The following is a 114671-nucleotide window of genomic DNA, read 5'->3' as shown; positions in this document are numbered from 1 at the left end:
TTTCGCGCCGCGCATCCCTGCCGCATTGCGGACATTTCACATGGCGCCATGTCGGATGCCGGTCGAGCGGATTGCCCGGGCGATCGAAATCGACATCGTCGGGCAGCTTCACCGGCAGGTCCACCTTCGGCACCGGCACCACGCCGCAAGCCTCGCAATGGATCATCGGGATCGGGCAGCCCCAGTAGCGCTGGCGCGAAATGCCCCAGTCGCGCAGGCGGAAATTCACCTTGCGCTCGGCCATCGGCCGGTTGCCGATGGTCTTCTGCTCCAGCAGTTTGGCGACTTCGTCGAAAGCCTGATCCGGCTTCATGCCGTCGAGAAAGCGCGAATTGATCATCACGCCGTCATCGACATAGGCTTCGTCGATGATCTGGAACGTCGCCGGATTCTCGCCTTCCGGCATCACCACCGGAATCACCGGCAGGCCGTATTTGTTGGCGAAGTCGAGGTCGCGCTGGTCGCCGGACGGACAGCCGAAAATGGCGCCGGTGCCGTATTCCATCAGCACGAAATTGGCGACATAGACCGGCAGCGTCCAGTTGTCGTCAAACGGATGGACGACGCGGAGGCCGGTGTCGAAACCCTTCTTCTCAGCTGTCTCCAGCGCCGCCACCGAGGTGCCCATATGGCCTATATCGTCGATGAACTTCGCCAGCGCCGGATTGTGCGCAGCGGCCTTCTTGGCCAACGGATGATCGGCGGCGACAGCCATGAAGGAAGCGCCGAAGATGGTGTCGGGCCTTGTCGTATAGACTTCCAGCTCATGCTCGCCATCAGAGGCGTCGGCCAGAGGCCAACGGATCAGCAGGCCTTCCGAGCGGCCGATCCAGTTCTGCTGCATCAGCTTCACTTTTTCCGGCCATTCGTCGAGGCCGTCGAGCGAATCCAGCAGATCCTGCGCGAAATCGGTGATCTTGAAGAACCACTGCGTCAGTTCGCGCTGTTCGACCAGCGCGCCCGAGCGCCAGCCGCGCCCGTCGATGACCTGCTCGTTGGCGAGCACCGTCATGTCCTCCGGATCCCAGTTGACCTTGGAGGATTTGCGCGTCACCAGCCCCTTCTCGACAAAATCGAGGAACAGCATCTGCTGGCGGTGGTAATAGTCGACGTCACAGGTGGCGAATTCGCGCGCCCAGTCCAGCGACAGCCCCATGACCTTGAGCTGCTCGCGCATGGTGGCGATGTTCTGGTAGGTCCACTCCTTGGGATGGACCTTGTTCTGCATCGCCGCGTTTTCGGCCGGCATGCCGAAGGCGTCCCAGCCCATCGGGTGCAGCACGTTGAAACCCTTGGCCCGCTTGTAGCGCGCCACCACGTCGCCCATCGTGTAATTGCGGGTATGACCGATATGGATGCGCCCCGACGGATAGGGGAACATCTCCAGCACATAGTATTTCGGGCGCGGATCGTCATTGTGCGCTTCGAACAGCTTCTTGGCGTCCCAGGCCTTCTGCCATTTGGGCTCTGACGCGCGCGGATTGTATCGTTCGGTTGCCATGGTACGTTTTTCACTTAAAAGCATGCGCGAACTGCGGGCGACGGCTCGGCAGTTCAGGGAATGTGGTCCGGGTGTTCACCATGGTTTGGCAAACCCGTCAACCATATGGGTATCGCGTCTGACAAAAACGCCGGTCAAAACAGCAGGATTTGCATATGGGCGATGCCGTTCAGCAGTTTTTCGCGGTCAAGGCGAAGATCGACGCCGCCGAGCGCGAGGCCGGCCGCGAAACCGGCGCCGTGACGCTGGTCGCAGTCTCAAAGACCTTTGACGCTGCCGACATCGGCCCGGTCATCGAGGCCGGCCAGCGCGTCTTCGGCGAAAACCGGGTGCAGGAGGCGCAAGCCAAATGGCCTGACCTGAAGGACGCATTTCCCGACATCGAACTGCATCTGATCGGCCCGCTGCAATCCAACAAGGCTAGGGAAGCGGTAGCGCTGTTCGACGTCATCGAGACGGTCGATCGCGAGAAGATCGCCGTCGAACTCGCCAAGGAGATCGCCAAACAGGGCCGTGCGCCAAAGCTCTATGTCCAGGTCAACACCGGCTCCGAGCCGCAGAAGGCAGGCATCGAGCCACGCGAGGCAGTGGCGTTCGTCACCCGCTGCCGCGAGGTGCATGGCCTCGCCATCGAGGGCCTGATGTGCATCCCGCCGGCCGACGAGAACCCCGGCCCCCACTTCGCCCTGCTGGAAAAGCTTGGGCATGAGGCCGGCGTCGCCAGACTGTCGATGGGCATGTCCGGCGATTATGAGACCGCGATCGCCTTCGGCGCCACCAGCGTCCGCGTCGGTTCGGCGATCTTCGGCAGCCGATAGTTCCGATGCACAGACCGGTCTCTAGTCGCTAAATTCCAACATATTCGATTGGCTGCAGGCCACCACACCTTCGTCATCCTAGGGCGGAGCGACGCGAAGCGGAGCGCAGACCCTAGGATCCATGCCGTGACGACAAGGAAAATGCAGCGGTGCAGAATTCTGTTCCGCTGCATTCTTCGGCAGATGTCGCGGCATGGATCCTCGGGTCTGCGCTGCGTCGCTGCGCTCCTTGCTCCGCCCGTGGATGACGACGAGAGAGATGTTTAGGCCAATCCCCGATGGTTTGCGATCTGCCGCCGAAAGAGGCTATAGATTCTCGCTGCCAATAGCTTCCAACCCATGTCCGGAACTGGCGAACACATCTGTTCGAGCGGAAACCCTGCCATGCTTCAACGGCATCTGGTATATGACTAGCGAAGCCATCTAGCGAGTAGTGCCCTTGAACTGGCATCTTAAGGACGCGAAGAACAATCTGTCGAAACTCGTACGGCAGGCGCGGGAACAAGGGCCACAAACCATCACGGTGCGCGGAAAGCCAACTGCTGTCGTACTCTCCCCCGAGGACTACGACCGACTGGTCGGCGCAACACCTTCGCTTGCGGAATATCTTCTCTCAGGTCCCGTGTGGGATGACGACTTCGTCGAGGAGGTCAATCGCCGCCCGAAGACGAAGATCCGAGTTATAGACTTATAATCCGCATACTCATGCGAACCTCGTTCGGTGAATGCAGCGGGCGCTTTTCTGATGGCGGCATTAGATGCGGTGAGGGGTTATAGGCCAACTCGGCGGGCTCGTTGAGCCAGCAATTGGAAACGAAACGTACCGTTCCTATTTGCTTTGCGTCATCACAAACTCTCTGGAGCCGCCATCATGCGCTACAACCAGCTTGGAAATACGGGGATGTTCGTCTCCGAACTGTGCCTCGGCACCATGACCTTCGGCGCCGCCGGTCAGAATGCCCAATGGGGCCTGATCGCCAGCCTCGACCAGAAGGGGGTCAACGAGATCGTTGCCCATTCGCTCGCCGCCGGCGTCAATTTCTTCGATACGGCCGACGTCTACTCCTTTGGCGAATCCGAACGGCTGCTCGGCCAGTCGCTCAGGGATCTCGGTGTGAACAGGCAGAACGTGGTCATCGCCACCAAGGCGCATGGCGCCATGGGCGAAGGCCCCAACCAGCGCGGCTCGTCACGCGGCCACATCATGGACTCGGTCGATGCCAGCTTGGAGCGGCTGCAGCTCGACCATATCGATCTTTACCAGCTGCACGGCACCGACACCGTGACGCCGATCGACGAAACGCTGCGGGCGCTCGACGATCTCGTTGCCAGCGGCAAGGTTCGCTATGTCGGCGTCTCCAACTGGGCGGCATGGCGCATCGCCAAGGCGCTCGGTATCGCCGAGCGCAAGGGCTTTGCCCGTTTCGAGACCGTCCAGTCCTATTATTCGATCGCCGGCCGCGACCTCGAGCGCGAGATCGTGCCGCTGCTCAACGAAGAGAAGCTCGGCCTGATGGTGTGGTCGCCGATGGCCGGTGGCCTGCTCTCCGGCAAATACGGCCCCGGCGCGCCCGGCAATGGCGAAGGCCGCCGCGCGTCCTTCAACTTCCCGCCGGTCAATGAGGACCGTGCCTGGGCGGCCGTTGCCGTCATGCGCGAAATCGCCAAAAAGCATGATGTCAGCGTCGCCACGGTGGCGCTCGGCTATGTCCTGGCCAAGCCCTTCGTGATGAGCGTCATCATCGGCGCCAGCCGCATGGAGCAGCTGGAGCAGAACCTTGCCGCGACTGAAGTGAAGCTCGACAGCGACGATCTGCTTCGTCTCGACGAGGTCAGCGCCCTGCCATCCGAATATCCCGGCTGGATGCTGGAGCGCCAGGCAGCGGGCCGCCGCCCCGCGCCGTTCATGCCGAAAGCATAAATACAGCCCACGCTGACATCCCGGGAGCCGTGGCTCCCGGGATGTCAGCTCAGCCGGACGCTCTCTCCCAGAAAATCGAGAAAGGCACGCACCCGCGCCGGCAGATGCCGGCCCTGGCCGACATAGACGGCGTGGGTGGGCTCCTCGTCGCCGGGATTGAATGCCTCCAGCAGCGGCACCAGCCGGCCGGCCGCGATGTCTTCCGCCACATGCCAGCGAGCCAGCCGGGCGATGCCCGCGCCGGCCAGCGCCATCAGCCGCATCGCCTCGCCATCGCTGACCAGCGTGTTGCCGGTGATGGGAACCATGATGGCGCGGCCGTCCGCGTCGAGGAACGGCCAGCCATCGAGATGCCTGACGAACCCGAAGCCCATGCGGTTATGCCTGTCGAGATCGGCTGGCGTCAGCGGCATGCCCTGCGTCTCGAGGTAGGAAGGTGCTGCAACGACCACCACAGGGCTTTGCCCGAGCTTGCGCGCCACCAGCCGTGACTCACTCAGCGGCCCGGCACGGATAGCGACATCGGCGCGTTCCGCCATCAGGTCGATGACGCTGTCGGTCAGCACCAGATCGACTGAAATCTCGGGGTAGCGTTCGAGGAAGCGTGGCAGAAGCGGGATCAGCCGGTGTACTCCGAAGGGCACGTAGCTGTTGACGCGCAGCCTTCCGCGCGGTGCCGCACCCGCCGCCGCCTCCTGCTCGGCCGCCGCCATGTCGGCGAGGATGCGCAGGCCGCTCTCGTAGAAAGCGGTGCCTTCCGGCGTCAGTTGCAGCTTTCGCGTCGAACGGCTGACCAGCCGCGCACCAAGCCGGGCCTCCAGCCGCGCGATCAGCTTGCTCACCGCTGAAGGCGTCATGCGCAACGCGCGTGCGGCGGAGGAAAAACTGCCGTCCTCGACGACGCGCACGAACACTTCGATCTCGCCGGAGCGATTGATATCGGGCCTGGCCATTTGTGAATCTATTTCACAGAAAATGTGCCCAAGGCAAGTCTGGTTCACAATGCAGGGAAGCACGATCTCAGGGGTCGGGGCGCGGGACGGCGCTCTTCGCCATCGAAGTGGAAATCGCCATGCCTCTTGCTCTCTACGCCCTTGCCGCCGGTGCCTTCGGCATCGGCGTCACCGAATTCGTCATCATGGGTCTGCTGCTCGATGTCAGCAAGGATCTCGGCGTTTCGATCACGGCCGCCGGCCAGCTCATTTCGGGCTATGCGCTCGGCGTCGTCATCGGCGCGCCCCTGCTGACCATCGCCACCGGCAACTGGCCACGCAAGACCGTGCTTCTGGCACTGATGGCGATCTTCACGCTTGGCAATCTCGCCTGTGCGCTGGCCCCCGATTACTGGACGCTGATGGGCGCCCGCATTATCACCGCCTTCGCCCACGGCACATTCTTTGGCGTCGGCTCTGTCGTCGCCACCGGGCTGGTCGCACCCAACAGACAAGCCTCGGCGATCGCGCTGATATTCACCGGTCTGACCATCGCCAACATCCTCGGCGTGCCCTTCGGCACCTGGCTCGGCCAGGCCTTCGGCTGGCGAGCGACCTTCTGGGCGGTGACATTGGTCGGCGTGGCGGCCTTCGCCGTCATCCTGGCTCTGGTGCCACGCAGCCGGGCGGCGTCCGAAAAGAGCGATCTGCGCGCCGATCTCGCCGTTTTGCGCCGCACGCCCGTCCTGCTCGGTCTTGCCACCACCGTGCTCGGCTATGCCGGTGTCTTCGCCGTCTTCACCTATATCGCGCCGCTGCTGACCGAGATAAGCGGCTTCCAGGAAGCGGCCGTGTCGCCGATCCTGCTCGTCTTCGGCGGCGGCCTCATTGCCGGCAATTTACTTGGCGGCAAGGTCGCCGATCGCTGGCTGGTGCCGGCCGTTCTCGGCAGTCTCGTGGTGCTGGCCCTGGTGCTCGCCACCATGAGCTTCGCCATCCACAGCCAGGTGATGACCGTCATCTATGTCGGCCTGCTCGGGGCCGCCGCCTTTGCCACCGTGGCGCCGCTGCAGATGTGGGTGCTGGACAAGGCGCAAGGTGCCGGCCAGAGCCTCGCCTCGTCCTTCAACATCGCCGCCTTCAATCTCGGCAATGCGGCAGGTGCCTGGCTTGGCGGTGCGGTGATTGCCCATGGCCTTGGCCTGGGCTCACTCACCTGGGTCGCCGCCCTGCTGCCGCTCGCGGCACTCGGCGTGGCGGGGCTGGCGCTGCGTCTCGATCGCACCGCCACGCTCGGCGAGCCTGCCTCCATCCGGTCGTGACCGTCCTCTGCAAACCCGCTTCCCACACCTTTCATTCCACAGGAGTAAAAAGATGGACTACCGACGTCTCGGTGCATCGGGCCTGAAAGTGCCCGCACTCTCATTCGGCGCGGGAACCTTTGGCGGCTCCGGCCCGCTGTTCGGCGCCTGGGGCAACAGCGACGCCAGGGAAGCGCGGCGGCTGATCGACATCTGCCTGGAGGCCGGCGTCAATCTGTTCGACACCGCCGACGTCTATTCGAACGGCGCCTCGGAAGAGGTGCTTGGCGAAGCGATAAAAGGCCGCCGCGATGCCGTTCTGATATCGACCAAGACCGCGCTGCCGATGGGCGACGGACCCGCTGACTATGGCTCTTCCCGGTCGCGGTTGATCAAGTCGGTGGACGCCGCACTGAAGCGCCTCGGCACTGACTATATCGACCTGTTGCAGCTGCACGCTTTCGATGCCGGGACGCCGATCGAGGAGGTCTTGTCGACGCTGGACGAACTCGTGCGCGCCGGCAAGCTGCGCTATGTCGGCGTCTCCAATTTCTCCGGCTGGCAAGTGATGAAGTCGCTGGCGCAAGCCGACAAGCACGGTTATCCGCGCTATGTCGCGCACCAGGTCTACTACTCGCTGGTCGGCCGCGACTACGAATGGGAGCTGATGCCGCTCGGCCTCGACCAGGGCGTCGGCGCGCTCGTGTGGAGCCCGCTCGGCTGGGGCCGCCTGACCGGCAAGATCCGCCGTGGCCAGCCCTTGCCGGAACAGAGCCGGCTGCACGACACAGCTGATTTCGGCCCGCCGGTCGAGGACGAGCATCTCTACCGGGTGATGGATGCGCTCGATGCGGTGGCGCAGGAGACCGGCAAAACCGTGCCGCAGATCGCCATCAACTGGCTGCTGCAGCGCCCGACCGTGTCGTCGGTCATCATTGGCGCCCGCAACGAGGAACAGCTTCGCCAGAACCTCGGCGCCGTCGGCTGGACCTTGACGCCGGAGCAGATCGGGAAACTCGACGCCGCAAGCGAAGTCACCGCGCCCTACCCGTACTTCCCGTATCGGCGGCAGGAAGGCTTTGCCCGGTTGAACCCGCCGGCTGTGTGAGCGCATCGGGTCGTCATGGCGCAAGGTTCGCGGGCCAGCGCCCCCCTCTGGCCTGCCGGCCATCTCCCCCTCAAGGGGGGAGATGGATGTCGCGGCGACTTTCGCCAATCTCAGGCGTAACAAGGGGCGGCGTTGTCGGCGGAGCTGCCAATCTCCCCACTTGAGGGGGAGATGTCCGGCAGGACAGAGGGGGGCGTCGTAGAACGCCGACCTCAAGAAGCCGTTGCTGCGAAACTCGCCCCTAATGCAGCACGAACTCCCCATCCACCTTGCGCCACTCATTCGGCGCGATCAGCTTCTGGTGGGTGTAGCTGATCGAATGCAGCGGCCCGTCCAGCTTGGCCTTCCAGAATTCGATGAACTTGATCAGCACCGGAAACTTCGGCGCCAGATCGTAGTCCTGCCAGATGAAGCTCTGCAGCAGATGCGGGTGATCGGGAAAGTGATAAAGAATCTTGGCCGTGGTCAAGCCATAGCCTTTGAGCATCAGGTCCATTTCGGCATGGTCGCGCATTACGGTCCCCAGGTTGATTCGCCTGTCCTCCCATGGCTGATTGTGCGCGCCGCTGATTAATCGTCTATTGATTTTTTCTTCATCTGAACCGGCTTTAGCATGCGAAAACATGCAGTTAGCAGCGCACTTGGCCGAGTGCTGACAGCCCCGGGGAAGCCCCCTGCGGCATCCCGCCGCGCGAATCCAACGGCTAATGTTGCCGTAACGGCGGAACTGGTAATAATGCCGCCGAATTCGCGGCCCTGTCGCCGCGATCCCGCCGGCATTTCAAGCCGGCGATTGGTTCGGGAGGAAAGTCAGGAATGTCCGAGGTTCATGTCCATCGCGTCCAGCCGGCGTGGAAGAAAAACGCGCTGATCGACAATGACACCTACCTGAAATGGTATGCCGACAGCGTCAAGAACCCGGACAAATTCTGGGGCAAGCACGGCAAGCGCATCGACTGGTTCAAGCCCTACAGCAAGGTCAAGAACACCTCTTTCGACGGCAAGGTCTCGATCAAATGGTTCGAGGACGGACTGACCAACGTTTCCTACAACTGCATCGACCGGCACCTGAAGAAGCGCGGCAACCAGACCGCCATCATCTGGGAAGGCGACAATCCCTACGATGACAAGAAGGTCACCTATAACGAGCTCTACGAGCATGTCTGCCGGCTCGCCAATGTGATGAAGAAACACGGCGTCAAGAAAGGCGACCGCGTGACCATCTACATGCCGATGATCCCGGAAGCCGCCTATGCGATGCTGGCCTGCACGCGTATCGGCGCCGTCCATTCGATCGTCTTCGGCGGTTTCTCGCCGGATGCGCTGGCCGGCCGCATCGACGACTGCAAGTCGACCTTCGTCATCACGGCCGATGAAGGCCTGCGCGGCGGCAAGCCGATCCCTTTGAAGGAAAACACCGACAAGGCGATCGAGATCGCCGCGAAAGCCGGGACGAAAGTCGAAAAGGTGGTGGTCGTGCGCCGCACCGGCGGCAAGACCGGCTGGGTTTCAGGCCGCGACGTCTGGTACCACGACGAGGTCGCGACGGTGAAAGCCGAATGCAAGCCCGAGAAGATGAAGGCCGAGGACCCGCTGTTCATCCTCTACACATCGGGTTCGACCGGCAAGCCGAAGGGCGTGCTGCACACCACCGCCGGCTATCTCGTCTACGTCTCGATGACCCACCAATATGTCTTCGATTACCATGACGGCGACATCTACTGGTGCACCGCCGATGTCGGCTGGGTCACCGGCCACAGCTACATCGTCTACGGCCCGCTCGCCAACGGCGCCACCACGCTGATGTTCGAAGGCGTGCCGAATTATCCGTCGCAGTCGCGCTTCTGGGAAGTCATCGACAAGCACAAGGTCAACATCTTCTACACCGCGCCGACGGCGCTGCGCGCGCTGATGGGCGCCGGCGACGCGCATGTCGCCAAGACATCGCGCAAGTCGCTGCGCGTACTGGGTTCGGTCGGCGAGCCGATCAATCCGGAAGCCTGGGAGTGGTATTTCAACATCGTCGGCAACGGCAAGGTGCCGATCGTCGACACCTGGTGGCAGACCGAGACCGGCGGCATCCTGATCACGCCGCTGCCCGGCGCCACCGACCTCAAGGCGGGATCGGCGACGCGGCCCTTCTTCGGCGTCAAGCCGCAGCTGGTCGACGGCGAGGGCAAGGTTCTGGAAGGGGCGGCCGACGGCAATCTGTGCATCACCGATTCCTGGCCGGGCCAGATGCGCACCGTCTATGGCGACCACGACCGCTTCGTGCAGACCTATTTTTCGACCTATAAGGGCAAGTATTTCACCGGTGACGGCTGCCGCCGTGACGCCGACGGCTATTACTGGATCACCGGCCGCGTCGACGACGTCATCAACGTCTCCGGCCATCGCATGGGCACGGCCGAGGTCGAATCCGCACTGGTCAGCCACGACAAGGTTTCGGAAGCCGCCGTCGTCGGCTATCCGCACGACATCAAGGGACAGGGCATCTATTGCTACGTCACGCTGATGGCCGGCGAGCAGCCGAGCGAGGAGCTGCGCAAGGAGCTGGTCGCCCATGTCCGCAAGGAGATCGGCGCCATCGCTTCGCCCGACAAGCTCCAGTTCGCGCCCGGCCTGCCGAAGACGCGTTCCGGCAAGATCATGCGCCGCATCCTGCGCAAGATTGCCGAGGACGATTTTTCCGCGCTCGGGGATACCTCGACGCTCGCCGATCCGGCCGTCGTCGATGATTTGGTCGCCAACCGGCAAAACAAGAAGAGCTGATGCAGGCAGCGCTTGGCATTGTCAGTGAGCTTTGGCGCTATCCGGCGAGTTCGCTTGCCGGCGAGCGTCGCGAAACAATCTCGGTCGATATCGAGAGCATCGAGGGCGACCGTATGTTCGGCCTTGTCGACAAGTCCGACAATGAGATCGCCCGACCGGACCGCGACGCGAAATGGCACAAGGTGCCGCGCATCCGCACCCGGCTGTCGCCTGCCCTGGAACTCGAGATTGCCGTTCCCGATAGCGACTGGCTGGCTGCGCCAAGTATCGAGAGCGACCGGGCGGTATCGGCCTATCTCGGCTTCGAGGCCTCGATCCGGCCGTTTCGCCGCGAGAATGCCGCGCCTGGTTATTCCGGCCCGCTGACGGCGGAGCGTTATCGCAAGGCGCCGATCCATCTGTTGACCACGGCTTCGCTGGCGCGCCTGAAGGCATTGCATCCGGAAGGCACCCCCGATCCGCGCCGTTTTCGTCCCAACATCGTCGTCGACATGGCGGCACTCGAAGGGTCGTTTCCGGAGACGGAATGGATCGGCCGCAAGCTGGCGATCGGCGACTTGGAGTTGACCATCTCCGAACCCTGCCGCCGCTGCGGTTTCACCATCATCGCCCAGGATGGCTTCGACCATGATCCGGCGATCCTGCGCAATCTGGTCCGCCATAACGCCCATAATCTCGGCGTCTATTGCACGGTCGACCGGCCGGCGCGCGTCGAAACCGGCGACGCGATGCGCTTCCTGTAAGCTATCGGTACAGATCCGCCCGCGTCGGCGGCAGGCCGCTTGGACCACGCGCGCGCTTGGTCACGACGGTCTGGAAAATCTGCGCCGAGGCGCGTTCGAAGGTGATCGAACAGCCCGTCAGGTAAAGCAGCCATAGCCGTGCCTTGGCTTCGCCCACCTCGGCGATTGCCTCGTCGAACCTTTCGTGCAGCCGCTCCGCCCACAGTCTGCAGGTGCGGGCATAGTGCTCGCGCAGGTTCTCGACATCGTAGACGAGAAAACCATGCGCCTCGAGATTACCTGTTGTCATGCCGATCGTGTCGAGTTCGCCGCCGGGGAAGATGTATTTGAGCAGCGCCTTGTACTCCGGCCCCTTGCGCAGCGTCTTCTTCAATTCGCCCTTGCTGCGCCGGGTGATGGCGTGGTGCAGATAGATGCCGCCCGGCTTCAGCAGGCGATGAATGGTCTTGAAATAGGTGGCGTGGTTGGCGAGCCCGAGATGTTCGAACATGCCGATCGACGAGATCTTGTCGAACGAGCCGGTGAGTTCGGCATAGGATTTGATCTCGATGGTGATGCGGTCCTCCAGCCCTTCGGCGCGGATGCGTTCGCGGGCAAGATCGGTCTGCGCCTGCGACAGCGAGACACCGTGGCCGATAACACCATAGTTCTTCGCGGCATGGATGAGCATCGCTCCCCAGCCACAGCCGATGTCGAGCAGTCGTTCGCCAGGCTTCAGCCGGAGCTTGCGACAGATATGGTCGAGCTTGTCGATCTGTGCTTGATCGATGCCATTGGCGAAATCCTTGAAGTAGCCGCAGCTGTAGACCATGCGCTCGTCGAGGAAGAGCCGGTAGAAGGCGTTCGAAATGTCGTAGTGATGCTGGATCGCCTCCTGGCTCGAACCGCTGACATAAGGATTGCGCCCCGACAGATCGGTCCGCGCCGTCATCTGCTTGCGCGCCAAAAGCACGGAAGGCAGGTCGCGCAGGATCGCCATTTTCGGCAGCGATTTGAGCTTGGTTCTGAGCTTGCCTTGCGATGGCAGGGCGTAGAAGTCGAAAATCGTCCCGTCTTCGATGTCGATCGTTTTGGAAATCCACATCTCGATCAGCGTCGACAGGGACGGTCGCTTCACGATCTGCCAGACGATGTCCTGGTCGTTGATGGTGAGCACCGGACCCGTGGCGGGGCCGATCCGCTCTCCGGTCCATAGCCTGACGGCAAATCCCGGTTTCAATGTTTCGATCACCGTTCGAACGATGCGAGCGGCCTTTTCGGCTGCCTCCATGCGATTCCTCCGAATGCCGACCCCCGGAGCGGAAGTTTGCCCGGCCTGCCTGGCAACCGCAAGCCGGCTCGCACCAGGCCCGCCCGTAGGCTAATTTCAGACCCGCACCTTGTCTTTTGCTGCAATGCACCCCATCATGAGTATGTGTTCAACAAATCGAAAGGAGGTGATCCGATGTCGAGTGATTTCGTTTTCCAGAACGTGGCCTCAGCGGATTGCACTTTCGGGAAGCAGTCTTCCCGTTAAGGCGCGAAATGCGCGGCAGGTGACCCGATAGGTCGCCGCCATGGGCCGCGCCACGGACGGAAACACGGAAGGCCGCCGGCTTCGAAAGAAGCGGCGGCCTTTTCCGTTTGCGGACTACTGGGTCAATGCGACCTTTTCGGTGTTGCGAATGATCTCCTGAAAGGCATCGTCCAATTCGGCTCCGGTGGACACGTCGAAGAAATGCCTCTTGGCGGCGGAGGTATCCTTCGACGAACAGTCCTTCAGCACCGCCTTTGCCTGATCCCGCTCGGTTGCCGACATGTCCTTGTCGTCCAGATCGAAGCCGATGGTGAAAATCTCGATGCCATCATTTTTCATGTTGTCGCACAACGTTTCGGCGTTGCCGCGCGCAAGGTTGCCCTGGCTGTTGTACCTGTCCCCAGCCCCGGCGAAGGCGGTATTGAACTGGCCATCGGTCATCAGGATCGCGACCTTGGCGATCTTCTTCGGATCGGCATCCGAGGCGCCTTTGCCGAGACCGGCGTTCCTGATTGCAGTGCGCCATTGCGGCGACAGCATATAATAGGTCCACTGAATGGCGATCGCGCCGGCCGTGTAGCCATCGGCCTGGAAGTCCTCGATCGATTCAAGCAATGCATCGGAGTCGGCGGTCAGCGGGATCACCTCCGCATCAGGGCACCTGTTCATACCTCCGCCGAGATGATCGTCCCGGTTGACCAGGGCATAGTATTTCTTGCCGTTCCTGTCGGTGCGAACAGTGTCTGGGCCATCGGCACTCATATCCGCGTTGCCGTTCTTGTCCTTGCGCTCGGTGGCGCAATTGTCGGGGCGTGGCATCGCCGCGCCGACAATGGAGATGTAGTCGCTGAAGGACGGCAGCAGATTTTTGCCCGTCTTGGCGACGAGAAGCGGACTGCCGGCGACGGGTGGCAGCTCAGAGCTGCCTTGCTTCTCGGCATAGAGGTTTTCCGCCAGCTTGCCGGCGTTGACGCCAGACGCGTAAGGCACAATCGCTACGCGGATGCGGGGGTTCTGCGGATCCTGCTTCTGCAGCATCGTCAGAACAGCATTTTTTCCAGCAGCTTTCAGATCGCCGATCTTGTCGACCTTGCCGCGCTTGGCCATCGATCCCGTTATGTCCAGCATCATCGCCACTTCGACGGTCTTGTCCGAATAGAGCGCCGTTGTGGAAGCGGTGACGCGTTTCATGTCGCCCGTGCCAAAAATCGGAAAGTACAGCGCGACATCGATATGGGCGTCGGCCTGAACCGTCTTGGCAGTCCTGTTGACGATCAGCCTGTCGAGCACGATCTGGTCGGCCTGCAGAATGCCTGCTTGGCTGTTGGCGTCGAGAAAGGCCTGCACCGAATTGTCGGCATCGGCTTCCTTGATGACGCCGGTCGTCAGGTCGCGTGCCGTCGACGTGACCGCGGCGTCGACCACGCCTTGGAGGCTCGATCTGGCATTGTAGAGCTGCGATACGTTGACCGAGAAGCCCGCTGCCAGCGCCAAGACCGAGGCGCTAAGGCCGAACAGGACCGCGAAATTTCCACCGCGATCCCTGGCGAAGCCGCCGACCGCGTGAACAAGACCCCCGTAATTCCGCATCCTACAGCCTCCACTCGCCTCGGCCTCGTCGCCGCGGAAAGGGCAATGCAGGATTCCCGCCGGATGTCGCCTTGGCCTGGCGGAGAGCTCGCCTTCCAACAGCAAGTCGTTGTTTTTGTTGAGTTTTGGAACCCGCAAAGGTGAACGGTTGGTAAACGGGAACGCGCCGTGGCGCTCGCGTTTACCGGCCGCTTACCATGATCTGGCCCAAGGCATCGCGACGCCATCGACGGCGTCCTGTTGCGGCACAAGCTCACTGTGCCGAAGCGGACCATGTGTCCCGAAAGTTGCGCCTGGAAAGAACCTCGCTGCCACCCTGTCGCATCGGTAGGCGTCGCGATTACGCCAGCATCTGTGCGCTGACGGTCCTGTCGATGCCGTGGTAGGGCGGGTTGAACAGATTGCCTTCCTGTTCATAGGTCCACACCTTGAACAGGCTGAGCCGGTGGGGGCCGAAACTGTGCAGCAGCGGCACGTCGGTGGCGTCGCGGCCGCGGGCGATGACGATACGGCCGATTCTGGGCGTGTTGTGGCGAGGATCGAACGTGTACCATTTGCCGTCGAGGAACACTTCCAGCCACGCCGAGAAGTCCATCGGCGCCGGATCGGCTGGCACGCCGATATCGCCGAGATAGCCGTTCACGTAGCGTGCCGGAATATTCATGCAGCGGCAAAGCGCGATCGCCAGATGGGCGAAGTCACGGCAGACCCCGACGCGCTCCTCATGCGCCTGCGCCGCGGTGCGGGTCGAGCGCGCATAGCCATAGCCGAACGACAGCCGGTTGTGGACATAGTCGACGATCGCCTGCACGCGCGCCCAGCCGGACGGGATGTCACCGAAGAGCTGCCAGGCCAGGCTGCTCAGATGATCCGTCTCGCAATAGCGGCTGCCCAGGAGATAACCGAGAACTTCGTCGGGCAGATCCGCCACCGGCACTTCCCTGGCCAGGGTGTTTACCTCGTCCGTCTCGCCGCTGTCCTCTACGACCGCGTCGTACAGGATGCGAAAACCACCGGCGGGCGCTGTGAAGCGCCGGCAGGCATTGCCATGCAGATCGTGGTACAGTCTTGTCGGCACCGCGGGCGAGGTCAGCACCCGCGTCTGCCGCTTGATGTCGCCCTGCCTGTCCCGATGGATCTCGAGCACTGAAATCACCGGCGTGGCGGCTACGCATTCGATGGCGATTTCGTAGCCGAGCCGGATCAGCACCGTTGGTCTCCCTTCGATCGTTGTTGTGAGAAGCAGTCCTTCCCAAACGCCCGGAGGATATCGTGGTTCCCTGGGCCGATCGAAAAGCACGCCCCCGTGTCTTCCCCTGCCGCAGTCGAGACGTTAGGTTCGGCCACCCGACCAAGCGCCTCCCCGGACTCAAGGAAAATCATGTATTCAGGCAGAAAATTCGCGGCCTTCCTCTTCGACATGGACGGCACGCTCATCAATTCCATCGCCTCGGCGGAACGGGTGTGGAGCAATTGGGCTCTCCGCCAGGGGCTCGACGTCGCCGCCTTCCTGCCGACGATCCATGGCGTGCGCGCGATCGAGACCATCACCGGCCTGGCACTGCCGGGCGTCGACCCGGCATACGAGGCTGATCTGCTGCTGAAGGCCGAGGCGGCCGATCTCGATGGCATTATCCAGATCTCAGGCGCCGTGGCATTTCTCGATTCGCTGCCGCCCGAACGCTGGGCGATCGTAACCTCCGCCCCACGTGAGCTGGCGCTGTTGCGCATGAAGGCCGCCGGCATCCCCGTCCCGGCCATCATCGTCGCGGCGGAAGATGTCTCCCGCGGCAAGCCGGCGCCCGATTGCTTCCGGCTTGGCGCGGAACGGCTCGGCTTCGACGCGCGCGATTGCCTCGTCTTCGAGGATGCTCCAGCTGGCATCGCGGCAGCCGAAGCGGCGGACGCGGCGGTCATGGTCATCAGCGCCACGCACAAGCACCCCTTGCCAACGCAACATGCCGCGATCGCAGGCTACGACATGGTCGGCATCACCGTCGACGAGCGTGGCTGGATCGCGCTCGAGCCGCAGCGCAACGCCGCCTAGGCGGCATCTAGAAATCGCTGGTGAGGCCCTTTACCTCCCAGTCGCCGTAGCGCCCTGGCTCCTTGCCGCCGCGGCCGCCGATCTCCTTCGGCAGCGCGGCCTCCTTTTCGCGGTAGTCTTCCCGCCGCGCTGCGGCCTCGGCCAACGCACGGCGTGCGGCCGGCGTTAGCTCTCTCTGCGATGCCGCTTCGGCAGAAGCGGCGCCTGTTTTACTGATTTCGTCGGTCATGCGATAATCTCGGCAGATTGAGCCCAGTCAATTGAAACAGGAACTGGCGTTTCCCATCATATAGCCATGAACGCACGACGATCGACCCCTTTTCGGTGCCATTTCGACAGGAGCAGACGATGAACACCATCCGCACCGCCATGCTTCTTGCCGCGATGACGGCGCTGTTCATGGGCGTCGGCTTTTTGATCGGCGGAACCGGCGGCATGATGATCGCCTTCCTGTTCGCGGCCGGCACCAATCTGTTCAGCTACTGGAATGCCGACAAGATGGTGCTGTCGATGAACCGTGCCGTCGAGGTCGACGAAAGGAACGCGCCCGAATATTACGCCATCGTCCAGGCAATGGCCAAACAGGCCGGCCTGCCGATGCCGAAGACCTATCTGATCGACAACCCGCAGCCGAACGCCTTTGCCACCGGCCGCAACCCGCAGAACGCGGCGGTTGCTGCCTCCACCGGCCTGTTGCAAGCGCTGACGCCTGAAGAGGTCGCAGCCGTCATGGCGCACGAGCTCGCCCATGTGCAGCACCGCGACACGCTCACCATGACGATCGTCGCCACCTTTGCCGGTGCCATCTCGATGCTCGGCAATTTCGCCTTCTTTTTCAGTGGCAATCGCGACAACAATCCATTCGGCTTTGTCGGCGTGCTGGCGGCGATGATCGTAGCGCCCTTTGCCGCGATGGTCGTGCAGATGGCGGTCAGCCGCACCCGCGAATACGAGGCCGACCGGCGTGGCGCTGAAATCTGTGGACACCCACTCTGGCTGGCATCGGCGCTTGACAAGATCGCCCGCGGCGCCGAACGCATCCGCAACCCCGATGCCGAGCGCAATCCCGCGACCGCGCATCTCTTCATCATCAATCCCCTTCACGGCGAGCGCATGGACAGCCTGTTCTCCACCCACCCCGCCACTGAGAACCGCATCGCAGCCTTGCAGGCGATGGCGCAGCAGATGCAAGGCGAAACCCAGGCCGCCCCGCGCCAGGCATCGACGCCACGGCAGGCAGATCAACCGCGGCCATCCGGCCCGTGGGGCGAGGCAGCGCAGCCCGAGCAGCCGGCGGAGCCCGCCAAGCCCAAATCCAACCCATGGGGTCGCAATCCGACCGGGCCCAAGGGCCGGTGGTCGTGAGCGTGGCGGACAGAGGACCACGACGCACGGTTTCAGGTGATCAGGAACACAGGGACGGCGGCGACTTCGTTGCCGGCCTCGCCGCACGCAAGGCAGCGGCGCGCCTGCTTGCCGCCGTCATCGACGCCAGGACCCCGCTTGATGGGCTGACCGATCACGAAAACGGCCACCCGCAATACAAGGCGCTCGACTTGCGCGATCGCGGCCTGGTCCGCGCCATCCTGGTCACCGCGCTGCGCTACCGCATGACCATATCGGGGCTGCTGGCGCGGCGCCTGGAAAAACCGCTGCCGCCCAACGCCACCGCTTTGTCGCACATATTGCATGTGGCCGCAGCCCAGATCCTGTTCCTCGAGATTCCCGACAGCGCCGCCGTCGACATTGCGGTGACCCATGCCAAATCCGATCCGCGCACGGTGCGCTTCTCCGGCCTCGTCAATGGTGTGCTGCGCACACTGGCACGTGCCAAGGAAACAGAATTGCCTGCCGCCCTTGCCGCCACCGACGAAGCGCCCAAATGGTTTTCCGATCGGCTGAAGACCACCTACGGCAACGAGAAGGCCGGACAGATCCTCGAAGCGCATCGCGTTGAGGCGCCGGTCGACTTCTCGGTCAAGGCCGATCCCGGTCTCTGGGCCGAAAAACTCGGCGGCATCGTCCTGCCGACCGGCACGGTGCGGGTCGAGAATCTTGTCGGTCCTGTCACTGAATTGCCTGGCTTTGCCGAGGGCGCCTGGTGGGTCCAGGACGCCGCGGCCAGCCTGCCCGCCCGGCTGTTCGGCGATGTCACGGGATTGCGGGTTGCCGATCTCTGCGCCGCGCCCGGCGGCAAGACCGCGCAGCTGATCGTTGCCGGCGCGAAGGTCACCGCCGTCGACACCTCGAAGAACCGGCTCGTGCGGCTGACGCAGAATCTCGACCGTCTCGGCCTATCCGCCGAAATCGTTCAGGCCGACCTGCTCAAATACGAGCCGAAGGACTTGTTCGACGCCGTGCTCCTCGACGCGCCCTGCTCATCGACCGGCACGGTGCGGCGGCATCCCGACGTGCCATGGACCAAGACTTCGGCCGATGTCGAAAAACTGGCCGACCTGCAACGCAGGCTGCTCGCCCGCGCCGTCACGCTGGTGAAGCCCGGCGGCAGGATCGTCTTTTCCAACTGTTCGCTCGATCCGCTCGAAGGCGAGGATCTCTATCACGCCTTTCTGGCCGGCACGCCTGAAGTCGCCAACGATCCGCTGCGGCAAGGCGAGATCGCCGGCATCGATCCGTTCCTGACGCCGCAAGGCACGCTGCGCACCACGCCCGCCGACCTGGAGCTCGGCGCGCCGGAACGCTCGGGCCTCGACGGTTTCTTCGCCGCTCGCATGCGGCGAGCCGGCTAGCGATTGAATTGCCCGGATTTACTGACTTTTAGGGGTAGGATCGGGGGCAAAGCCAGGTGAACCGGCGTGGGGTCGTGGAATTCGCCTTCGCACGAATCGTGCAATCATGTAGACTCGGCGCCGGGGTAGAGGACGATCAGGAGGGGTTTTGGCACTTGCTGCCAGCAGCACGACGCGTCTGTGGACGCTTGTCGCGAAGGAGTTCTGGCGCAAAACGCGCCGGCGCCTGCGCGCCGGGCCTGTCTATCGCTGGCGCTATTCCGGCCGCACGCCGGAACGTGTGCTGATCGCACCGCCGGACCTGCGCCTCGCCGACCCGCAGATCGCGCTCGAGATCTATTACGGCCGCTATCCCCTGTCGGGGCATCTCGTCGAGACAGGCGGCAAGTCGCCTTTCCAGATCAGCGTGCCCAATCACGGCTGGCAGAAGACGCTGCACGGCTTTCGCTGGCTGCGCCATATGCGCGCCGCCGGCACCGAGCTTGCCGCCGCCAATGCCCGCGCCCTGGTCTCCGATTGGATCACCATGCATGGCAGCCATATTTCCGGCATCGCCTGGGAGCCCGGCACGACGGCCAAGCGCATCATCGCCTGGTTGCAGCACTCCTCGGTCGTATTGCAGGGCGCCGAGTTCCCTTTCTACCGCGCCTTCCTGAAATCGGTAGCCATCCAGATCCGCTACCTCAGGTCGATGGCGCGCGAAATGCCCGACGGCAAGGACAGGCTGCGGGCTCGCATCGCGCTCGCCTTCGCTGCCTTGTCCCTGCCGGCGCCGGCATCGGCCCTGCGTGGCGCGACCCGCAATCTTGCCGAGGAACTCGACCGCCAGATCCTCGCCGATGGCGGGCACATTTCGCGCAATCCAATGGTCGTCCTGGAAATCCTCGCCGACCTTCTGCCGCTGCGCCAGACCTATGCCAACCAGGCGGAAACGCCGCCGCAGGCGCTGATCGGCGCCATCGACCGCATGCTGCCGGCGCTGCGCTTCTTTCGCCATCAGGATGGCAGCCTCGCCCGCTTCAACGGCATGGGCGCCACCATCCACGACCGCATCGCCACCATTCTGCGCCACGACGACACCGCCGGCGCGCCGCTGCTGCATGCGCCGCATTCCGGCTATGAGCGCCTGTCGATGGGCGGCACCACAGTCATCGCCGACACCGGCCCGCCGCCGCCGGTCGATGTGTCCAACGCCGCACACGCCAGCTGCCTTGCCTTCGAACTATCGTCCGGCCGCCAGCACTACATCGTCAATGCCGGTATCGACACCTATGGCGCGGCTGAATTCCGGCCGCTGGCGCGCGCCACCGCCGCGCACTCGACCGCCACCATCAACGACACCTCGTCGGCGCGCTTCAGCCATTCGCTGCGTGTCAACGACCTGCTCGGTTCCCCGCTGATCGGCGGCCCGCAGCACGTGCAGTGCAAGCGCACCGACCAGAAGGGCATTCAGGGCTTCATCGCCCGTCATGACGGCTATGTCCCGCGCTTCGGCTTCCTGCATGAGCGCGAGCTGAAGCTGTCGTCGAACGGCAACGTGCTGGCCGGCCGCGACCGCTTCCAGCGGCCCGGCAATACCGCGATCCGCAACAATGGCCGCGACTTCGTCACCGTCCGCTTCCATGTCCACCCCGACATCAACCTTTTGCAGGACGAGCATGACCGCCTGGTGCTGGCCGCCGATCAGGCCGATACCTGGGTGTTCACAGCAGCCGAAGTGGTGCCGGAAGTCGATGAATCGATCTATTTCGCCGGTCTTGGCGGCCCGCGCCGCAGCCGCCAGATCGTGCTTGCCTTCAAAGCCTCGGAAATCGCCGAAGTCCACTGGCAGCTGACGCGCACCAGCATCGCCGGTCATCCGGAAAACAACTGATCCTCCTGGCAGGGCTTCCAACGCAGGTTAACAGAAGGCCTGAGGACAACCAGTTCGGCAGCATCGGCAGCTTTCGTCGGCAGCGATAGGAATTTTTTCTTGACTCGGTGACCTCAGCTATGGTACAAATTCGCCCATGGTGCTGATTTGCGCCAGTGACCCGCCACACAGGCGGGTTTTTCGTTTTAATACGGATTCATTGCCTTGCCCCACCTGACCGCCGGTTTGATTTCCGGACGGCATGTGCTACGGGCGCGGGCATCCATCACACCAGTCGTGAAAGGCTGCCAGCCCATGGCCGTCGCCGCCAAGAACATTCCCGCACCAGACCTTGTTCCCGTGCGTCGCGCCCTGCTCTCCGTTTTCGACAAGACCGGCCTCATCGATTTCGCCAAAGCGCTGGCAGCCGCAGGCGTAGAGCTGGTCTCGACCGGCGGCACGGCAAAGGCGATCGCTGACGCGGGCCTTCCGGTGCGCGACGTCTCCGAGCTCACCGGTTTCCCCGAGATCATGGACGGCCGCGTCAAGACCTTGCATCCTGGGGTGCATGGCGCGCTGCTTGGCGTGCGCGACGATCCGGAGCATTCCGCGGCAATGCGCAAATACGGCATCGAGCCGATCGATCTCGTCGTCTCCAATCTCTATCCGTTCGAGGAGGTCCGCCGCTCCGGCGCCGACTACGCGTCGATCGTCGAAAACATCGACATTGGCGGGCCGGCGATGATCCGCGCCTCGGCCAAGAACCACGCCTATGTCGCCATCGTCACCGACCCCGGCGATTACGCCTCGGTGCTGACTGCGCTGGAGATGAACATCGGCTCGCTTTCGCTGGATTTCCGCAAGAAGCTGGCGGCCAAGGCCTTTGCCCGCACCGCCAGCTATGACGCGGCGATCTCCGGCTGGTTCGCCGAGGCGCTCGAGATCGAACATCCGACATGGCGCGCCTTTGGCGGCAGGTTGGTCGAGGTGATGCGCTATGGCGAGAACCCGCATCAGAGCGCCGGCTTCTACGTCAACGGCGACAAGCGCCCGGGCGTCGCCACGGCGCGCCAGCTGCAGGGCAAGCAGCTATCCTACAACAACATCAACGACACCGACGCCGCCTTCGAACTGGTCGGCGAGTTCGACCCCGACCTTTCCGCGGCCGTCGCCATCATCAAGCACGCCAATCCGTGCGGCGTTGCCGAAGGCGACTCGCTGAAAGCCGCCTACGCCAAGGCGCTGGCCTGCGACCCGGTCTCGGCCTTCGGCGGCATCATCGCCGTCAACCGCACCCTCGACGCCGAGGCGGCGGAAGAGATCGTAAAAACCTTCACCGAGGTGATCATCGCGCCCGGCGCCACCGACGAGGCAGCGGCCATCGTGGCGGCGAAAAAGAATTTGCGCCTGCTGGTCACCGGTGGGCTGCCGGACCCGCGCACGCCGGGTACGACGGTCAAATCCGTCGCCGGCGGCCTGCTCATCCAGGGCCGGGACAACGCCGTCGTCGACGACCTCGAACTGAAAGTGGTGACCAAGCGGGCGCCGACGCCGGCCGAAATGGCCGACCTGAAATTCGCCTTCCGCATCGCCAAGCACGTCAAGTCCAACGCCATCGTCTATGTCAGGGACGGCGCCACCGTCGGCATCGGCGCCGGCCAGATGAGCCGGGTCGATTCCTCACGCATCGCCGCCCGCAAGGCACTCGACGCCGCCGAGGCCGCCGGCCTTGCCGAACCGCTGACCAAGGGCTCGGTCGTCGCCTCCGACGCCTTCTTCCCCTTCGCCGATGGCTTGCTGTCGGCAATCGCCGCCGGCGCCACCGCCGTCATCCAGCCGGGCGGTTCGATGAACGACAAGGACGTGATCGCCGCTGCCGACGAGCACGGCATCGCCATGGTGTTTACGGGGATCAGGCATTTCCGCCATTGACGCACTTCTTCCTTCTCCCCTTGCGGGAGAAGGTGGATCGGCGCGTAGCGCCGAGACGGTTGAGGGGTGTTCCAGCGAAGTGAGACGTTGGTGTTCCCTGGAACACCCCTCATCCGACCTCGCTTCGCGAGGCCACCTTCTCCCACAAGGGGGGAAGGAAAGAGGCGCTCCTATCCCGCCGGCCGGTCCGCCGGATAGGGCGTCTTGACCAGGATCGCCATGCCGATGCCCAGGAACAGCACGATCACCGCCATGCCGAGCCGCGCCGAGCCGCTGGCCAGGGTGACGGACGCGACCATGAACGGCGCCAGGAAACTGGTCGCCCGCCCGGCCAGTGCATAAATGCCGAAATAGCGGCCGGATTCTGCCGCCGTGACGCTGCGCGCCATGTAGGATCGCGACGACGCCTGCACCGGCCCGAAAGCCACGCCGATCAACAGGCCGAAGAAGATGTAGGCTTTTTCCGCTGCCGTGCCGAACAGGCCGCCGCTGTCCGGCCCAGGCATCATCCAGAGGCCGAACAACGTGTAGCCCGGCCCGGTCGAGACGATGCCGATCGTGGCGATGCTGAGCAGGACCAGCGAGATCATGACGATGGTTTTTGAGCCAAGCGCCGTGTCGAGACGGGCTGCAACCAGGCAGCCGAAGATGGCAACGACATTGAGAATGATGCCGAAAATACCGATTTCGGTGATCGACCAGTGGAACATCGCAGCTGCGAAAGTGCCACCCAACGCCAGCAGCGCGTTGACGCCGTCCTGATAGATCATGCGGGCGACGAGGAAGCGGAAGATGCCGCTGCGCTTGCGCACCTCGCCCAATGTCACTTTCAGCTCCGCCAACCCCTCTCGCACAGCCGGACCGATCGGCAGGCCCTTGATGGCGTCGGGGGTGAAAAAGAACATCGGCAGGATGAACAGGAAGTACCAGCCGGCTGACAAAGGGCCGGTTGCGCGCGCATCCTCGCCGAGCTTCGGGTCGAGTCCGAACAGCGGGTCGATGCCGATGATCGTCTTGCCGGTCTCAGGCGAACCGGCCAGGCAGGCGACGACGAAGACCAGCACGATCATGCCGCCGAGATAACCAAGGCCCCAGGCCATGTTGGAAACCCGGCCGATCTCGCTCTTCGGCACCAGGCGCGGCATCATCGAATCGTTGAACACGGTCGAAAACTCCGCCGCCACCGACGCCAGCGAAAAGAACAGCACGACCAGGAAAAGGTTCGAACCGGGGGCCGCGAACCAAAGCATGCAAAGGCAGGTGATCTTGACCGCGGCAAAGAATGCGATCCACGGCTTGCGCGGTCCGGTCTGGTCGGCGATCGAGCCGAGGATCGGCGACAGCACTGCAATGACAAGGCCGGCCGCGGCAATGCCGTAGCCCCAGGCCGCCTGCCCGGTTTCCGGATCGCTCGCCATCCGCGACACGAGATAAGGCCCGAAGATGAAGGTGGTGACGACGGTGAAGAACGGCTGCGCCGCCCAGTCGAACAACATCCATCCCCAGATGCCGCGCCCGGACGCACGCTGCACTGTTTCTACCGTCATGATGATCCCCCGGCACCGGTTCCGTGTCGGGCGCCATGTCTGCATGTTTCATGCGCTCATGCAATGAACGAAGCTTGGTGCCGTCCCTTGCCCCTGCCGGGCGTTCGTTGTTCGAAAACCCAGCAATTGGCTTTCCTCCGCGGCGCGGGCCAAGCCCTTATTTTTTCTCGCGAGGGAAGTCGGACCGAAGGTCCGGCACCGTCCTCCACCCCCTGCTTCGCAGCGATTGCCGCCGGCGCGAATTTCTTGATTATTAAGTTGACTTTTGTCCGGTTTGACTAATTGCGCTCGCGCAGGGCCGGAAAGTCGCCGGTCGAACGGCTCGATATGGTCTGACAGGGAATAAGAGATGACGATTGGTCGACAGGCATTGTCGCGCACTCAGGCAAGGCGATTGTTTGCGAGCAGTGCCTTGATAGCGGCATCTTTTGGAGCGGTGGGGGCCGGCCGGGCCCAGGAGGTTTCGCCGGACGATGCAACTCAACTGGAAACCATCGTCGTCACCGGCAAGTCGGACCGCGTTGTCGGGCCCGATCAAACGATCGTCGCCAAGGATACGGCGACCGCCACCAAGACCGATACGCCGATCGTCGACGTTCCCGCCTCGGTTTCAGTGGTAACCCAGAAGGAACTGGAGGCGCGCCATGTCGAAAGCCTGCAGCAGGCCGTGGCCTATACATCCAGCGTCCTCACCGACGAGTTCGGCAACGATGACCGATACGACTATATTCGCATCCGCGGTTTCGACCAGACATCGCTCGGTACCTATCGCGATGGTCTCACGGCGCGCATCCCCGCCTGGTTCACGGCCAGCCGTCTCGAACCTTACGGACTTCAGCGCGTGGAGGTCCTGAAGGGATCGACATCGACGCTTTTTGGTCTCAACGGTCCTGGCGGACTGGTCAATGCCATCACCAAGCGGCCGCTGGACCAGAAGCAGGGGGAGATTTACACGTCCTATGGCGACGGTACCAAGGAGGTTGGCGTTGATTTTGGCGGGCCAATCGACCCCGATGGCGTGTGGACCTATCGGCTCACAGGGCTGGCCAAGGATGGCGATCAAGGATGGGATTATTCCAACGACGATCGGCTTTACATCGCGCCCGCGTTGACCATCAAGCCCGAGGAAGGAACGTCGCTCACCATCCTGACTGACTATTACAAGCGAGATGGCACAGGCGCACGCGGCACCCCGGCTGGCGGCAATATCGACATCGGCACATTCCTGGGCGAGCCGGATTTCAACCGCTTCAACACGGAGCAGGTCGATATCGGCTACCAGTTCGAGCACGAGTTCAACGAGAACCTCACCTTGCGCTCCAATGCCCGCTACACGCATTTGAGCCTCGACTACGCCGAGGTCTACGGCGCGTCGCTTTACCCCACGGCGGACCGCACGGCATTTTCCGTCGATGGCCTGTCCAACCGCTATGCCTTCGACAATCAGTTGCAATACGATACGGGCTGGGGCGGGATCGACAGCAAGACGCTTGTCGGCGTCGACTACGCCAACGACAACACCCGTGAAAACATTCTCTTCGGCACCGCCGGTCCCATCGGCATCGACAATCCGGCCTATTGCGGTCTGTCCTGCATCAATCTCGGCCCCTACGTGAACTGGCGGGTCAAGCAACAGGCAGTCGGTGTCTATGCCCAGGAGCAATTGACGTTTGACGACCGCTGGATCGTCACCCTGGGTGGGCGCTGGGACCGCGTGCATACGACGGCGGACTATCTCGACTCGGGAACGCAGGACGACGACACGGCATCCGCCTTCACCAAGCGTGCCGGCCTGACCTACAAATTCACTCCGAACCTCGCGGTCTACGCCAACTATTCGGAAAGCTTCCAGCCGCTCGTGGCGCCAAGCGGCAACGGATATGCGGTCTCGGGTTCGCTGAAGCCTCAAGAGGGCAGGCAGTATGAGGCAGGTATCAAGTACAAGCCCGACGGCTTCGACGGCCTGTTCACGGCCGCGGTCTTCGACCTTACCCAAACCAATGTTCCGACCTATGTCACGCCTGTTGTCCAGCAGCAGATCGGCAAGGTTGGCGTCCGCGGCATCGAACTCGAGGGCAAGGCCGCCATTGCGGAAAACCTGAACCTGACACTTGCCTATTCCTACTGGGATGCCGAGATCCTGGAAGACGGTATTGGAGGAAATGCCGGCAATCGGCCGCAGCGTGTCCCTCGCCACCTGGCTTCGGCCTGGGTTGATTATACGCTACCCGAGGAGGGACGGCGTGGCGACCTGACCATCGGCGGAGGCGTGCGCTATATCGGACAAACCTACGGGGATGACGCGAACACGACTTCGATTGGCGGCTACGCACTGGTGGATGCGGCGATCAGCTACAAGATGACCAAGGACGTGACGTTGGCCCTGAACGCAACGAACCTGTTCGACCGGAAGTATTTGACAACCAGCTATTACGGAATCGAATTTTACGGCGACCGGCTGAAGATCGTCGGCACGCTCAAACATTCCTGGTGAGCTTTTTGAACGCCGGTTTCGAGGCGGATGGCATTCGAAAAGAGCCACACGCATCCGGTGATGCGTGTGGTGATCGTCGGCGGTTCACATCCCCGTCAGATCGCTCATCAGCCCCGACGCCACCGACAGCCGCGACACGGTGATGTCGCCGCCCTCGGTCAGCGCCTGCAGCCGCTCGCGGATGCGCGCCACCCGCTCGCCGCCGGCGTCCAGCCAGGCCGCCACCGGGTCCGCCGTCCCGGCGTGGCCGGTGAGTGCCGCCACCGCGATGCCGCGCCGTGCCGCGCCGATCGTGTCGGTGGCGCGCGACAGTGCCAGCTGATCATAGTAGTCCGAAGGCGTGATCGAGCGTGCGGCGTCCTCGACACGCGGGATGCGGAAGGCATCGCTGACGGCGAAGAACGCCTTGGCCGCGGCGACGATATCGGCGCCGGCGGTGCGCGCCGTCAGCGCGATGTCGGGGATAAGTTCCGCCACCTCGCTCAGCGCCAGTTGCCCGGCCAGCCCTTCCGGCGCGCCGCTCTTGAACAGCCCGTGCCGCTTCTCCTCGATGCGCTCGCGCGAGAAAGCCGGCAGCAGCGCAACGAGCTTCGGTTCCAGCGCCTTGCGTGCTTCCTGCAGCTCGGCGATGCGCTGGCCGAGGGGTGCCGTGCCGGCATCGTTCTTGAGATACCAGCCGCTGGTCACGTAGATCAGCCGGCTGACCATCTGATAGAGATCGAGCTGCACCTGGCCGTCGATCTGGTTGTCGAGCGCGTCGATCTCGCGATAGAGCGCCGACAGCGCAAAACCGTCGCGCACCAAGGCGAAGGTCCGCACCACGTCGGCGGCGGTGCGCCCCGTGGCTTCCTGCAGCCGGTTGACGAAGGACGGGCCGCCGCGATTGACCAGGTCGTTGGCGACGACCCGCGTGATGATCTCGCGGCGCAGCCTGTGGCCATGGATCTCTGTGGCGTATTTCTTCGCCATCCGGTCGGGAAAATAGCCCATCAGGTCGCGGTCGAAATGCGCGTCATCAGGCACGTCGCTGGCGACGATGTCGGAAAACAGCACGATCTTGGCATAGGCGAGCAGCACGCCGAGTTCGGCTCTCGTCAGCGGTTCGCCACGCGCTTCGCGCTCGGCGAGCGCTGACGGCGACGGCAGCGTCTCCACCGCGCGGTCGAGCAGGCCACGCGCTTCCAGCGCCGTCATGAAGCGGCTCTGATGCGCGATGTCGGCGAGGCCGCGCTTGCGGGCGATCGAAAGCGCCAGCGTCTGCTGGTAGTTGTTCGACAGCACCAGCGAGCCGACCTCGTCGGTCATCTCGGCCAGCAGCTTGTTGCGTGCCGGGCGCGTCAACGACCCCTTGCGCATGGCGGATGCCAGCGCGATCTTGATGTTGACCTCGACGTCGGAACAGTTGACGCCGCCCGAATTGTCGATGGCGTCGGAATTGCAGCGGCCACCATTCAGGCCGAACTCGATGCGCGCCCGCTGCGTGACGCCGAGATTGGCGCCCTCGCCGATCACTTTCGCCCGGACATCGAGCGCGGTGATGCGAATGGCATCGTTGGCGCGGTCGCCGACCTCGGCATTGGTCTCTGTCGATGATCGCAAATAGGTGCCGATGCCGCCGAACCACAGGAGATCGACCGGTGCCTTGAGGATGGCGGTCATGATCTCGACCGGCGTGGCGGTGGTCTTTGCCAGGCCGATCGCCGCCGCGGCTGCTGCCGGCAAGGTGATCGATTTCTGGTTGCGCGAGACGATGATGCCGCCTTCCGACAGTTTCGTCTTATCATAGTCCTGCCAGCTCGAACGCGGCAGCGCGAACATGCGCTCGCGCTCGGCCATCGAGGCTGCCATGTCGGGATCGGGGTCGATGAAGATGTCGCGATGGTCAAAGGCGGCGATCAGCCGGGTTTTCGGCGACAAAAGCATGCCGTTGCCGAACACGTCGCCCGACATGTCGCCGACCCCGACGACGCTGAAGGACGAGGTCTGGATATCGCGGTTGATCTCGCGGAAATGCCGCTTGACCGCTTCCCAGGCGCCTTTGGCGGTGATGCCCATCTTCTTGTGGTCGTAGCCGGCCGAGCCGCCGCTGGCGAAGGCGTCGTCGAGCCAGAAGCCGTGCTTCTCCGAGATCGCGTTGGCGGTGTCGGAGAAGGTCGCCGTGCCCTTGTCGGCGGCAACGACGAAATACGGATCGTCCGGGTCGCGTCTGATGACGCCGGCCGGCGGGATGACACCGTCGAGACCGATATTGTCGGTGATCGACAGCAGGCTGGAGACGAAATTCTTGTAGGCCGAGGTGCCGGCCTCGAAGATCGCGTCGCGACCGGCGCTCATCGGCAGCTTCTTCGGATAGAAGCCGCCCTTGGCGCCAACCGGCACGATGACGGCATTCTTGACCTGCTGTGCCTTGACCAGGCCGAGCACCTCGGTGCGGTAGTCCTGGGCGCGGTCGGACCAGCGCAGGCCGCCGCGCGCCACCGGACCGAAGCGCAGATGCAGGCCTTCGACCTCGGAACCGTAGACGAAGATCTCTCGCCACGGCCGCGGCGCCGGCAAGCCCTCGACCGCGTGCGAATCGAGTTTGATCGCCAGCGACTGGCCTTTCTCTTTCGTATCGGCAACGAAATGATTGGTGCGCAGCGAGGCTTCGATCAGATTGAGATAGCGCCGGATGATGGTGTCGTCATCGATGTTCGGCACATCCTCCAGCGCGTCCTTGATCTTGGCCTTGAGGTGCTTTGCGGCCACCACGCCTTCGGTCTCGGCTGTCGGGCCAAGCCGGGCGATGAACAGCGCATGCAGGCCCCGCGCTATGTCGGGATAGCGATTGAGCGCGGCGGCGATGAAATCCTGGCTTTGCGGGATGCCGACCTGCTGCAGATAGCGGCCATAGGCGCGCAGGATCGTGATCTCGCCTGACCACAAGCCGGCGGTCTGGGCAAGGCCGTTATAGCCGTCATTGTCGACATCGCCTCGCCAGACAGAGAGGAAAGCGTCCTCGAACAGCGCGCCGCCATCAGTCAGGTCGATCGGCTTGCCGTAGCTGTTCTCCAACTCCATGTCATGGATGAAGACCAGGCCGGATTGTTCGTCGCCGACCTCGAAGGTGCGCTCGCTGATGACGCGGAAGCCAATGTTTTCCAGCACCGGCACCCGCCGCGACAGCGCCACCGGGCTGCCATGGTGATAGATTTTCAGCGCCGCCTGATGCGGTTTCTGCTCGGCATGACGATAATAATCGATGGCGATCGGATTGCCGGCGCTGATCTTGGCAATGCGCCTGGCATCGGCCAGCGCCACCGCCGCGCTGAACGAATCGCGGTAGCTTTCCGGCAGCCGCGCGGCAATCGCCTTCAAAGCCTGGTCGCCGCCACTGGCCTCGGCCGCATCGGAAAGGGCGTCCTCCCAGGTACGCACGATGTCGCGGATCGCCGCCTCTATCGTCGCTTGCTCGACCTTCGGCGTCTTGCCGCCGGAGCGGCCGATGATGAAGTGCACGCGCGCCAGCCCGCCCTCGGGAAAGGCCGGGTAGTAGGCCGACAGCCGGCCTTCGAATACGGTCTTCAGATACGAGCCGATCTTCTCGCGCACGACGCTGTCGTAACGGTCGCGCGGCACGAAGACGAGGATCGAGACGAACCGGTCGAACTGGTCGGCGCGCACCAGCGCCCGCACGCGTGGCCGCTCGACCAGGCCCAGAATGGCAGCGGCGTGCTTCCTCAGGATCGGCACCGGCACCTGGAACAATTCGTCGCGCGGATAGCTTTCCAGCACGTTGATCAGCGCCTTGCCGGAGTGATCGTGCCGGTCGAAGCCGGACTTGGCGATGATGGTTTCGGCCTTGGACCTGAGATACGGGATCTTCATCACCGAGCGCGTGTAGGCGGTCGAGGTGAACAGGCCGACGATGCGCAATTCGCCCGCGAGCGTGCCCTTGGCGGTGTAGGTCTTGACGCCGATATAGTCGAGATAGATGCGGCGGTGCACGGAAGACTTGGCATTGGCCTTGGTGACGATCAGCGGCTCCGGCCCGTGCAGGAAGGCGCGGATTTCCGGCGTCGTCGTTACCGCTTCGGTGCCGCGCCTGAGCACCAGCACGTCGGGGTCGGACAGGATGCCGAGGCCGGGCTTTTCAGCGCGCTCCAGCGTGCCGCTTTCCTCGCCGCCGGTGTATTTGAACTCGCGCATGCCAAGGAAGGTGAAATTGTCGTCGCGCAGCCACTCCAGGAAGGCAAGGGCCTCGGCAACGCTCTTCTTGTCGAGCGGCACGGCCGTATAGCGGAATTCCGAGATCGCCTGATCGAGGCGGGCCAGCATCGGCCTCCAGTCGTGAACGGCGGCATGAACCTGGCCAAGGATCTTGCGCAGCCGCTCGCTCAATCCGCTCGCCTGCTCGGATGTCAGCCGCGGGATGTGGACATGGATGACGCTCAGCCGGTCGTGGCTGCCATCGTCCTTGGCGAAATTGCCGTCGCCGAGGATTTCTTCCACGCCGCCCTTGCCGTGGCGCACCACGATAACCGGATGGGTGACCAGGGTCGGTTCGCCCGATGTCTCGGTGATCTCGCCGAGGATGGAATCGAACAGGAACGGCATGTTGTCGTTGACGACTGTGACAACCGTCATCGGGCGGCCGTTTCGCACAACGCCCGAATCGGCATCGACGGCGACGACGCACTCGCCTTTCCTGTGAGTGGCGACTGCCTGGCCGGCGAGATCGGCAGCCCGCTCCAGGTCGGCCACATCGTAGGGAGCAATGTCTTCAGCTGGCGCGCGGGCGAGCAGATAGTCTGCAAGCCTGGCCGGCCTTTCCTCCGCTTTAATCGCTGCCGTGGCTTTTTTCTTCGGCTTGCTCGCGGATTTCACGCTGGCCATGACGCACGTCCCTCCCGTCGAATGCTTTTACGATTATGGTAGCAGATGACCGCTGTTTGGCGACAAAGGTTTGACGGCTTGCCAAGAATTATCGGAATTTGGCGACAAGATGCCGCGCAACGAGGAGAAATGACCCATGACCGGCAAAATCAGCGCGCTTGATCTTGGCCAGGGAGAGCTGAGCGAGGCGACAAAAACCTATTTCGCCAAATGCGAGGAGAAGCTCGGCCTCGTCCCGAACGTGCTCAGGGCCTATGCCTTCGACGACAGAAAGCTGCGCGCCTTCACCGACATGTACAACGATTTGATGCTGGGTGAGTCCGGCCTGTCGAAGCTGGAACGCGAGATGATCGCGGTCGCCGTCTCCTCGATCAATCATTGCTACTATTGCCTGACCGCGCACGGCGCGGCGGTGCGCCAGCTCTCCGGCGACCCGCCGCTCGGCGAAATGATGGTGATGAATTTTCGCGCCGCCGATCTTTCGCCCAGGCAGGTGGCAATGCTCGAATTCGCCGTCAAGCTGACGCAAGAGCCGGCCAAGATCGTCGAGGCAGACCGGGCCGCGCTGCGTCAGGCCGGCTTCACCGATCGCGACATCTGGGACATCGCCTCGACCGCTGCCTTCTTCAACATGTCGAACCGCGTGGCCGCGGCAATCGACATGCGCCCGAACGACGAATACCACGCCATGGCACGGTGAATTTGCTTTCTTCTCCCCTTTTTACGGGGAGAAGATGCCGGCAGGCAGGCGAGGGGCGGCACCAACATCCGTGAATCGAGGGCCAACTTTGCGCTGCCCCTCACCCGACCCTTCGGGCCACCCTCTCCCCGTAAACGGGGCGAGGGGAAGATCAGCGAGCAGCGATCGCCGCCGCCGCGCCGGCCATGGTCGTCGCGCTGACGCGGTTGGCGATCTTCATGGCGCGCTTGCTCTTCAAAAGCTTGCGCGCCTGTGATGCGGCGAGCACCCAGGCGAGATCGATGGCGACCAGCACCACGGCCATGGTCGCCGTCAGCTCGACCCAGCCGACGATGCTGACCGAAGCGAGGTCGATGATGGTCGGCAGCAGCGCCAGGTAGAACATCATGATCTTGGGATTGCCAAGCGTCACCGCCATGCCGGCGAAGAACAGCTTTGCCGGAGAATCCTCGCGCGGCATCTCGCCCTCTTCTGCATCGACAGGCGCGGTCCACATTTTCCAGGCGAGGTAAGCGAGATAGGCGACGCCGACCCATTTCACCACGACGAAGGCGAAATGGAAGGTCTGCGCCACGACAGCCAGGCCGAACACCGCCAGCGACAGCCAGATGCCCTCGCCGATCCACATGGCGAGCAGGAACGGAAACACGTCGCGAAACCCTTTCGAGATGACGCGCGCGACAAGCGCCGCGATCGATGGACCGGGCGAACCGGCGGCAACGAACAGAGCGGCGGCGAAAATCAGGAGCGAGGTGGCGTGCATAACCGGGGTCTCTGGTTGAAAACCTTTGATTTCGGATATTAGCGCAAGTGGCTCGGCTGCGGTAGCACCGACAAAAGACCCTTGTCGGTCCAGCATCTCGCGGCTAGAAAGGCCGCCGCGAAACAATTTTGAGCGTCACTTTGCCTACGTAACCGCCGGTCTCGTCAACTCCCCCGACACACTGCATGACACCGCATTCGCGGTGTCTGTTTTCATTTCATGTGTTCTTCTGGGCGGCGGTTCGAGACCGGTTTGGCACTGCTGAACCGTTGTTGCGCGCTGCCGCCCGTGACATCCGATTTCCGATCATAGCAAGCGACCGCCACGCCGCGCCCGCATGGGCATCTCGACATCGCCGGCCTGATGAACTTCCCGACGGGAAGGGCTTATCGGCATGTCTGGACTTCAGCGTATCCATTGGACGATCGCACCCCAAACCCCACCTCGGCCGCTCATCAGCTGCAATCGTTGCGGCACTGTGAAGGCCTATTGCAGCAGCGGGAAATTCCGCGTCAACGCCAATGGCAAACGCATCGACGTGTGGCTGATCTATCGCTGCATCGACTGCGACAACTCCTGGAATTTCGGCATTTTCGAGCGCTGCAACCGCCGCGACATCGACCCGACGCTGCTGGCGGCGCTCGAACGCAACGATCCTGCACTCGCTCACCGTCATGCCTTCGATGTAATCGCGTTGCGCAACCGGATCGGGCGCGTCGAGGAGTTCTCCGATGTCAGCATTCACAAGCGCAGGCTCGGCGACACCGGGGAAGCCGCGACCGTGTTGGAGATCCAGCTTGGACTGGAAATGCCGACATCGCTGCGACTCGACCGGCTGCTCGCTGGCGAACTCGGCATCTCGCGATCACGGCTTCAGGCGCTGGAAAAGAGGCGGCTGCTCATCGTTGACCCGGATGGCGCAAAGGCCCTGCGCAAGCCTACCCGCGCGGGAATCGCGATCCGCATCGATCTGGCCGGCGAGGCCGATCGGCAGGCCATCATCTCGGCTGCCGGTGGATGAACGAAAAAGGGGCGGAACACTGGTTGCTCCGCCCCTCTCGATTGTTGGGAAGTAGGGAGCTTACGCCGCGCCGACCACCTTGGACGACTTCTCGAACCGCTTGCGCTCGTTCGGATCGAGATAGAGCTTGCGCAGCCGAATGGTCTTCGGCGTCACTTCGACCAGTTCATCGTCCTGGATCCAGGCCAGCGCGCGTTCCAGCGTCATGCGGATCGGCGGCGTCAGCTTGACCGCCTCGTCCTTGCCGGCGGCACGGATGTTGGTCAGCTTCTTGCCCTTGAGCACGTTCACTTCAAGATCATTGTCGCGGCTATGAATGCCGATGATCATGCCCTGATATACCTTGACGCCCGGATCGATGACCATCGGGCCGCGATCTTCCAGGTTCCACATGGCGTAGGCGACCGATTCGCCCTGTTCGTTGGAAATCAGCACGCCATTGGTGCGGCCCGGCAGCTCACCCTTGTAGGGCTCATAGGCATGGAAGAGCCGGTTCATCACGGCGGTGCCGCGCGTGTCGGTCAAAAGCTCCGACTGGTAGCCGATCAGGCCACGGGTCGGCGCGTGGAAGACGATGCGTTGGCGGTTGCCGCCGGACGGGCGCAGTTCGACCATCTCGGCCTTGCGCTCGGACATCTTCTGCACGACGACGCCGGCATGCTCCTCGTCGACGTCGATGACGACTTCTTCGACCGGCTCCAGCAATTCGCCGTTCTCGCCCTTCTGCATGACGACGCGCGGACGCGACACGGCGATTTCAAAGCCTTCGCGGCGCATCGTCTCGATCAGCACGGCCAGCTGCAATTCGCCGCGGCCGGAGACGAAGAACGAATCCTTGTCGGGCGATTCCTCGATCTTCAGCGCGACATTGCCTTCGGCTTCGCGCAGCAGGCGGTCGCGGATGACGCGGCTGGTCACCTTGTCGCCTTCGGTGCCGGCCAGCGGACTGTCGTTGACCAGGAACGACATGGTCACGGTCGGCGGATCGATCGGCTGCGCATGCAGCGGTTCGCTCACGCTCGGGTCGCAGAACGTGTCGGCGACGGTGCCCTTCGACAGGCCGGCAATGGCGACGATGTCGCCCGCCTGCGCTTCTTCGATCGGCTGGCGCTCAAGGCCGCGGAAGGCCAGGATCTTCGAAATACGGCCGGTTTCGATCTGGGTGCCGTCATGGTGCAGCACCTTGACCGGCTGGTTGGCCTTCAGCGTGCCGCTCTCGATACGGCCGGTGATGATGCGGCCGAGGAACGGATTGGCTTCCAGGATGGTGCCGATCATGCGGAACGGGCCGGGATGAACGGTCGGCTCCGGCACATGCTTGATGACGAGGTCGAACAGCGGTCCCAGCTGCTGGTCCTTGGGTCCTTCCGGATTTTCCGAAACCCAGCCATCGCGGCCTGAACCGTACAGAATCGGGAAGTCGAGCTGCTCGTCGGTGGCGTCGAGCGCTGCGAAAAGGTCGAACACCTCGTTGACCACCTCGACGTGACGGGCGTCCGGACGGTCGATCTTGTTGATGACGACGATCGGCTTCAGGCCGACCTTGAGCGCCTTGCCGACGACGAACTTGGTTTGCGGCATCGGCCCTTCGGCTGCGTCGACCAGCACGATGGCTGAGTCCACCATCGACAGGATGCGTTCGACCTCGCCACCGAAATCGGCGTGGCCGGGGGTGTCGACGATGTTGATGCGGGTATCCTTCCAGTCGACCGAAGTCGCCTTGGCCAGGATGGTGATGCCGCGTTCCTTTTCGAGGTCGTTGGAATCCATGGCGCGCTCGGCGACGCGCTGATTGTCTCGGAAGGAGCCGGACTGCTTCAAAAGCTGGTCGACCAGGGTGGTCTTTCCATGGTCGACGTGCGCGATGATCGCGATATTACGGATTTTCATGTTCTGGTCTCGGAAGCGTTGCAGGCAGCAGGCCAAAAGGCGCTGCCTCTTTCGGTTGCGCGGCTCATACAGGGTTTTTCGCAGTTGCGAAAGAGGAGGAGCGTCACCAAATACTCATCAAATCTTAAGCATCTGCGTGTGAGATGATTTTGTTAACCAAGGCGGGAACCCTTTGGGGCCCGGGCAGTTCAAACGTCATGACCGATAAACTCAACCGATTCTGGCCGCTCATCGCGTCTGTAGCCTTCGCCGTCCTGCTGGCGGCCAACGCCGCACAGTCAGCCGCGACGATGAAGGAATCACGGCCTGCCTTGCCGTCAGAGGCACAGTCGGCCGAGCAGATTTTCGCCGACGCACCAGACGGCGTCGACCCGATGGTGACCGGCCCGGTCAGCGCCGCCTTCAAGCAGCGGCAGGACACCGCCAACTGCGACAGCGCCGTCTGGCCGAATATCCCCATGGTCTGCTACCCGGACTAGTCAAGCGCTTCACCCTCGCCAGCTTTGCTTTGCGAAGCCGCCGCCGACCTTCCCCACAAGGGGGAGGGTTGAGAAGCGCGCTTATGCCGACCGCACCGGGTCGAGCGTCACCTTGTAGAGTTCGTTGTCGTCGCGATCCATCAGCCGCACCGTCATCTGCTCGCTGGCGCCTGAAATATCGACGAGCCCGAAGAATTGCAGCCCGGCCGAGGGCGGCAGGTTCTGTCCCTGTTCGGCGGTCGGCGCCTTGATGAACTTCAGCTCCGGACCGAACGTCATGTCGAAATCGTTGGGACCGAACGTGCCGGCATGGATCGGACCCGAGACGAATTCCCAGAACGGATTGAACTCCTGGAACTGCGCCTTGTCCGGGTTGTAATAATGCGCGGCCGTGTAATGCACATCTGCGGTGAGCCAGACGGTGTTGCTGATGCCGGCATTCTTTATGAAGCGCAGCAGGTCGGCGATCTCGAGCTCGCGCCCTTTTGGCAAGCCATTGTCGCCATTGCTGACCGCTTCGGCGCCAACCTTCTTGGTGCCGTCGTCCCAGACGACGAGGCCGAGCGGCATGTCGGCGGCGATGATTTTCCAGGTCGCCTTCGAATTCGCCAGTTCGCGCTTCAGCCATTTCGTCTGCTGTTCGCCGAGCATGCGCGATTGCGGCGTCATCTCATCCTGCATGTCGGGACCATTGGGGCCGCGATAGGAGCGCATGTCGAGGAAGAACACGTCGAGCAGCGGCCCATAAGCGATCTTGCGATAGACGCGGCCGGGCTCGGACGGTTCGTAGCGGATCGTCGTCATCTCGTGGAAAGCCCGCGCCGCGCGGGCCGCCAGCACGTGGATGGATTTTTCCGTGTAGCGGCTGTCGGCGCTGAGATCCTTGGAATCCGACCAGTTGTTCAGCACTTCATGGTCGTCCCACTGGTAGAAAGTCGGGCAGATGGCGCTCAGGCCGAGCACGTTCCTGTCCATCATGTTGTATTTCCACTGGTCCCGGTACTCGTCCAGCGTTTCGGCGACCTTGCGCTTGCCGTCGATCAGCACGACGTTCTTCCACTTGCCGCCGCCGGGCAGGTCGACCTCGTCCTTCATGGCGCCGTCGGCATAGATGGTGTCGCCTGAATGCAGGAAGAAGTCGGGCGTGTGCTTGCCGATCGTGGCGTAGGTCTTCGGTCTCATCGATGCCCCAGCCCTGGCCGGCGGTGTCGCCGGACCAGGCAAAGCGGATGTCGCGCTTCGAGGCTGGCGCCGTCCTGAAACGGCCGGTGATCGGCTCCGAAACGGCGTTGATGTCGGCGAGATCGGCCGATGTCATGCGGTAGAAGATATCCTGGTCCGAAGCGAGGTCGGTGAGCAGCCGCTTGACCGTGTAATCGCCGGCCGGCGACGTGTCGAGCGGCGCCAGGCGTGTCGCATTGGCGAAATTTTCCGTCGACGACACCTCGAACATGACGCGCGACGGTCGGTCGGTGCGCGTCCACACCACGCCGCTGGTGGCGTCGACATCGCCCGACTGGACGCCATGGGTGAAGGAAGGCCGCTGATTGGCGCGCGAGTAGTAGGGCAGCGCCAGACCCGAAACGCCGGCCAGGCCAACGGCGCCGGCGGAAGTGACAAAAGCGCGGCGGGTCATCGAAAGCTTGTTCATGGCTGTCTCCTGGTGGCTTGAACGGCGCCACCAAGGTCCAGCGTCAATGTTTCAGGCGCATCTCGGGATGATGAAGTTTTGATAACAATGAACAGGGTAATCTCCCCCCTCGAGGGGGAGATGTCGCCAAAGGCGACAGAGGGGGCCGCCGCGCGTGGAGCGCTAACCTCCTTCTATCGCAAGAGGCCGAGCCCAGTCGGACCGACCCCCTCTGGCCGCTTCGCGGCCATCTCCCCCTCTCGGGGGGAGATTAGCGTCGCGCCTAAGCCGCTTGCGGCTCCGGATCGAACGCCGGCTTGCTGGTGTTGATCAGCAGCGAGATACAGGCGGCGGCGATTGCCGTCATGCCGGCGATCAGGAACGCCAGTTCGTAATTGCCCTGCAACTCGCGCATGGTGCCGCCAAAGGCGGCGGCAGCGGCCGCACCGATCTGGTGCCCGGCGACGATCCAGCCGAACACGATCGGCCCGCTGCGGTCGCCGAACGCCTCGTTGGCGAGCCGCAGCGTCGGCGGCACGGTGGCGATCCAGTCGAGGCCGTAGAGCACGGCGAAGATGATCAAGCTGGTGGCCGAGAAGCCGGAATAGGGCAGATAGATCAGCGACAGGCCACGAATGCCGTAATAGACGCCGAGCAGCTTGCGCGGATCGTAGCGGTCGGTGAGCCAGCCCGACAACGTCGTGCCGATCAGGTCGAAGATGCCCATCATCGACAGCAGGCCGGCGGCCTGCACTTCGCCGATGCCCATGTCGCCGCAGAACGCGATCAGATGCGTGCCGACCAGCCCGTTGGTGGTGAAGCCGCAGACGAAGAAGGTGGCGAACAGATACCAGAACACCCGCGTGCCGGCGGCACGGCGCAGCGTCGAGAACGTATGCGCCAGAAAATTGCCCTGTGACGCAGGCGGAGTGGGCGGCACGTCGTCAGCCTCGGCGCCGTAGCGCACCATGCCGATCGATGCCGGCCGCTCCGGCACCAGCAGCCAGACCAGCGGTATCAGGGCAGCGGTCGCGATCGCGACCGCAATGACAACCGGCTGCCAGCCGCCCGACTGCGCCAGCGCGGCGATCAGCGGCAGGAACACCAGCATGCCCGAGGCGCTGGAGGCCGACATCAATCCCATGACAAGCCCGCGATTGGTCTTGAACCACCGGTTGACGATGGTCGCGCCGAGCACGCTGGCGACAGCACCGGAACCAATGCCCGAGAACACGCCCCAGGTGATGAACAGATGCCACGGCTTGGTCATCAGCAGGCTGAGCGCGGTCGAGCCCGACATCACCACCAGCGAGGCCAGCAGCGTGCGGCGAAGCCCGATGCGCTCCATCAGGGCTGCGGCAAATGGCCCTGTCAGGCCGTAAAGCAGGATGCCGACACCGGCGGCCAGCGAGATGATGTCGCGCCGCCAGCCGAAACTGTTCTCCAGCGGCAGCATCATGACAGAGGGTGCGGAGCGCAGGCCAGCCGCGACCAGCAGGCTAAGGAAGATCACGCCGACCACGACGAAAGCGTAGCGCTGGCCAAAGGGGCGGGATTGAGCTATCATGTTACTGACCGGTACGTTGCAGGTGGAGTATGTATACGTACCGATCGGTAACATTGTCAATCGAGCCACACGATGCCAACCGACAAAAATATTGATCTGACCATCAGCGACGATCATGCGTCGGCGCCGCCGAAAGCAGCCAAGAAGATCCTCGATGTGGCGTATGACCTGTTCTACCGGCGCGGTATCAGGGCGATCGGCGTCGACGAGATCGTCAAGCGTGCCGGCGTCACCAAACCCAGCCTCTATCGCAGCTTTCCGTCCAAGGATGAACTGGCCGCCTCCTATCTCAGGCAGTACGATCTTGAATATTGGGAGCGTTTCGACGAGGCGGTTGCGGCTCATCCCGGCGACCCGCGCGCACAGATCAAGGCTTTCCTGACCCGCATCGGCAAGCGCACGCAAGTGGCGGACTATCGCGGCTGCGGCATGACCAACGCGGCGGTCGAATATCCCGACCACAGCCATCCGGCCCGTGTGGTCAGCGAGGCCAACAAGCAGGAATTGCGCCGCCGCCTGCGCGCCATGGCGGTTGCGATGGGCGCGCAAGACCCTGACACGCTCGGCGACGGCCTGCTGCTGCTGATCGAAGGCGCCTATATCAGTGGCCAGCTGTTCGGGCTCGGCGGCCCGGCGCAAGCGGTCGCCCGCAACGCCGACCTGCTGATTGAAGCGAGCTTGAAGAAATAACGTTTGGCGCTACGCTGCGGCAGCTTGCAACGGAGATTGACCGCCATGCGTGCCATTCTGATCCCGCTTGTTCTGGTCGGTCTGGGTCAGGCTGCGCAAGCCGACGGCATTTCCAGCGCCTACACCGATCTGGATTCGAAAAAGGATTGCGTGACCTACGCGCAGGCCGAGGAAGGCGACGGCGACTGGGCCGAACTCGCCTGTTCGGGCTATCGCGGCTATCCCGTGCTGATAGCCTATGACGATGCCCGTGAATCGCTGTTCTACGGCTTTCCGCCCGGCGGCGACATGACGACGGTCTGGGAGAGCTTTTCCGGTTTCAATTCGTCCGGAGCCAAGATCGAATGGCGCATCGAAACCACCGGCGACAAGGCTGTGCCCTATGCAGCCATCCATCGCCGCTCGATCAGCAATCCCGAGGACGAGAAAAAGCCGACCGAGGTGCTGCTCGTCGCCAAGGTCGGCCAGATGGACGCCCGCGACGGCTGCACCGTCGGCCTCGTGCTGGCCACCGGCAATCCCACCGCCAACGATCAGGCGCGCAAGCTTGCCGACGACAAGGCACGCACCTTCGCCTGCGGCAAGGACAGGCGCACCGTCATCGGCAATGTGCCGGCTTTCGGCCGGGTGGATAACTGAGCACGGCGGAGATTGGGCATCGCACCCGTAGCTTCGTCATCCACGGGCGGAGCAAGGAGCTTAGCGACGCAGCGCAGACCCGAGGATCCATGCCGCGACATCAACACCGCCGCGGCGGTGCAGAATTCCGTTCCGCCGCACACGTCGCCTGGCGTCACGGCATGGATACCAGGGTCTCCGCGACGCCGCTTTGCGGCTGCTCCGCCCTGGTATGACGAAGTTGGGCTACTTGCTCGCCTTGGCCCGCTCGATCGCGTCGACGATCATCTTCTTGGCATATTTGGAATCGTGCCAGCCTTCGATCTTGACCCATTTGCCGGGCTCGAGATCCTTGTAGTGCTCGAAGAAGTGCTGCACCTGCTGGCGCGTGATGTCGGGCAGCTGGGTGTATTCGGTGACGTTCTCGTAGCGCAACGTCAGTTTCGGCGACGGCACGGCAATGATCTTCTCATCCTGGCCGGCATTGTCTTCCATGATCAGCACGCCGATCGGCCTGACATTGATGACGCAGCCCGGCACCAGGGCACGCGTGTTGCAGACCAGCACGTCGATCGGATCGCCGTCGCCCGACAGCGTGTGCGGCACGAAGCCGTAATTGCCGGGGTAGCGCATCGAGGTGTGCAGGAAACGGTCGACGAACAGCGTGCCGGCCTCCTTGTCCATCTCATACTTGATCGGCTCGCCGCCGATCGGCACCTCGATGATGACGTTGACGTCCTCAGGCGGGTTCTTTCCGCTGGCTATGGCTTCAATGCGCATGGCTTAAATCCCTCTCTCGATGGGAGATCGATAGCGGGCGACGCGTCATGGTGCAATGCGGCGAATGGTGCTGGCTGAAATCGGGAGAGGCAATGGCCGAAAGGCCGGGCTGTCATTCCCAGACGAAAGCAACCTTCTTGAGCGCCTTCTGCTCGAAGATCTCGACGCCCTCGGCTACATCGCGGCCGCCGGCGCCGGCATAGAAGGCGAGTGCGTTCTGGTTGTCTTCCAGCGCCCACACGACCATGCCTTTCAGCCCGTGATCGGCCAGCCGCGCCTTGGCTGCCGAAAACAGGCGGCTGCCGAGCCCGATGCCCTGATATTCCGGCCGCAGGTACAATTCGTAGATTTCGCCCTGCTGCCTGAGTTCACGGGCGCGGTTCTTGCCGATCGTCGCATAGCCGGCGATCTTTCCGCCGATCTCGACCACCAGAACAGTGGCGGCGCGGCGAATCGCATTTGCCCACCAGTCGGCACCTCGACGGTTGATCATCGATGTCAGGGTGCGGTGCGGAATGATGCCGGAATAGGCGCCGCGCCAGGCCTCCAGATGCACCTCGGCGATGGCACTGGCATCGCGCGGGTCGGCTTTCCGGATGTCGATCGTCAGCGTATTCATGATTTGTTAACCATAAACCCGCATCGCCCGATTGCAAGAGTCCCGGCGGCCCGCCGGCTGCTTTCTCACAGGCGATCATGACACTGATGACATCGGGCAAAGCCTGCTTGAAAACGCGCTCAGCCGAGGCGGATGGCGTGGCTTTCGAGAACCGGAGCGGAGCGCACTTTTGTACGTGAACGCCGGCCGAAGCCGGCCTGCCAAGGCCGCTCATGTGTGAGTGCTTCGGCCGGCGAAGGCCGGAAGCGCAGAAAACCACGTCAGGCGTCCGGCTGAGTAGCGTTTGCGGGCGGGCTTTCAGATTTCGACGAGATGGTCGTCAAGTTCGTTGCTGTCGCCCACTGTGACCGGGAAATGCTCGGCCAACACCGCACCCACCTGCTCGATCGCCTTGACGAAGCCGTCGGCAAGCCGGTCGTCGCCGGCATGCGCGGTAAGGTCGCGCACGACACCGTCCCAGACATGCTGGCCGACCTTGGCGTCGATGCCCGAATCGGCAACCACTTCGGCATAGCGTTCAGCGATCGAGACGAAGACCAGCACGCCGGTGCGCGCCGTGGTGCGGTGGACGTTGCGGGCAAGGAACTGCTTGATCGCGTTGGCGTGCGCCGCCTGGTAGCGCAGCCGCCTCGGCACCAGATGGATGCGCAGGCCGGGCAGCGCCCACAACAAGGCCAGCACGCAGGCAAGCGCCAGGAGCTGGGCGAGGACGAAATGCGGCAGCCGGATCGACAGCCACCAGGCCTCCAGACCGTAGCCGACCGCCAGGCTGACGATCAGCATGTACACGGTCGCCATGAAGGCGGCCGGGAAGAAATAGCCGTCGCTGGCATGCGCCACGACGCAGTAGATCTCGCCGTCGGTTTTCTCCTCGGCGGCGCGGATCGCGGTTGCGATGCGCTCATGATCCTGCGGGCTGATTGGTCGTGTTGCCATGATATGTCTCACCAGCTTCCTGAAGAACCGCCACCACCCGATGAGCCGCCGCCACCGGAAAACCCGCCACCGCCGCTCGATCCCGAAGACCAGCCACCACCGGAGCTCCCCGACGACCAGCCGCCCGAAGACGAACCCGTTGTCCAGCCACTGCTGCCCGAGTAGCCGCTCGGCCCACGGCCGTAACGAAATGTCATGCCCAGCCATCTGTACACGCCCGGGGACAGCTTCGTGCCGAACATCGGCGGCAGGAACGCCATCGCCAACCCGCCGAAAAACATCGTCGCCCACAGGATCAGGAACACGGCAACGATCGGATCGATGGACGTGCCGTCATCGGCGGGATTGCGCTTGCCTCGCGCTTCCAGCTCCTCCGGATTACCTTCCAGCACCATGACCATGTCATCGACGGCTTTACTGATGCCGCCGGAGAAGTCGCCGGCGCGGAAGGCCGGCACCATGTCATTTTCGATGATCAGCTTGGTATGCAGGTCGGTCAGCGTACCTTCGAGCCCATAACCGACCTCGATGCGCATCTTGCGGTCGTTCGGGGCAACCAGCAGGAGCACGCCATTGTTCTCGCCCGCCTGGCCAAGTTTCCAGAAGCGGAACAGGCGGTTGGCGTAGGGCTCGATCTCCTCGCCATCGAGGCTGGGGATCGTCGCGACGACGATCTGGTCGGAACCTTTTGTCTCGAAGTCAGCAAGCTTCCGCGTCAGCGCCGCCTTGGTCGCGGCATCGATGATGCCGGCATTGTCGACGACACGGCCGGTCAGCGCCGGCAGGTCGGCCGCGTAGGCCATGACGCAGGAGAACAGCACGACCGCGGCAATCAGGACAGCCGAGGCGAGGCGGTCGCGTTCCGACAGGCTGATGCTGGGTATCGTCATGCCATCACCAGCTTCCCGACGAGCCGCCGCCGCCGGACGAACCGCCGCCGCCGGAAAAGCCTCCACCGCTGCTTGACCCCGAAGACCAGCCGCCGCTGGAACTTCCCGACGACCAGCCACTACGGGAGGATCGCCGGCTTGGCTCGAAGGTCATGCCGAGCCAGCGGTAACGGCCGGGACCAAGCTTCTGGCCGAAGATCGGCGGCAAGATGGAGACAGCAAGACTGCCGACCATAATGGTTATCCATATGCCGATGAACACGGTGAAGAACAGGTCGTCGGACTCGAAGGGCGCCTGCTGGTTGCGCTCGCCGCGCGCCTCCAGCTCCTCCGGATTGCCTTCCAGCACCATGACCATGTCGTCTACAGCTTTGCTGATACCGCCGGAGAAGTCCCCGGCGCGGAAGGCCGGCACCATGTCGTTTTCGATGATCAGCTTGGTGTGCAGGTCGGTCAGCGTGCCCTCCAGCCCATAACCGACCTCGATGCGCATCTTGCGGTCGTTGGGGGCCACCAGCAGCAGCACGCCATTGTTTTCCTTCGCCTGGCCGAGCTTCCAGAATCGGAATAGCCGGTTGGCGTAAGGCTCGATCTCCTCGCCCTCGAGGCTCGGGATCGTCGCGACGACGATCTGGTCGGAGCCTTTTGTCTCGAAATCAGCGAGCTTCCGCGTCAGCTCCGCCTTGGTCGCCGCATCGATGATACCGGCATTGTCGACGACACGGCCGGTTAGCGCGGGGAGATCGGCGGCGAGGGCGGTGAAGGGGAGGAAGAGGAGGCTTAGAAGAGCGAAAAGGAACCCTAGGCTTGCATTCCGGGGCGCCCCCCTCTGCCCTGCCGGGCATCTCCCCCTCAAGTGGGGAGATTGGCCGCCATCTCCGCTTTCTCCAATTTTCAACGTCGCAAGATCGGCGTCAGCGCCGAAGCTGCCAATCTCCCCCCTTGAGGGGGGTGAGGACTGATCCGCGTAGCGGACGGGAAGCCAATTGCTTGGCTTTCCGAACGACGAACGCCCGAAGCGGCAGCGAAGGGCCGGTTCCGGTAGGACAGAGGGGGGTGTTTGCACGCCAGCAGCCCGTCATTTCGCGGGATTTATTCCGATGACAGTCGACGTTCACCCGCCCTGCTTCGTGCCGAAATCGACCTTCGGCGGCTGCATCTTGTCTTCGGCGACAGTGAAATTGGCGAAGGGCTCATTGCCGCGGAACCAGAAGGTCGCCCACAGCACCGAGGGGAAGGTCCTCAGCGTCAGATTGTAGTCCCTGACCGCCTGGATGTAGTCGCGCCGCGACACCGCGATGCGGTTCTCGGTGCCTTCGAGCTGGGCTTGCAGCGCCAGGAAATTCTGATTGGCCTTGAGGTCGGGATAGGCCTCCGAGACCGCGATCAGCCGCGACAGCGCGCTGGTCAGCCCCGCCTGGGCATCCTGAAACTTCTTGAGGGCTTCGGGATCCTTCAGCGTTTCCGGTGTTACCGTGATCTGCGTTGCCTTGGCGCGTGCCTCGACCACCGCGTCGAGCGTATCCTTTTCGTGCGAGGCATAACCCTTCACCGTCTCGACCAGGTTGGGGATGAGGTCGGCGCGGCGCTGATACTGGTTCAGCACCTCGCTCCATGCCGCCCTGGCGTTTTCTTCCGCTGTGGGGATGGTGTTGTAGCCGCAGCCGGCAAGCAGCGGCAGCACGATCGCCATCATCAGGAAGGCGGGCAGCGTGCGGAAAATGGACGGCGAGGCAAGGCGCTGGGCAAACATGATGGGGTCCCTCGGTAGAAGTTGCACGCGAAGCATTACCACAATCAGCGCGCAAGAAAACCGCCCGGGCCGGCAGCCCCTCGCCTGCCATGCCCAATGCCGCTGCAAGGGTCTGTGATTGGCCGTACGAACGCGATAAGGTCCGCAAAACGGGACATCATCATGGCGGAGCGCCAGGACAGCGAGAAGGAATCGCGCCGTATCCTCGAGCGCATCGCGCACGAGACGAATCCGGCGGGCGACTCGTTTGCGGGGCGGGCCGCGAAAGGCATGCGCGATCACGTCACCGCGGCCGATGCCGATCGCGCCGATCCGATCGAAGTCTGGGGCACCCGCTTTGGCCGCACGCTGGGCCTGCTGCTGGCGCTGGGCCTGATGGCCTGGCTCGTGCTTTACGTCATCCGGGGCAGTTAGGAATCAAACGACAATGAGCGCCGAACAAACCGACGCGCCGCGTGCGGTCATCGTCATTTCCAGCCATGTCGCGCGCGGCTCGGTCGGCAACCGTGCCGCCGTGTTTGCGCTGGAGACCCTGGGGTTCCCGGTCTGGGCGGTGCCGACCGTCATCCTGCCCTGGCATCCCGGGCATGGACGGGCAACGCGGATCGTACCGCCGCTCGACCAGTTCAAGGCGCTGATGGCCGATCTCGAGCGGGCGCCATGGCTGGGTGAAGTCGGCGCCGTGTTGTCCGGCTATCTCGGCGAGGCCGGCCAGGCCGAGGCCGTCGCCTCGCTGGTCGCCGCGGTGAAGGCAAGGACACCCGGCGCCGTCTATATCTGCGATCCGGTGATGGGTGATTCGGGCGGCCTCTACGTGCCCGAGCCGACAGCCATCGCCATGCGCGACCGGCTGATGCCGATCGCCGACATAGCCACCCCCAACCGCTACGAACTGGAATGGATGGCCGGCGCCGTGTTGCCCGACCTGAAATCGGCGATCGCGGCAGCGCTCCACGCCGGACCATCGACCATGCTGGTCACCTCTGCGCCGTCGATGATGACGGGCGGCACCGGCAATCTGCTGCTCGATAGCAGCCAGGCGCTGCTCGCCGAACATCGCCTGATCGACAAGCCGCCGAATGGCCTGGGCGATCTGACGGCGGCCGTCTATCTGGCACGTATCCTGTCCGGCCAGCCGCCGGCCAAGGCGCTGCAATCGACGACGGCGGCGGTCTACGAGATCCTGGCGCGCACCGCCAAGCGCGGCGGCGACGAACTGCAGCTCGAGACTGATGCGCAGAGCCTGTCGCATCCGATGGCGATGGTCCAGCTTCGCCACCTCACGCATCCGGGGCGGGGCCGCCGGGCGTGACGTCGACTGAGACCGTGCTTGTCGGCGTCGACGGCTGCAAGGCCGGCTGGATCGCCGTCCGGTGCGCTTTTGGCATGGCACCGTCGGTCGGTGTCTTTGCAACCTTCACTGCCCTGCTCGCATCCCTTCCCGAAGACGCTGTCATCGCTGTCGACATGCCGATCGGCCTGCCCGACTTTTCGGGCAAGGGCGGTCGCGGCCCCGAAGCGCTGGTGCGACCGCTGCTCGGGGCGCGCCAATCCAGCGTCTTCTCGATCCCCTCCCGTGCCACGCTCTATGCGGAGACCAATGATTTCACCACCATCGAAGCCTGGTATGCCGCGCACATCAGGGCAAGCGAGGTGGCCCTGACCACATCCGACCCGCCGCGCGGCGTCTCGATCCAGGCGTTCGGCATTTTTGCCAAGATCCGCGAGATCGACGCCCTGCTGATCGCGCGACCCGATCTGCGCGGCCGTGTGTTCGAATCGCATCCGGAAGTCGCTTTCTGCCGCTTGAACGGCGATCAGGCCATGCAATTGCCGAAGAAGATCAAGGGCAGCATCAATCCGGCCGGCATGGCGGAACGCAAGGCTCTGCTTTGCCGGCATGGCTATGAGACGGGCTTTCTCGACCAGCCGCCGCCGCGCGGCGCAGCCGCCGATGACTTCCTCGACGCGGCCGCGATGACGCTGATCGCCGGTCGCATCGCCAGCGGTGAGGCACGGCCGCTGCCCGACCCGCCGGGCCGCGACAGCTTTGGCATTCCTGTCGCCATCTGGGCGTAACGCTGTTGGCCAAGGTTGCGCTCGATGCATGGCATTTCTAGCCAGCCCTCATAATTCTGCATTGCTCGCGACCGGCTTTTGCCGCTAGAGCCTCTCTAGACCGCAACGAGCTGCCGCATCCAACCCGGAAAGGCTCCAGACGCCGCCCATGTCCCATCTGCCTGAACATCTTCTCGCCGGCTACCGCAATTTCATGAATGGCCGCTATCTCACAGAGAGCGGGCGCTATCGCGATCTCGCTCGCGAAGGCCAGGCGCCGGAGACGATGATCGTCGCCTGCTGCGATTCGCGTTCGGCGCCCGAGGCGATCTTCGATGCCGGGCCCGGCGAACTCTTCGTGCTGCGCAATGTCGGCAATCTGGTGCCGCCCTATGCTCCCGACGGCGAGTTCCATTCGACCTCGGCGGCGCTTGAATTCGCCGTACAGAGCCTCAAGGTCAAGAACATTGTCGTCATGGGTCATGGCCGCTGCGGCGGCATCCGTGCAGCGCTCGACACCAATTCCGCGCCGCTTTCGCCGGGCGACTTCATCGGCAAGTGGATGAGCCTGATCGCGCCGGCGGCCGAAACCGTCTCCTCCAGCACCTTCATGACCGCGTCGGAGCGCCAGACCGCGCTGGAGCGCATCTCGATCCGCTATTCCATCGCCAACCTCAGAACCTTTCCCTGCGTCTCGATTCTCGAGGGCAAGGGGCGACTGTCGCTGCATGGGGCCTGGTTCGATATCTCGACCGGCGAACTCTGGACGATGAACAAGGAAACCGGCGATTTCGAACGGCCGGAGCTGGGATGAACACAGCGGCGCGCAAGGTGGTAAACATCAGGTCGGCCGCTTTGACGGCGGCCGCGCTGCTGATAGCGATTATTGCCGCCCGCGCCGATGATCGTGCCCTCATCAGCCGCTGGTATTCGGCGCTGCTGGTCGCCGACCGCACCGAACTGTCCGACCTGCTCGCCGATGATGTCCGCATCAAGCTGGACGACCTCGGCATCGTGCAAAGCAAGCAGGAATTCATCGCCTCGATGGACGAATGGAAAGGTGCGGTTGCGGGCGCAGCGATCCGGCATCGGATCGAAAAGAGCGAAGGCGGGGTCACCACCGTGGTCGCCTGCTACGACTTTCCCAACAATGACAAGCTCATGCATGAGACTTTCGCGGTGACCGACGACCGCATCACCGCCAGTTCGCAAGCGGCAATCGCCGAGACGTGCGACGGCTTCTGACGCCATCCTGAGGGCCGAGCCGTTGCGCCTTGCGAGGCCTCGCCCTACATCGGGGACGACCAAACCTCTCCCCGTCAACGATCGAAAGACTGTCCATGCCTTCCACGAAAGCCGTCGACCTCGCCGCCCATCCGCTGACCGCGTGGCAAGGGCCGCTCGGCCTGCCCGATTTCACGCGCATTGGCGACGGCGACTTTTCCCCGGTCTTCGACGCGGCGCTGAAGGCGCACGAGGCCGAGATCGAGGCGATCGCCGGCAACAAGGATGCGCCGACCATCGAGAACACGCTTGCCGCGCTGGAACTCGGCGGCGAAGCGCTCGATCGCGTCTCGTCGATCTTCTGGTGCCGCGCCGGCGCCTACACCAACGAGACGATCCAAGCGCTGGAGCGCGACATCTCGCCGAAAATGTCCAGGCATTTCTCGGCGATTTCGATGAATGAGCGGCTGTTTGCCCGCATCGACGATCTCTACCAGCGCCGCGAGAGCCTGAAGCTCGACGCAGAGACCCTGCGGGTCCTGGAAAAGACCTGGAAGGGTTTTGTCCGCTCCGGCGCCAAACTCGATGCCGACGGCAAGAAGCGGCTGGCCAAGATCAGCGAGGAATTGTCCTCGCTCGGCACCAGCTTCGGCCAGAATGTACTGGCCGACGAGCGCGACTGGGCCCTGTTCCTCGATGAGGCCGACCTTGCCGGCCTGCCGGACTTCGTGAAAAGCTCGATGGCCGAAGCCGCCGAGATACGCGGCCAGAAGGGCCGCTACGCCGTCACCCTGTCGCGCTCGATCTACGAGCCGTTCTCGACCTTCTCCGAGCGCCGCGATCTGCGCGAGATCGCCTTCCGCGCTTTCACCATGCGCGGCCAGAATGGCGGCGCCACCGACAACACGAACGTGGTGCGCGACATGCTGCGCCTGCGCGCCGAGAAGGCAAAGCTGCTCGGCTACGCCTCCTTCGCCGCGCTGAAGCTCGATGACACCATGGCCAAGACGCCGAAGGCCGTGCACGCGCTGCTCGACCCGGTGTGGGAAAAGGCGCTTGAGAAGGCAGCAAGCGACCAGATCGAATTGCAACGGCTGGCGACGGAGGCCGGCAGCAACGAAAAATTCGCCGCCTGGGACTGGCGCTTCTACCAGGAGAAACTGCGTGCGGAAAAATTCGCCTTCGACGAGGCGGAGCTGAAACCCTATCTGCAGCTCGACCGGATCATCGATGCCTGCTTCGATGTGGCGACACGGTTGTTCGGCATCACCTTCGAAGAGAAAAAGGGCATCGCTGCCTGGCACCCCGACGCCCGCGTCTTCGTGGTGAAAAATGCCGACGGCAGCGAGCGCGGCCTGTTCCTCGCCGATTATTTCGCCCGGCCCTCGAAGCGCTCCGGCGCCTGGATGAGCGCGCTGCAGTCCGGCTACAGGCTCGGCCACGGTGCGAGCCCGGTGATCTACAACATCATGAACTTCGCCAAGCCGCCGGCCGGCGAGCCCGCGCTGCTGTCGGTCGACGAGGCGAAGACGCTGTTCCACGAGTTCGGCCACGCGCTGCACGGCATGCTGACCGACGTCACCTGGCCGTCGGTAGCCGGCACCTCGGTCAGCCGCGATTTCGTCGAATTGCCCTCGCAGCTCTACGAGCACTGGCTGACCGTGCCGGCGGTGCTGGAAAGACACGCGCTGCACGTCAAGACCGGCAAGCCGATGCCCAAGGCGCTGCTCGACAAGATGCTGGCCGCGCGGACTTTTGGCGCTGGCTTTGCAACAGTAGAGTTCACCGCATCCGCGCTGATGGATATGGCTTATCATGCACGGCCGGATGCGCCTGAAGCACCACTTCGTTTCGAAACCGAAACGCTTGCAGAGCTGCACATGCCGGACACCATAGCCATGCGCCACCGCACCCCGCATTTCGGCCACGTCTTCTCCGGCGACGGCTATTCGGCCGGCTATTATTCCTACATGTGGTCGGAAGTGCTCGATGCGGACGCTTTCGCCGCCTTCGAGGAAACCGGAGACCCCTTCAACCCGTCGCTCGCCGAACGGCTGCGCAAGAACATCTACGCCGCCGGCGGTTCGAAGGATCCGGAAGAACTCTACACCGCCTTCCGCGGCAAGATGCCGTCGCCCGAAGCGATGATGGTGAAGCGGGGATTGGTGTAGCACCGGATAATCTCCCCCTCGAGGGGAAATGGCCGCGAAGCGGCCAGAGGGGGTCGGTTCGACCGGGCTCGGCCTGCTGCGGCAGAAGAAGGTTGGCGCATTATGTCAGGCGACCCCCTCTGTCGCCTTCAGCGACATCTCCCCCTCAAGGGGGGAGATTGCCAGCATCCTTCCAAGGATCCGTCACCCTTGGCCACACCGGCCGCGTCAGCTTGGTATAATTCGTCACCGCCGGATTGCTGGGATACGAGCTCGGCGCCGAGACATAGATGATCTCGGCGGCGATCGGCTCGAAGCCGGCGTAGAAATGGTTGGTCGACTTGATCAGCAGCATGTCCTTGGTCATCGGATCGACGCCGATGTTGGAAAAGATATCCGGCTCGAAGGTCTGTGTGCGGTTGGTGTTGAGAATGATGTCGACCTCGGTGCCTTCGAGGCGGACCAGCGCCGCCGGCCCGAGCGTCACCCGGCTTGGCCCAAAACTCTGCCAACCCTCCGCAACCGCCTTCAGCACGCGCACGCGCGCATCGATCGGCTCGCCGGCCTGCGGCCCGGCCTTGCCGCCGAAGCGCAGATCGATGACCGCGCCTTCGCCCGCCGCCAGGCAGAAGGTGACCGCGATCGGGTCCCAGATCGTCGCCACGGCGAACCTGTCCAGGCCACGCGCCAGCATCTGGCGCAGCACGAAGGTGCCGTCGCCGGGAACGCCGCCGCCGGGATTGTCCCAGATATCGGCGATGACCACCGGCTTGCCCGGATTCTTGCCGCGCACGGCCAGCGCCCGGTCGATGCCGTCGGTGGCGCCCAGCATCGTCATCGCCGTCTTTTCCCGCAGCGCATAGAGTTCCCGCCCCAGCCGTTCCGCCAGCGCGTCACCCTTGGCCTTGTCATCGTCGGTGACGACCAGGATGCGTGTGCCCATCTCGGCCACGTCGGCCGCCATGAAGCCATGGATGACGGAGACCGACAGCACGCCGTCGTTGCCGTGCAGCGCCTTGATGCGGTCGACGAAGGACCGCATCGGCTCGCGGCTGGTCGGCAGCACCTGGATCATGCGGCAATCGAAGGTCGAGATGACCGGCTTGATCTCACCGCGTGCCGCTGCCAGGCCAAGCTCGACGACGTGTTCGCCGCGCTCGTAGAAATCGGTGTGCGGAAATTCGAGGAAGTAGGCGAGGATGTCGGAGGCCGCCACGCGCTTCGGTGTCAGATGGCTGTGCGGATCGAGTTCCACGGCGATCACCACCTCCGGCCCGACAATTGCGCGAACCCGTTCGAGCAGGTCGCCTTCGCAATCGTCATAGCCTTGCGCCACCATGGCGCCATGCAGGCCGAGGATGACGGCATCGACCGGCAGCGCTGCCTTGAGTTGGCCAAGGATCTCGTCGCGCAGCGCCTCATAGGTCTGCCGTTGCACCAGGCCGCCCGGCTCCGCCCAGGTGGCGGTGCCCTCGATGACATCGAGGCCTTCGGCCGCTGCCCGCCGGCGCAGCGCCACCATCGGCGAGGAGCACAGCGTCGGCGTGTCCGGATGTTTGCCGGGCCCGGCATAGAAGGCCATCTCGAACGAGGCCCTATCGGTCGGCACCGGCGAGAAGGTGTTGGTTTCCGTCGCCAGCGAGGCGGTGAAAATGCGCATGAAAGCTCCGTCCGTGAATAGGCGTTATTTGACCGCCCCGAGCGCCAGCCCGCGAACGAGGTAGCGCTGCAGCCAGATGAACAGAATGGCCACCGGCAAGGTCGCCAGCAGCGTCGCGGCCATGACGTGGTGCCATTCGATGGTGTAGCGGCCGGCGACCAGCGAAAACACCTGGATCGGCAGCGTATAGCTTTCCTGGCTGCGCAGCATGGTGAGCGCCACGACGAATTCGTTCCAGGCATTGATGAAGGTGAAGATCGCGGTCACCGCGATCGCCGGCAGGCAGAGCGGCAGGAACACCTTGCGCAAGGTCAGCCAGCGGCCGGCGCCCTCCATCCAGGCGGCTTCCTCGAGATCGCGCGGAATGGTGTCGAAATAGCTCTGCAGCATCCACACCGTGAAGGCGACGTTGAACGCCATGTAGATGAAGCCGAGCGCCGTCGTGCTCTCGACCAGGCCCCAGGCCGCCATCAGCCGGAACAGGCCAAGCACCAGCACGATCGGCGAGATCATCTGCGAAATCAGCAGGAACTGGCGCAAGGCGCCGTAGCCGGCAAAGCGGAAGCGCGACATCGCATAGGCCGCCGGAACCGAGATCAGGATGGCGCCGACCGTGGCGATCACAGACACGTAGAGCGAATTGAGCAACGCCTGGCCGAAGCCGGTCGCCACCACATATCGGAAAAATTCGACCAGCGGAATTCGCTCGGCCACCAGGTCGGCGACAGCACTTCCTGCCTCGGCTTGACCGCGGTCAGGAACATCACCGCGAAGGGAAAGAGCGTCACCACGATCAGCGGCGCCAGCAGCAGCCAGGCGATGATGGAGCGTTTCAGCTTGCTCGTCATGTGCGTTGCTCCCGCATCGCCAGCCGCACATAGATCATGGTGAAGACCAGCAATATGGCGAACATCACCAGCGACACCGCCGATGCTTCGCCCAGCTTGCCGATGCGGAAGGCCAGCTTGTAGAGATGGGTGACCAGGATATCGGTCGAGTTGGCCGGGCCGCCCTGCGTCATCACCCAGATGATCGGGAAGGAATTGAAGACGTAGATGGTGTTGAGCACGATGGCGATGTTGATGAACGGTTTCAGGAGCGGAAAGGTGATTTCGCGGAACTGCTGCAGCGGCGTCGCCCCTTCGAGCGCCGCCGCCTCGTAGAGATCGTCCGGAATCGACGACAGCCCGCCGAGAAAGATCGTCGTCGTGAACGGCACCGTCACCAGGATACCGATCAGCACCTGCATCGGGAAAGCGGTCTCGGCGCTCGCCAGCCATTGGATGTTGTGATCGATGAGCCCGAGGCCGATCAGCGCCGAATTGAGCATGCCGCTTTCGCCGCTCAGCGCCCAGCGCCAGACCACCGCGGTCATGGTCAGCGATACCGCCCAGGGCAGCATGATGATGACGCGGGCGATGCCGCGGCCATAGAAATCGGTGTTGAGGATCATCGCCACCGGGATCGACAAGAGAAGCGCACCGCCGACCACCATCACCGTCCATTGGCCGGTGCGCCAGAGCGCGGCCGTGAAATCGGGATCGGCAGCGAGTGCCGCGAAATTGGCGAAGTCGTTGAAGTCGCGAAGCTGGCCGAAGCGGCTGACCTCATGCGTCGAGATCTGGATCAGGTCCCAGACCGGCCAGAAGATGACCACCGCCGCCAGAAACAGGCTGGGCAAGGTCAGGAGATAGGGCAAGAAACGATTTTGCATCTGCTGGCCTGCAACCTCGGCGCGCTGGATCAGAAGGTTCTGCTTATGCGAATTTCGGATCCGCCGCACCGGGCCGGGAACCTAGGTGTGGCGCGCCCCGCCTGAGTCTGGGGCGCGCCACGGGCGCAGGGAGATACGCCCTATTTCTTCAGCACGGCCTCTATTTCTTCAGCACGGTGTTGGCCTTGGCGGCCGCGTCCTTCAAGCCCGCCTCAGGGTCGCCGCCGAGATAGATCTTCTGCATGGCGTCCGACGTGATCTGGGCGACTTCTTCCCAGCCCGGAATGACCGGCGCGAAGCGGGCGTCGGGCAGCAGCGCGGTGAACGCCGCCAGATCGGCATTGTTGACGTAGTAGTCCATCTTGGCCTCTTCCTTGTTCACCGGCAGGAAGCCTTCGCCTTGCGTGAACTTGGCGCGCTGTTCCGTGGTGAACAGGAAATCGAGCAGCTTCCAGGCTTCGTCCTTGTTCTTGGAGTTCTTGAACATGATGATGGAATCGGTCACGCCATAGGTGCCGCGCGCGCCGGTCGGGCCGGCGGGGATGGCTGCCACGCCGTATTTCAGGTTCGGCGCCTCGTCCTTGATCTGGTTGGACAGGAAGGGTGCGGTGATCATCATGCCGACCTTGCCCTGCTTGAACAGGTTCTGCACGTCTTCGCGGTTGTTGGAGGTGACGCCGGGTTCGGTCAGGCCTTCGTCGATCATCGACTTGTAGAGCTTGGCGGCCTCAAGCGCACCTGGCGTGCTCAGGCCCGAAGTGCCGTCCTTGTTGAGGATCTCGGTGCCCTGCGACCACATCGCATAATAGTAATAGACGTCGGTCTCGATCTCCTTGCCCTGCAGGCCGAAGCCGAACGTGCCCGACCCCAGGGCCTTGATCTTGCGCGCATCTTCCTGCAGCTCGGTCCAGGTTGCCGGTGGCTTGGCGATGCCGGCTTTCTCGAACAGCTCCTTGTTGTAGTACATGGCGCGCGCCGAGGCCGCGATCGGCAGGCCGTAGGTCTTGCCGTCCATGATCGAGGGCGACAGGAAGGTGTCGATGAAGCGGTCCTTGAAGTCGGGCTTGATGTAGCCGTCGAGCGGCTCGGCGACATCCTGCTGGACGAAGTCGATCAGCCAGCGCGTGCCGATGATTGACAGATCGGCATTGGTGCCGGCGGTGATGTCGGTGGTCAGCTTCTGCAGCAGCACATCCCACGGCACCACTTCGAACTTGACTGATATGCCGGGGTTCGCCGCCTCGAATTCCTTCTTGACGTCGGCGAAATAGGGAGCAGTCTTGGCGCTGTACTCGGCCACGGTGACGCGCACCTCGCCCGCATCCGCCTGCGCCGCAATTGCCAGCATGCTCATTCCGGCCATCAGGCCGACAGTCCATTTTGCAAGGCTCATTTGATCTCTCCCATTGGTGTTGCGCCTGCGCGCCTCTCCGTGCCGGAGCAGAAGATTTATGTGACTTTCCTACATTATCGATGATTTTAAGGCTTGCAAGCGGATTATTGTGTTGCTTAATTACATTTACAGGCCTAGCCTTATGCGATCTGTCAGAACTCCCGGAGGATGACGCACGGTGGTTTCGCAATCCGAGTTCGAGGGCAGGGCCGAGTTCGAAGGCAGGGCCGAGTTCGAAAGCAGGGCCGAGTTCGAGGGCAAGACCGTCGTGGTGACGGGGGCCGGCGGCGGTCTCGGCACGGCCATCGTGGCGCTGATGGCGCAAAGAGGCGCCAAGGTCGTCGGTTGCGATCAGTCGAGCGAGGCGCTGAACAGTCCGCACCTTGCCTCCCGCCATGTCTTCGATCTTCTCGACAAGGCATCGATAGCGACGGCGATCGGCGCGATCCTCGACCGGGATGGTGTGCCCGACATTCTCGTCAACAATGCCGGCTGGACGCGTGCCGAGACGATTTCGGCGCTCGATCCCGACAGAATAGAGCAGGAACTCGATCTCAACCTGACTGGCGTGATGAATTTCGCCGACCCGCTGGTCAAGGCGATGGCTGGCCGCGGCTCGGGCAGCGTCGTCTTCATCTCCTCGGTCAACGCCGTCGCGCATTTCGGCAATCCGGCCTATGCCGTCGCCAAGGCCGGCATCAACGCCTATGCCAAGGCGATCGCCGTCGAGCTCGGCCGCAGCGGCCTGCGCGCCAATGTCGTCTGCCCCGGATCGATCCGCACCGCCGCCTGGGACCACCGCCTTGCCAAGGATCCCGAAATCCTCGGCAAATTGCAGCGGCTCTATCCGCTCGGCCGCATCGTCAACGCCGCGGAAGTGGCGGAAGCCGTCGCCTTCCTTGCGTCCGATCGCGCATCGGGAATAACAGGCGTGGTGATGCCCGTGGACGCGGGACTGACCGCCGGCTGCCTGCCCTTCATCGACGACATATTGGGAGCGTGAGCATGACCGATGTCGAGTTTCGCGATCTGTCGAAATCCTTCGGGCAGCACAAGATCCTCGAGAACATCAGCCTCGATATCAAGAGCGGCGAGTTCGTCGTCCTCGTCGGCCCGTCCGGCTGCGGCAAGTCGACCTTGCTGCGCATGCTGGCCGGCCTGGAGACGATCACCTCCGGCGACCTGTTGATCGGCGGCGTGCGCGCCAACGCGCTGCCGCCACAGCAGCGCAACATCGCCATGGTGTTCCAGTCCTATGCGCTGTTTCCGCATCTGAAGGCAGCTGACAATATCGGCTTTGGCCCGAAGATCCGCGGCGAGACGCGCACGGTGATCGATGAGAAGGTCAAGAAAGCGTCCGGCGTCCTCAATCTCTTCTCCTATCTCGACCGCTATCCCCGCCAGCTGTCGGGCGGCCAGCGCCAGCGCGTCGCCATGGGCCGCGCCATCGTGCGCGAGCCGTCGGTGTTCCTGTTCGACGAGCCGCTGTCCAACCTCGACGCGCAATTGCGCGTGCAGATGCGCGTCGAGATCAAGGCGCTGCACCAGCGGCTGAAATCGACGATCGTCTACGTCACCCACGACCAGATCGAGGCCATGACGATGGCCGACCGCATCGTCGTGATGGACCGCGGCAGAATCCAGCAGGTCGGGGCGCCGCTGGAACTCTATGACAGGCCTGCCAACAAGTTCGTCGCCTCCTTCCTCGGCTCGCCGTCGATGAGCTTTGTGTCCGGTTCGCTCAAGACGGCGCTTGAGAAAACCTGGTTCGAATCGGCCGGTGGCGGGCGGCTTGCGCTTGCCGGCAAACAGGTGCCGGCGGACAGCGCGGTGGAGGCTGGCATCCGGCCCGAGCATTTTGTCATCGGCGAGGCTGTCGACGCGATGGCGATCAGGGTGGATGTCGTCGAGCCCACCGGCTCCGAAACACATGTCTATGGCGCTATCGGTGCTGATACGGTACGCGCCGTGTTCCGCGACAGGGTGCCGGTCAGGCCGGGAGACCTGCTGCCGGTCTCGGTCGACCCCGGCAACATCCATCTGTTCGACAAGGCAACGGGCCTGCCTCTATGAGAATAGCAGCATGAAGACGCCGGCCGACATCATCACGCGGCTGCAGCTGATGTCGCAGGACGGAACGAAGTCGGATCGCAAGCTGGCCGGCTTCGTGCTGGCAGACCTCGATTTCGTTTCCAAAGCGGCGATTTCGGAAATTGCCTTGCGCGTCGGTGTCAGCGAGCCGACGGTGACGCGGTTCTGCCGCAACCTCGGCTGCGAGGGCCTGCGCGACTTCAAATTCTATCTGGCGCAAGCCATCGCCATCGGCGGCCAGTATCTGTCGCCGGAGCCGTTGAGCCGCGATGCCCGCGAACAGCGCATCGCTTCCGCCATCACCGAAGCGGCGATATCGGCCATCCAGCGCGCCAGCGAAAACCTCGACATGACGACGCTGGTCGCCGTCGCCGCACGCATCGCTGTTTCCGGTAATGTGCTGTGCATCGGCTCCGGTGGCATTTCGTCCATGATGGCGACCGAAATGCAGAACCGGCTGTTCAGGCTTGGCGTGTCGGTGCTGGCGCAGATCGACGGACAGTTGCAACGCATGTACGCCGCCGTTGCCACCCCCGACACCACGCTGATCGCCTTCTCCGTCTCCGGCTATGCCAGATCGGTCATCGATGCGGTGCAGGTCGCCCAGCAATATGGCGCCACCACGATCGCCATCACCCCGCCGGACTCCGCACTCGCCAAGGTCGCCGACACGGTCATCCATTTCCAGTCGCTCGAGGATGGCAATATCTACAAGCCGACATCGTCTCGCTATGCGCTGCTGTCGATCGTCGACATGATCGTCACCTCGGTCGCCGAGACGCGCGGACCAAGGGTTTTGGAGAATCTGCGCCGCATCAAGCAGAGCGTGAACACGTTGAAAGTCGACGATCCGCGTTTGCCATTGGGCGATTGAGCCCCTGCGGCCAAGGACATCAGGACTGGCGGCCGAGCGCCTCGATGCTTTTCGCCAATTTCGCCGGATCGCCTTCAATGCGCACGGTCTTCAGCCGCGCGGTGCCGCCGGCGACAACCGAGACAGCGGACCCGGGCACGCCCAGAGCCTTGGCCAGCAGCTTTTCGAGCGCATGATTGGCGGCGCCGTTTTCCGGCACGGCGCGGACGCGCGCTTTCAGATGGCTTCGCCCGTCCGCCGTGGCCTCGAAGCCTTCGAGCCTGTCCAGCGCAGCCTTTGGCGTCAGCCGGACAAACAGCTCGGCGCCGTTTTCGCGCAGGCGAAACGGCGTGCTCATAAGGTCATCCTGCTCACAGGATCAGAGGCGCCACCGTGGTGAGCAGAAACTGCCGCAGGAAGAACAGGATCAGAAGCAGGATGATCGGCGAGATGTCGATGCCGCCAAGGTCCGGCATGAAGCGGCGGATAGGCCGCAACGCCGGCTCGGTCAGCCGGTAGAGCATGTTGCCGATGCTGCCGACGAACTGGTTCTTCGAATTGACGACGTTGAAGGCGTAGAGCCAGGAAAAGATCGCCGAGGCGATGATGATCCACCAGTAGAGGTCAAGCGCCATGACGATTGTTTGAATGAGGGCGAGCATGCCGGTCTCCAATTGTTGCCGACATGTAGCCATTGCACGCGAAGCCGGCAAGGGCCGCCTTTCTGTGGAGCGCCAATACCGGCCCGGTCGGACTGTAGGGCATGTCGCCGACACCCCAACGAAGGCGCGAATACACAAAACCGGCAAGGGCCGCTTTCCGCCGGCGCCAGCTCGACGCTTGACGGCACTGGATTTCGGCAAACCTCCGCCTTGACAGGAAACCGCGGCGCCCGATAAATGCGCCCATCCGCTGGACGGGGCTGTAGCTCAGCTGGGAGAGCGCGTCGTTCGCAATGACGAGGTCAGGAGTTCGATCCTCCTCAGCTCCACCAGCGGAATAATTCTCCACGCTCCGCGCCAGATGCCCATCTCTGCGCCACATGCAGTCCGCGACGCTCGTCCCGGCTTGCCCCCGCGGTTGGCATTTGCTGTGCCAGCGCACCTTAAAAGGCCGCGCTACATCGCCTATTTCGCAATATCCGGCAAAACTTTTGTCAATTGGACTTATGGCGGAAGAGCTCGCTGATTGTTTCCGTTTTTTTTGGAAACCACCCCACTAAATTGACGTTACCAAATCAGTTTTTTCTGTGCGTTGTGACCAGGGCGTTTCGGCGGGGGCGACCGGAGACGCTATATCGATTTCGAGTCGAAATGAAAAATCCGCCTGCGGAAGCAAAGACGTGTCAATTCGCGACAATCTCGCTGCAAACCTTAGACGGCTGTGCAAGGACCATGCCTCCGTAAGTGCGGTATGCCGTGAGCTGCGCATCAATCGCACGCAGTTCGAACGCTATCTGCAAGGGCAGACCGTTCCCAACAAAGCTACCGCCAAGCTGATATGCGATTACTTTCGGATCGACGAAGCCGAACTGTACCAGGATCCCGGCGCACCCGAGCCGGCGATGCGTGGCCTGCCGCCGGTTTCCGAGAGCCTGTTCAACCAGATGATCCGCCCTCCGAGTCCTTCGATCGCGGGCGGCACCTATTTCACCTATTTCTCGATCCCGGGCCGCCTCGACCTCCTGATGCGCTCGGTGACCTTCGTGCGGCGCGAAGCCGAACTGGTCACCTTCCGAAGGGTCACCGGATGGTCGGAGCGCCGGGGGTCGACCTGGGCACGAGCGCGCGGCAATCACTATGGCGTGGCGATCTCGCGGCTGAACTGGATCTATTTCAGCGGCATCAATCGCCGCCAGACCGGAGAGCCCTCGCTGATCTCCGTGCAATGGGCTCCCATCTCCGAACCGGTGCTGATGGGCAAGGCCATGCTTCTGACGGAGGCCGGCCCGGCATTCGTGTCCGTCATCATGCGGCGCGACATTGCCAACATCCACCCAAGGGATGCCATCAGCATGGCGCATGTCATCAATCTCGACGATCCGGGCGTCGATCAACTGGTTGTCAGCCTCACCCGGGACGGGTTGGGCTAACCCCTCGGATCGCCGTGTCTTACGCCAAATAAGAATAAGCGTACGCGGATAAAGCGTATGCCAACGATTGTCTACTCTGTATGTGAATAAAATCGATATTTTACACTTTAATGCCAGGAAAGATAATCCACGGGTCAGTCTTAGGCTCGTGGTTTTACTATAATTTTAACAAACCATTAACTCTTCCGACCTTACCTTTCTTCACGCGGATCCCGTTCCGGGGGTCTTTCAACGGATCCCAAATTGGGGTCAGGAAAGGGATGAAAATGGCCAAGAAAGTGACCAATGCTCCGAAGCTGACGATTGCCGCCGGCACGCAGACCGTCTTCTTTTCGCAGGGCATGCACTACAACAAACGCTGAAGCCGTTCTGCGCCGACGAGCGTCTTGCTTGTCGGCGCCTCGGCTCCGCAGATGGCAACCAGCTTCATGAAAATGCGCTCTTCGAAAACGCTTGTTTTCTACCCCGGACCGAACAAGGTCACGGCATGCAACTTCCTGACCAGAAGCGTGTTTGAATGCAGCCCCGAGATGGTCGGCCTTCTCGCATCGTGGGACAAATGGGCATCGACGGCGGACATTGCCCGCGCCCATGGATGGTCGAAGTCCGAGTTGAAGGCTGTCGTTCCCCAGTTGCTCGATTTCTCCGCGCTGGTCACAGCCGGATCGCCTCTCGCCGAGCAGGAGGAACAGTTTTCAGGACAATGGAGTTGGGGGCTTCCGACGGCGCTGATGCATTTCTGCGTCCAGGACAGCGAATACATGACCATCGAGCAAGCGGAAGAGCGGCAGATAGAACGCGCCGGCCATACGCCGCAGCCGAACCTCATGCTCAAGAATTCCGCAGGCGCCATCCAGCTGCCTAATGCACTGGAAGACAATGAACTTCTCAGCTTGATGGCGCGGCGCCGCACCAACCGCACGGCGGCTCAGCCCACCATCACGGCCAAACAGCTTTCCGATTGCCTGTTCGCAGGGCTCGGCATCATCGGCGAGACCGCCAATTGCGTTGGCACCCTGCCGCTCGGCATGACCCCTTCAGGCGGCGCGCGAAATCCCTATGAGGCCTATGTGGTCGCGCTCGGCGTCGATGGCCTCGAACCCGGTGTCTATCACTATTCCGCCGCGGATCACGACCTTGGCAGGATTTCCGCAAACCATCTGCCGAAAATCTCCGAACTGGTCGGCGGACAGGAGTGGGCCGACGCCATGCCGTGCCTTGTCCTGCTTTGCGCCAAGCTCGATCGCACGATGTGGAAATATGAGGACGCCAACGCCTATCGTGTCGTGCTGATCGAGGCCGGCCATATCGGCCAGAACATCATGCTGGCAGCGACCAATCATGGCCTGTCGGCATGTCCGACAGCCGCGCTCAGCCATTCCGCCATCAAGCGGCTGCTTGGTCTCGACAGTTTCACCGACGCACCGATCTATGCCTTGACCCTCTCGACGCCGGAAAGAGATCCGTCCACGGCGGGCCAGTCCATCAATTAGCCGACCAACTATGTGCATCACAGCCAATAACGCGTTCCCTAGGGTATAACCAGAGACAGGAGCAGCACGTGCCAAATCAATCCTTACGCCAGTCGGAAATCGATAGCCTTCAATATATTTCGTCGATGACCAATGAGCTCGTGCAGATGGCCGAAGCAAGCCGTTTTCCGATGATCTCCTATCTGCTGGGCATGGCCTATGCAGAGGCCTTCGACGTTCTTCGCGGCGCACGGCCGGCCAGGCATGCGCAGCTCAGCGGCAACCCGCTGCACCCCAAGGCGCAGGCAAAGGACACTCGGGCCGCCCAGCCACGGAGAGCGTAGCGACATGCAATCGTCAGCCGCATGCGCGGTGGCCGGCTCGACCTCCCGGCCAAACCGCTGGGAGACGCTGTGCGCGTTGCAAAGCCTGCTGCCGTTGCTGAAGAAGGCCGCGACGGACCTGCGCCGCGCCGACATGGTCTACTGGTTCGAGCAGGCCGATGCCGAGGTCGCCAACATCATCAGGGGCCACCCCTCCGATGCAACCGCAATCCCGGCCCTGATTGCATCCTGCCCGCAGGACCGGCATCCGGTCGCTCAAGCTTGATGCATGTCGCCCGCCAAAACGCGACGCGTTCATTGGCGCCGCTGAAAATGCTCTGATCACCAGTTTTTCAATTTCAGACCGGAACCTATTGCGCGTCTGGAATGCCCAGGGGACCTGCACATGAACATGATAGCCAACATTAGAAGCGTCGATGCCAGGGAAAGCGTTTTCAGCCGGCTCGACGTCTTGGTCGCCAGGCGGCCGCCATCGCCTGACGCCGCGCGGGTCGAGGCCCGCCAACTCGTCTCGACGGCGATTGCCGACAGCTGCCAGGCCGACAGTCTCTGGGGTACAGTGGACGCTTTCCACGCCCATTTCGACTTCATGATGCAGACCATCGAGATCAACGGCGCCGATGACCCGGGCCTCGGGCCCTTGCGCACGAAATGCCGTTTCTATCTCGAACAGGTCGAGGCCCTGAGTCTGTCACTGGCCTATTGACAGGCCGGCCCGAACAAATTCGGTCCTAGAGCAATTCCAGGAAAAGTGTGAAACGGTTTTCCCGGGAAAACGCAGAGCGTTTTCCCTTGGAATTGCGTCAAACCAAAGAATTAGAGCAGTTAGCCGTTTCCGTGAAACGGTGAACTGCTCTAGTTGCGCAGGCTGAACACGAACGGCGCTGTACGGCTCAGACGCGAGCCGAGTTCCGGTGGCGGTTTCGGCACCGTGGCGCCTTGCAGCACGGCGAGCGCCGCACGGTCCAGATCCGCATCCCCCGAGGAACGAGAGAGCCTGGCAGACAGGACCCGGCCGGACGAGTCGACCGTGAATGCGACATATGGCCTGCCCTCCACGCGTCGGGCCTTGGCAGAGCTGGGATAGCGTGTGTGCCGCTTGATCCAGGCGCCCAGACGGGAGTCCCATTTGCTGGAGTCGCCGGAGCGAGACGTCGATTCCGCCGCCTTCGGCGCGGCGGTCTTGGCCGCGGGCCGTGCGTCGGCGCTGGCGAAGGTTGCCGTCTTCGGCGGAGCCGCCTTCTCCTTCTTAAGCCGCGGCTTGGGCTTCTCGACAGGCTTCTTCGCCTTGGCCTCGACCGGTTTCTTGTCTTTGACAATTTCGACCGGTTTCGGCTGCGGCAAGGGAATGACGACGTCTGGCGTGACAGCCTCGACCACATCCGGGATGACCTCATCCGGCGGCGGCTGATCGACCTGTTCGGCCGTTTCGGCCTGGGTAGGTTCGGTCGGGGTGGGTTCGGCCTCGTCTGGCGCGACCGCTTCCGGCGGCTCGACAACCGGCTCCGCCTTTTCGACCGGTTCTTCACGTGTCGGCTCGGTCGTCGGTGTCGGTTCGGTCTGATCTGGCGTCACCGCGTCCAGCGCGGCGACCTGCTCTTCCACGGCCGGCATCACCACCATCGGTGCCATCTCGATCATCTGCGCGGGGGGTGGACCGCCATCCGCTTCGGTGACCATTGTGAGGTTCTGCACTGCATAGGCGACCGCGACATGGGCTCCAAGGACCAGCGCGGCAGCACCGGCCCACAAGCCAAGGTCGCGCCAACCGAAGCGCGACAGCTGGACCGAGGGCACGGCGACCGCTTGCGTCATGGCGCCGCCGCACCAGTGGCTGCGGGCGCCGGGGCATTGGACGCGGGAGCCGTCTCCAGGCCGACCAGCGCGATCTTCAGATAGCCGGCACCGCGCAATAGATTCATCGCCTCCATCAGGTCGCCATAGGCGACCGCCTTGTCGGCGCGCAGGAAGATGCGTGTCTGCTTGTCGCCCTTGGTCTTGGCGTCCAGCGTCGTGGCGAAAGCCGGGCGCGGCACGCTGTCATTGCCGATCGCCAGCGTCAGATCGTCCTTCAGCGTCAGGAACAGCGGTGTCTCGGGCCTCGGCGCGGGCGTTGCGGTCGAACCAGGCAGGTCGACATTGACATCCACCGTGGCCAGCGGTGCCGCGACCATGAAGATGATCAACAGCACCAGGATGACATCGATGAACGGGGTGACGTTGATCTCGTGGCTTTCCTCGAGATCGTCATCAATGGTCTGTCGGATTCTGCTTCCCATGGCGCTACTCCGCCGCCAGTGGCGTTGCCGGCGCGACGGTGCGGAAGTCGAGGTCGCGGCTGACCAGCCGTTCGACCCCGGCGGCAGCATCGGCGAGGATCTGCCGATAGCCGGCTATCGAGCGGGCAAAGACGTTGTAGATGACGACGGCCGGTATGGCCGCGACCAGGCCCATCGCGGTGGCCAGCAGCGCTTCGGCGATGCCCGGCGCGACCACAGCGAGATTGGTGGTCTGCGCCTGCGAGATGCCGATGAAGGCGTTCATGATGCCCCAGACAGTGCCGAACAGGCCGACGAAGGGCGCGGTCGAGCCGATCGTCGCCAGCACGCCGGTGCCGCGCGACATGCGCCGCGCCGCCGCCGCCTCGATGCGCGACAGGCGCGACGTGACCCGTTCCTTGAGGCCGTCGCCCGAGACATGATCGAGCGCGCCGGCCGAGAGTGCGGTCTCCTCCTCGGCCGCCCGCACCAGCAGCGCGCCGGGACCGCCGCTGCGGTCAAGGGTACGGCTGGCCTGCTTCAGCGTGGCGGCCTCGCCGATCGCCCGCACGGCGCGACGAATGCGCAGCTTGCCGCCGAAAAGCTCCAGCGACTTGGCCAACCATATCGTCCAGGTGACGAGGGAGGCAAAGGCCAGCCCGATCATCACCGCCTTGACGACAATGTCGGCCGCCATGAACATGCCCCATGGCGACAGATCATGCGGCAAGGTCAACTCCATCCCCGTCGAAGGTCCGGCCTCGGACGGCGCGGCCGTGTTCGGCTGGGTGCCTGGCTGCGAAGGCGCCATCGTGGCCGGCGGAGCGCCCGCCGGTGCGGCGGGTGCGGGTGCAATCGGCGCTGGGGCCGCGGGAGCAGCCGGGGTGGGGGATTCGACCGCCGGCGCGGCACCGGCGGGTTGCTCCTGGGCCATCGCGCTGCCGGCCGACAGGATGACGGATGCGACCAACGCCGCCAACAAACCAGTTCTCGACAACAGCTTCTTCCTTGTTCTCACAGCGGCCTGCCGCCTTCTATTTCCCGCCGCCGCATCAGATATTGTCACTGCACATAGCCGACAGGCTGGCCGGTGACGGGGTGCGCGAACACGCCCATCTCCACACCGAAAATGCCTTTCAGCACATCGCTGCGCATGATTTCGCCTGGCGTGCCGCGCGTCAGCAGCTTGCCGTCCTTGAGCGCGATCAGTTCGTCGCAGTAGCGCGCCGCCATGTTGGGATCGTGCAGCACGACGACGACACATAGGTCGCGTTTGCGGCTGAGCTCCTTGACCAGCCCGAGCACCTCGACCTGATGGGCGATGTCGAGTGCCGAAATCGGCTCGTCGAGCAGCATGACGCCGGCGTTCTGCGCCACCAGCATGGCGAGCCAGGCGCGTTGGCGCTCGCCGCCCGACAATTCGTCCACCAGCCGGTCGGCAAAACCCTCCATATCGGTCAGGGCCAGCGCCTCCTCGACATGCTGCCTGTCCTCGGCGCGGAAACGGCCAAGCGCGCCATGCCAGGGATAGCGCCCGAGCGTCGCCAGTTCGCGCACGGTCAGGCCGGTCGCCGCAGGCGTCGTCTGCGGCAGATAGGCAAGCGCGCGGGCAAATTCGCGGGCGCCCCATTGCGGCAACGGACGTCTGGCGAAAGTGATGGCGCCTGAACTCGCCGGCTGCTGGCGCGCCATGAGCTTGATAAGCGTCGACTTGCCCGAACCATTGTGGCCGATCAGCCCATAGACGCGCGAGCGCTCCAGTTCGAGCGAGACCGGACCGAGCAGCGTCCGCTCGCCGACGGCAAAGCGCACCGCGTCGATATGGAAGGCAGTCTGGGCATCAATTCCAGCCATGCTCATGGCTTTTCTCCAGTGCGGCCGCCCGCATTTCCAGATTCCGGCATTTCGACGGGTCGTGCCCGGTTGACTATGAAACATGACCTTACTAGTCAACATTGAAGATGACTGCAACGATCAACAAATCGGCGCGACCGGCAATATCGGCACGAAATTTGGAAACAGGGGGCGCACCAGATGATTTCAGGACATGGACCGATTTGGCGGAACCGGATAGCGCGCAAGCGCCTGCTGATCGCAACGGTGTCGCTGCCGGCCCTGCTTGGCTGCGGCCATGCACTGGCCCAGGAGACGGTCACCACCACCCTAGACCCGATCAAAGTCCAGGAACGTGTCGAAAGCGCTTTCGGGCCGGTCAAGGGCTACGTTGCCACAAAGGGCTCCACCGGCACCAAGACCGACACGCCGCTGATCGAGACGCCGCAATCGATATCGGTCATCACCAGGGACCAGATGGAAGCGCAGGCCGTCGACAGCCTGAACAGCGCGTTGCGCTACACACCCGGCGCCACCGGCAATCTCTACGGCACCGACAATCGCGGCCTCGGCCTGCAGTTGCGCGGCATTTCGAACGCCAGCGGCGTCTTCTACAGGGACGGGCTGCAGCTCAAGGAGAGCAATTTCACCCTGTTCACCGCACTCGATTCCTATGGCGCGGAACGCTACGAAGTGCTGCGCGGACCGGCGTCGGTACTTTATGGCCAGGCAAGCCCCGGCGGCATCATCAACTATGTCAGCAAGCGGCCAACCGAGGAAAACCTGCGCGAGGTCGAATTCGGTGGTGGCAGCTTCAACCGGTATGAAGGCAAGTTCGATTTCAGCGGCGCGGTGAACGCCGACAAGTCGCTGCTGTTTCGTCTCACCGGTGCCGCTCACATGGGCGACACGCAGACCGATTTCGTCAAGGACGACCGCATCTTCATCGCGCCGGCGATCACCTGGCAGCCCGATGCCGACACCAGCCTGACCATCCTCGCCAACTATCAGCGCGATCGCTCGGGCTGGGCGATGCAGTATCTGCCTGCCTACGGCACGGTCATACCGGGCAAGGACGGCAAGTACCTGCCGAACAGCATGTTCGTCGGCGAACCCGGCTTCGACTCCTACAACAACGACCAGGCTTCGATCGGCTACGAATTCGACCACCGTTTCAACGAAACCTGGCAGGTTCGGCAGCATGCCCGCTACGTCCACCTCACCCACACCGAGGAGGGCGTCTTTGGTGGCGGGCTGACGGACTCGAACGGCCTGGAACCTTCAAGCGGCGACTACTACCGTTATGCAGATGCCGGCGGCACCAAACTCAGCGGCGTCACCATCGACAACCAGGCACAAGCCGATTTCGACACCGGGCCGCTCGCCCACACGCTGCTCGTCGGCCTCGACTACAAACGCTATACTTACCGCGACTATGCCTCGGAAGGGACCGTCGAGGACGGTTTCAACGTCTTCGATCCGATTTACGGGTACCCGATCACCGATCTGACGCCCTACACCGATACCGACACCACCCAGCAGCAGGTCGGTCTCTATGCGCAGGACCAGGTAAAGCTCGGCAACTGGCGGCTGACCCTTGGCGGCCGCCAGGATTGGTCGGACGCCAAGGTCTACGACAATCTGGCCGGCGGCTACATTCCCGAGCAGAAGGACAACGCCTTCACCAGCCGGGCGGGGCTCGTCTATCTCGCCGACAACGGGCTTGCGCCCTATGTCAGCTACTCCGAATCGTTCCAGCCCGTGGCCGGCGCCGACAGCGACGGCAATCTGTTCGTGCCCGAGACCGGCAGGCAGTACGAGATCGGGCTGAAATACCAGCCGACCGGCTGGAACTCCTTCATTACGGCATCGGTTTTCGACCTGACCCGGCAGAATGTCGTGCGTTCCGGTAATGAGGGCTCACCCAACGATCTGTTCCAGACCGGTGAGATCCGTTCGCGCGGCGTGGAACTGGAAGCCGTGGCGAGCCTGGATGCGGGCCTCGATCTGAGAGCGGCCTACACCTACCTCGACACCAGGATCACCAAGGCGACCGCTGTCGAAGACGTCAACGGCGTCTGGGTCAGCAACGAGGGCAACATGCCCTTCGGCGTGCCGGCCCATTCCGCATCGCTTTGGGCCAATTACACCTTCATGAGCGGCAAGCTCGAAGGTCTCGGCCTCGGTGCCGGCGTCCGCTATGTCGGCTCGACCTATGGCGACGACGCCAACAGCTTCAAGGTTCCGTCGGTCGTGCTCGCCGACGCGGCGGTGCATTACGCCTGGCAGAACGCCACGCTCAGCCTCAATGCCAGTAATCTGTTCGACAAACGCTATGTCGCCTCCTGTTTCTCCTCGGGCTTCGGCTGCTTCTACGGCGAAGGCCGCAGGATCAACGGTTCGGTGAAATACACATGGTAGAAGCAATGTGGCGGGCCGGCCCAAAATGGCGGCGCTGACACGGCGCCAGTATCTTGCCGGCCTCGCCGCGACCGGCCTCGCTTTCCCGGGCGGCATGGCACGCGCGGCACCTGCCCGCGTCGTCTGCCTGGAATGGACATCGGCCGAACTGGTGGTCTCGCTCGGCCTGTCGCCGCTCGCCGTCGGCGACACCAGGGGTTATGGCGACTGGGTGCAGGGCCCGGCGCTGCCGCAGGCCACCATCGACCTGGGATCGCGCAGCGAGCCCAATCTCGAACTGCTTCGGGAACTGCGGCCCGACCTGATCGTCGGCGCCTATGGCTATGGCTTGGACGAGAACAGCTTCACCAGATTGGCGCCGACCTTCAACGTGCCGTTCTACAGCGGCAAGGCTCCACCTTACGCGCAGGCGCAACAGGTGACGCTGCAGCTTGGCGACATGCTTGGCCGCAGGACGGAAGCAGAAAACCTTGTCGGGCGCACCGAAGCCTCGATCGCCCAAGCGCGTGCCAGGCTGGAGCGGGCGGTGCAAAAACCGGTCTGCGTCGTCAGCATGTTCGACGATCGCCATGTCCGCGTCTACGGCGCCGGCAGCCTGCTGCAGGATGTCCTCGACCGGCTCGGCCTCGTCAACGCCTGGACCGGCGCCACCAATGAATGGGGTTTTTCGACGGTCGGCATCGAGGAACTGGTCGCCGTCGGCGAGGCGCAACTGATCTCGCTCGATCCGATCCCGCCGCACGTCAGGATCAGGATTGCCCGCAGCTCGCTCTGGGCCAATCTGCCCTGCGTCCGGAACGGCCAGGTGCGGACCATTCCGCCAGTCTGGCCGTTCGGCGGTCTCACTGCTGCCGCGCGTTTCGCCGAATTCGTGGCAGCGGCATGATCGCTCAGGCAATGTCCCTGCCGCGACAGCGCGACGGCATCGGCGCGCTCATCCTGCTGGTGGCCGTGCCCGCGGGCCTGGCACTGATGCTGACCATCTTCGATCTCATCAACCTTTTCCCGACGCACCTGTGGTGGCAGGCGCTCACCGCTCCCGACACATCCGATCCAGCGCAGTTGCTGTATCGCTATGCCTTCCTCCCGCGTGTCGCCGTCAGCATGCTGGCCGGCGCGGCACTTGGTCTCGCCGGTGTCATCATGCAGCATGTGCTGCGCAACCCGCTGGCCGAGCCGACCACGATCGGCACCAATGCCGGAGCGAGCCTCGCTTTGGCGGCCGCCACCCTCTACGCACCATGGCTGCTGGAAGGCGGCCGCGAAGGCGTGGCGCTGGCTGGCGGCGCGCTCGCCACATCAGCCGTTTTCGCACTGGCGCGCGGGCGCAGCTTTTCGCCAGTGTCGATCATCATCGCCGGCCTCGTCGTCAGCCTCACTTTCGGCTCGGCCGGCGCGCTGCTGATGGCGCTCAACCGCGAATACACCGAGGAGCTGTTCATCTGGCAGAGCGGCTCTCTGGTGCAGAATGGCGACGCGGCGGTCCTTGTTCTGGCGCCATGGCTGCTGGCCGGCATCTGCGCCGCGCTCCTGCTCTGGCGACCGCTACGCCTGCTCGACCTCAGCGACGACGGCGCGGCATCGCTCGGCACCCGGCCGGCCGTCATCCGCCTTGCCGGCATGACAGTCGCCGTCTCGCTCAGCGCGCTGGTCGTCGCCGAGGTCGGCGTCATCGGTTTCGTGGCACTCGCCGCCCCGGCGCTGGCGCGGCTGGCCGGAGCGCGCACGCTTGGCCGCCGTCTGGTCTGGTCGCCGCTGGTCGGCGGTGCCCTGCTCTGGCTCACCGACCGCCTGGTGCAGCATCTGCCGTTCACCGGCGAAATCCCCGCCGGCACCGCGACCGCTTTGCTCGGCGCGCCGCTGCTGCTGTTCCTGTTGCCGCGAATGCGAACCACCCCCGAAAGGCAGGCCGACATGGTGTCGTCGATACGCCTGCCGACAAACGGCCTGCCGTTGATCGCGGGCCTGCTGGCGCTCATCCTCGCGGTTGTCCTCGCCATCGGCTTTGGCCGTGGCGCAGGCGGTTGGCACTGGATCGCATCCGCGGATTTGACCGAGCTGCTTGCCCTGCGCGCGCCTCGCGTCGTCGTCGCCCTGTCGGCGGGCGTCCTGCTCGCCGTCGCCGGCACGCTGATGCAGCGCATGACCGGCAACCCGATGGCCGCACCCGAGGTCCTGGGCATTTCCGGCGGCGCCTCTTTCGGCGTGCTGGCGCTGCTGCTGCTCAGCGACAGCTTCGACCGCTCAACAATGCTCGGCGCGGCCTTGGCGGGCGCCTTGCTGGCGCTGACGATCGTCGTGCTGGTCGGGCGACGCAATGCCCTGTCGCCGGAACGGCTGCTGCTTGCCGGCGTCGCCGTTGCGACGGTCGCGTCCGCCTTCGCCGCGCTGCTTCTGGCCAGCGGCGATCCGCGCATGGACTTCCTGCTCGCCTGGCTGTCGGGATCGACCTATCGCGCAACGCCAACGGATGCCTTCACCGCCGCAACGGTCGCGGTCACCGTCCTCGCGCTGGCGCCGCTGACCGCGCGCTGGCTCGATATACTGCCGCTCGGCGAAACCGCCGCGCGTGGCCTTGGCCTGCGACTGGGACGCGTTCGCGCCACATTGCTTGCGCTCACCGCATTGGCCACCGCAACCGCGACATTGGTCATCGGCCCGCTGAGCTTCGTCGGCCTGATGGCGCCGCACCTCGCACGCATGCTCGGCTTCCGCCGCGCCGTGCCGCAGCTTCTGGCCTCGGCCATGACAGGCGGGCTGATCCTCGTTGCCGCCGACTGGGCAGGGCGGACGCTGATCTTTCCCTGGCAAGTGCCGGCCGGCCTCATCGCCGCCTTCGTCGGCGGCCCCTATTTCATGGCGCTGATGTGGAAAGGCAGGCAATGAAGTCCGTCCTGGCATATTGCCGCCCTTGCGCTGCCGATTGTAAGCAGCGCCCACCGATGACGGCCGGCGCGCTCACCGCGCCCGCCAAGACAGCTTGCGGTTCACCTCGATGATCAGACGTTTCCTTTCCTACTACGCGCCCTGGAAGGGGCTGTTCGCGCTCGACTTCTCCTGCGCGGTGCTGGCCGGCCTGCTTGAACTCGGCTTTCCCATGGCGGTCCGCACCTTCGTCGACCAGCTGCTGCCGCAGCAGGACTGGACCTTGATCATCATCGCGTCTGCCGGGCTGCTGGTGATCTACCTGCTCAACACCGTGCTGATGGCGGTCGTCACCTATTGGGGCCACATGCTCGGCATCAACATCGAGACCGAGATGCGGCGCAAGAGTTTCGACCATCTGCAGAAGCTGTCGTTCCGCTTCTACGACAACCACAAGACCGGCCATCTCGTCGGCCGTGTCACCAAGGATCTCGAGGAAATCGGCGAGATCGCCCATCACGGCCCCGAGGACCTGTTCATCGCCATCATGACCTTCGCCGGCGCCTTCGTGCTGATGTTCACCGTCAACATGCATCTGGCGCTGATCACGGCGGTGATCGTACCGCTGATCGCCTGGGTGACGATGCGCTATGGCGACCGCATGGAGCGCAACTGGCAGGCGCTGTACCGGCGCGTCGGCGATTTCAACGTCCGCATCGAAGAGAATGTCGGCGGCATGCGCGTCGTCCAGGCCTTCGCCAATGAGGAGCATGAGCGCACGCTGTTCGCGCATGACAACCAGCGCTACCGCCAGACCAAGCTCGACGCCTACCGCATCATGTCGGCCAGCAATTCGCTGAACTATATGGGCATAAGGCTGATCCAGCTCGTGGTCATGATCGCCGGCAGCTATCTCGTCATCACGGGAGGCCTCAGCAATGGCGGCTTCGTCGGCTTCCTGCTTCTGGTCGGCGTCTTCGTACGGCCGATAGAGAAGATCAACTCGGTGATCGAGACCTATCCCAAGGGTATTGCCGGCTTCCGGCGCTACACCGAGCTACTCGACACCGAACCCGACATTGCCGACCGGCCAGGTGCCGTGACTGTGGGCGGCCTCAAGGGCGACATCGAATACCGCGGCGTGAGCTTTGGCTATGGCGACGGCAAGCCGGTGCTCAGGGGTATCGATCTCACCATCCACGCCGGCGAAACCATCGCCTTCGTCGGCCCGTCCGGCGCCGGCAAGACCACCATGTGCTCGCTGCTGCCGCGTTTCTACGAGGTCAGCGCCGGCGCGATCAGCATCGACGGCATCGATATCAGGGACATGACGCTCGCCTCGCTGCGCGGCCAGATCGGCATCGTCCAGCAGGATGTCTTCCTGTTCGGCGGCTCGATCCGCGAAAACATCGCCTATGGCCGTCTCGGCGCCTCCGACGACGCCATCGCCGATGCCGCGCGGCGGGCGCAGCTCGACGGCATGATATCGGGCCTGCCGGCCGGCTATGACACGATCATCGGCGAGCGCGGCGTCAAACTGTCCGGCGGCCAGAAGCAGCGGCTGGCGATCGCCCGCATGTTCCTGAAGAACCCGCCGATCTTGATCCTCGACGAGGCGACGTCGGCGCTCGACACCGAGACCGAGCGCGAAATCCAGAAGTCGTTGGCCGAACTTGCCGAGGGCCGAACCACGCTGGTCATCGCACACCGGCTGGCAACGATCCGCGGCGCCGACCGCATCGTCGTCGTCTCGGAGTCGGGCGTCGTCGAACAGGGTTCGCACAGCGAACTGCTCCGCGCCGGCGGCATCTATCGGCGCCTGCACGACGCCCAGCATCTGGTGTCGTCGCGCTGATCCACTATGGTCTGCCAAAGCAGGGAGCCCCGGATGATCAAGGCAACGCCCTTCGATTTCCCTATGACGGCAGGCTGGTGGCCGAAAACACCGCACTGGTCGTCATCGACCTGCAGCAGGATTTCCTGTCGACGACAGGCTACTTCGCCAGGCAGGGCTATGACCCGTCGCCTCTAAGGGCGATCCTGCCGACGGTGAGCCGGCTGATCGCTGCCGCCCGCAAGGCCGGTGTCAGGGTCATCCACACCAGGCAGGGCTACCGGGCTGACATGGCCGACATGACGCCCTACGAGACATGGCGCCGCAAGCGCGCTGGGCTCGAAGGCACCGAAATCCTGCTGCGCTCTGGTCCAGGATTCCAGATCGTTCCGGAGATCGACGTCGCCCCGCAGGACATCATCGTCGACAAGACCTGCAACAGCGCTTTCACCTATACGGATTTCGAACTTGTGCTGCGCGCGCAAGGCATCACGCATCTGCTGTTTTCCGGATGCACCACGGATGTCTGCGTCCACACCACGCTGCGTGAGGCCTGCGACCGCAATTTCCAATGCCTGACGATTTCGGACGCCTGCGCCAGCGGCGACAGACAAGCGCACGAAGCAGCCCTTCACATGGTGACGGTTGAAGACGGCGTCTTCGGCGCGCTAACGGATTCGAGCGCTGTCATTGAAGGCCTGTCGCGGCTTGGCGACAGGCCCGAGGCAACAAAAGGCTGAAGAACTTCAGCCCGTTGCCCGCGTCTCCAATCCTGCACGAGACGCATATGCCCCAGGCTGGAATGCCTCGTGTTCGCGACGCGCCAGCGAATTGCGCAGCAGGGCGATCGTTTCCCGGCCGAGCGTTGCGATCTCGCGTGGCGTGTCGACGCCGACAATCATGAATTCATCGATCCCGAGGGCCGCATAGGCAAGCAGCGACAGGGCGGCCTGGGCTGGCGGCCCGGCAACATCGACCGCCTTGTGGCCGGAGGCGGAAGCACCTTGGTGAATCCCGACCGGAAGCGCAAAGCGCAGCTTGCCCGCCCGGCCATGCTCGGCGGCGGCACCGCGCACCCGCTCCATCAACTGCCGGATCTCGTCGATCGAGCCGGGCGCCAATTCGAAGACATCGGCATGCCGGCCGGCCACCTTGAGCGCCGTTCCGGATTGCCCGCCCATACGGATGACCAGGTCGGCGCCGTGCGGACCCTTGCGCGGCACATAGCCGCCCTTGATGCTGTAGAACGCGCCTTCATGGTCGAAGGGTCGGTCGTTCGACCACAGCCGCTTGAGCAGCACCAGATATTCATCGATGCGCTGCCAGATGACGGTGTGCCCGACCGGCCGTGTTTCGGCATCGTCGTCGCTCAGCGGCTCGCTGATCATCCTCAGCGCCAGCCGCCCGCCACTTTTCCTGTCGATCGACGCCAGTTGGCGGGCCGCCACGGTCGGTTCGACCACGCCCGCCCAATGGGTGAGCACGACTTCCAGCGACGAGGTGCGATCGAGCACCTGGGCCGCAAGATCCATGTTGGTCAGCAGTCCGGCCGAATCGTCGATGACGATCTTGCGGAAGCCGCCATCCTCGATCAGCCCGAGCTTGGTCGCGGTCTCGGCAAAGTCGTAGAAAAAGGGAACCGCGGCATCGGCGGTCTTACCGGGAATATGCGTGAACTCGATCGGCATTGCCATGTCCTCCGTGGTGTCGGGCGCGCGAAAGCACGCCGAGGATTCGGTTCATTCAACTCCGATTGCCTGAAAGCGGTGGGCAGCTAAGCCCGGTCGATCTGACGACTCAGGGAATAAGGCCCAGTACGACTGCCCCGGTGAACACGAACGCAAGGGCAAAGACGAGATAGGCGAAAGCCCCGGCATAGGCCGGGCGAAAGGCCTGGGCGTTGGCCGACCGCTGAGCGCTGCGATCCGTCTGGGCGTTCTGGATATAGGACATATCGACCTCCGTCTCGGCGGTTAATCTATAAAACTGGTAGACTTTGTCGATTGCTATTTTTTGGCTAAAGACAGAATAATTTTCTCCTATGATGCCGGTTGGTAGACACTTGCTTAGGGGGAGCGCTCGGACGGCCGATCCATATGGCGCGTCCGTTTGTGCTTCTGCGTCCGAATGGACCTATGGCCTTGCTTTCGCTGCGCTCAATTCGTGGATTGGCCGCCCGGCGCGGGCGCGGTAGCATCGCCCACCAGCAAAGCGAAATCGCCACACAGGGGCAGAAAAATGGGCACAAGACTGGCCGGCAAGGTCGCCATCATTTCGGGGGGCGCGACGGGAATGGGTGGAGCGACTTCGGAGCTGTTCGCCGCCGAAGGCGCCAAGGTGGCGATCATCGACCGCAACGGCGAGGCGGCCGCCGCAACCGCAGCGACAATCAGGGCGCGCGGCCATCTCGCCGAGCATTTTGTCGCCGACGTCTCCGACGAGGCACAGGTCGAAGCGGCCGTGAAGGGTGCTATCGAAAAACTCGGACCGGTCACCGTGCTGTTCAACCACGCCGGCACCATCGTGATAAAGCCCTTCCTGGAGACCACGGTGCAGGAATGGGATTGGCTGCATGCCGTCAATGTGCGCTCGATGTTCCTGATGACGCGCGCCGTTTTGCCGGGCATGATTGCGGCCGGCGGCGGCTCGATCGTCTGTACTTCGTCGATCTCGGCGGTGGCGGCGACTCCCAACGAAGTGCTCTACGACACCACCAAGGGCGCCTGCCACATGTTCGCCCGCGCCATCGCCGTCGAGTTCCGCGACCGCAACATCCGCTGCAACGCCGTCTGCCCCGGCTTCATCCGTACACCGCACGGCCTGCGCGAGGTCGCCGACCTCGGCAGGCTCGGCGTCGACGTCTCCGACGCGGCACTGGCCGCGCAGCAGGGCCGCATCGGCGAGCCGGAAGAGGTGGCGAGGGCAGCGCTCTACCTGGCCAGCGACGAGTCGAGCTTCGTCAACGGCACGCATCTGTTCGTTGACAATGGTTTTACGGCGATGTGAGGCTTTCCAGGGACAGGTTCTTCGGCCCAGGGACAGCTTGTCGCCCTTCCTCTACCCCGTCGATCGGGGGAGAGGAAAGGCACCAAGTCCTGCTCGTCTACCGTTCTTCCCGTCGAAACGGCTTGAGCAGCGCCGACGGTGCCGTCGCGTTGCGCGACATCACCGCCATGGCGACAATGGTGAAGATGAACGGCAGCATCAGGAACGCCTCGTAGGGGATGTGTCCGAGCCCGCTGGCCTGCATGCGCAGTTGCAGCGCATCGACGAAGGCGAACAGCAGCGCCGCCCCCGCCGAGCGCCACGGATCCCAGCGGCCAAACACGACCAGCGCGATCGCCACCCAGCCGCGCCCCGAGACGACGCCGAAGGTGAAGGCGTTGAACTGCGCCATCGACAGAAAGGAGCCGGCCAGCCCCATCAGCGCACCACCGAGGATGACCGCCTGGAAGCGCGTGGCGATGACACTGACCCCCGCCGAATCCGCGGCCCGCGGGTTTTCGCCGACCATGCGCACCGACAGGCCCCATGGCGTGCGGTAGAGCACGAAGGCGGCGAGCGGAATGGCCAGGATCGCCATGTAGACCAGCGCGAACTGGTTGAACACCGCCGTCCCGAGCACCGGGATGTCCGACAGAAGCGGGATCGGCAGTGTCTGAAACCCCTTGATGTTGGGCGGCACCGACTGCTGGCCGAAGATCAGCCGGTAGAGGAAATAGGCGAGGCCCGACGAGAACAGCGTCACGCCGATGCCGCAGACATGCTGGCTGAGGCCGAGCGCCACGGTGAACAGCGCATGCAGCGCGCCCATCAGCATGCCGGTCAGCACTGCCGCCAGCACGCCGAGCCACAGGCTGCCGCTGAGGCTGGCGGCGGTAAAGCCGGTCATCGCCGACAACAGCATGATGCCTTCGATGCCGAGATTGAGCACGCCAGCCCGCTCCGAGAACATTTCGCCGAGCGTCGCGAAAGCCAGCGGCGTGGCAATGCGGATGATCGCGGCCAGGAAGCCGACCTGGAAGATCTGTTCGAACACCGCGCTCATCGGGCAACTCCGACGCGGCGGATGCGATAGGCGGTGAACAGCAGCGCCACCAGCATGGCAAGCAATGCGGTGCCCTGGATGACGTCACTGAGGAAGGCCGGAACGCCGGTCGCCCGCGACATCGCCTCGGCGCCGGTCATCACGGCGGCAAGGAAGATCGCCGCCGGCACGACGCCAAGCGGGTTGAGCCGCGCCAGCATCGCAACGACGATGCCGGAATAACCGTAGCCCGGCGAGATGTCGCTCATCACCTGGAAATGCACGCCGCCGACCTCGCCGACGCCGGCCAACCCGGCCAGCGCGCCGGACAGCAGCGCCGTCGAGATCAGCACCCGCTCGACATGGATGCCGCCATATCTGGCGGCTTCCGGGTTTTCGCCGGTGACCCTGATCCTGAAGCCGAGCGTCGTGCGCACGATCAGGAACCAGATCAGCGGCGCCGCGATCAGCGCCGCGACGACGCCGAGATGCAGCCTTGTGCCTTCGAGCAGCACCGGAAAATTGGCCGAATCCTCGATCGGCGGCGAGATCGGATAGCCGCTGAAACTATCCTTCCACGGCCCTTCGATCAGCGCCATCAGCGCATAATAGATGACCGAGTTGAGCAGCAGCGAACTGACGACATCGTCGACCTTGAATTTAACCCGCAGCGTGGCGGGAACAAGCGCCACCGCCGCACCGGCGGCGGCACCGGCCACCGCCATCAAGACCATGGCGAGCGGTCCCGGCATCGGAATGGCGCCGACAAAGCAGCTGGCCAGCGCGCCGGCAAGCAATTGCCCTTCGGCGCCGATGTTCCAGAATTTTGCCCGGAAGGCGACCGCGACCGCCAGTCCGGTGAAGATCATAGGCGTGGCGCGCACCATCGTTTCGGTGATCGCGTAGCTGTCGCCCAGCGATGCCGTGAACATCACGCCATAGGCTTCGAGCACGCCGGCGCCGGCCAGCGCAATCAGGCCGCTACACAAGATGAGCGTTGCTCCGATCGCCAGCAATGGCAGAGCGAAGTTGAACCAGGCCGGCGTCGAGCTGCGGACCTCCAGGCGAAACATCAGCTGTGGCCCTCCGCCTTCGGTACAGTAGTCGAACCGATACATGAGGCGTTGGCGCCGCCCCTCATCCGCCTGCCGGCACCTTCTCCCCGTATAGTGACGGGGAGAAGGTGGATGGCTGCGGCCTTAGCGCTCTTCCTGCAACGTTCACAATTGGCGAAACCGTCGATGATAGCGCCCCTCTCCCCGTCACTATACGGGGAGAGGATGCCGGCAGGCAGGTGAGGGGCAGCGCTGACGGCCAAAGCAATGTGTTGTGGGCGATATCCGAGGAAGTCAGGCAACAGCATAATTCAAGCCACTCCCCTCCGCCCCGGTCATCATCAGGCCGAGCCGCGCGATCGTCGCATCGGCGCTGTCGAGCGTGCCGACGATGCGGCCCTCATACATCACCGCGATGCGGTCGCAGAGCACCAGCAGCTCTTCGAGATCCTCGCCAATGACGATGATGCCGCAGCCCTTGGCCCGCATGTCGAGGAACTTTTCATGGATGAAGCGGGCGGCACCGATGTCAAGCCCGCGCGTCGGCTGCGAGACAACAAGCACCTTCGGATCGAAGGCAAGCTCGCGTGCCAACAATGCCTTCTGCAGATTGCCGCCGGACAATGCGCCGGCCCGGGTCATCGGCCCAGGGCACCTGATATCATAGGCCTTGATCTGCGCCTCGGCAAAGGCGCGGATCGCATCCGGCTTGAGCAGGCCCTTGCTGCTGAACGCCGCGGTGCCGATGCGAGGCAGCACCATCGAATCGGCGAGCGGCAGATTGGTCACCAGCCCTGTGGTCATGCGGTCTTCCGGGATACGTCCGAGCCCGAGCGCCTGCACCTCGCGCGGCGAAAACCGCGAGACCTTTTGGCCGGCAATCGTCATCCGTCCGGCATCGGGCGCCCGCACGCCGGAGATCACCTCCGCCAGCGCCCGCTGGCCATTGCCCGACACCCCGGCAATGCCGAGGATTTCGCCGGCACGGACGGCAAGCGATACGTCGCGCAGCGGCGTGCCGGAATGATGCGAGGTCGAAATGCCGTCGAGTGTCAGCACATCAGCACCTGGCGTCGATGGCCCCCGCGCCGGCGGCACGATCTCATGGCCGCACATCAGTGTTGCCATCTCCGAGGATGTCGTGTTGGCGGGATCATCGACCCGGCCGGCGACGCGGCCATGCCGCAGCACCGTGCAGCGATGCGTCAGCGCCCGCACCTCGTTGAGCTTGTGCGAGATGAAGATGATGCCGAGACCTTGCGCCGCCATAGAACGCAACGCCGAAAACAGCCCGTCGACCTCGCTTGGCGCCAGCACCGCCGTCGGCTCGTCGAGGATCAGCAGCCTGGCGCCACGAAACAGAGCCTTGACGATTTCGAGCCGCTGCTGCTCGCCGACCGACAGCGCCGAGACCGGCAGGTTCGGGTCAAGCATCAGCCCATGCTGGCGGCCGATCTCGGCCAGCCGCGCCAGCCCGCCGGCGCGGTCGATCCGTCCTGTCTTGCCGGGGATGCCGATCAAAAGATTTTCCAGCACAGTCAGCCGCGGCGCGAGGTGAAAATGCTGGTGCACCATGCCGATGCCGGCGGCCAGCGCATCGGCGGAACTGGTGATTCGCACCGGCTTGCCCTGGATGAGGATTTCCCCAGCATCGGGCGCATAGGCGCCGAACAGCACATTCATCAGCGTCGTCTTGCCGGCGCCATTCTCGCCCAGCAGCCCGAGGATCTCGCCGGGTGCCACGCTGAGATCAACGGCCTCGTTCGCCTTGACGGCGCCGAAGCTCTTGGTGATGCCGCGCATTTCGATGAGGGGGGCGGGCAAGGGTGCTCCTGCGGCGAGATGGCGCGGTTCTTTCACGCTCCCCCTTGTGGGGGTGAGAAGTGTCCGCGCAGCGGGCGAAAAGCCAATTGCTTGGCTTTTCGGACTTCGAACGCCCCGAGCCTGTGAAGGGCCGGGCTGACAACTGGCGAGCCTGCCGGTCCCCGCTGCTTCGCAGCGTCCCAGCGTTCGCTGGCCTTTCATCGTGCCACTGGCACGATGAATTCGCCTGCGGCGAACCGGTCGCTCACCCCCACAAGGGGGAGGGTAAAGAATCAATCCGAAACCGGCGTATTCTCGTCCACATCCACCCGGAAATTGCCTTCGAGGATCTCGGCCTTCTTCTTCTCGACCAGCTCCTTGACGTCCGCCGGCAGCGTCTTGTCGAACTTGTGGTAGGGCGCCAGATGCGAGCCACCCTTGGCCATGCGCGAGAAGTCGCCATAGTCCTGCGCGGTGAAGACGCCGGCCCTGACCAGTTTGATCGCCTGCTCGACCGTCGGATACATATCCCAGACCGGCCCGGTGATGACCGTGTCGGGACCGAGGCTCGACTGGTCGGACATGTTGGAGATGGCAAGGATCTTCTTGTCCACCGCGGCTTCGATGACGCCAAAGCGCTCGGCATAGATGACGTCGACACCGGCGTCGATCTGCGCGACCGCCGCTTCCTTGGCCTTCGGCGGATCGAAGAAGGAACCGATGAAGGCGACCTTCTTCTTGATGTTGGGATTGACCTCCCTAGCGCCGGCGAAGAAGGCGTTGACCAGCCGGTTGACTTCCGGAATGCCCATCGCCGCGACGGCGCCGATCGTGCCCGACTTCGACATCTTGCCGGCGATCAATCCGGAGAGATAGGCCGGCTCGTGGATCCAGTTGTCGAAGACGCCGAAATTGGGTTCCGCCGGGCCGGCGCCGGAGCCGAACAGCCAGGCGGTCTTCGGGAATTGCTTGGCGGTGCGGCGCGATTCACGCTCGGCGGCGAAGGCATCGCCCAGCACCAGCTCATAGCCGCCTTGCGCATATTCGCGCATGACGCGGCTGAAATCGGCGGTCTGCACCTTCTCGGACCATTTGTATTCGATGCCGAGTTCCTTCTCGGCCCTCTGCAAGGCGACATGGATCTGGTTGTCCCACGGCTCCTCGATCGGCGTGGCGAAGATCGCCGCCACCTTCAGCTTCTTGTCCGCCGCGAAGGCTGCGCCTGGCAATATCGCTGCCGCCAAACCGAGCGCGCCCAGCTCCAGCACATTGCGTCGCGAAAGCCCTTCGCGTTTTATCTGCGATTTATTGTTCCGGTTTTCCATTGCATTCCCCTCTGTTCGACAGCCGTGTCGAGCCGGCTGTTCGTGAAAATGTCAGACGGGGAAGTATGGAACGACGCCAGACTTTTGTCCACGTGGTCAAATTTGAACCGCGCACCGGATTCTTGATCTTAGCCGGCCAAGCAAGGGCCGCCGATCAAACCCGTTCGAGCGCGATCGCGATGCCCTGGCCGACACCGATGCACATCGTGGCAAGCGCATAACGGCCGCCACGTTTGCGAAGCTCCAGCGCCGCCGTGCCGGAGATGCGGGCACCCGACATGCCCAGGGGATGGCCAAGCGCGATGGCGCCGCCATTCGGGTTGACGTGTTCCGCATCCTCGGCAATGCCAAGCTGGCGCAATACGGCGATGCCTTGCGAGGCAAAGGCTTCGTTGAGCTCGATGACATCGAACTGTTTTGGCGTCAGGCCAAGCCGCGCGCAGAGTTTTTGCGTCGCCGGCGCCGGGCCGATGCCCATGATGCGCGGCGCCACACCTACGGCGGCCCCGCCGAGAATGCGGGCGATCGGGGTCAGGCCATATGTCTTCACCGCCGCCTCGGAAGCGACGATCAGCGCCGCCGCCCCGTCATTGACGCCGGAGGCATTGCCGGCCGTGACTGTGCCGCCCTGGCGGAACGGCGTCGGCAGCTTGGCCAGCGCCTCGACCGTTGAGCCAGCGCGGGGGTGTTCATCCTTGCTGACAATGATCGCATCGCCCTTGCGCTGCGGGATGGTCACTGAGGTGATCTCCTTCGCCAGCCTTCCATTGGCTTGGGCCGCGACCGCCTTCTCCTGGCTGCGCACGGCAAAGGCGTCCTGGTCCGCGCGAGAGATGGCGAACTCCTCCGCTACGTTCTCGCCGGTCTCCGGCATCGAATCGACACCGTACTGCTTCTTCATCAGCGGGTTGACGAAGCGCCAGCCGATGGTGGTGTCGTAAATCTCGGCATTGCGCGAGAACGCCGTGTCGGCCTTGGGCATGACGAAGGGCGCCCGGCTCATCGATTCGACACCGCCCGCGACCATCAGCTCCGCCTCGCCGGCCTTGATGGCTCTGGCTGCGATGGTCAGCGCATCCATGCCGGAGCCGCAAAGGCGATTGACCGTCGAGCCGGGAATCTCTTTCGGCAGACCTGCCAGCAGCAGCGCCATGCGCGCCACGTTGCGGTTGTCCTCGCCGGTCTGGTTGGCACAGCCATAGACGACGTCGTCGACAGCCTGCCAGTCGATGCCGGGATTACGCTCGACCAATGCCATCAGCGGTATCGCGCCAAGATCGTCTGATCGTACCGAAGACAGCGAACCGCCGAAGCGGCCGATCGGTGTGCGGATGTAGTCGCAGATATAGGCCTCGGCCATGTCATGCAGCCTTTGCTTTTCCGGTTCCCTCATGCGCCGCCTTGGTGCGGGCCTGCAGGTCGCGCAATGTCTTGAGTTCGAGTTCGCTTGGCGCCGGTGTTTCGTCAAGCGCCTCTGCGAACTTAACCGCCCAGCCACAGGTGTCCTTCACCTGCTGGCGGGTCACGCCGGGATGCAGCGACACGACCGTGAATTCCTTGCTCACCGGATCCGGCTTCCAGATGGCAAGATCGGTGATCAGCAGCGTCGGGCCGGCGGTGTCTATGCCAAGCCGTTTTCGATGGTCACCACCCTCGCCATGGCCGAAGGAGGTGAAGAAGTCGATCTTCTCGACCATGCCGCGCTTGGTCTGCGCCATGGTGATGTAGATCTCCTTCGACGACGTCGCGATCTCCGGCGCGCCGCCGCCGCCGGGCAGCCGGGTCTTGGGATGGAAATAGTCGCCGATGATGGTGGTGTTGATGTTGCCGAACTTGTCGAGCTGCGCCGCACCAAGGAAGCCGATCGAGATGCGGCCGCCCTGCAGCCAGTAGCGGAACATCTCCGGCACCGCGACGGTGGTGATAGCGGTCTCGCACAATTCGCCGTCGCCGATCGACAGCGGCAGCACGTCAGGCGCGGTGCCGATCGTGCCGCTCTCGTAAATCAGGGTGATGTCAGGCGCATGCGTCAGCCGCGCCACATTGCAGGCGGCCGATGGCGCGCCGATGCCGACGAAGCAGACATCGTCGTTGCGCAGCGCGCGGCTGGCGGCGATGGTCATCATCTCGTTGGGGGTGAATCCCGGATTGTCGCTCATGCCGCTTTCCTCAAATGCTCGACCCGGGCCGCGAAATCGTCGGCGCTCTTCTCGATCACGTAGGCCTGCATCCACGCCTGGAATTTCTCGCGGTCGGCGGCGATCTCGTCCCATTCGAGATAGGCCGCATTGTCGCGCGCATAGTAGCCATGCGCGTAGGAGGGATGCGAGCCGCCGGGCACGACCGATATCGCCGCGATCGTCCAGCGCGGCAGCACGGTCAGATTGGGGTGCAGATCGTCGAAATTGTCGACGACTTCCTCGACGGTCACCACAGCGCGTTTGGCCGCCAGCACCGCTTCCTTCTGAATGCCGATGATGCCCTCGACCAGCACATTGCCTTTCCTGTCGGCCTTCTGGGCATGGATGAAGGTGACGTCAGGCCGGATCGAAGGGACAGCGGCCAGCACCTCGCCGGTGAACGGACAGGTCACCGACTTGATGTTCGGGTTGACCGCCGCGAGGCCAGCACCGCGATAGCCGCGAAACACCGCGCAGGGCAGGCCGGCAGCACCCGCTTCATAGGCATTGGCCATGCCGGCATGGCTGTGCTCCTCGATTTCGAGTGAGCGCGGAAAGCCGTTCTCGATGGCATCGCGGGCGCGCCGCAGCAGGCCGACGCCGGGATTGCCGACATAGGAGAAGACGATTTTCTTCGCCATGCCCATGCCGATCATCTGGTCGTAGATCAGGTCCGGCGTCATGCGGATCAGGGTCAGGTCGCGAAAACCCTGGCGGATCGCCTCATGCGCCGCCGCCGTCGGGATCAGATGGGTGAAGCCTTCGAAGGCGACGGAGTCGCCATCTTTCAAATTCTCGGCCACGGCCTGTTTGAGCGGCAGGAACTTGACCATCGCATCGGCTCCGGGTTTTCAGAAAGTTCGTATTGCGAACATATGTTTTGTATGCGATACTTTCTACGCTGAGCGAGGGCGAGGAGTCAATCCTGACGCCGATGCCGTTCCGCGGAGACAAGATGGACGAAGCGGCTGTTTCCCGTGATCATGTCGGCTCGCTCGAGCGCGGCCTCGCCGTCATGGAGATCCTGGCCCGCCATCCCTCGGGCATGACGCTGACAGAAATGGCGGAGGAAGCGGGCCTCACCCGCGCCGGCGCCCGCCGCTTCCTGCTGACACTCACCGCCACCGGCTATGCAACACAGGCCGGCCGCGTGTTCTCGCTGTCGCCGCGCCTGCTGACGGTTGCCCGCACCTGGCTCGGCGGCGCCTCGCTATGGGCCTTCGCCGCGCCCATCATGCGCTCTGTGGCAGCACAACTGAACGAGGCCTGCTCGGCGGCCATCCTGTCGGGTGAGGATGTCGTCTATGTCGCCCGCATTCCCGGCCGCCGCATCCTCAGCGTGTCGCTCGACGTCGGCACCAGGCTGCCGGCCTACTGCACCTCGATGGGACGCATCCTGCTTGCCGGCCTGGCGCCCCAGGAATTGGACGCATTCCTCGGCCAAGCGACGATCGAGAGACGGACGCCGAAGACGATCACCGACAGGCGTTTGTTAGCCAACGCCATCGCCAAGGCGAAGGCCGACGGCTTTGCTATCGTCGATGAGGAGCTGGAGCTCGGCCTGCGCTCCATCGCCGTGCCAATCCGCGACCGGGCAGAGCGCACCGTCGCGGCCATCAACGTCTCGACCCAGTCGGCGCGATTTTCGGTCGCGGAGATGGAGCGAGAAATCCTGCCGGTGCTGCTGGAGGCAAAGCAGCGCATCGAGGATTTCTTCGTCGTCTAATCAAATCGCCCGAAAACTCTTCAAACGCCAGCGCCGCCCCTCATTGCCCTGCCGGGCATTTCTCCCCGTAAACGGGGCGAAAGACGCTGGCCGCAACGCTGGCATCTTTTCTGCACCGCAGACAATTGGCGAAAGCAGCGATGGCAGCGTCCCTCGCCCCGTTTACGGGGAGAGGATGCCGGCAGGCAGGTGAGGGGCAGCGCCAACGTCGGGAGTTGGCGTCTACTAGATCAGGTCCATCATTCCTTGAGCGATGGGTGACAAAGACGATTCTCTCAATGCTTGATACGATCCCGCATCGCGTACCACAGCATGCCCAGCACATAGAGCGGCCCACGCAGCGCCGTGCCGCCGGGGAACGGCATCGGGCTCAGCGTCGAGAACAAATCCAGCCGCGAGGCATCACCCGTGATCGCTTCGGCCAGCAGCTTGCCCGACAGCGTCGACAGGATGACGCCCTTGCCGGAATAGCCATGCGCGAAATACACCTCGCCATAGTGCCCGATATGCGGCAGCCGTGATGTCGTCACCGACACCAGCCCACCCCAGGCGTGATCGATGCGGCAGCCCTTGAGCTGCGGAAAGGTGGCTTCCATGTGCGGCCGCACGAAGCCGGCGATATCGGCCGGCGGTGACGGCGTGTAACGCTCGCCGCCGCCGAACAGCAGGCGTCCATCCGCCGACATGCGGTAGTAGTTGACGACGAAGCGGGTGTCGGACACCGCGACATTGGCCGGGATGACATAGTGCTTGCCCTCCAGCGGCTCGGTGGCGACGATGTAGTTGCCGACCGGCATGATGCGGCTGTTGACGCGCGGCTCCAGCCCATTGAGCAGCGCGTCCCCCGCCAGCACGACATGTCTGGCCCGAACCGATCCCTTTGCCGTCGAGACCCGGATCGAAGGCTCGCGCTCCAGTTTCACCGCCACCGAATTCTCGTGGATGATGACGCCGGCCGCAACTGCCGCACGGGCAAGGCCGAGCGTGTAGTTCAGCGGATGCATGTGGCCGCCGAGCGGCTCGTACATCGCGCCATGATATGACGTGTCGACCTTGGCGCGGGCTTCCGCCGCGGACAGGATCTCGGCATGCGGAAATTTCATCACCGTGGCCAGACACTCGGCCTCTTCCTCGAGATCCCTGAGGTCGGAGCCGTTGACCGCGCCGACCAGATGGCCGGTCAGCCTGAGATCGCAATCGATGGCGTGGCGCTCAATGATATCGAGCACCAGCCCGCGTGCCTCGAAGGCAAGATCGAACAGCACCTTTGCCCGCTCCGGCCCGTAGAGTTTGACCAGGCCCTTGGCGCCCTTGCGCAGGCCGGGGATCATCTGGCCGCCATTGCGGCCCGACGCGCCCCAGCCGATCTTGCCGCCTTCGAGCAGCACCACTTTCACGCCGCGCTCGGCGGCGTGAAGGGCGGCTGACAGGCCGGTGCAGCCGCCACCGACGACCACCAGGTCGGCTTCGACATCGCCGACCAGCGCCGGATGGTCCGGCGCCGGATTGGCAGTGGCGACATAATAGGATTTGGCGATGTCGAGGCCCGAATTGAAACCCGTTGAACTGGAAGCCATGATCACACCTTCAGCAGAAGGTGGTCGCGTTCCCAGCTCGTCACCACGCCCTGGAACAGATCGAGCTCCACGCTCTTGACGCGCAGATAGGTCTGGAAGAAATCCTCGCCGAGCAACTCTCGCACCGGGCCGCAAGCCTCGAAACGGTCGAGCGCCTCCTCCATCGTTTTTGGCAGCGTGCTCTTGATCTTGTAGGCATTGCCCGACGCTTCGGCCGAGCGCGCCAGTTTCTGTTCGACGCCGAGATAGCCGGCGAGAAGCGAGCCGGCGATCGCCAGGTAAGGATTGGAATCCGCACCCGGAAGCCGGTTCTCCACCCGCCGAGCGGAGCGGCCCCCGGCCGGCACGCGCAGGCCGCAGGAACGGTTGTCATGCGACCATTCGATGTTGGCCGGCGCGCTGTGGTTCGGCCTTATGCGACGGTACGAATTCACATTGGGCGCAAACAGCGGCATGATTTCCGGGACATATTTCTGCAGGCCGCCGATGAAATGGCCGAACATTGCGGTGTCGGCATCGTCGCTGCCGGCAAACAGCGTCCTGCCAGCCTCGTCGATGACCGACATGTGCAGATGCATCGAGCTTCCCGCCTGCGCGGCGATCGGCTTGGCCATGAAGGTCGCATGCATTCCGCTTTGCTGCGCGGCCTGGCGCGTCAGCCGCTTGAACAGCAGCACCTTGTCGGCCAGCGGCAGCGCATCGCCATGCAGGAAGTTGATCTCAAGCTGCGCCGTACCCGATTCATGGATCAGCCTGTCGAGCGGCAGGCCGGCCGCCGCCGCATAGTCATAGACGCGCCGGATCACCGGCTCGAACTCCTCGAGCGCGGCCATGTCATAGGGATGCTGCACACCCTCGGCACGGCCATTGGCGCCGATCGGAGCGGTCAGCGGCTGGTCCGGATCGGGATTGGGCGCGGTCAGATAGAATTCGAGCTCCGGCGCCACCACCGCCCGCCAGCCGCGCCTGGCGTAGAGGTCGAGCACGGCGCGCAGCACATGGCGCGGCGAGGCCATCCAGGGCCGGTCGTCCATATGGAAGGCATCGGCGAAGACATAGGCCTTGCCGGGAGTGGCACCCGGCGCCAGGCACAGCGTCGAGACATCGGGCACCATGCGCATGTCCGGGTCCGAATAGGCAAAACCCTCGTCGATCGAGCCGGAGTAGAGGCCGTCGATGCTGACCAGGAAAGCGCTGCTCGGCAGATAGAGCGCGCGATCTTCCAGCGCCTGGAGGAATTTGGCCGTCGGCAAGGCCTTGCCGCGCAGGACGCCGTTCATGTCGGGCACCAGGCACTCGACTTCGTTGATCCCATGCCGGGTCAGCCAGGCCTTGGCGTCATTGCCGCTGAAGAGCGAGATATTCGCGTTGTTGTCAGGCATTTCGTTCACGTCCGTATCAGAGAGAGTATGGCTTGCGCGGCCACATCCGTTCCAGGTTTCAGCGCCATTTGGGCTGCATTGTCCTTGAGGCGGGCGCGCATGGCATCGTCGGCCAGCAGGCCGAGAATGGCTCTCTCCAACACTCCTTCGGTCCAGGCGTCGCGGCCGATATGGTCACCGACGCCGGTTTCTCCGGCGCGGCGCGCATTGTCGTGTCCGTCCCAGCAATAGGGCATGATCAGTGAGGGCACGCCGAAGCGCAGCGCTTCGCAAAAGCTGTTGTTGCCGCCGTGATGGATGAACAGGTCCGACTTCGCCACCACCGAGGGCTGGGGAAACCAGGCGTCGAGATAGACATTGTCCGGCACCGCACGGTAGGCGTCGCGCAGGCCGCCGGCATTGACAATAAAGCGCGCCGGCAGCCTGTCGAAGACGACCAGCATGCGCTCGATCAGGCCGACATCCATGGCGCCGAGGCTGCCGAAGCTGACATAGACTAGCGGCCCCTTGTTGCGCGGAAACACCGGCACTTCGAACGGCCCTTCCGAGCGCACGCAGCCTTCGAGATAGACGAAGCGCGTGGGATCGAGCGGCTCGGCCCGCTCACGACGCACGATCGAAGGCGTCAGCAGCAAATTGAGGTCGGGCGACGCCTCGAGGAACAGGCCCTTCGGCAGCGACGCCAGGCCGGCATCCATGCGAAAGCGATTGAAGCGGTCATGTGCGGGCGCGCAAGCCGCCAGATACCTTGCCTCGAAAGCCGCGCGTTGCGGGTCGTCGGCGCCAAGCCCCGACAGATAGGGCGGCACATTGGCATCCGGCAGCTCGGTCTCGGCGCAGGAGACGACACGCACCCAGGGACAGCCGGCGGCTGATATCGCCGGGAACATGATGACATTGTCGAGCACCACCGCGTCCGGCTTCAGCCGCGCCAGCAATTGGCGCAGCGGCGCCTCGGCATTGACCGCAGTGTCGACGATGGCCTGCCAGGTCGGCGCGACATAGGTTTCCAGCTGGTCGATCGGGCTCAGCCGGAAATGCGGCAGGTGCCGGCGCACGAAAGCCTGCCAGTAGCTCTGGCGTTCGCTGTCGCTCAGCGGCTCGTCGGTCGGCAGCTGGTATTCCTGGAAACCATAGTCGGCAAAGACGCCGGAAAAGCCGGCATGGCAAATGAAGACGGGCCGGGCTCCCTTGGCACGCAATGCCTGCGCGATGCCGACGCAATTCAACGCCGCGCCGAAACTGGCTTCGGGAAACAGCGCGATGGTCGGGCTGGCTTTACGCGTCAATTATTCCTCGTCATTCCGGCCGGCTGATCATGCCGAACAGGGCGGGCGCCCCGCGACTGGCCGCTTGCGGTCGCTGGTTGCGGGAAAGCCGCAGGTGGATGCGAAGCAGATCGGCCGCCACCTCATACTGCAGGCTTTCAAGATGGTCGAGTATAACAAGGTGTTCGCGCAGCGATTGCCGCAAGCGGAAGACGTTGACGCCGGTATAGATGCCCGGCAGCCGGCGCAGCCTGAGGTGATCGGCCAGCGCGTCGGCGATGAAGCGGTTGGCGCAGCCCTCGGCGAGCATGCCGTGAAAATCGATGTCCAGCCGCTGGAACTCGCGTGTATCGAATGCAGCGTCCGGCAGCGCCACCAGCGCTTCCATGCCCTGGCGCAACGCTGCGGCCCGCGCGCCGTCCAGCCGGAAGCCCGGCGTCAGGATGGCCGCGGGTTCCAGCAGCAAGCGGAACTCATAGCTGTCGCCTTGCGCCTCTGGATCGTCGGGCGTGCGCCGAAACAGCCAGGACTGGCCAGGCGCTCGGTCCAACAAATTCTCTTCGGTCAGTTTGTTGAGTGCTTTTAGTACCGTCTTGCGCTCGGCACTGTAGCGCCGTATCAGCCCCGCGACGGTCACCGTCTGGTCCAGCCGACGCGCCGACCGGTCGCGCAGGATCGCCTCGGCCAACTCGTCCTCCTCGGCGGCGGGCAGTTCCGTGGCGACTGAAGCCTGCGCGGTGAGGTCGATGGCCAGGTGATAACCGGAATCTGCCTCCCAGCGCACGACACCCCGTTCAGCGAGCAGGCCGAGAGCCGCCCGCACCGGCGTGCGCGAGACATTGCACAACGAAGCGATCTGCTGCTCCGGCAAGCGTGCGCCGGGCTCAAAACCGCGCTGCCGCGCCACATCCAGGATGCGCTGCGCCAGATCGAGGTGGTTGGTGCGAGGTCGTCGGGCTGCGGCTTGCATGACTGGTCTCGTGGAAAACGACATGACCGCATTGATCTGACCGATCGCCCGCACGGACGCAATCGGCCAGATTTCACGATCGCTTAGCAAATTATGGATTGACGTACTTTTTTCTGCAATAGTACTGTCAGGGCAATCGGCGAGAAAAAGACCGAGGGAACGGGATCGAGGCAGCGGCAAGGGTCGCAAGCGTTGGTCCGGCGAATGCAATTCGACGATCAACCGAAATGGGAGTCTGTCATGACCGCTACCAGCCTGCGGCGCCGTGCGCTGAAAACATCTTCGATCGCACTTGGCCTGGCCTTGGCGCTGTCCGCGCCGGCGACGGCTGCCGACCTCGTCATTTCCAACTGGGACGGCTACATTGCGCCCGACGCCATGGCCGCCTTCAAGACCGCGACCGGCGTTTCGGGCGAAGTGGTGGTGCACGCCACCAATGAAGAGATCATGGGCAAGCTCATTGCCGCCGGCGGCAAGGGCTATGACGTGGTCTTCGTTTCTTCGCCCTTCGCCGAGGTGCTGAACAAGCTCGGCCTGACCGAGCCGATCGACCACGCCAAGATACCGAACCTCACCAATCTCTATCCCGAGGCAACCAAGCTGCCGCACGATGCCGGCAATGCATTCTCGGTGCCCTACACCTGGGGCACGACCGGCCTCTGCTACCGTTCGGACCTGATGAAGGTTGCGCCCACCAGCTGGAGCGACCTGCTCGCGCCATCCGACGAATTGAAGGGCAAGACCACCATGCTGGCGACCGACCGCTGGCTGCTGGCCGCCGGCCAGCTCGACAAGGGCTATTCGGTCAACGAAACCGACCCGGCCAAGATGGCTGAGGTCAAGGATCTGCTGATCTCGGCCAAGAAGACCCTGCTCGCCTATGACGACACCACCTTCTATTCCAAGCTGGTGTCCGGCGAGGCGCTGATGGTGCAGGCATGGGACGGCTGGTGCAATTACGGCATCGCCGAAAAGCCCGAGATCAAATACGTCATTCCCAAGGAAGGCTCCGACCTCTGGGTTGACACGATGGTGGTGATGAAGGCCTCCGCCAACAAGGATGCCGCCTTCCAGTTCATCAACTTCATGCTCGACGCCAAGAACCACGCCTGGGCGGCGCAGAACATCGACTACAAGGTGCCGAACAAGCCAGCCATGGAAAGCCTGCCGGCCGATTTCCTGGCCAAATTCCCCAACATGGCGATGCCGGTGGCCGACCTCGTCAAGTTCGAGCAGTTGCGCGACGTCGGCGACGCCCAGCGCGACTATTCGAAGATCGTCAGCGAGATCAAGGCGGCGCAGTAGGCGGCGCGCCACTTCGGTAGCTGGAAGCAAGCTTGCGTTCCTTCGCACCCCCCTCTGGCCTGCCGGCCATCTCCCCCTCAAGGGGGGAGATTCGCTGGGTTATGGCCTGTCGCCAATCTCCAGCGCAGCACCCCCTCATCCGGCCGCTTCGCGGCCACCTTCTCCCCGTGGGGGAGAAGAGGAAAGCGCCGGCGCCAGCGACCTCCTCTCCCCTCGGGGAGAGGTCGGATTGCCCCGAATTGCCCTTCGCAATTCGGATGGCAATCCGGGTGAGGGGGTCTTTGGTCGCTGAGATGCCCGGCAGGGCAGAGGGGGGTACTTCGTGAAGCACCTCCCCTCCCGCTCCTCCCTGCTGATGGCCCCGGCACTGGCCTGGCTCGCGGCCTTGATGGTGGTGCCGTGCGCGCTGGTGCTGGCGCTCGCCTTCTTCCGGCGCGGCATCTATGGCGGTATCGAATATACCTTTACGCTGGAGAATTTCGGGCTGGTCTTCGATCCGCTCTATGCCGGCATCTTCCTCAATTCGGCGCGCATCGCCGGCACCGCCACCCTGATCGCGGTGGTGATCGGCTATGCCGCCGCCTACGCCATCGCAGCCGCCCCGCGCCGGTGGCAGCCGGTGTTCCTGTTCTTCGCCGTGCTGCCGTTCTGGTCCAATTACCTGATCCGCACCTATGCCTGGATCGTGCTGCTCAACCGCGAAGGCCTGATCACGCAGTTGTTGCGCTGGTTCGGCTACACCGGCGAGCCGCCATCGATGCTCTATACGGAAGGCGCGGTTATCGCCGGTCTGGTCTACAACTATCTCCCCTTCGTCATCCTTGCCTGCTACGCGCCACTGTCGCGCCTCAACCCGGAACTGGCCGAAGCCTCGCGTGACCTCGGCGCCTCTGCCGCCACCACATTCCGGCGTGTCATCCTGCCGCTGACCGTGCCGGGCATCGCCGCCGGCGCGGTGTTCGTCTTCGTGCTGTCGATCGGCAATTTCGTCACGCCCGCGCTGCTTGGCGGCGGCCGCTTCCAGATGATCGGCAACCTCGTCTACGACCAGTTCCTGACCGCCAACGACTGGCCGTTCGGCGCCGCGCTCGCGATGGCGCTGATCGCCATCATGCTTCTGGTGCTGATGGCGCAGGCGCTGGCCGCCAATCGCGCCTCGGGCCACGCCGCGCGAGCCGGCGGAGACACCGATGGCTGAGCGCTCTCCCGCCACGCGGCGCACGCTCTGGCTCGTGCTGAGCCTGGTCTTCGCTTTCCTCTACATCCCGATCGCCGTGCTGGTGGCGCTGTCCTTCAACGAAGGCGGGCTGCCAACGGCGTGGTCGGGATTCTCGCTGAAATGGTATGCCTCGCTGGCCGACAATTCGGCGATCCTCTCCGCCGCGCTCAACACGCTGATCGTGGCACTGGTGTCGACCGCAATCGCAACATTGCTCGGCACGCTGCTGGCGATCGGCATCGAGATGCGCCGGCAGTACGGCAAGGGCCTCGAAGCACTGATCTTCGCGCCGATGATCATTCCCGACATCGTGCTGGCGATCGCGCTGCTGTCGTTCTTCTCGATGCTCAATCTGACCATGGGCCTGCACACGATCATCCTCGCCCATGTCGTCTTCAATCTCGCCTTCGTCTGCTCGGTGGTGCGCGCAAGGCTGAAGAGCTTCGACTGGTCGATCGTCGAGGCCTCCGCCGATCTCGGCGCCTCCGCGCTCACCACGTTCAGGCGGGTGACATTGCCGGTCATCGCGCCGGCGGTGATAGCCGGCGCGCTGCTAGCCTTCACGCTCTCGGTCGACGAGTTCATCATCGCCTTCTTCACCGCCGGCGCCGGCCGCGCATCGACGACGCTGCCGATGCAGATCTACGCCATGATCCGCTTCGGCATTACGCCGGAGATCAACGCGCTGGCGACCATCGTCATGGCGGTCTCGATCACCGCGCTGACCCTGTCGCAGCGGCTCAACCGTGGGATCATAGGCCAATGAGCGAACCCCGCACGCTTCTGGCCATCGATCATGTGTCGAAAAATTTCGGCCGGGTAACCGCCGTCGACGGCATCTCGCTCGACATCCGCGAGAATGAGTTCTTCGCGCTGCTCGGCCCGTCGGGCTGCGGCAAGACCACGCTGCTGCGCATGCTGGCAGGCTTCGAGACGCCCAATGACGGGCGCATCCTGCTCGACGGCCGCGACATTGCCAAAACCCCGCCCAACAAGCGGCCAGTCAATCTGATGTTCCAATCCTATGCCCTGTTTCCTCATATGAGCGTCCGCGCCAATGTCTCCTACGGCCTGGAGATGGAACGTTTGCCGGCGGCTGAAATCCGCTCCCGCGTCGACGCCATCCTGGCGACAACCGAGCTGGTCCCCTTCGCCGACCGCAAGCCGGAGCAACTGTCGGGCGGCCAGAAGCAGCGCGTCGCGCTCGCCCGCGCGCTGGTCAAGCGGCCGCGTCTGCTGCTGCTCGACGAGCCGCTTGGCGCGCTCGACAAGAAACTACGCGGCGCCATGCAGCTGGAACTGAAGCGCCTGCAGCACGAGGTCGGCATTACCTTCGTCATCGTCACCCATGACCAGGAGGAGTCGCTTGTGATGGCCGACCGCATGGCGGTGCTCAAAGACGGCAGACTGCTGCAATGCGACACGCCGCACGCGATCTATGAGCATCCGGCCGACCGTTTCGTCGCCGACTTCATCGGCGTGATGAATTTTGTGCCCGGTAAAGCCGCCACCGACGGTGTAGTGGCTGCCAACGGAGCGCGTATCGCCGGCAAAGTGCCCGCCACACTCACAGCCGGTGCATCTGCTGTCGCGTCGGTGCGGCCCGAGCGCATCCGGCTGTTCCCGTCGGTGGAGACCGCCAACCGCACCACCGGCACGGTCGAGGCGCTGGCCTATCAGGGGCTCGACCTGCAGCTGCATGTCCGCACACCTCTGTCCCCAAAGCCGTTCCTGGTGCGCGTCACCGCTGATGCCGCCGACCGCCGGCCGGTCGCGTCGGGAGATCAGGTCGAACTCGGCTGGGACGCCGCCGATGTCAGAGTTTTCGCAGAATAAAGGAGAAGCCTGATGGCGCAGAAGACGATCGCGTTTTTTCCAGAAGCGGCCTACGGCCCGGCGCTCAATTCCGTCGGCATCGCCCAGGCGGTCGAGGCGCGCGGCCACAAAGCCGTTTTCCTGTCCGACCCCGGCTTTGTCGATGTCTACAAGGGCTACGGTTTCGAGGCGCATCCGGTGAACCTGTCGGAGCCGATGCCGCCCGAGCAGATGGCGAAATTCTGGGAGGATTTCATCAACGGCCACATCCCGAACTTCCGCAAATCGCCTTACGATCAGGTCGACAATTACGTCAAGGATTGCTGGACGGCGATCGTCGACAGCGCCAAATGGGCGCAGAAGGATCTGCCGCGCGTTCTCTCAGCCATCAAGCCGGATGTGATCTGCGTCGACAACGTCATCCTGTTTCCGGCCATCAAGCAGTTCGGCAAACCCTGGGTGCGCGTCATCTCCTGCTCGGAAAACGAGATCGACGACGAGGACATCCCGCCCCATCTCTCCGGCTGCGGCGAGAACGACCACGCCGGTCACCAGCGCTACCGCGATCATTTCAACGCGGTGATCAAGCCGATCCATGACGACTTCAACGCCTTCCTCGCCGCCAACAACGAGGCGCCTTATCCGATCGGCCAGTTCTTCGAGGCCTCGCCCTATTTGAACCTGCTGCTCTATCCCGAAGCGGCAAAGTTCAAGCGCCGCCACCCGCTCGACCCGGCAAAGTTCCAGTATCTGGAAGGCTGCGTGCGGCAGGAGAAACCCTACACGGTGCCGACATTCGCCAAAAACAATGACGGGCCGCTGCTCTATGTCTCCTTCGGCAGCCTCGGCGCCGGCGATGTCGACCTGTTGAAGCGCATTATCGCGACGCTGGGCAAGACGCGCTACCGGGCTCTGGTCAATGTCGGCGGCTACAAGGACCAGTACACGGACGTGCCCGCCAACGTGATCGTCGAGAGCTGGTTCCCGCAGCCTTCGGTTATCCCGCAGGTCGATGCGGTGATCCACCATGGCGGCAACAACTCCTTCACCGAGTGCCTCTATTTCGGCAAGCCGGCGATCATCATGCCCTATGTCTGGGACGGCCACGACAACGCCACCCGCGTAGAGGAAACCGGCCACGGCTTCGGCGTGCCGCGCTACGACTGGACCGATGCCGAGCTGATTGCCAAAATCGAAACCTGCCTGACCGACCCGGCGATGAAAGCGAAGCTGGCGAAGACATCGGCGCAGATGCGCGCGCAGAATGGGCCGGAGAAAGCAGCCGGGTTGCTGGAGACGCTGCTATGACCTCCTCCGCTCCCCACCTCCACCAGGCCTCCACCCGCGCCGATCTCGTCGACTGGGGCGCCCAGCCGGATGCGTTGGACGGTGCCTCCCACTCGACCGGCAAACTCGTGCACAAAGGCCCGAACAACCAGCCGGAATCCGGCATCTGGGTGTGCACGCCAGGCCGCTGGCGCCTGAGCATCCCGCGCGATGAATTGTGCCATTTCGTCGCCGGCCGCGCGACCTACCGGTCCGATGTCGGTGAGCTGATAGAAATCTCCGCCGGGACCGTGGTCATGTTCCCTGCCGGCTGGACGGGTGAATGCACCGTGCATGAGACCATGCGCAACGTCTACATGCTGGCCTGACCACGGAGCTTGACGACATGCCGACACCGTACTGGCCGAAGGCCTCGAGCGTGGAACTGGAGGACTGGGGCGCGGGCAGCAACACGCTCGCCGGTTCGCCGCGCGCCTCGGGCAGGGTCCTGTCCCGGAACCCGGACGGATCGAGCGAATGCGGCCTGTGGTCATGCACGCCGGGCACGCGCAAGGTCACCTTTGGCGCCGACGAGTTCTGCCATTTCCTCTCGGGCCGTGGCAGCTATGTCCATGACGACGGCGAAGAGATCCCGGTCGAGGCCGGCACGCTTGTATTCTTCCCCGCCGGCTGGAACGGCATCTCCATCATCACGCAAACGCTGACCAAGGCCTTCATGTGCCGCTGAGCACTCTTTTCAAGGAAATCGACATGACCACACCCATCATGAAATCCCCGCTCACCATTACCGACCTCGTCGACTGGGGCGTCATACCGACCATGATCGAGGGGCAATCCCACACCTCGGGCAAGCTGCTGTACAAGGGGCCGGAAGGCCGCTCCGAATGCGGGCTTTGGGTCTGCACACCAGGCAAATGGCACTGCCATGTCACCCGCGACGAGTTCTGCCACTTCCTCGAAGGACGCTGCACCTACGTCCATGAATCCGGCGAGGTCATCGAGATCGAACCGGACACCGCAGCCTTCTTCCCGCAGGACTGGAAGGGCGTCTGCACCGTCCATGAGACGATCAAGAAGGTCTACATGATCCGCTGAGCGGATCCGAGAGGATGTCCATGGATTTCTCCCCTGACCGGCCGACCTTCTTCGTCAACCCGGACTACCGGCCGATGGCAGGCACGGCAAAGCCGGTGATCGATCCGGCGACGATCGAAACAGTCGGCGCCATCGCTGCAGCCAGCGATAGCGAGATCGATGCCGTGCTCACCGCCGCGACCAGGGCGCAGGCCGCCTGGAAGAAGCTCGACGCCAAGAGCCGCGCCAAGCACCTGCATGCCGTCGCCAATGCCATCGAGGTGGCCAACTTCACCCGCTGCGCCGAGCTGATGGTGCGCGAGATGGGCAAGCCCTACCCCGAAGCGATCGGCGAGATCGCCAACTGCGCGCCGATCTTCCGCTACTACGCCGAGATGGCGCGCGACGATGCCGGCAAGATCGCCGGCACGACGCAGGCCGGTTCGTTCCAGTATGCGCGCTACGAGCCCTATGGCGTATCCGTCCACATCATGCCCTACAACTTCCCGATCCTGCTGATGTGCTGGACGGTCGCCGCATCGCTCGCCGCCGGCAATGCCTGCGTCATCAAGCCGGCCGAGGCGACGACGCTGTCGACGCTGGACTACATGACCGTGTTCCGCTCGCTGCCGGAAGGGCTGGTCTCCTGCCTGCCTGGTGGAGCGGTCACGGCGCAGGCGCTGATCGCCTCCGAACGCACCCATGCGGTTGCCTTCACCGGCTCGGTCGCCGCCGGCAAGGCGGTGGCGATGGCCTGCGCCGAGCGCATGAAGCCTTGCGTCATCGAGGCAGGCGGCAGCGATCCGCTGATCATCAGCCAAAACGCGCCGCTCGATGTAGCGGCGGCCGGCAGCGTCACCGCGGCCTTCCATCTCACCGGCCAGGTCTGTACCTCCGCCGAGCGTTTCTTCGTCGTCGACGCCGTTCATGACCGCTTCGTCGAGCTGTTCGCCGAAAGGACTCGGGCGCTGCGCATCGGCAACGGCATGGACAAGACCGAGATCGGACCGCTGGTCAGCGAAAGCGCGCGGACAAAGGTGATGCGCCTTGTGGACGACGCCATTGCCCATGGCGCCGTAGCAGTCACCGGCGGGCGCATCCCGCCCGCGCACAACACCGGCTGGTTCTACGAGCCGACGATCCTGACCGGCGTCACCCCGGACATGGCAATCGTGCGCGAAGAATGCTTTGGACCGGTCGCCGCCATCTGCCGGGTCAGGGATTTCGATGAGGCGATCCGGCTTGCCAATGACAGCCCGTTTGGGCTCGGCGCCTCTGTCTTCACCACCGATCTGGCCGAAGCCCACGAGGCGGCTGAACGGCTCGAAGCCGGAATGGTCTGGGTCAACAACCCGCTGATCGACAATGATGCCTTGCCCTTCGGCGGCTGGAAGGCCTCGGGCCTCGGCCGCGAACTCGGACGCCAGGGGCTCGACGCCTTCCGCCGCTCCAAAATGGTGATCATCGACCACAAGCCTGCAATCCAGGAATGGTGGTATCCGTACCCCGACAGCTGGTTCCGCGAGACCGGTGGCCGCAAGCACGTCTGAGTGTTTCGAACCTCGCCAGCTCCGGATAGCCAGTCCATGGCCGGGAAAAAGCGATGCCGCCGGGCGAAGCCCGGCGGCATCTTTCTTCGATTGGCTACTGCCGTTTCAACGGCAAGTCGTTACGGCGTCGTTTCTGCTTCCATCGCGGCGGCCGTCTGGTCGATCTTGTCGGCAAGGACGCCCTGAGCCCAGGACGTGACCGCAGCGTCGACCGGCTTGTTGGCCATATCCGCCAGTGCCGCGTCGAGCGATGCATCATCGGTGCCGACCTCTGCCGCGGCAGCCGCCTCATTGGCGGCGGTGACCTCTGCCTCCTGGGCAGTGATTTCGGCCTCCAGATCCGTTATCTTCCCAGGCAAGGCCGCCTGATCTTCGGGCGTCATGGCCGCAATCTGCTCGGGCGTCAGCGACGTCAGCGCGTTCAACTGCGAATTCAGCGCATCCAGCTTCTCCTGGGCCGCTTCAGCGGCGGCCTGAGCGACCTTGGCTTTGGCGGACTGCGTCACGAAGGCCTGGATGGCAGCGAACTTCTTGCTCTTCGAGTTCATATAGGCGTTGATGTTGCGCTGAAGCGAGTTCAGCCGGCCGAGCTTGGCGTGGATGTTCTTCTCCTTGGGGACCGACGAGACCTTCGTGGTCTTGTCGACCGTGGTGTCGTCCGTTTTGGCCTTTGCCACCTGCCCCCGAGCCGACGACGACTTGCCGTGCGAAGCGCCGCTCTTGCCATTGCTATTGCCGCCGTTACCGCCTGCATTGCCCCCGCCGTTGCCGTTGCCGCCGGCGTTGCCACCGCCATTGCCGCCGCCGTGCCCGTTGCCGCCGGCTCCGGCGAGCGCCGGAGACGCCAGAAGCGCCAATGCGGCAAGCGCCGCGAACAGAGTTTTCCGGTTTGTCATGGTAATCTCCTCGGGAATCGTCACCTGGCCCGACCGCTAGCGACCGTCCTATGAGAAATCGCTAATTGTACAGAGTAAACTTTAGACAAATGCTGTCTCAATACGCGATCTGGCGCTCAGCCCGAAACATAACCATCTGATATTAAACACGAATCAGCGCTCGTGAACGGCGATGGCACTGAAGTCCCATGCCGGCAGGACTATAGTCCTGCCGGCATCCAGCGGCATGGGTGAAAGTCGTGACGTGGTATATCGGAAAGGCTTTGAAACAGGGAAATTGATAAAGAAAGCACAAGTCTCAGCCGATACTTTCACCGCCGTCGATTACCAGCGCCTGGCCGGTCATGAAGGATGAGCGGTCGGAGACGAGGAACAGGATCGCTTCCGCGATCTCATCGGCGCTGGCCCAGCGTCCCATCGGAATCTTGGTGCGGACATAGGTTTCGATCGCCTCGCGTCCGCCCATCTGGGCGATGAACGGTTCGTTGAACGGCGTGTCGACCCAGCCCGGGCAGAGCGCGTTGACGCGGACATTGTGCCGGGCATAGTCGAGCGACATCTGCCGCGTCATTGCCACTACCGCGTGTTTGGAAGTGGCGTAAGCGATCATCTCGCGGTCGTAGAACACGCCCGAATTGGAGGCGGTGTTGAGGATGACACCGCCGCCTCGTGCGATCATCGACGGCATGACCATCCTGGCCGCCAGGAACTGCGCCCGCACATTGACCCGCCATGACGCGTCCATGCCGCCGACCTCGACCTCGGTCAGCGTTCCGCCGACCTGGATGCCGGCGTGATTGTGCAGGATGTCGATGCGCCCGTGCCTCTCGATCGTGCCGGCAATGAGCTTTTCCAGCGCCCCATCGTCCGCGACGTCAGTGGCGATCGCCTCGGCCTGCCCGCCCACTGCCCTTATGTTCGAAGCCGTTGCTTCGCCGGCGGCCTGATCCCTGTCGGCGATGACGACCACCGCGCCTTCCCTGCCCATGATCATGGCGCCGGCGCGCCCGATGCCGGAGCCGGCGCCGGTCACGACGGCGATGCGGTCTTTGAGGATCATGATGCGACTTTCAGTTCGACGGCTTGCGCTGGCGCAATTGCCATTGGGCAAGCACCACAAGCAGCACGGAAGCGACGAGCACGATCGTCGCGATGGCGTTGATCTCCGGCGTCACGCCGCGCCGGATCGACGCGAAGACATAGATCGGCAGCGTCGTCTGCGCCCCGGCGACGAAGAAGGCCACAATGAAATCGTCGAAGGAGAAGGTGAAGGCGAGCAGGAAACCGGCAACGACGGCCGGCATGATCTGCGGCAGCACGATCGAGCGGAACGTCGTCAATGGCGTCGCGTAGAGATCGCTCGACGCCTCGACCAGATTGCGGTCGAGGCTGCCGAGACGCGTGCCGACGATCATCGTCACCAGCGCCATGGAGAACAGGCCGTGCGCCGCGATGATCGAGCCGTAGCCGAGCGCCAGGCGCGGCGGCTGGTCGTCGGGCCAGATCGAGGCGAGGAACGGATTGACGACCGTGAACAGCTGGACGAGCGCGACCAGTGTCGAAATGCCGATGACGACGCCCGGAACGACGATCGCGGCGCCCAGAAGCGCATCGAAGACCGCGCGTGTTCTGATGCCGACGCGAGCCAGGCCGAGTGCTGCCGCCGTGCCGCACAACGCCGCCAGCAAGGCGCTGGTGGTGGCGATGAACAGGCTGTTCTTCAGCGCTTCGACCAGGAACGGGTTCGCCAGCGCCTTGCCGTACCATTGCACCGAAAAGCCGGTGAACTCGCTGGCATGGTGGCCGGCGTTGAAGGAGAACAGCACGACCAGTGCGATCGGCAGATAGAGGAAGGCGAACACCAGAATGACGAAGGCGCGCATCAGATCAAATCCACCCGGCGCGCGCCCGAAACCCGGGTCGAAATGCGGTTGGCGGCAATCAGCACCACCACCGAGACCAGCACCAGCGTGATCGCGATGGCCGATCCGAACGGCCAGTTGCGCGACTGCAGGAACAGGTCGACCAGCGCATTGCCGATAAAGAACACCTTGCCGCCGCCAAGCAGCGTCGGGATCAGATATTCGCCCAACAGCAGGATCATCACCAGCGAGAAGCCGGTCATCACGCCCGGCAGCGACAGTTTCAGGGTCACGCCGAGGAAGGTCGAGAGCGGCGTCGCGCCGAGATCGGCGGAGGCTTCCAGCAGCCGGCGGTCGAGCCGCTCAAGGCTGACATAGATCGGCAGGATCATCAGCGGCAGGTAGCCATAGACGATGCCGAGCAGCACCGCGCCCGGCGTGTTGATCAGCCTGATATCCTCGAAACCGATATAGGACAGCAGAGCCGGGATGCCGCGCCCGCCCAGGATATACATCCAGGCATAGGTCCGCATCAAAAGGCTGGTCCAGAACGGAATGACGACCAGCGCCAGCAGGATCAGCCGCCAGCGCTGCGGTGCGCGCAGAGCGAGATAATAAGCAACGGGATAAGCGACGAGCAGACAGGCGAGCGCCCCTATCGGCGCCAGCACCATCGTGTTCCAGAAGGCAGCCGCCCGCGCAGGAAGATTGGCATATTGCGCGAAGGTAAAAGCCGCTTGATAGCCGCCTTCCGGCGCCCGTTCGCCGACGCTGAACACCGCGATGGCAATGAATGGAAGCACCAGAAACACCACCAGCCACGCGGTCGCCGGACCGAGCAGCAAAGCGGTCGTGAGGTTGTAACGAAATCTATTGCCGCGCATTGAAAACCGCCCCGATACCGGCGGACATATGCCCGCCGGTCAATTGTCCGCGCCAGACCGCCGCTCAGGCCGACTTGAAGCGCGCCATCAGTTCGGCGCGGCCGGGATCGGTCAGCGTTGCCGCCGCGCCGAATTCCAGCGGCGTCAACAGGTCGGCCGCCGGATAGAGGATCGGATTGTCGAGCACTTCCTTGGGCAGCAGCTTGTTGACCCGCGCATCGGTCGACGGCGCACCATTGGCCAAATGCTCCTTCACCGCCACCTGCGGATTCATCAGGTAGTTGAGCAGGGCGTAGCCGGCCGGCTTGTTCGGCGCATCTTTCGGAATGGCGTAGAAATCGGTCCAGATCTCGCCGCCTTCCTTGCCCAGCACATAGGCGATCTCGGGAATGTCGCGATGCAACTGCGCGCCATCGTTCGTCCAGCACATCGTCATCCAGGCGTCGCCGGCGCGCATGCCCGGCTGGTAGTCGGAGGAGACCGCGAAGAGATGCGGCTTGACCTTGAGCAGCAGTTCCTCCGCCTTGGCGAGCTCTTCTTGCTTGAGCGAGTTGAACGAATAGCCGTAATATTTCAGCGCATTGCCGATCGTGGTCAGCTGGTAGTCGTGCACCATGGTGCGGCTGTCGCCTTCGGCCATGGCGGTATCCCAGAACTCCTTCCAGGTGGTCATCGGCTGGGTCAGCTTCTTGGTGTTGACGGCAAAGCCGGTGGTGCCCCAGTTCTTCGGCACGGCGTAGGTCACCGCATCGATCGTGCCTTCCCCGGTGAAGCGGGGATCTTGCTGCGAGCCGTCGAAATTCGGCAGCTTCGCCATCTCCAGCGGCTCGATGATGCCGAGCTTCTTATAGGTCGAGATCGTGTAGTTGGTCGGCACGAACAGGCTCCAGCCCGAGGCGCCGGCCTGCAGCTTGGCCAGCATCTCCTCGTTGGAGCCGAACACGTTGACCTCGACGGCGACGCCGGTGTCCTTCTTGAAATTCTCGAACGTCGCCGGGTCATGGTAGTTCGGCCAGGTGGCGATCGACATGCGGTCGCCAAGGCTTTCGGCGGCAAAGGCCGGTGTCGGCATGATGCCGATCTCGCGCGCCATTACCGCCGTGGCAATGCCAAGGCCGGTGAGGCCGAGGAAGTCGCGGCGGCCGATCGAGCCGCGCTTCAAACGCATCAGCTGGTCGACAAAGTTCCCGGGGCTTATCGGCAGTCCGTCACGATATGATTTCGACATGTTTATCTACCCTCTGGTTGGTCCCGTTGTTCTTGGTCTCCGGAAATGCCAGCGGCGTTCCGGAGGCAAAGCCGATGGCGACGGGTTCACCCGGCTTGAAGAGATTGCCGTGGCCGATCAGGTGATCGGCCCTGGCCAGCAGCGTTCCGATGCCCTGGACCTCGATCGCGTATTCCGCTGTCGAGCCGAGGAAAATTCGGTTGCGGACGATGCCCTTGAATGGACCGCTTGTCTGGGCACCAAGACTGAGCGATTCAGGACGAAGGCTGACCGAAACGGCCTCACCTTGCTGCAGGGCGGTGCGCTTGCGCGCTGCAATGACGGTGCCATCGGCAAGCGCCACCTCCACCAGATCGCCCGAATGTCCGGCGACGGTGCCGCTCAGCAGGTTTGTCTTGCCGACGAAATCGGCGACGAACAGGTCGGCCGGTTCGTCATAGATCTCGCTCGGCTGCCCGAGCTGGACGATGCGGCCGCCGTTCATGACGCAGACGAAATCGCTCATCGACAGCGCTTCCTCCTGGTCGTGCGTGACCAGCACGAAGGTGATGCCGATCTCGCGCTGCAGGTTCTGCAGCTCGATCTGCATGTCGGTGCGCAGCTTCTTGTCGAGCGCAGCCAGCGGCTCGTCGAGCAAGAGCACCGCCGGCTTGTTGACCAGGGCTCGTGCCAGCGCCACACGCTGCTGCTGGCCGCCCGACAGTTCATGGATCTTGCGGCGGCCATAGCCGGCGAGCCGCACCATTTCGAGCGCCTCGCCCGCTCTTGAGGCGATCTTGCGCGAAGACAGCCTTGGTCGCGCCTGGCGCAGCCCGTAGGCGACATTGTCCTCGACATCGAGATGCGGAAACAGCGCGTATTGCTGGAACACCATGTTGACCGGCCGCCGGTAGGGCGGCGTGCCGGCCATGTCCTGGCCGCGAATGAACACCTGGCCTTCGCTCGGCTGTTCGAAGCCGCCGATCATGCGCAGGCAGGTGGTCTTGCCGCAGCCGGACGGCCCGAGCAACGCGACAAAGGCGGAGGGCGGGACAGCGAGATCGATGCCGCTTACCGCGGTCACCGCGCCATAGCGCTTGGTGACGCCGCGAAACTCGATGTCGGGCACTGCGGTCAAGGCTGATGGCTCCAGCAACAGGGCAATATCGGGACGCTACCAGAGCCAATGGCGGCTAGTATATACCTCTGAGGTGGTATATCTGATCTATTTTCTCGTTTAAGGGGGTATGGATTGTCCCGCAGCGACGAATACAGCCAGCTCGCCACGCTCGTCGCGGCGACGCGGGAGACCAGTGGCGACCTGTTCGGCAATGCGCTGGTCGATTGGCTGCGGCTCCATGTCGGCTTCGACCACTGCGTGGTGTTCGGCTATCGCGGCGCGGCGCGCCCGCCGCTGCTGTTCGAAACCTTCTCGCCGGCCGAAAGCCACGTCTTCGTCGCGCTCTATCAGGAGGGACCCTATCTGCTCGACCCGTTCCATCATGCTGCGGTCGAGCGCAAGGAAGGCTTCTGGCGCATGCGCGAACTGGCGCCGGACCGCTTCTATGCCAGCGAGTATTTCCGCTCCTACTACAGCCAGACCAGGCTGGCCGAGGAGGTCGGCTTCTTCGTGCCGTTGCCGGGCAAGGATGCGCTGGTGCTCTCACTGATGCGGCTGCGCGCTTCAGGCCCGTTCGGCACCGCCGATGCCAGATTGCTGCGCGACATGGCGCCGGCGGTGATCAGCTTCGCCAGGCTGCGCTGGCCTATCCTTCCGGCCGATGAACCGGCAGAAGCGCAGCAGGACGAGACGACCACTCCGGTCAACGAGTTCGACCGCGCCCACATCTGGCAGAGCCTGTCGCTGACGCCGCGCGAAAAACATGTCGTCGACCTGGTGCTGCAGGGGCATTCGACGGAATCGATCGCCAGGGCAATGCGCATCGTGCCGGGCACCGTGAAGGTCCATCGCCGCAACATCTACCGCAAGCTCAAGATCAAGTCGCAGGCCGGCCTGTTCGCACGTTTCGTCGAGATCATCGACGCGCGGATCCGGCAGGACCCCTAACCGCCGGCTTCCCACGATCCGGTCTCGGCCATCTGCTTCAGCAGCGGCGCCGGCTTGAACACGTCCTTGCCTGTCCGTTGATGCCAGTACTCGAGCCGCTCGATGATCCTGGCCGGGCCTTCAAGGCCAGCCCAGAACAGCGGTCCGCCCTTGCCGATGGGAAAGCCGTAGCCATTGACCCAGACGACATCGATGTCGGACGCACGGGCCGCTATGCCTTCCTCAAGGATCTTGGCGCCCTCGTTGACCAGGGGGTAAAGCGTGCGCTCGATGATTTCCTCCGCACTGATCGCGCGCGGCACGATGCCCTTCTCGGCGGCCTTGTCGCAGATCAGCGCTTCAACCTCGGGATCCGGCACTGGTGTACGCGCGCCAGCCTCGTAAAGGTAAAAACCCCGGCCGGTCTTCTGGCCGAAACGCCCCTGTTCGCACAGCGTGTCGGCGATCACGGCCGACAGGCCACGCGCCTTGCGGTTGCGCCAGCCAATGTCGAGACCGGCGAGATCGCCCATCTGGAAAGGCCCCATCGGCCAGCCGAAATCGGTGAATACCTGGTCGATCTGGCTGGGCGTCGCGCCTTCCAGAAGAAGCGCTTCCGATTCCGAGCCACGCGCGGCCAGCATGCGGTTGCCGACGAAGCCGTGGCAGACGCCGACGACAACGGCCACCTTGCCGATCCGCCGCGCCAGGTCGACGACGGTCGCCAGCGCATCGGGCGCGGTCTTGTCGGCGCGCACGATCTCCAGGAGCTTCATGACATTGGCCGGCGAGAAGAAATGCAGGCCGAGCACATCCTGCGGCCGCGAGGTCGAAGCGGCGATTTCGTTGATGTCGAGATAGGAGGTGTTGGTGGCGAGGATCGCGCCCGGTTTGGCCACGGCATCGAGCTTGCCGAACACCTCCTTCTTGACCGCCATGTCTTCGAACACCGCCTCGACGATCAGGTCGCAATCGGCGAGATCGGCATAGTCGGTGGAACCCTTGAACTGGGCGAGCCGCTCGCGCTTGGCGCCTTCGCTGAGCGAACCGCGCGTGACGGACACCGAGTAGTTCCTGTCGATCGTCGCCAAGCCGCGCTGCAGGGCCTCGTGGCTGGATTCCAGCAAGGTTACGGGATAGCCGCCATTGGCGAAAGCCATGGCGATGCCGCCGCCCATCGTGCCGGCGCCGATGACGCCGACGCGGGCAATCCGGCGCTTGACGGTGTCCTTGCCCGGAAGCTTTGCCGCCTCACGTTCGGCGAAGAACAAATGACGCTGCGCCCGCGACTGATCGCTGCCGACCAGCTTGACGAACAGCGCACGTTCCGCCGCCAGTGCCGCATCGAAGGGCAGCGTGACGGCATTGCGCACCGACAGCGCACAGGCGATCGGCGCCTCGAGCCCGCGCGCCTTCCTGGCGAGGTCCGCAGCCTCGGCGTCGAAAGCCGCGAGGTCGGTCTCCTTGAGCCCCTCATCGCGATCACGCACTGGCGTGAAGGGGCCACCCTTGCGTGCAATTTCCCTGGCGAAGTTCACGGCATGCGTCGTCAGATCGCCGTCGAAGACGGCATCGACGAGACCGGCTTCATGCGCCTCGGTCGCACCGATCGGCGTACCGGAGACGATCATCTTCAGCGCCTTCACCGCGCCGACCAGGCGCGGCAGCCGCACCGTGCCGCCGCCCCCCGGCAGCAGGCCGAGCTTCACCTCCGGCAGGCCGAGCTTGGCGCCGGCATCGGCAACGCGGAAATGGCATCCGAGCGCCAGCTCCAGCCCGCCGCCGAGCGCGGTGCCGTGGATGGCGGCCACCGTCGGCTTGGCGATGGTCTCCAGCACAGCCACGATGGCGCGTAGCTCGGGCTGCTGCATCGGCTTGCCGAATTCGGTGATGTCGGCGCCGGCGACAAAGGTCCGGCCGGCGCATGCAATGACGATGGCGGCAACCGAAGCATCGTCGCGCAGCTCAACCAGCGCCTGCATCAGCGGTTCGCGAACATGGAAGCTCAGCGCGTTGACCGGCGGGTTGTCGATAATGACGACGGCGACGTCGCCATCACGGTGGATCCTGAGGAAATCGGACACGCAAACCTCCCAGCGCTATTCAGCGGCCGTGGCCGCGCGAACGGGATTTACAGCGCCATGACGTCGAAGGGAACCGGATGTCGGCCTGGCACAATGATTACAGGCCTGGGACGACGAAGGCGGAGCCTACCGCGGCGCCTTCTGCCCGCCCGCCGCCGTGATCACCCCGACAATGATCAGCCCCGTGAGCAGCAATCGCACCCCGGCACTCACCCCAAACGTGTTGAGCATGGTCAAAAGCAGCACCAGGAACAGCGCCGCGCCCCAGACCCCGGGCACATTGGCCTTGCCGCCGGCGACCGACGTGCCGCCGATGACGACGACGGCAATCGAGGCCAGCAGATACTCATTGCCGATATCGACATTGGCCCCCCGGAAATAGCCGGCCAGCAGCGCGCCGTCCATGCCGCCGAGCGCGCCCGACAGCGTGTAGGTGAGGAAACGAATTCGGCCGACACTGACGCCGGCGAGCCAGGCGGCGCGGATATTCTGGCCGATCGCCAGCACCGAGCGGCCATAGATCATGCGCTGCAGGGCGACCGCCGCACCGATGGTGAACAGCACGGTGAGGATCGCCAGCACCGGAATGCCGAGTATCTGCCAGTTGGCGAAATCGGCGAAGCCCGGCGGCGGTTTGATCTGCAAGCCGCGTCCGTAGCTGATGTCGATCGACTGGATGATGAAGCTGGCCGACAAAGTGGCTATGATCGGTGGGATGCGCAGCGCCCAGATCAGCAGGTAGTTGGCGGCGCCGATCGCCGCCCCGCAGGCAAGCGCCGCCAGCAGCCCGACCGCGATCATGGAATCATTGCCGTCCATCACTTTCATCGCGACGGCGCTGGCAAGGCCGATATTGGCCGGCAGCGACAGGTCGACATTGCCCGGGCCGAGTGTGATGACGAACATCTGGCCGACGCCGACAATGACGGTGAACACCGCCAGCGACAGGGCCGCCGTCACCATGCCGCCGGCGCCATAACCGCCGGTGAAGGCGATGGTCGCCAGCCACACCAGAAGCGCGCCAATGAACGACCAGATCCAGGGTTTGGCGAGCAGCGATTTCACCGATGTCATCGCTCACCTCTCCTTGCGGCTGATCAGCACCCGCGCCGCCAGCACGATGATGAGGATGGCGCCGTTGGCGGCAACCTGCCAATCGGGTGGAATGTGCATGAAGGTGAGCAGTGGCGAGGCCGCCAGCGCCAGCGTCAGCGCGCCGATCACAGCACCTATCGGCGACACCCGGCCGCCGACGAATTCGCCGCCGCCGAGGATGACGCCGGCGATGGCCAGCAGCGTGTAGCCGTTGCCGATATTGGCGTCGGCCGAGGTGGTGATGCCGATCAGCGCCATGCCGGACAGCACGCCGAACAGGCCGGCGAGCGCAAACAGCACGATCTTGGTTCGGAGCAGCGACCAGCCGGCGCGGCCAAGCGCCGCCGGATTGCCGCCCGAGCCGCGCAGGATCACGCCATAGGAAGTGCGCATCAGGCCGAAATGAACGATGACGCCGATGAGCAGCGCGGCGATGATCGGGAACGGAATGAAGGGCGGCTTGAACGCCATCAGCCCAAGCAGCCAGTCCGGCGCCTTGCCGCCCGGTTTGGGCAGGACGAGAATGGCCAGCCCCTGCCAGACGAAGCTCATGCCGAGCGTCACCACGATGGACGGCAGATTGCGCAGATGGATAAGCGCGCCGAGCAGCGCATAGATGCCGATTGATCCGAGCAGGATGGCGGCGCCGATGAGTGGCGCGTCCTTCAGCCAGGTCGCCGTGACGCAGCCGACGAAGCCGACGAAGGTGCCTATCGACAGGTCGAGCTCGTTTCCGGCAATGACGAACATCTGCGCGATCGTCGCCAGCGCGATCGGGATCGCCAGGTTGAGCATCAGGCTGAAGCCGAAATAGCTGATGGCGCGCGGGTTGAGCCAGGCGATGGCGAGCAGCACCAGCGCCAGCGACAGCGCCGGCAGCAGCCCGCGCAACAGACGGGCACGGGCCAGTGCGCCTCGCTCGGCGGACGTCCTGGCGGCGGTGTCGAGGCTGGCGGCCGTCATCTCAGGCCGCATCGCCGAATGAGGACTGGATGATCTTCTCTTCGGTCAACTCGTTGCGGCGCAGATTGGCGACGATGCGGCCGTTCTTGAAGACATAGATGTGATCGCAATTGTCGAGCTCTTCGGTTTCCGTGGTGTACCAGAGGAAGGTGCGGCCTCGGGCAGCCTCTTCGCGCACGAGGCCGTAGACCTCCAGTTTGGTGCCGATATCGACGCCGCGCATCGGATCGTCCATCAGCACGATCTGCGCATCCGAGCCGAGCGCGCGGGCAAACAGCGCCTTCTGCTGGTTGCCGCCCGACAGCGAGAAAATGTTGTTGTTCATATCGGGCGTGCGGATGCCGATCTTCTTCTGCCAGAATGCAGCGAGTTCGGCCTCGCGCTGCGGCGAGATCAGCAGCCCGCTGCGCAGCCGCGCCAGCGAGCGGATGCCGATGTTCTCAGCGATCGACCATTGCGGAAAGATGCCGTCCGACTGGCGGTCGCCGGCGACCAGCGCCACCGGCGCCGTCACCTCGATGCCTGCCTTGGCGCGCGATGCCGCGCTAAAGATCGCCAGCAGCAGGTCGGTCTGGCCGTGTCCCGCCAGACCGGCAAGGCCGATGATCTCCCCGGCGCAGGCGACAAGGTCGGTGCCGTCCTTCTGCGCGGCGGGCCGCGCCCGGACCCGTAGCGGACTGGCGCCGGGCTTGGCGGCAGCGATTTGCGCCGCGATCTTCTGGCGCGCTTCCGCTCCGCCCATCGCCGTCACCAGCCGGTCGCGGTCGAAGGCACTGGCGGCGTCGGCGACAACCACCTTGCCGTCGCGCATCACCACGATGCGATCGGCGTTGCGCAGCACCTCACCCAGCACATGCGAGATCAGGATGCAGCTTTTGCCGCCGGCAACGAAGCGGCGGACGAAGGCCAGCAGCTGGCCCGCCGTATGCGCATCGAGCGACGATGTCGGCTCGTCGAGGATGACGAGGTCGAGCCGATCCTGAGTGACGGTGAAGGCGCGCGCCACTTCCACCATCTGGCGCCGGCCGATCGACAGGTCGCCGACAATATCGGACGCCGAAATGCTGTGGCCCGGAAAGATCTCGTCGAGCTTGGCGGCGATCAGATCCGCCGCCTTGCGCCGCCAGCCGAAGCCGCGCAGCGACGCGTGGTTGATGCGCGTGTTCTCGGCGACGCTGAGATTGGGGCACAGCGACAGTTCCTGGAAGACGCAGCGTATGCCGAGTTGCTGCGCGCGCGACACCGAGTAGTTGTCCTCGGTGTCGCCATGCACGCCGATCTGCCCACTGTCGGGCACCAGCGTGCCCGCCACCATGTGCATCAGCGTCGATTTGCCGGCGCCATTGTGGCCGACGAGACCAACGCATTCGCCGGGGCCGACATGGAAATCCACGCCGCCCAGTGCGCGAACGGCGCCGAAATGCTTTTCGGCGCCGTTCAGTCTGATGATGTCAGCGTTCCCTTCAGGCATGCTCAACGATATCCGCTCGATGATCCGGAGGGCAACGCTTGTTCAAGGCTCACTTGATGTTGGCTTTGATGGCCGCGATCGCGTCTTCCTGCGTGTATTCGTGGCTGGCGACGCCGCCCTTGGGGATCTTCGGCAGCTCGGCCTCGAAATCGTCCTGTGTGAAGGCCAGATACGGCACCAGCAGATCGTGCGGAATGTCGGTGCGGCCGTCGAGCACCTGCTGCGCCACCCAGAAGGCGAGCGACGACACGCCGGGCGCGATCGAAGCCGACCAGGTCTGGTAGCCGTCCTTGTCCTTCTGCTCCTTCCACCACTGCAGCTCGTCCTGGCGGTTGCCCATGATGATGGTCGGGCGCGGCTTGCCGGCGGCGGCGAAGGCCTGGGCCGCCCCGTAACCGTCACCGCCCTGGTCGACGACGCCTACGATGTCGGGCAGCGACGGCAGGATGGTCGCAACCGCCTTCTGCGCCGTCGTCTGGTCCCAGTCGCCGGTCACCGAACCGACGATCTTGAACTCGGGATGGGCGGCGACGCCTTCGAGGATGCCGGCATGGATGGCATCGTCGATCGAGGTCCCGGCAAGCCCACGGATTTCCAGAAGATTGCCGCCCTTGGGCTGGAACTTGGCCATCTGCTCGATTTCCTGCTTGCCCATGTCCTTGAAGTCGACGACGACACGGTAGGCGCAAGGTTCGGTCACGGTGCCGTCGAAGGAGACGACGACGATGCCGGCATCGCAGGCCTGTTTGATGGCGCCGTTGAGTGCATCCGGCGAGGCCGCGTTGATGACGATCGCGTCATAGCCCTGCAGGATCAGGTTCTGCACCTGTGCTGCCTGCGTCGGCACCTCCTTGTCGGCGGTGGTGAAGATGTCGGCCGCGCCGACGATCTTGTCGGCGACCGCCTTCTTGGTGACGATGCCATAGCTGTCGAGCATCGCCTGCCGCCAGGAATTGCCGGCATAATTGTTGGAAAAGGCAATCTTCTTGCCGCTGGTGTCGGCCAGCGCCGTGCCCGAGGCGAGCATTGCCGCCAAGGCTCCCAGAACGAACAGTTTCTTCATGTCGTTATCCTCCCAGATGTGTTGACTGCTGCATTCCCACCGGCTTTGACCCCGGCCTCACTCCCAACTCTGATTTGAGCACGGATTGTCGCGAGCTCAAAACAGTCTCAATCCCGGCACGCGCACCCTGAGCCGGTACAGCGACGTCGACGCGGTGATGTAGAGGCTTTGCAAATCGTCGTCGCCGAAAGTAAAATTCGCGCAATCTTCAGGTGTCCGGATGACGCCAAGAATGGCGCCCGACGCGTCGAAAATGTGGATGCCGCCGGGTCCGGTGCAGTAAAGATTGCCGCGGCTGTCGATCTTCATGCCGTCGGGCGCCCCCGGCCCCTCGCCCTCGGTCACTGCCCACACCGCGCCGCCATCGAGGTCGCCATTGGCTTCGACGCCGAACACCCTGATATGCCCGCGTTCGGTGTCGTTGATGAACAGCCGCGACTCGTCCAGCGAAAAGCAAAGCCCGTTCGGCTGCCCGAAATCGTCGGCCAGCAATGTCAGCCGGGCGCCGTCGCCATCGATGCGGTAGACGCCTTGGAACGGCAGGTCCTGTGGCCGTGGCACGCCATAGAATTCCCTCCGGCCATAGCCCGGATCGGTGAAGTAGATCGATCCGCCGGTGGCAACGACGATGTCGTTCGGGCTGTTGAGCTGCTTGCCCTGATGGTGCGTGGCAAGCACCGTCGCGCCGCCGTTGGGCTCGGCGCGGGTCACCCGGCTTGTTGCGTGCTCGCAGGTGACCAGCCGCCCCTGGCGGTCCAGCGTGTTGCCATTGGCCTTGTGGCTCGGCGCGCGGAACAGCTCGATCTCGCCTTCGGCACTGCGGCGATAGATCCGACTTTCCGGAATGTCGGAGAAGACCAGCCATTTCTCATAGGGGTGCCAGACCGGCCCTTCGAGGAAGCCGAAGCCGCTCGCCACCGTCTCAATGGTCGCATCGCCGACGACATCGTCGAAGCCGGAATGGCGCGCACGCGCCGACACCGACATCATCGGCTCCCGGCGCGAACAGCCGTGCTACTCCGCATGGTGACAAATGGCATGAGCGCTTCCCGATATAGGCTTCTTGTTGGGGCAGAGCGTAGGCGCGGTGCCGACGAGCCGATACGGGTCAAAGCGCACCGGCCCCATTTGGGTTTGGACATAGGGGCGGGGGGATAACGCAAGGGGTTGGGAGCCGGGGGGAAAAGGGCGGGGGCAGGGGTAAAAGGCGGGGGTTGGGCAGCCCGCCGGGATTGGGTT

At 63.8% G+C, this 114671-nt stretch carries 100 protein-coding genes, 1 tRNA gene and 3 pseudogenes (1 of these 104 only partly in view); 50 read left to right on the top strand and 54 right to left on the bottom strand.

The genetic code is table 11. The annotated features are described in order from the left end of the window. Positions 1-1501, bottom strand: partial view of a leucine--tRNA ligase gene (leuS, locus tag AC0L2U_RS11505; RefSeq protein ID WP_473601937.1) — the 5' portion only. Its footprint begins 1124 nt before the window's first position; the window shows 1501 of its 2625 coding nt (coding positions 1-1501); its start codon is at positions 1499-1501; the stop codon falls past the left edge of the window. A gap of 155 nt (positions 1502-1656) precedes the next feature. On the opposite strand from leuS, the gene AC0L2U_RS11500 reads away from it, so the two are divergent. The 3 genes from AC0L2U_RS11500 to AC0L2U_RS11490 all read left to right on the top strand — a co-directional run bounded on the left by AC0L2U_RS11500 (position 1657) and on the right by AC0L2U_RS11490 (position 4240). Continuing rightward, entirely contained in the window at positions 1657-2319 is a 663-nt protein-coding gene (locus AC0L2U_RS11500) for a YggS family pyridoxal phosphate-dependent enzyme (protein ID WP_127380712.1), read from the top strand. A gap of 439 nt (positions 2320-2758) precedes the next feature. Next, on the top strand, positions 2759-3013 hold the full coding sequence (locus tag AC0L2U_RS11495) for a type II toxin-antitoxin system Phd/YefM family antitoxin (protein ID WP_127380713.1): 255 nt from the start codon (positions 2759-2761) through the stop codon (positions 3011-3013). A gap of 177 nt (positions 3014-3190) precedes the next feature. After that, the gene (locus tag AC0L2U_RS11490; protein WP_127808800.1) at positions 3191-4240 is read left to right on the top strand and encodes an aldo/keto reductase; all 1050 of its coding nucleotides are present in this window, start codon (positions 3191-3193) and stop codon (positions 4238-4240) included. A gap of 44 nt (positions 4241-4284) precedes the next feature. Here AC0L2U_RS11490 and AC0L2U_RS11485 read toward each other — a convergent pair whose 3' ends face one another. Continuing rightward, positions 4285-5193, bottom strand: coding sequence for a LysR family transcriptional regulator (locus AC0L2U_RS11485; RefSeq protein WP_128287923.1), 909 nt, complete (start codon positions 5191-5193; stop codon positions 4285-4287). Between the two features lie 119 nt (positions 5194-5312). On the opposite strand from AC0L2U_RS11485, the gene AC0L2U_RS11480 reads away from it, so the two are divergent. Further along, positions 5313-6494 carry an MFS transporter gene (locus AC0L2U_RS11480; protein ID WP_473601936.1) on the top strand — a complete coding sequence of 394 codons (1182 nt, stop codon included), beginning with the start codon at positions 5313-5315 and terminating at the stop codon, positions 6492-6494. Between the two features lie 52 nt (positions 6495-6546). Continuing rightward, the gene (locus tag AC0L2U_RS11475; protein ID WP_292337247.1) at positions 6547-7581 is read left to right on the top strand and encodes an aldo/keto reductase; all 1035 of its coding nucleotides are present in this window, start codon (positions 6547-6549) and stop codon (positions 7579-7581) included. A gap of 241 nt (positions 7582-7822) precedes the next feature. Here the strand turns inward: AC0L2U_RS11475 and AC0L2U_RS11470 are convergent, their stop codons facing one another. Then, complete coding sequence (locus tag AC0L2U_RS11470) at positions 7823-8095, bottom strand: usg protein (RefSeq protein WP_013529022.1); 273 nt, start codon at positions 8093-8095, stop codon at positions 7823-7825. A 302-nt stretch (positions 8096-8397) separates the two neighbouring features. Here AC0L2U_RS11470 and acs point away from each other — a divergent pair, with 302 nt between their 5' ends. Next, positions 8398-10353 carry an acetate--CoA ligase gene (gene acs / locus AC0L2U_RS11465; RefSeq protein WP_127321111.1) on the top strand — a complete coding sequence of 652 codons (1956 nt, stop codon included), beginning with the start codon at positions 8398-8400 and terminating at the stop codon, positions 10351-10353. Next, positions 10353-11096, top strand: a complete 744-nt coding sequence (locus tag AC0L2U_RS11460; protein WP_292658130.1) for an MOSC domain-containing protein — start codon at positions 10353-10355, stop codon at positions 11094-11096. The genes acs and AC0L2U_RS11460 overlap by 1 nt, the downstream gene beginning before the upstream one ends. 1 nt (position 11097) lies before the next feature. On the opposite strand, the gene AC0L2U_RS11455 is transcribed toward AC0L2U_RS11460, so the two are convergent. The 3 genes from AC0L2U_RS11455 to AC0L2U_RS11445 form a co-directional block, all read right to left on the bottom strand. Continuing rightward, positions 11098-12366 (bottom strand): SAM-dependent methyltransferase, encoded by a 1269-nt coding sequence (locus AC0L2U_RS11455; protein ID WP_127397484.1) that lies wholly within the window; start codon positions 12364-12366, stop codon positions 11098-11100. Between the two features lie 360 nt (positions 12367-12726). After that, a complete protein-coding gene (locus AC0L2U_RS11450; protein ID WP_473601935.1) occupies positions 12727-14202 on the bottom strand; it encodes a TadE/TadG family type IV pilus assembly protein in 1476 nt (491 codons plus the stop codon). Positions 14203-14542: 340 nt separating this feature from the next. Next, complete coding sequence (locus AC0L2U_RS11445) at positions 14543-15412, bottom strand: transglutaminase-like domain-containing protein (protein WP_127397486.1); 870 nt, start codon at positions 15410-15412, stop codon at positions 14543-14545. A gap of 171 nt (positions 15413-15583) precedes the next feature. On the opposite strand from AC0L2U_RS11445, the gene AC0L2U_RS11440 reads away from it, so the two are divergent. Then, positions 15584-16249, top strand: coding sequence for an HAD-IA family hydrolase (locus AC0L2U_RS11440; RefSeq protein WP_473601934.1), 666 nt, complete (start codon positions 15584-15586; stop codon positions 16247-16249). Between the two features lie 7 nt (positions 16250-16256). Here AC0L2U_RS11440 and AC0L2U_RS11435 read toward each other — a convergent pair whose 3' ends face one another. Further along, entirely contained in the window at positions 16257-16478 is a 222-nt protein-coding gene (locus AC0L2U_RS11435) for a DUF1674 domain-containing protein (RefSeq protein WP_127382026.1), read from the bottom strand. 119 nt (positions 16479-16597) lie between these two features. Between AC0L2U_RS11435 and htpX the strand changes: the two genes are divergently transcribed. From htpX to purH, 4 genes are all read left to right on the top strand, one after another. Then, on the top strand, positions 16598-17614 hold the full coding sequence (gene htpX / locus AC0L2U_RS11430; protein ID WP_127271031.1) for a zinc metalloprotease HtpX: 1017 nt from the start codon (positions 16598-16600) through the stop codon (positions 17612-17614). Continuing rightward, on the top strand, positions 17572-18999 hold the full coding sequence (locus tag AC0L2U_RS11425) for an RsmB/NOP family class I SAM-dependent RNA methyltransferase (protein WP_473601932.1): 1428 nt from the start codon (positions 17572-17574) through the stop codon (positions 18997-18999). Before htpX ends, AC0L2U_RS11425 begins: the two co-directional genes overlap by 43 nt. 148 nt (positions 19000-19147) lie before the next feature. Then, entirely contained in the window at positions 19148-20872 is a 1725-nt protein-coding gene (locus tag AC0L2U_RS11420) for a heparinase II/III family protein (RefSeq protein WP_127808790.1), read from the top strand. 294 nt (positions 20873-21166) lie between these two features. Then, positions 21167-22783, top strand: coding sequence for a bifunctional phosphoribosylaminoimidazolecarboxamide formyltransferase/IMP cyclohydrolase (purH, locus tag AC0L2U_RS11415; RefSeq protein ID WP_127396788.1), 1617 nt, complete (start codon positions 21167-21169; stop codon positions 22781-22783). Positions 22784-22953: 170 nt separating this feature from the next. Here the strand turns inward: purH and AC0L2U_RS11410 are convergent, their stop codons facing one another. Beyond that, positions 22954-24330, bottom strand: coding sequence for an MFS transporter (locus AC0L2U_RS11410; RefSeq protein WP_473601931.1), 1377 nt, complete (start codon positions 24328-24330; stop codon positions 22954-22956). Between the two features lie 349 nt (positions 24331-24679). Here AC0L2U_RS11410 and AC0L2U_RS11405 point away from each other — a divergent pair, with 349 nt between their 5' ends. Then, a complete protein-coding gene (locus AC0L2U_RS11405) occupies positions 24680-26824 on the top strand; it encodes a TonB-dependent siderophore receptor (RefSeq protein WP_473601930.1) in 2145 nt (714 codons plus the stop codon). Between the two features lie 84 nt (positions 26825-26908). On the opposite strand, the gene AC0L2U_RS11400 is transcribed toward AC0L2U_RS11405, so the two are convergent. Then, on the bottom strand, positions 26909-31699 hold the full coding sequence (locus AC0L2U_RS11400; RefSeq protein WP_473601929.1) for an NAD-glutamate dehydrogenase: 4791 nt from the start codon (positions 31697-31699) through the stop codon (positions 26909-26911). 136 nt (positions 31700-31835) lie between these two features. Between AC0L2U_RS11400 and AC0L2U_RS11395 the strand changes: the two genes are divergently transcribed. Further along, positions 31836-32399: a peroxidase-related enzyme gene (locus tag AC0L2U_RS11395; protein WP_127808786.1), complete on the top strand. Its 564-nt coding sequence runs from the start codon at positions 31836-31838 to the stop codon at positions 32397-32399. 151 nt (positions 32400-32550) lie between these two features. Here the strand turns inward: AC0L2U_RS11395 and AC0L2U_RS11390 are convergent, their stop codons facing one another. Then, entirely contained in the window at positions 32551-33162 is a 612-nt protein-coding gene (locus AC0L2U_RS11390) for a LysE family translocator (protein WP_473601927.1), read from the bottom strand. Between the two features lie 394 nt (positions 33163-33556). On the opposite strand from AC0L2U_RS11390, the gene AC0L2U_RS11385 reads away from it, so the two are divergent. Next, on the top strand, positions 33557-34183 hold the full coding sequence (locus AC0L2U_RS11385; protein ID WP_127808785.1) for a DUF1062 domain-containing protein: 627 nt from the start codon (positions 33557-33559) through the stop codon (positions 34181-34183). Positions 34184-34243: 60 nt separating this feature from the next. Here AC0L2U_RS11385 and typA read toward each other — a convergent pair whose 3' ends face one another. After that, positions 34244-36073, bottom strand: a complete 1830-nt coding sequence (typA, locus tag AC0L2U_RS11380; RefSeq protein WP_023811726.1) for a translational GTPase TypA — start codon at positions 36071-36073, stop codon at positions 34244-34246. A 197-nt stretch (positions 36074-36270) separates the two neighbouring features. Here typA and AC0L2U_RS11375 point away from each other — a divergent pair, with 197 nt between their 5' ends. Beyond that, positions 36271-36552 (top strand): hypothetical protein, encoded by a 282-nt coding sequence (locus tag AC0L2U_RS11375; RefSeq protein WP_245491515.1) that lies wholly within the window; start codon positions 36271-36273, stop codon positions 36550-36552. An 81-nt stretch (positions 36553-36633) separates the two neighbouring features. Here the strand turns inward: AC0L2U_RS11375 and AC0L2U_RS11370 are convergent. Together AC0L2U_RS11370 and AC0L2U_RS11365 are read right to left on the bottom strand one after the other, a co-directional pair. Beyond that, positions 36634-38203, bottom strand: a pseudogene (locus tag AC0L2U_RS11370) (alkaline phosphatase D family protein). A gap of 262 nt (positions 38204-38465) precedes the next feature. Further along, entirely contained in the window at positions 38466-39749 is a 1284-nt protein-coding gene (locus AC0L2U_RS11365) for an MFS transporter (RefSeq protein WP_127267938.1), read from the bottom strand. Between the two features lie 72 nt (positions 39750-39821). Here AC0L2U_RS11365 and AC0L2U_RS11360 point away from each other — a divergent pair, with 72 nt between their 5' ends. Together AC0L2U_RS11360 and AC0L2U_RS11355 are read left to right on the top strand one after the other, a co-directional pair. Beyond that, entirely contained in the window at positions 39822-40439 is a 618-nt protein-coding gene (locus AC0L2U_RS11360; protein WP_127267937.1) for a TetR/AcrR family transcriptional regulator, read from the top strand. A 45-nt stretch (positions 40440-40484) separates the two neighbouring features. Continuing rightward, positions 40485-41078 (top strand): hypothetical protein, encoded by a 594-nt coding sequence (locus tag AC0L2U_RS11355; protein ID WP_127382013.1) that lies wholly within the window; start codon positions 40485-40487, stop codon positions 41076-41078. Positions 41079-41303: 225 nt separating this feature from the next. On the opposite strand, the gene ppa is transcribed toward AC0L2U_RS11355, so the two are convergent. From ppa to AC0L2U_RS11325, 6 genes are all read right to left on the bottom strand, one after another. Then, positions 41304-41837, bottom strand: coding sequence for an inorganic diphosphatase (ppa, locus tag AC0L2U_RS11350; RefSeq protein ID WP_013528997.1), 534 nt, complete (start codon positions 41835-41837; stop codon positions 41304-41306). Between the two features lie 112 nt (positions 41838-41949). Beyond that, positions 41950-42456, bottom strand: a complete 507-nt coding sequence (locus AC0L2U_RS11345; RefSeq protein WP_013528996.1) for a GNAT family N-acetyltransferase — start codon at positions 42454-42456, stop codon at positions 41950-41952. A 297-nt stretch (positions 42457-42753) separates the two neighbouring features. Continuing rightward, positions 42754-43392 (bottom strand): TPM domain-containing protein, encoded by a 639-nt coding sequence (locus AC0L2U_RS11340; protein WP_127329820.1) that lies wholly within the window; start codon positions 43390-43392, stop codon positions 42754-42756. Between the two features lie 8 nt (positions 43393-43400). Beyond that, complete coding sequence (locus AC0L2U_RS11335; RefSeq protein WP_473601926.1) at positions 43401-44282, bottom strand: TPM domain-containing protein; 882 nt, start codon at positions 44280-44282, stop codon at positions 43401-43403. Between the two features lie 4 nt (positions 44283-44286). Beyond that, positions 44287-45138, bottom strand: a complete 852-nt coding sequence (locus tag AC0L2U_RS11330; RefSeq protein WP_292137968.1) for a TPM domain-containing protein — start codon at positions 45136-45138, stop codon at positions 44287-44289. Positions 45139-45396: 258 nt separating this feature from the next. Beyond that, positions 45397-46035 carry a LemA family protein gene (locus tag AC0L2U_RS11325; RefSeq protein ID WP_127269647.1) on the bottom strand — a complete coding sequence of 213 codons (639 nt, stop codon included), beginning with the start codon at positions 46033-46035 and terminating at the stop codon, positions 45397-45399. A gap of 162 nt (positions 46036-46197) precedes the next feature. Here AC0L2U_RS11325 and AC0L2U_RS11320 point away from each other — a divergent pair, with 162 nt between their 5' ends. From AC0L2U_RS11320 to AC0L2U_RS11295, 6 genes are all read left to right on the top strand, one after another. Then, the gene (locus tag AC0L2U_RS11320; protein WP_127396985.1) at positions 46198-46449 is read left to right on the top strand and encodes a hypothetical protein; all 252 of its coding nucleotides are present in this window, start codon (positions 46198-46200) and stop codon (positions 46447-46449) included. Positions 46450-46462: 13 nt separating this feature from the next. Continuing rightward, positions 46463-47347: a pyridoxal kinase PdxY gene (gene pdxY, locus AC0L2U_RS11315; protein WP_473601925.1), complete on the top strand. Its 885-nt coding sequence runs from the start codon at positions 46463-46465 to the stop codon at positions 47345-47347. After that, entirely contained in the window at positions 47344-48114 is a 771-nt protein-coding gene (locus AC0L2U_RS11310) for a DUF429 domain-containing protein (RefSeq protein WP_292703417.1), read from the top strand. The genes pdxY and AC0L2U_RS11310 overlap by 4 nt, the downstream gene beginning before the upstream one ends. A 148-nt stretch (positions 48115-48262) precedes the next feature. Then, the gene (locus tag AC0L2U_RS11305; RefSeq protein ID WP_023811712.1) at positions 48263-48907 is read left to right on the top strand and encodes a carbonic anhydrase; all 645 of its coding nucleotides are present in this window, start codon (positions 48263-48265) and stop codon (positions 48905-48907) included. Beyond that, positions 48904-49338 carry a nuclear transport factor 2 family protein gene (locus AC0L2U_RS11300; RefSeq protein ID WP_127269640.1) on the top strand — a complete coding sequence of 145 codons (435 nt, stop codon included), beginning with the start codon at positions 48904-48906 and terminating at the stop codon, positions 49336-49338. The genes AC0L2U_RS11305 and AC0L2U_RS11300 overlap by 4 nt, the downstream gene beginning before the upstream one ends. Positions 49339-49433: 95 nt before the next feature. After that, entirely contained in the window at positions 49434-51488 is a 2055-nt protein-coding gene (locus tag AC0L2U_RS11295) for a M3 family metallopeptidase (protein WP_473601924.1), read from the top strand. 145 nt (positions 51489-51633) lie between these two features. On the opposite strand, the gene AC0L2U_RS11290 is transcribed toward AC0L2U_RS11295, so the two are convergent. The 4 genes and pseudogenes from AC0L2U_RS11290 to AC0L2U_RS11275 all read right to left on the bottom strand — a co-directional run bounded on the left by AC0L2U_RS11290 (position 51634) and on the right by AC0L2U_RS11275 (position 56234). Beyond that, entirely contained in the window at positions 51634-53127 is a 1494-nt protein-coding gene (locus AC0L2U_RS11290) for a M81 family metallopeptidase (protein WP_473601923.1), read from the bottom strand. A 24-nt stretch (positions 53128-53151) separates the two neighbouring features. Further along, positions 53152-53975: pseudogene (locus AC0L2U_RS11285) on the bottom strand (carbohydrate ABC transporter permease). Further along, positions 53972-54841, bottom strand: coding sequence for a carbohydrate ABC transporter permease (locus AC0L2U_RS11280; protein ID WP_023811708.1), 870 nt, complete (start codon positions 54839-54841; stop codon positions 53972-53974). The pseudogene AC0L2U_RS11285 and the gene AC0L2U_RS11280 overlap by 4 nt, the downstream one beginning before the upstream one ends. A gap of 160 nt (positions 54842-55001) precedes the next feature. Beyond that, a complete protein-coding gene (locus tag AC0L2U_RS11275) occupies positions 55002-56234 on the bottom strand; it encodes an ABC transporter substrate-binding protein (RefSeq protein ID WP_127268520.1) in 1233 nt (410 codons plus the stop codon). A 268-nt stretch (positions 56235-56502) separates the two neighbouring features. Between AC0L2U_RS11275 and AC0L2U_RS11270 the strand changes: the two genes are divergently transcribed. Genes AC0L2U_RS11270 through AC0L2U_RS11260 form a run of 3 tightly spaced genes read left to right on the top strand, consistent with a single transcriptional unit; the run spans position 56503 to position 59199 of the window. Continuing rightward, on the top strand, positions 56503-57237 hold the full coding sequence (locus tag AC0L2U_RS11270) for an SDR family oxidoreductase (RefSeq protein WP_128287939.1): 735 nt from the start codon (positions 56503-56505) through the stop codon (positions 57235-57237). Positions 57238-57239: 2 nt separating this feature from the next. Further along, positions 57240-58307 carry an ABC transporter ATP-binding protein gene (locus AC0L2U_RS11265; protein WP_127382538.1) on the top strand — a complete coding sequence of 356 codons (1068 nt, stop codon included), beginning with the start codon at positions 57240-57242 and terminating at the stop codon, positions 58305-58307. A gap of 10 nt (positions 58308-58317) precedes the next feature. Beyond that, on the top strand, positions 58318-59199 hold the full coding sequence (locus AC0L2U_RS11260) for a MurR/RpiR family transcriptional regulator (RefSeq protein WP_127268067.1): 882 nt from the start codon (positions 58318-58320) through the stop codon (positions 59197-59199). A 19-nt stretch (positions 59200-59218) separates the two neighbouring features. Here AC0L2U_RS11260 and AC0L2U_RS11255 read toward each other — a convergent pair whose 3' ends face one another. Next, positions 59219-59536: a DUF167 family protein gene (locus AC0L2U_RS11255; protein WP_128287897.1), complete on the bottom strand. Its 318-nt coding sequence runs from the start codon at positions 59534-59536 to the stop codon at positions 59219-59221. Positions 59537-59549: 13 nt separating this feature from the next. Beyond that, entirely contained in the window at positions 59550-59840 is a 291-nt protein-coding gene (locus AC0L2U_RS11250) for a YggT family protein (RefSeq protein ID WP_023811703.1), read from the bottom strand. Positions 59841-60096: 256 nt separating this feature from the next. Between AC0L2U_RS11250 and AC0L2U_RS11245 the strand changes: the two genes are divergently transcribed. From AC0L2U_RS11245 to AC0L2U_RS11220, 6 genes are all read left to right on the top strand, one after another. After that, positions 60097-60172: transfer RNA gene (locus AC0L2U_RS11245), tRNA-Ala, on the top strand. A 348-nt stretch (positions 60173-60520) separates the two neighbouring features. Further along, positions 60521-61270: a helix-turn-helix domain-containing protein gene (locus tag AC0L2U_RS11240; protein ID WP_127268065.1), complete on the top strand. Its 750-nt coding sequence runs from the start codon at positions 60521-60523 to the stop codon at positions 61268-61270. Between the two features lie 530 nt (positions 61271-61800). Further along, entirely contained in the window at positions 61801-62763 is a 963-nt protein-coding gene (locus tag AC0L2U_RS11235; RefSeq protein ID WP_236382936.1) for a SagB/ThcOx family dehydrogenase, read from the top strand. A gap of 68 nt (positions 62764-62831) precedes the next feature. After that, a complete protein-coding gene (locus AC0L2U_RS11230) occupies positions 62832-63086 on the top strand; it encodes a hypothetical protein (RefSeq protein ID WP_127268063.1) in 255 nt (84 codons plus the stop codon). A 4-nt stretch (positions 63087-63090) separates the two neighbouring features. Next, a complete protein-coding gene (locus tag AC0L2U_RS11225; protein WP_127329798.1) occupies positions 63091-63351 on the top strand; it encodes a hypothetical protein in 261 nt (86 codons plus the stop codon). A gap of 120 nt (positions 63352-63471) precedes the next feature. Then, complete coding sequence (locus tag AC0L2U_RS11220; RefSeq protein WP_127808773.1) at positions 63472-63792, top strand: hypothetical protein; 321 nt, start codon at positions 63472-63474, stop codon at positions 63790-63792. A gap of 149 nt (positions 63793-63941) precedes the next feature. Here AC0L2U_RS11220 and AC0L2U_RS11215 read toward each other — a convergent pair whose 3' ends face one another. The 4 genes from AC0L2U_RS11215 to AC0L2U_RS11200 all read right to left on the bottom strand — a co-directional run bounded on the left by AC0L2U_RS11215 (position 63942) and on the right by AC0L2U_RS11200 (position 67198). Beyond that, entirely contained in the window at positions 63942-64901 is a 960-nt protein-coding gene (locus tag AC0L2U_RS11215; protein WP_473601921.1) for an energy transducer TonB family protein, read from the bottom strand. Continuing rightward, entirely contained in the window at positions 64898-65365 is a 468-nt protein-coding gene (gene exbD, locus AC0L2U_RS11210; protein ID WP_127808771.1) for a TonB system transport protein ExbD, read from the bottom strand. The genes AC0L2U_RS11215 and exbD overlap by 4 nt, the downstream gene beginning before the upstream one ends. A gap of 4 nt (positions 65366-65369) precedes the next feature. Further along, positions 65370-66341 carry a tonB-system energizer ExbB gene (exbB, locus tag AC0L2U_RS11205; RefSeq protein WP_473601920.1) on the bottom strand — a complete coding sequence of 324 codons (972 nt, stop codon included), beginning with the start codon at positions 66339-66341 and terminating at the stop codon, positions 65370-65372. Between the two features lie 65 nt (positions 66342-66406). After that, positions 66407-67198: an ATP-binding cassette domain-containing protein gene (locus AC0L2U_RS11200; protein ID WP_164762277.1), complete on the bottom strand. Its 792-nt coding sequence runs from the start codon at positions 67196-67198 to the stop codon at positions 66407-66409. Between the two features lie 180 nt (positions 67199-67378). Between AC0L2U_RS11200 and AC0L2U_RS11195 the strand changes: the two genes are divergently transcribed. The 5 genes and pseudogenes from AC0L2U_RS11195 to AC0L2U_RS11175 all read left to right on the top strand — a co-directional run bounded on the left by AC0L2U_RS11195 (position 67379) and on the right by AC0L2U_RS11175 (position 75037). After that, complete coding sequence (locus AC0L2U_RS11195; RefSeq protein ID WP_128364734.1) at positions 67379-69598, top strand: TonB-dependent siderophore receptor; 2220 nt, start codon at positions 67379-67381, stop codon at positions 69596-69598. Positions 69599-69623: 25 nt separating this feature from the next. Then, positions 69624-70484 (top strand): ABC transporter substrate-binding protein, encoded by an 861-nt coding sequence (locus AC0L2U_RS11190; protein ID WP_473601919.1) that lies wholly within the window; start codon positions 69624-69626, stop codon positions 70482-70484. Next, positions 70481-72484 (top strand): Fe(3+)-hydroxamate ABC transporter permease FhuB, encoded by a 2004-nt coding sequence (fhuB, locus tag AC0L2U_RS11185; RefSeq protein WP_292682486.1) that lies wholly within the window; start codon positions 70481-70483, stop codon positions 72482-72484. The genes AC0L2U_RS11190 and fhuB overlap by 4 nt, the downstream gene beginning before the upstream one ends. Positions 72485-72593: 109 nt before the next feature. Beyond that, positions 72594-74318 carry an ABC transporter ATP-binding protein gene (locus AC0L2U_RS11180; protein ID WP_473601917.1) on the top strand — a complete coding sequence of 575 codons (1725 nt, stop codon included), beginning with the start codon at positions 72594-72596 and terminating at the stop codon, positions 74316-74318. A 33-nt stretch (positions 74319-74351) separates the two neighbouring features. Then, a pseudogene (locus AC0L2U_RS11175) lies at positions 74352-75037 on the top strand (cysteine hydrolase family protein). Positions 75038-75043: 6 nt separating this feature from the next. On the opposite strand, the gene AC0L2U_RS11170 reads toward AC0L2U_RS11175, so the two are convergent. After that, complete coding sequence (locus AC0L2U_RS11170) at positions 75044-75985, bottom strand: LLM class flavin-dependent oxidoreductase (protein ID WP_473601977.1); 942 nt, start codon at positions 75983-75985, stop codon at positions 75044-75046. Positions 75986-76094: 109 nt separating this feature from the next. Further along, positions 76095-76250: a hypothetical protein gene (locus tag AC0L2U_RS11165; protein ID WP_023811179.1), complete on the bottom strand. Its 156-nt coding sequence runs from the start codon at positions 76248-76250 to the stop codon at positions 76095-76097. Between the two features lie 285 nt (positions 76251-76535). On the opposite strand from AC0L2U_RS11165, the gene AC0L2U_RS11160 reads away from it, so the two are divergent. Further along, entirely contained in the window at positions 76536-77303 is a 768-nt protein-coding gene (locus AC0L2U_RS11160) for an SDR family NAD(P)-dependent oxidoreductase (protein WP_127808763.1), read from the top strand. A 97-nt stretch (positions 77304-77400) separates the two neighbouring features. Here the strand turns inward: AC0L2U_RS11160 and AC0L2U_RS11155 are convergent, their stop codons facing one another. The 7 genes from AC0L2U_RS11155 to AC0L2U_RS11125 form a co-directional block, all read right to left on the bottom strand. After that, complete coding sequence (locus AC0L2U_RS11155) at positions 77401-78345, bottom strand: ABC transporter permease (protein WP_473601916.1); 945 nt, start codon at positions 78343-78345, stop codon at positions 77401-77403. Beyond that, positions 78342-79397 carry an ABC transporter permease gene (locus tag AC0L2U_RS11150; RefSeq protein WP_473601914.1) on the bottom strand — a complete coding sequence of 352 codons (1056 nt, stop codon included), beginning with the start codon at positions 79395-79397 and terminating at the stop codon, positions 78342-78344. The genes AC0L2U_RS11155 and AC0L2U_RS11150 overlap by 4 nt, the downstream gene beginning before the upstream one ends. Before the next feature lie 276 nt (positions 79398-79673). Continuing rightward, the gene (locus AC0L2U_RS11145; protein ID WP_127398862.1) at positions 79674-81203 is read right to left on the bottom strand and encodes an ABC transporter ATP-binding protein; all 1530 of its coding nucleotides are present in this window, start codon (positions 81201-81203) and stop codon (positions 79674-79676) included. 272 nt (positions 81204-81475) lie between these two features. Further along, positions 81476-82507 (bottom strand): BMP family protein, encoded by a 1032-nt coding sequence (locus AC0L2U_RS11140; protein WP_128308793.1) that lies wholly within the window; start codon positions 82505-82507, stop codon positions 81476-81478. Between the two features lie 154 nt (positions 82508-82661). Next, complete coding sequence (gene pcaF / locus AC0L2U_RS11135) at positions 82662-83867, bottom strand: 3-oxoadipyl-CoA thiolase (protein ID WP_473601976.1); 1206 nt, start codon at positions 83865-83867, stop codon at positions 82662-82664. A gap of 1 nt (position 83868) precedes the next feature. Next, the gene (locus tag AC0L2U_RS11130) at positions 83869-84666 is read right to left on the bottom strand and encodes a CoA-transferase subunit beta (RefSeq protein WP_127398818.1); all 798 of its coding nucleotides are present in this window, start codon (positions 84664-84666) and stop codon (positions 83869-83871) included. Next, entirely contained in the window at positions 84663-85520 is an 858-nt protein-coding gene (locus AC0L2U_RS11125; protein WP_292679956.1) for a CoA transferase subunit A, read from the bottom strand. The genes AC0L2U_RS11130 and AC0L2U_RS11125 overlap by 4 nt, the downstream gene beginning before the upstream one ends. Before the next feature lie 122 nt (positions 85521-85642). On the opposite strand from AC0L2U_RS11125, the gene AC0L2U_RS11120 reads away from it, so the two are divergent. Continuing rightward, positions 85643-86413: an IclR family transcriptional regulator domain-containing protein gene (locus tag AC0L2U_RS11120; protein WP_127398932.1), complete on the top strand. Its 771-nt coding sequence runs from the start codon at positions 85643-85645 to the stop codon at positions 86411-86413. Positions 86414-86688: 275 nt separating this feature from the next. Here the strand turns inward: AC0L2U_RS11120 and AC0L2U_RS11115 are convergent, their stop codons facing one another. Genes AC0L2U_RS11115 through AC0L2U_RS11100 form a run of 4 tightly spaced genes read right to left on the bottom strand, consistent with a single transcriptional unit; the run spans position 86689 to position 91832 of the window. Next, complete coding sequence (locus AC0L2U_RS11115; RefSeq protein ID WP_473601912.1) at positions 86689-87990, bottom strand: NAD(P)/FAD-dependent oxidoreductase; 1302 nt, start codon at positions 87988-87990, stop codon at positions 86689-86691. 2 nt (positions 87991-87992) lie between these two features. Continuing rightward, positions 87993-89372, bottom strand: coding sequence for a glutamine synthetase family protein (locus AC0L2U_RS11110; protein WP_473601911.1), 1380 nt, complete (start codon positions 89370-89372; stop codon positions 87993-87995). A gap of 5 nt (positions 89373-89377) precedes the next feature. Next, positions 89378-90661 (bottom strand): nucleotide disphospho-sugar-binding domain-containing protein, encoded by a 1284-nt coding sequence (locus tag AC0L2U_RS11105; protein ID WP_127383340.1) that lies wholly within the window; start codon positions 90659-90661, stop codon positions 89378-89380. Between the two features lie 10 nt (positions 90662-90671). Further along, positions 90672-91832, bottom strand: a complete 1161-nt coding sequence (locus AC0L2U_RS11100) for a GntR family transcriptional regulator (protein ID WP_473601910.1) — start codon at positions 91830-91832, stop codon at positions 90672-90674. Positions 91833-91850: 18 nt separating this feature from the next. On the opposite strand from AC0L2U_RS11100, the gene AC0L2U_RS11095 reads away from it, so the two are divergent. From AC0L2U_RS11095 to AC0L2U_RS11055, 9 genes are all read left to right on the top strand, one after another. Continuing rightward, on the top strand, positions 91851-92915 hold the full coding sequence (locus tag AC0L2U_RS11095) for a polyamine ABC transporter substrate-binding protein (protein ID WP_128363146.1): 1065 nt from the start codon (positions 91851-91853) through the stop codon (positions 92913-92915). A 355-nt stretch (positions 92916-93270) separates the two neighbouring features. Further along, entirely contained in the window at positions 93271-94113 is an 843-nt protein-coding gene (locus AC0L2U_RS11090; protein WP_128289941.1) for an ABC transporter permease, read from the top strand. After that, the gene (locus AC0L2U_RS11085) at positions 94106-94900 is read left to right on the top strand and encodes an ABC transporter permease (RefSeq protein ID WP_128289929.1); all 795 of its coding nucleotides are present in this window, start codon (positions 94106-94108) and stop codon (positions 94898-94900) included. The genes AC0L2U_RS11090 and AC0L2U_RS11085 overlap by 8 nt, the downstream gene beginning before the upstream one ends. Continuing rightward, positions 94897-95970: an ABC transporter ATP-binding protein gene (locus AC0L2U_RS11080; protein ID WP_128289930.1), complete on the top strand. Its 1074-nt coding sequence runs from the start codon at positions 94897-94899 to the stop codon at positions 95968-95970. Before AC0L2U_RS11085 ends, AC0L2U_RS11080 begins: the two co-directional genes overlap by 4 nt. Before the next feature lie 12 nt (positions 95971-95982). Beyond that, complete coding sequence (locus tag AC0L2U_RS11075; RefSeq protein ID WP_473601909.1) at positions 95983-97257, top strand: glycosyltransferase; 1275 nt, start codon at positions 95983-95985, stop codon at positions 97255-97257. Continuing rightward, on the top strand, positions 97254-97604 hold the full coding sequence (locus AC0L2U_RS11070) for a cupin domain-containing protein (RefSeq protein ID WP_127266972.1): 351 nt from the start codon (positions 97254-97256) through the stop codon (positions 97602-97604). The genes AC0L2U_RS11075 and AC0L2U_RS11070 overlap by 4 nt, the downstream gene beginning before the upstream one ends. Before the next feature lie 17 nt (positions 97605-97621). Further along, positions 97622-97963: a cupin domain-containing protein gene (locus tag AC0L2U_RS11065; protein ID WP_473601907.1), complete on the top strand. Its 342-nt coding sequence runs from the start codon at positions 97622-97624 to the stop codon at positions 97961-97963. Positions 97964-97986: 23 nt separating this feature from the next. Beyond that, entirely contained in the window at positions 97987-98331 is a 345-nt protein-coding gene (locus AC0L2U_RS11060; protein WP_013528939.1) for a cupin domain-containing protein, read from the top strand. Between the two features lie 20 nt (positions 98332-98351). Beyond that, positions 98352-99860, top strand: coding sequence for an aldehyde dehydrogenase family protein (locus AC0L2U_RS11055; RefSeq protein WP_473601906.1), 1509 nt, complete (start codon positions 98352-98354; stop codon positions 99858-99860). 119 nt (positions 99861-99979) lie between these two features. Here the strand turns inward: AC0L2U_RS11055 and AC0L2U_RS11050 are convergent, their stop codons facing one another. The 6 genes from AC0L2U_RS11050 to AC0L2U_RS11025 all read right to left on the bottom strand — a co-directional run bounded on the left by AC0L2U_RS11050 (position 99980) and on the right by AC0L2U_RS11025 (position 105847). Further along, the gene (locus AC0L2U_RS11050) at positions 99980-100756 is read right to left on the bottom strand and encodes a hypothetical protein (RefSeq protein ID WP_128289936.1); all 777 of its coding nucleotides are present in this window, start codon (positions 100754-100756) and stop codon (positions 99980-99982) included. Between the two features lie 298 nt (positions 100757-101054). After that, positions 101055-101816, bottom strand: a complete 762-nt coding sequence (locus AC0L2U_RS11045; protein ID WP_128289937.1) for an SDR family NAD(P)-dependent oxidoreductase — start codon at positions 101814-101816, stop codon at positions 101055-101057. A 10-nt stretch (positions 101817-101826) separates the two neighbouring features. Next, entirely contained in the window at positions 101827-102639 is an 813-nt protein-coding gene (locus AC0L2U_RS11040; RefSeq protein WP_128289938.1) for an ABC transporter permease, read from the bottom strand. Further along, positions 102639-103502 (bottom strand): ABC transporter permease, encoded by an 864-nt coding sequence (locus AC0L2U_RS11035; RefSeq protein WP_127808751.1) that lies wholly within the window; start codon positions 103500-103502, stop codon positions 102639-102641. Before AC0L2U_RS11035 ends, AC0L2U_RS11040 begins: the two co-directional genes overlap by 1 nt. Before the next feature lie 64 nt (positions 103503-103566). Continuing rightward, the gene (locus AC0L2U_RS11030; protein ID WP_127808750.1) at positions 103567-104730 is read right to left on the bottom strand and encodes an ABC transporter substrate-binding protein; all 1164 of its coding nucleotides are present in this window, start codon (positions 104728-104730) and stop codon (positions 103567-103569) included. Then, a complete protein-coding gene (locus AC0L2U_RS11025; RefSeq protein WP_473601904.1) occupies positions 104711-105847 on the bottom strand; it encodes an ABC transporter ATP-binding protein in 1137 nt (378 codons plus the stop codon). Before AC0L2U_RS11025 ends, AC0L2U_RS11030 begins: the two co-directional genes overlap by 20 nt. A 114-nt stretch (positions 105848-105961) precedes the next feature. Between AC0L2U_RS11025 and AC0L2U_RS11020 the strand changes: the two genes are divergently transcribed. Continuing rightward, positions 105962-106777 (top strand): helix-turn-helix transcriptional regulator, encoded by an 816-nt coding sequence (locus AC0L2U_RS11020; protein WP_127396853.1) that lies wholly within the window; start codon positions 105962-105964, stop codon positions 106775-106777. Here AC0L2U_RS11020 and AC0L2U_RS11015 read toward each other — a convergent pair. The 6 genes from AC0L2U_RS11015 to AC0L2U_RS10990 all read right to left on the bottom strand — a co-directional run bounded on the left by AC0L2U_RS11015 (position 106774) and on the right by AC0L2U_RS10990 (position 114419). Continuing rightward, on the bottom strand, positions 106774-108840 hold the full coding sequence (locus AC0L2U_RS11015; RefSeq protein ID WP_473601902.1) for a 3-hydroxyacyl-CoA dehydrogenase NAD-binding domain-containing protein: 2067 nt from the start codon (positions 108838-108840) through the stop codon (positions 106774-106776). The two genes, AC0L2U_RS11020 and AC0L2U_RS11015, sit on opposite strands and share 4 nt — an antisense overlap. A 126-nt stretch (positions 108841-108966) precedes the next feature. Then, positions 108967-109914, bottom strand: coding sequence for an ABC transporter permease (locus tag AC0L2U_RS11010; protein WP_127397918.1), 948 nt, complete (start codon positions 109912-109914; stop codon positions 108967-108969). Between the two features lie 3 nt (positions 109915-109917). Then, on the bottom strand, positions 109918-110898 hold the full coding sequence (locus AC0L2U_RS11005; protein WP_189367944.1) for an ABC transporter permease: 981 nt from the start codon (positions 110896-110898) through the stop codon (positions 109918-109920). A gap of 1 nt (position 110899) precedes the next feature. After that, positions 110900-112369 (bottom strand): sugar ABC transporter ATP-binding protein, encoded by a 1470-nt coding sequence (locus AC0L2U_RS11000; RefSeq protein WP_127808744.1) that lies wholly within the window; start codon positions 112367-112369, stop codon positions 110900-110902. Positions 112370-112418: 49 nt separating this feature from the next. Continuing rightward, a complete protein-coding gene (locus AC0L2U_RS10995) occupies positions 112419-113432 on the bottom strand; it encodes an ABC transporter substrate-binding protein (protein ID WP_023811211.1) in 1014 nt (337 codons plus the stop codon). 96 nt (positions 113433-113528) lie between these two features. Continuing rightward, a complete protein-coding gene (locus tag AC0L2U_RS10990; RefSeq protein ID WP_127808743.1) occupies positions 113529-114419 on the bottom strand; it encodes an SMP-30/gluconolactonase/LRE family protein in 891 nt (296 codons plus the stop codon). Between the last annotated feature and the right edge of the window lie 252 nt (positions 114420-114671).

The sequence above is a fragment of the Mesorhizobium sp. WSM4808 genome (assembly GCF_055811675.1).
This window is presented reverse-complemented; position numbering and strand designations above follow the sequence as displayed.

Bases quoted from the DNA above. Each gene is read 5' to 3' on its own strand.
- AC0L2U_RS11180 (WP_473601917.1), top strand. From the start codon at position 72,594: ATGATCAGACGTTTCCTTTCCTACTACGCGCCCTGGAAGGGGCTGTTC.
- AC0L2U_RS11130 (WP_127398818.1), bottom strand. From the start codon at position 84,666: ATGAGCGACAATCCGGGATTCACCCCCAACGAGATGATGACCATCGCC.
- AC0L2U_RS11200 (WP_164762277.1), bottom strand. From the start codon at position 67,198: ATGGCTGGAATTGATGCCCAGACTGCCTTCCATATCGACGCGGTGCGC.
- AC0L2U_RS11070 (WP_127266972.1), top strand. From the start codon at position 97,254: ATGACCTCCTCCGCTCCCCACCTCCACCAGGCCTCCACCCGCGCCGAT.
- AC0L2U_RS11305 (WP_023811712.1), top strand. From the start codon at position 48,263: ATGTCCCATCTGCCTGAACATCTTCTCGCCGGCTACCGCAATTTCATG.
- AC0L2U_RS11260 (WP_127268067.1), top strand. From the start codon at position 58,318: ATGAAGACGCCGGCCGACATCATCACGCGGCTGCAGCTGATGTCGCAG.
- htpX (WP_127271031.1), top strand. From the start codon at position 16,598: ATGAACACCATCCGCACCGCCATGCTTCTTGCCGCGATGACGGCGCTG.
- AC0L2U_RS11450 (WP_473601935.1), bottom strand. From the start codon at position 14,202: ATGCGGAATTACGGGGGTCTTGTTCACGCGGTCGGCGGCTTCGCCAGG.
- AC0L2U_RS11355 (WP_127382013.1), top strand. From the start codon at position 40,485: ATGCGTGCCATTCTGATCCCGCTTGTTCTGGTCGGTCTGGGTCAGGCT.
- AC0L2U_RS11090 (WP_128289941.1), top strand. From the start codon at position 93,271: ATGGCCCCGGCACTGGCCTGGCTCGCGGCCTTGATGGTGGTGCCGTGC.
- AC0L2U_RS11385 (WP_127808785.1), top strand. From the start codon at position 33,557: ATGTCTGGACTTCAGCGTATCCATTGGACGATCGCACCCCAAACCCCA.
- AC0L2U_RS11110 (WP_473601911.1), bottom strand. From the start codon at position 89,372: ATGCCTGACAACAACGCGAATATCTCGCTCTTCAGCGGCAATGACGCC.
- AC0L2U_RS11290 (WP_473601923.1), bottom strand. From the start codon at position 53,127: ATGCGCATTTTCACCGCCTCGCTGGCGACGGAAACCAACACCTTCTCG.
- AC0L2U_RS11075 (WP_473601909.1), top strand. From the start codon at position 95,983: ATGGCGCAGAAGACGATCGCGTTTTTTCCAGAAGCGGCCTACGGCCCG.
- AC0L2U_RS11405 (WP_473601930.1), top strand. From the start codon at position 24,680: ATGACGATTGGTCGACAGGCATTGTCGCGCACTCAGGCAAGGCGATTG.
- AC0L2U_RS11335 (WP_473601926.1), bottom strand. From the start codon at position 44,282: ATGACGATACCCAGCATCAGCCTGTCGGAACGCGACCGCCTCGCCTCG.
- AC0L2U_RS11360 (WP_127267937.1), top strand. From the start codon at position 39,822: ATGCCAACCGACAAAAATATTGATCTGACCATCAGCGACGATCATGCG.
- AC0L2U_RS11250 (WP_023811703.1), bottom strand. From the start codon at position 59,840: ATGCTCGCCCTCATTCAAACAATCGTCATGGCGCTTGACCTCTACTGG.
- AC0L2U_RS11055 (WP_473601906.1), top strand. From the start codon at position 98,352: ATGGATTTCTCCCCTGACCGGCCGACCTTCTTCGTCAACCCGGACTAC.
- acs (WP_127321111.1), top strand. From the start codon at position 8,398: ATGTCCGAGGTTCATGTCCATCGCGTCCAGCCGGCGTGGAAGAAAAAC.
- AC0L2U_RS11490 (WP_127808800.1), top strand. From the start codon at position 3,191: ATGCGCTACAACCAGCTTGGAAATACGGGGATGTTCGTCTCCGAACTG.
- AC0L2U_RS11460 (WP_292658130.1), top strand. From the start codon at position 10,353: ATGCAGGCAGCGCTTGGCATTGTCAGTGAGCTTTGGCGCTATCCGGCG.
- AC0L2U_RS11365 (WP_127267938.1), bottom strand. From the start codon at position 39,749: ATGATAGCTCAATCCCGCCCCTTTGGCCAGCGCTACGCTTTCGTCGTG.
- AC0L2U_RS11440 (WP_473601934.1), top strand. From the start codon at position 15,584: ATGTATTCAGGCAGAAAATTCGCGGCCTTCCTCTTCGACATGGACGGC.
- purH (WP_127396788.1), top strand. From the start codon at position 21,167: ATGGCCGTCGCCGCCAAGAACATTCCCGCACCAGACCTTGTTCCCGTG.
- AC0L2U_RS11470 (WP_013529022.1), bottom strand. From the start codon at position 8,095: ATGCGCGACCATGCCGAAATGGACCTGATGCTCAAAGGCTATGGCTTG.
- AC0L2U_RS11300 (WP_127269640.1), top strand. From the start codon at position 48,904: ATGAACACAGCGGCGCGCAAGGTGGTAAACATCAGGTCGGCCGCTTTG.
- AC0L2U_RS11340 (WP_127329820.1), bottom strand. From the start codon at position 43,392: ATGGCAACACGACCAATCAGCCCGCAGGATCATGAGCGCATCGCAACC.
- AC0L2U_RS11295 (WP_473601924.1), top strand. From the start codon at position 49,434: ATGCCTTCCACGAAAGCCGTCGACCTCGCCGCCCATCCGCTGACCGCG.
- AC0L2U_RS11345 (WP_013528996.1), bottom strand. From the start codon at position 42,456: ATGAATACGCTGACGATCGACATCCGGAAAGCCGACCCGCGCGATGCC.
- AC0L2U_RS11480 (WP_473601936.1), top strand. From the start codon at position 5,313: ATGCCTCTTGCTCTCTACGCCCTTGCCGCCGGTGCCTTCGGCATCGGC.
- AC0L2U_RS11425 (WP_473601932.1), top strand. From the start codon at position 17,572: ATGGGGTCGCAATCCGACCGGGCCCAAGGGCCGGTGGTCGTGAGCGTG.
- AC0L2U_RS11215 (WP_473601921.1), bottom strand. From the start codon at position 64,901: ATGACGCAAGCGGTCGCCGTGCCCTCGGTCCAGCTGTCGCGCTTCGGT.
- AC0L2U_RS11115 (WP_473601912.1), bottom strand. From the start codon at position 87,990: ATGGCTTCCAGTTCAACGGGTTTCAATTCGGGCCTCGACATCGCCAAA.
- AC0L2U_RS11265 (WP_127382538.1), top strand. From the start codon at position 57,240: ATGACCGATGTCGAGTTTCGCGATCTGTCGAAATCCTTCGGGCAGCAC.
- AC0L2U_RS11255 (WP_128287897.1), bottom strand. From the start codon at position 59,536: ATGAGCACGCCGTTTCGCCTGCGCGAAAACGGCGCCGAGCTGTTTGTC.
- AC0L2U_RS11325 (WP_127269647.1), bottom strand. From the start codon at position 46,035: ATGTTTGCCCAGCGCCTTGCCTCGCCGTCCATTTTCCGCACGCTGCCC.
- ppa (WP_013528997.1), bottom strand. From the start codon at position 41,837: ATGCGCATTGAAGCCATAGCCAGCGGAAAGAACCCGCCTGAGGACGTC.
- AC0L2U_RS11225 (WP_127329798.1), top strand. From the start codon at position 63,091: ATGCAATCGTCAGCCGCATGCGCGGTGGCCGGCTCGACCTCCCGGCCA.
- AC0L2U_RS11120 (WP_127398932.1), top strand. From the start codon at position 85,643: ATGGACGAAGCGGCTGTTTCCCGTGATCATGTCGGCTCGCTCGAGCGC.
- AC0L2U_RS11455 (WP_127397484.1), bottom strand. From the start codon at position 12,366: ATGGAGGCAGCCGAAAAGGCCGCTCGCATCGTTCGAACGGTGATCGAA.
- AC0L2U_RS11275 (WP_127268520.1), bottom strand. From the start codon at position 56,234: ATGAGCCTTGCAAAATGGACTGTCGGCCTGATGGCCGGAATGAGCATG.
- AC0L2U_RS10995 (WP_023811211.1), bottom strand. From the start codon at position 113,432: ATGAAGAAACTGTTCGTTCTGGGAGCCTTGGCGGCAATGCTCGCCTCG.
- AC0L2U_RS11040 (WP_128289938.1), bottom strand. From the start codon at position 102,639: ATGCGCGCCTTCGTCATTCTGGTGTTCGCCTTCCTCTATCTGCCGATC.
- AC0L2U_RS11170 (WP_473601977.1), bottom strand. From the start codon at position 75,985: ATGCCGATCGAGTTCACGCATATTCCCGGTAAGACCGCCGATGCCGCG.
- AC0L2U_RS11190 (WP_473601919.1), top strand. From the start codon at position 69,624: ATGGCGGCGCTGACACGGCGCCAGTATCTTGCCGGCCTCGCCGCGACC.
- AC0L2U_RS11390 (WP_473601927.1), bottom strand. From the start codon at position 33,162: ATGCACGCCACCTCGCTCCTGATTTTCGCCGCCGCTCTGTTCGTTGCC.
- AC0L2U_RS11005 (WP_189367944.1), bottom strand. From the start codon at position 110,898: ATGACGGCCGCCAGCCTCGACACCGCCGCCAGGACGTCCGCCGAGCGA.
- AC0L2U_RS11095 (WP_128363146.1), top strand. From the start codon at position 91,851: ATGACCGCTACCAGCCTGCGGCGCCGTGCGCTGAAAACATCTTCGATC.
- exbD (WP_127808771.1), bottom strand. From the start codon at position 65,365: ATGGGAAGCAGAATCCGACAGACCATTGATGACGATCTCGAGGAAAGC.
- AC0L2U_RS11045 (WP_128289937.1), bottom strand. From the start codon at position 101,816: ATGATCCTCAAAGACCGCATCGCCGTCGTGACCGGCGCCGGCTCCGGC.
- AC0L2U_RS11395 (WP_127808786.1), top strand. From the start codon at position 31,836: ATGACCGGCAAAATCAGCGCGCTTGATCTTGGCCAGGGAGAGCTGAGC.
- typA (WP_023811726.1), bottom strand. From the start codon at position 36,073: ATGAAAATCCGTAATATCGCGATCATCGCGCACGTCGACCATGGAAAG.
- AC0L2U_RS11235 (WP_236382936.1), top strand. From the start codon at position 61,801: ATGGTCGGCCTTCTCGCATCGTGGGACAAATGGGCATCGACGGCGGAC.
- AC0L2U_RS11280 (WP_023811708.1), bottom strand. From the start codon at position 54,841: ATGCAAAATCGTTTCTTGCCCTATCTCCTGACCTTGCCCAGCCTGTTT.
- AC0L2U_RS11030 (WP_127808750.1), bottom strand. From the start codon at position 104,730: ATGTCGAAATCATATCGTGACGGACTGCCGATAAGCCCCGGGAACTTT.
- AC0L2U_RS11410 (WP_473601931.1), bottom strand. From the start codon at position 24,330: ATGACGGTAGAAACAGTGCAGCGTGCGTCCGGGCGCGGCATCTGGGGA.
- AC0L2U_RS11160 (WP_127808763.1), top strand. From the start codon at position 76,536: ATGGGCACAAGACTGGCCGGCAAGGTCGCCATCATTTCGGGGGGCGCG.
- AC0L2U_RS11500 (WP_127380712.1), top strand. From the start codon at position 1,657: ATGGGCGATGCCGTTCAGCAGTTTTTCGCGGTCAAGGCGAAGATCGAC.
- AC0L2U_RS11010 (WP_127397918.1), bottom strand. From the start codon at position 109,914: ATGACATCGGTGAAATCGCTGCTCGCCAAACCCTGGATCTGGTCGTTC.
- AC0L2U_RS11050 (WP_128289936.1), bottom strand. From the start codon at position 100,756: ATGACAAACCGGAAAACTCTGTTCGCGGCGCTTGCCGCATTGGCGCTT.
- AC0L2U_RS11195 (WP_128364734.1), top strand. From the start codon at position 67,379: ATGATTTCAGGACATGGACCGATTTGGCGGAACCGGATAGCGCGCAAG.
- AC0L2U_RS11080 (WP_128289930.1), top strand. From the start codon at position 94,897: ATGAGCGAACCCCGCACGCTTCTGGCCATCGATCATGTGTCGAAAAAT.
- AC0L2U_RS11065 (WP_473601907.1), top strand. From the start codon at position 97,622: ATGCCGACACCGTACTGGCCGAAGGCCTCGAGCGTGGAACTGGAGGAC.
- AC0L2U_RS11485 (WP_128287923.1), bottom strand. From the start codon at position 5,193: ATGGCCAGGCCCGATATCAATCGCTCCGGCGAGATCGAAGTGTTCGTG.
- AC0L2U_RS11375 (WP_245491515.1), top strand. From the start codon at position 36,271: ATGACCGATAAACTCAACCGATTCTGGCCGCTCATCGCGTCTGTAGCC.
- fhuB (WP_292682486.1), top strand. From the start codon at position 70,481: ATGATCGCTCAGGCAATGTCCCTGCCGCGACAGCGCGACGGCATCGGC.
- AC0L2U_RS11060 (WP_013528939.1), top strand. From the start codon at position 97,987: ATGACCACACCCATCATGAAATCCCCGCTCACCATTACCGACCTCGTC.
- AC0L2U_RS11155 (WP_473601916.1), bottom strand. From the start codon at position 78,345: ATGAGCGCGGTGTTCGAACAGATCTTCCAGGTCGGCTTCCTGGCCGCG.
- AC0L2U_RS11085 (WP_128289929.1), top strand. From the start codon at position 94,106: ATGGCTGAGCGCTCTCCCGCCACGCGGCGCACGCTCTGGCTCGTGCTG.
- AC0L2U_RS10990 (WP_127808743.1), bottom strand. From the start codon at position 114,419: ATGTCGGTGTCGGCGCGTGCGCGCCATTCCGGCTTCGACGATGTCGTC.
- AC0L2U_RS11000 (WP_127808744.1), bottom strand. From the start codon at position 112,369: ATGCCTGAAGGGAACGCTGACATCATCAGACTGAACGGCGCCGAAAAG.
- AC0L2U_RS11035 (WP_127808751.1), bottom strand. From the start codon at position 103,502: ATGCGCGGCAATAGATTTCGTTACAACCTCACGACCGCTTTGCTGCTC.
- AC0L2U_RS11400 (WP_473601929.1), bottom strand. From the start codon at position 31,699: ATGGCCAGCGTGAAATCCGCGAGCAAGCCGAAGAAAAAAGCCACGGCA.
- AC0L2U_RS11435 (WP_127382026.1), bottom strand. From the start codon at position 16,478: ATGACCGACGAAATCAGTAAAACAGGCGCCGCTTCTGCCGAAGCGGCA.
- AC0L2U_RS11125 (WP_292679956.1), bottom strand. From the start codon at position 85,520: ATGGTCAAGTTCCTGCCGCTCAAACAGGCCGTGGCCGAGAATTTGAAA.
- AC0L2U_RS11320 (WP_127396985.1), top strand. From the start codon at position 46,198: ATGGCGGAGCGCCAGGACAGCGAGAAGGAATCGCGCCGTATCCTCGAG.
- pdxY (WP_473601925.1), top strand. From the start codon at position 46,463: ATGAGCGCCGAACAAACCGACGCGCCGCGTGCGGTCATCGTCATTTCC.
- AC0L2U_RS11475 (WP_292337247.1), top strand. From the start codon at position 6,547: ATGGACTACCGACGTCTCGGTGCATCGGGCCTGAAAGTGCCCGCACTC.
- AC0L2U_RS11165 (WP_023811179.1), bottom strand. From the start codon at position 76,250: ATGTCCTATATCCAGAACGCCCAGACGGATCGCAGCGCTCAGCGGTCG.
- AC0L2U_RS11140 (WP_128308793.1), bottom strand. From the start codon at position 82,507: ATGGAAAACCGGAACAATAAATCGCAGATAAAACGCGAAGGGCTTTCG.
- AC0L2U_RS11220 (WP_127808773.1), top strand. From the start codon at position 63,472: ATGAACATGATAGCCAACATTAGAAGCGTCGATGCCAGGGAAAGCGTT.
- pcaF (WP_473601976.1), bottom strand. From the start codon at position 83,867: ATGGCCGAGGCCTATATCTGCGACTACATCCGCACACCGATCGGCCGC.
- AC0L2U_RS11150 (WP_473601914.1), bottom strand. From the start codon at position 79,397: ATGTTTCGCCTGGAGGTCCGCAGCTCGACGCCGGCCTGGTTCAACTTC.